The sequence below is a fragment of the Chromatiaceae bacterium genome, assembly GCA_024235395.1.
GTDB lineage: Bacteria > Pseudomonadota > Gammaproteobacteria > Chromatiales > Chromatiaceae > Thiosocius.
In genome coordinates this window covers 576,714-692,056 of sequence record JACKMK010000003.1, presented here as the reverse complement: position 1 = coordinate 692,056, position 115,343 = coordinate 576,714, and the positions used below count along the sequence as shown (strand labels likewise).

Genomic DNA, 115,343 nt, shown 5'->3' with positions numbered 1-115,343 from the left:
CGCGCGAGCAGATCCGTGACCTGGATGCCGCACGGCTCACCCGGGCCGTCGACGATCTGTTCGACGCCAACGAACCGATCGAACCCAGCGCCCTGCTGGCGCTTGGCGATACCGCCGACTGAATCACCGCTTCCGCAGGCTCACGCCGACACACCCCGCGGCATGCAACGCATGCTGCTAAACTCAGCGGATACCCCAACACCTTTACGAAACCCTGCCCGCCAGCATGAGCGCCGCCGCCGAAAATAGCGAAGACTCCCGCCTGCATCAGCTGCAGGATATCCTCGCCTCGGGCGCGGTGCGCGCGGCCTCGCGGCTTCTGCGCAGCCTTGCGCCGGCGGAAATCGCTCACCTGCTCGAGTCCCTGCCAGCCGGTGAGCGCGAGATCATCTGGAACCTGGTCGATGAAACGCAGGACGGCGAGATCCTGCTGCTGGTTACCGACGAGGTGCGCGCCGCACTGATCCGCCACATGGCGCCGGAGGAACTCCTCGCGGCCACCGAGAAGCTGGACCTCGACGACCTCGCCGACCTGGTCCAGCAGATGCCGTCCGCGATCACCGCAGAGGTGATGAACGCCCTCGACGACCAGCGCCGCAAGCGTCTCGAAACGGTGCTCTCCTATCCGGAGGACACCGCCGGCGGTCTGATGAACACCGACACGGTGACGGTCCGCCCGGAAGTCACGCTGGACGTGGTGTTGCGCTACCTGCGTCGCCTCGGCGACGGCGTGCCCGAGGATACCGACAAGTTGTTCGTGGTGAATCGCGACGACGGCTACCTGGGCATACTGATGCTCTCGCAGCTGGTGACGCGCAACCCCGAGGACACCGTGGCCGAGGCCATGAGCCTGGCCATGCAGCCGATCCGCGCAGAGATGTTGACCAGCGAGGTGGCCAGGCGGTTCGAGGCCCACGACATGCTGTCGGCCCCGGTGGTGGACCACGACGGCAGGCTGCTGGGCCGTATCACTGTCGACGACGTCATCGACGTCATCCGCGAAGAGGGCGAGCACCAGTTCATGGGGCGAGCGGGCCTCTCTGAAGACGAAGACATGTTTGCACCGGTACTGGCGAGTACGCGCCGCCGCGCACTGTGGCTGGGCATCAACCTCGCGACCGCATTTCTGGCGTCATGGGTGATCGGGCAATTCGAGGAGACCCTGACCAAGGTGGTCGCGCTGGCGGTGTTGATGCCGATCGTCGCCAGTATGGGCGGGATCGCCGGCAGCCAGACGCTCACGCTGGCAATTCGCGGTATCGCACTCGGTCAGTTGAGCTCGAAGAATGCCCGGGCGCTGATGTTCAAGGAACTGGCCGTCGGCACGCTGAACAGCCTGATCTGGGCAGTCGTCGTCGCAGTCATCGCGGGCGTCTGGTTCCACAGCGCGGCCATCGCGATCCTGATCGCCGCAGCGATCACCATCAACCTGGTGTTTGCCGCCATCACCGGGTCGGTCCTGCCGCTGCTGCTGGAGCGCATCGGCATCGATCCCGCGCTGGCCGGATCGGTGCTGCTGACCACCGTCACCGACGTGGTCGGATTCCTGTCGTTTCTCGGCCTTGCCACTTTGTTTCTTGTATGAAGCGGGCCCGCTGCATCTACCGCGAAGAGCACGACGATACGCACCTGGAGATCTGGGACGAGGGAGACTGCCGCAGCCTCTGGTTCGACGATGTCATCCTGCAGTCGGAGATCCACCTGCACGATGCGGCTGTCCTGCCGAACCCGGTAAACCGCGCCATGCTGGCGCACTTGATGTTCGACGCGCCGCTGCACAACGTGATGTTGGCCGGCTGCGGCGGCGGTGCGATTGCTCGCTGGCTGCATGCCCGCGCACCCGAGGTCACCGGCGATGCAGTGGAACTCTCACCGACCGTGGCCCGTCTGGCGCGCGAATACTTCGATTTTCCACCGCCGACCAGCAACTGGCGGCTGCTGGTCGAAGACGTACGCGAACACCTGGTGCACAGCGCGGCGCGCTACGACTACATCCTGGTCGACCTGGAGGAGAACCAGGCAACGCCCGACTGGCTGACCGGCCGCGAGTTCCTGACCGGGTGCCGCGAGCACCTGAACGAGCAAGGTACCCTGACGTTGAACCTGATCGTCGATGCGAGCGACGCGGCCAGCGAGGCACTGCTGAGGATCCGCCGCGTCTTCGACAACGAAACACTGCTGTTGGCTGACCCGGACCACGACAACCTGCTGGTTCTGGCATTCAATGGTGGGACGCCGGCAATCCCGGGGACAACCGGCTGCGCGATCTCGGGCGGCGGTGGGGCATCGATTTCACATCGATGGCAAAACGCATGACACGCCTGGCCGCGCCCCTGGCGACATCCTAGTCCCGGCGGCGCAGACGCCGATCAGGCGTCGCTACCCGTCTTGCGCTGGAAGGTCGTCGCATTGCACTTCGGGCAAGGCGGAATGCGACCGGTCTTTTCGAAGTGCAGGGTCTCACCGCATCCAGTGCACTCGAGCACACCCGGAGCGGTGATCTCACCCGTGTGGTACTGGCTCGCCTGACGGGCCTGCTCGGCAAACCCTCGCAGCGCCTGGCTGGTCTGGTCGGCCATCCCGGCGAACATATCCAGCATGCGGTTCTGCATCAGGCGCCAGTCGAACGTCAGCCAATCACGGAATTCCTGCCCGGTGTCGGCAATGAAGCTGGCCGCCTCGTGCAGGTCGCGTTCGACGTAGCGCGAAACCTTGTCGGCCTCCTCGCGTGTCAATTCTTCGAGCTGCACGGCCTTTTCGCGCGCATTGGCCAAGGCCTCGCGCAGCCACGGCACGGTCTTTTTTCCGCGACATCGGTGGCCTCGTGGACCCGCTGCAGCATGGACTCGTAAGCCGCCACCAGCCGATCGACAGGGTCTTTGCGCTGTTCACTCATACGGGTCTATCCATTGAGCAGATTGGATCCCGGGCATTGTAGCGCGACCTCGTACCGCGGAAGACCACCCCGCTGGCTTGCACGGTATCAGGCGACCTCGCGTACGTCGCCCGTGACCTTGCGAACCGCCGGGTACAGATGTTCCGTCTCGTTCTGGATGCGGTCCAGCACCATGTCGAACATCTCCTGGGTATCGCGCATGAACGCGTCGTACTCGCGGATCACCAGCTGTTTGGCGCGCAGTTTGCACCAGCGCTTCAAGTAGGCGGAAAAAATACGGTTGATCTCGCGCGACCCGCCCATGAAGCGGTTCGCCAGATTGTTCATCTTCTGATCACCGGCACCCAGAAGTTTCGAGTACATGGCGCTGTCGGTCACCGCAAGGTGATCTTTCACGGCGTTGACGTACTCGAAGAACAGGCTGCACGTGACTTCGGAGTCGCACAGCAGGCGATCCCCGAGCAAATGCTGCAGGATATTCGTGAGTTCGGTGATTTTGTGATTCTGCTGATGCAGTTCCTGATAGCTGACCATCAGCGCCCCTCCTTCTCCATCCGCGATTGCGGCGGTGATTGTAATTGCTTCCATACGGACGGAAGTTCCGTTCGCATACTATCCCCAACCCGTCCGGTCCACAGCAATCGTCAAACTGCGGAAAATTTAATCCAGCGCAACAAACATCGCATTAATCGCGCCGTTCCCCGGGCTGCGGTATCCTTGCCGGATTTCCTTGCCGTTTGATGAACACCTTAGCCCATGGACCCGCAGTACAATCCAGAACAGATCGAGAACGACGCACAGCGCTTCTGGGAAGAAAGTGCCTCTTTCAGGGCCATCGAAGACCCTGACAAAGAGAAATTCTACTGCCTGTCGATGTTTCCCTACCCCAGCGGCAAGCTGCACATGGGGCATGTGCGCAACTATACGATCGGTGACGTGATCTCGCGCTACCAGCGTCAGTTGGGAAAGAATGTCCTGCAGCCCATGGGCTGGGATGCCTTCGGCCTGCCCGCGGAAAACGCCGCGATCAAGCACGGCAAACCGCCGGCGGAATGGACCTACGCCAACATCGCGTACATGAAGGGACAGCTGCAACGGCTGGGATTCGGCTATGACTGGGACCGCGAACTCGCCACCTGCAGTCCGGACTACTACCGCTGGGAGCAGTGGCTGTTCACCCGTCTGATCGACAAGGGTCTGGCATACCGCAAGACGGCCACGGTCAACTGGGATCCGGTCGACCAGACAGTCCTGGCCAACGAACAGGTGATCGACGGCAAAGGCTGGCGCTCCGGAGCGGCTGTCGAAAAGCGCGACATCGAGCAGTGGTTCATCCGCATCACGGCCTATGCCCAGGAACTGCTCGACGATCTCGACCGTCTGCCCGGCTGGCCGGAACAAGTCGCAACCATGCAGCGCAACTGGATCGGCCGCTCACTGGGCGTGCAAATGAGGTTTGGCATCGAGGGTTCCGACGAGGCACTTGAGATCTACACCACGCGGCCGGATACGCTGATGGGCGTCACCTACGTCGCCGTCGCCGCCGAGCACCCGCTGGCACTGCGGGCGGCCGAAACCGATCAGCGTCTTGCCGGGTTCATCAACCAGTGCAGACAGGGTGGCATCAGCGAGGCGGAACTGGAGACCATGGAAAAACGCGGCATGGCGCTCGGCATCAATGCCGTGCACCCCGTCAGCGGAGACCGTGTGCCGATCTATGCCGCCAACTTCGTACTGATGGGCTACGGCACCGGCGCCGTCATGGCGGTGCCGGCCCATGACCAGCGCGACTGGGAATTCGCGGAAAAATACGGCATTGCGAAAAAGCAGGTCATTTTCGACCGCAGCGGCCATGCCTGCAGCATCGAACACGCCGCCTTTGTCGACAGGGGTGTGCTGGCTAATTCCGCGCCTTTCGACGGGCTCACCTCGGAAGCCGCGTTTGATGCGATAGCCGCCTGGCTCGAAAAACACCACAAGGGCAGGCAGCAGATCAATTTCCGCCTGCGTGACTGGGGGGTTTCGCGTCAGCGCTACTGGGGCTGCCCGATACCGGTGATCCGCAAGGCCGACGGCACAGTCGAGGCGGCCACTGAGTTTCCGGTGCGGCTTCCCGAAGATGTCGTGGTCGACGGCTCGGGTTCACCGTTGAAGAAAATGCCCTCGTTCTACGATCTGGGCCATGGCGACCAGCGCGAGACCGACACCTTCGACACGTTCTTCGAATCGAGCTGGTACTACGCACGCTACTGCTGCCCGGACGCCGACACGCAGATGCTCGACGAACGGGCCAGGTACTGGCTCCCGGTGGACCAGTATGTCGGCGGCATCGAGCACGCGATCCTGCACCTGCTGTATGCGCGCTTCTTCAACAAACTGATGCGTGACGAGGGCCTGGTCGACTGTGACGAGCCGTTCACCCGCCTGCTGACGCAGGGCATGGTGATCGCCGAGACCTATTACCGCAGCAACCCCGACGGTTCAAAAGAGTGGTTCAATCCGGCTGATATCGAGGTCGAGCGCGATGACAAGGGTCGCGTGGTGCGCGCCATCGCGAAGGCCGACGGCCGGCCGGTCGTCCCCGGTGGCGTGGAAAAGATGTCGAAGTCGAAGAACAACGGCGTCGACCCGCAGAGCCTGATCGATCGGTACGGCGCCGATACTGTGCGCCTGTACACCATGTTCACCGCCCCGCCCGAGCAGTCGCTGGAGTGGTCGGACGAAGGTGTCGAAGGTGCGCATCGCTTCCTCAAGCGTGTGTGGGCGCTGGGCACGCGCCTCGCCGGCCTCGCCGCGATTACACCGGGCAACGCGGCCGATTGCGCCGATACGCGGCGCGAGGTGCATGCGGCGCTGCAAAAGGCGCTGTTTGACTACGAGCGCCAGCAGTACAACACCGTGGTGTCGGCCTGTATGACCATGGTGAACGCGCTCAACAAGCTCGACGACTCGCCCGCGGCCGTCGCCGCCCTGCGCGAGGGCATGGGCATCGTGTTGCGGCTGCTGGCGCCGATCGCACCGCATGTCACCCATGCGATGTGGCGTGAACTCGGTTACGGTGACGACATCCAGCACGCTGGCTGGCCGCAGGTCGACGAATCGGCCCTGGTATGCGATACCGTGGAATACGTGGTTCAGGTCAACGGCAAGATGCGCGGCAGGATCCAGGTCGCGGCGGACGCCGGCAAAGCGACCGTCGAGCAGGCCGCCCGCGACAACGAAAACGCCAGACGCTTCACAGAGGGGCTGACGGTGCGCAAGGTCATCGTGGTGCCAAGAAAGCTGGTCAACGTCGTGGCCAACTGAGGCAAGACCGATGAAACGTTATCGTATTGCCAGGCAGATCTATGGACTGTTCGCGCTGGGCCTGTTACTCGCCACAAGCGGGTGCGGCTTCCAGTTGCGCGGCCAGGCGGGTACCAACGGGGTACCCGACCCGCTGTATATCAGCGGCATCAGCCCGATCACCGATCTGCACCGCGAATTGCGCCGGCAGATGGATGCGGCAGGCATCGCACTGGCCGACAGTGCCGCGGCCGCGCAGGCTTCGTTGGTCATCAACGCCTGGGAGCGCGACGCGCGTGTCTTGTCGGTCGACAGCCGCAACAAGGCGGTCGAGTACGAGCTCGAGGAAATCGTCGTGTTCACACTGCGCGGCCACGACGGCGACGAGTGGTTGCCTGCCACAACCGAACGCGTCGTGCGCATCCAGTATCGACCGCCCACCTCGGTGCTGGGCAGTGCGCGGGAATCGGAACTGCAGCGCCAGGACATGCTCAGTGAGCTGGTGACACGCATCCTGCGACGCGCCGCGGCGGCGCGCTGACCGCTGACCGTGCGACTGTCGGGGGACAAGCTCGCCGCTCATCTCGCCGGCACACTCGCGCCGATCTACCTGATCAGCGGCGACGAACCGCTGCAACACGGAGAGTGCTGCGACGCGGTACGCGCCGCGGCGACCCGCGCCGGCTTTACGACCCGCACCGTGATGGACGTCGGCAGCGGGTTCGACTGGCAACAGCTGAACGCCGAGGCGGCGGCATTCTCGCTGTTCGCCGAAAAGAAGGTCATCGACCTGCGCATCCCCGGCGGCAAACCGGGCAGCGAGGGAAGCAAGGCGTTGCTGGCCTACTGCGAGAACCCACCGACGGATACGCTGCTGCTGGTCTCGTTGCCGAAACTCGACCGCCAGCAACAGCAGGCCAAGTGGTTCCAGGCGCTCGAAACCGCGGGCGTCGTCGTCAGCGTCTGGCCGATCGAGGCGCGGCGCCTGCCGATGTGGATCGAACAGCGCCTGCGCGCGGCCGGAATCCTGCCGACCGGTGAAGCGGTCAGCCTGCTGGCCGAGCGCACCGAGGGCAACCTGCTCGCCGCGCGACAGGAGATCGAAAAGCTGCTGTTGCTGCACGGCCCCGGCCCCCTGGACGCTACGCAGCTCACCGCCGCAGTGACCGACAGTGCCCGTTTCGACGTGTTCGAACTGGTCGACAGTACGTTACGGGGCGAGGCGGAACGCTGCCTGCACATCCTCGACGGCCTGCGCAGCGAAGGTACGGCCGCGCCCGTCGTGCTCTGGGCACTGCACCGCGAGGTACACAGCCTCGCACAGATCACCGCGGATACTGCGCGCGGGGTCGCGATCGATACGGCATTGCAGCGCGCACGCGTGTTCAGCAGCCGGTCAAACCTGGTCCGCCAGGCGCTCGGCCGGTTGCGCACCGCACAATGGCTGGCGCTGCTCGACCGTTGTCACCTGATCGACGCGGCGATCAAGGGGCAACACCGGACGGATCCCTGGCTACTATTGGAACAGCTGGTGCTCGTCGTCTGCGGACAGCGCCCGCCGGAAGGACTGACTGCCGCGCGCTGATCGCGCCGAGGCCGCGCCGGCGCTCCGCAGATACAAGGGCGCTTCATCCACCGACCCGGGAGGTCACCATGTTCCGCAGACTCGCCCCCCTGGCACTCGCGATGTCCATGACGGCCCCGGCCATTGCCGGCGACTATGACGGCGTCTGGATATTCGACGATCAATCCACAAGCGACTACTACCTGGTAACCCAGAATGGCGGCACGCTGCTGTTGGTCGGCGTCTATGCCGCGATGGACGGATGGGATGCCTTCGTCGGCAGCATCGGCACCGGCACGCAGGCGCAGATGCGTACGCTGCTGTCGCCGGACGGCACCCAGGCGGTATTCACGCTGACGTTCACGTCGCCGACCCGTGCACAGATGGTGTTGCAATCGTGCAACGCCTGCGACCTCCCGTTGGCGACCGAGCTATCGCTGGTCAAGATCTTCTGAGGCCGCCTGCCGGAGCTGCCGCGGCGAACGGCCGGAGACGGGCATCCCTCAAGCGGTCTCGTCGAGCTGCAGTGGCGGCGGAAAATACGATTTGGCCAGCGTTTTGTGCAGCCGCATGATGCCGATCTGCAGCTCGTCGATGAATTCGTGCAGCGATGCCTGGGTCATTTCCGCGACATTCGTCAGCTTGAGCTGGCGCTTGACCGCGCGCACGTCGCGCAGCACCGCCTCGGCATTGTCCAGACGCTCGACGCTTTCGTCGACCGCATCGACGCAGTGCAGGAACGAACGCGGAAACAGCGGATTGTGAAACAGGAAATCGAGCACGTCCGCGCGGCTGACCCTGATCGCCACATGCCGTCGGTAGGTCTGATAACCCGACATCGATCGCAACACGCTGATCCACTGCAGGGTGTCAAGCGAACGAGACTCGAGCATGTCATCCGGAAACAGGTCAGTCGAGCGCACATCGATGATGCGCGTGGTCATATCGGCGCGCTCCAGGTTGCGACCGATGCGGGCGAAGTGCCAGGCCTCGTCGCGATACATCACCGACCCGAGCAGGCCGACGATCTGCTGCGAGCCGCTGATGATCCCGTCGAGAAAATCGTCCCGACCGCTCTTGGTCAGGCCGGACTGCACATTCTCCTTGGCGAACAGATACAGCTCGTTGAGCTTCTCCCAGGATGATCGTGGCAACACCTCGCGTACGGTGCGGCAGTTCTCGCGGGCCGCTGCCAGCGACGAGAGTATCGAGCCGTGGTTGTTCGCGTCACCAATCAGGAAGCGCACGATATTGCGCTCGTTCGGTTCGCGTTCCACTGTCTCGAACTGCTGGCGCAGCCCGGTGATATCCACCAACGGCTCCCAACCGGGCGCGATCCCGCTCGGCGTGTCCAGCACCAGGTGCGAATTGACCCGGACCAGGCGCGCCGTATTTTCTGCACGCTCGACGTAACGGGCGAGCCAGTAAATGTTCTCCGCGACGCGTGACAGCATGGCGACCTCCTCCGCTCAGTTGCCGGTATCCACGATCCAGGTGTCTTTCGATCCGCCGCCCTGCGAGGAATTGACCACCAGAGATCCTTTGCGCAGGGCGACGCGGGTCAGTCCGCCGGTCGTGACGAAAGTCTTGCGACCGCTGAGAATGAACGGGCGCAGGTCGACATGCCGCGGCTCGAGACATTGGCCGACCACGGTGGGAACGGTCGACAGGCCCAGCGTCGGCTGTGCAATGTAGTTGCGCGGATTCTTGCTGATCAGGTCGGCAAAGGTCTTGCGCTCGGCCCTGGTGGAACGCGGGCCAATCAGCATGCCGTAGCCACCGGATTCATTGGCCGGCTTGATCACCAGTTCTTCCAGATGATCAAGCACGTATTGCCTCTCGTCGGGGTACATGCAGCGATAGGTCGGGACATTGGGTATCCCAGGCTCTTCGTCGAGGTAATAACGGATGATCTCGGGAACAAAGGCATACACCACCTTGTCGTCGGCGACGCCCGCGCCCGGGGCGTTCGCCAGTCCGACCTTGCGTGCCTTCCACGCACGCAGCAGGCCGGGCACGCCCAGGACCGAATCCTCGCGAAACGCCTCCGGATCCATGAATTCGTCGTCGATGCGACGGTAGATCACATCGACACGCTGCGGGCCCGATACCGTTCGCATGTAGACGCAGTCGTCGTCATCGACGAACAGATCTCTGCCCTCTACCAGCTCGGCGCCCATCTCCATCGCCAGGTAGGCGTGCTCGAAATAGGCCGAGTTGTAGATCCCCGGCGTCAATACCGCCACGGTCGGGCGCTTGACGTTGCGCGGCGACAATGCGGCCAGCATTTCGTACAGCTGGGTCGGATAGTCGTCAACCGGCAGCGGCGCATAGGACTCGAAAAGCTCGGGGAACACGCGCTTGGTGACCAGACGGTTCTCCAACATGTAGGAGACCCCCGAGGGAACGCGCAGGTTGTCTTCCAGCACGTACATGGTGCCGTCGGCATCGCGCACCAGGTCCGAGCCACAGATGTGCGCCCACACCCCGAGCGGGGGGTTGACCCCCACGCACTGCGGCCGGAAGTTCTTCGATTCGGCCAGCACCTCGGCGGGAAAAACCCCGTCCCTGATGATCTTCTGCTCGTGATACAGGTCGTTGATGAACAGGTTCAGCGCCTTCACACGCTGCTTCAGACCGGCCTCAATGCGGTCCCACTCCTGCTTCTCGATGATGCGCGGCACGATATCGAACGGCCAGTTGCGATCGATCATGCCGTCGTTTTCGCTGTACACCGTGAAAGTGATGCCCATCGCACGGATGGCCAGGTCCGCGGCGTCCTGACGCGCCGCCAGTTCATCGCTGTTCATCTTGCGGAACAGGCTGATCAGCTCGCGTGCCAGCGGCCGCGCCCGGTTGCGGCGCACCATCATCTCGTCGAAAAACGGGCCAGGGTCGTAGTCTTTGAGGTCGATCGGCATAGGGTTTCACATCCGGAACAGGCCGGCACTGGTTGAATGTAGGCTGAAAAGACGTTCGGTGGCATGGATCGGCGAGCCGGCAAGCCCGCCTTTGCGGATGCGCCAGGCGCGTACAACGCCCGCACCCGCCTTCGGCGCCTGTCCCGTTCTGTCGCGCCTCGTTGCGCGCTTGGACATGAGTACCTCGACCCGATCCCGGCCATGCTGGGAAGAACACGCATGAGCTTAGCAGAGTTCGCAGCGAGGGCTTGTACGGGGCTTCCACAGCACGCCGTTTTCGCTTCATACTTTACGTATTCTTCCAACGCCTACCGGATCTCACGCCGATGACCTACTGCGTCGGACTCAATCTAGATGATGGCCTGGTGTTCGCATCGGACTCTCGCACCAACGCCGGGGTGGACTACGTCACCACCTACAGCAAGATGCACGTGTTCAATCCGTCGCCGGACCGCCTGTTCGTGATCCTCTCGGCTGGCAACCTGGCGACCACCCAGGAGGTCGTGAACCATATTCAACGCGATCTCGACTATCCCACCGGCGGCCCCAATCTGGCCACGGTGCGCTACCTGTTCGAGGCGGCCGAATACATCGGCAGCGTCAGCCTGGCAGTACAGAAGGAACACAGCCCGGCACTGATGCAGTCAGGCGTCAGCGGAGAGACCACCTTGCTCATCGGTGGCCAGATCGCCGGCCAGCGGCACGGCCTGATGCTGGTCTACCCGCAGGGCAACTACATCACCTCCTCGCCGGAGACGCCTTATCTGCAGATCGGCGAGAGCAAGTACGGCAAACCGGCTCTGGATCGCATCGTGCACCCCGGGCTCTCGCTCAACCAGGGTGCGCGCCTGGCGCTCGTTTCGCTGGATGCGACGACCCGCTCGAACATCACGGTCGGACCGCCGTTCGAACTCGCGACCTACGAAAAAGACAGCCTGGTGCTCGGCTGTCGCTGCCGGTTCGATGCCGACGACAAGTACCTGATCAGCGTCCGCGAGGCGTGGAACCAGGGCATCCAGGAGGCGTTCCTCAACCTGCCCAAGTTCTCCTGGGAAGTCTCCGCCAAGGAACACCCGGTCGCCGAACCGGTCCCGCTGCAGGGCAGCTGAGCCTCGCGTCGCCGGTGTCGGCTGGCGGCGCCAGCTGCGGTAGAATTGGCGTTCTGACCGCGAAACACAAAGGCACCCCATGAGCCAGGCCGCTGAAAACCTGCAGATCGCCGACGTCGACAGCTACATGCACGAACTCGGGCGACGCGCCCGCGTCGCCGCGCGAGCGCTGGCGGCCGCCGAGACAGGCGCCAAGAATGCCGCGCTGGAGGCCATCGCTGGCGACCTCGACATGCAGCGTGAAGCGCTGCTCGCCGCCAATCGCCGTGATCTCGAGGCCGGTGCCGCCAAGGGCCTGGATGCCGCATTGCTCGATCGCCTGGAGCTCAACCAGTCGCGCATCGACGGGATGATCGAGGGCCTGCGCCAGATCGCCGCGCTGCCCGATCCGATCGGCGAAATCTTCGACATGAAGTTCCGCCCGAGCGGTATCCAGGTCGGACGCATGAGAGTGCCGCTCGGCGTGGTCGGGATCATCTACGAGTCGCGACCGAACGTGACCGCGGACGCGGCCGCCCTGTGTCTGAAATCCGGTAATGCGACCGTGCTGCGCGGCGGGTCGGAGGCGTTCCACTCGAACCAGGCGATTGCCGCCTGCATAGGGCGCGGCCTGCAGCGTGCCGGGCTGCCGGCGGACGCGGTGCAGGTGGTCGCCACCACCGACCGTACCGCAGTCGATCTGATGGTGACGATGCCGCAGTCGATCGACGTGATCATCCCGCGCGGCGGCAAGGGCCTGATCGAACGCATCAGTGCGACCGCACGGGTGCCGGTGATCAAGCACCTGCACGGGATCTGCCACGTCTATGTCGACGACGAGGCCGATCCGAACAAGGCGTTCGACGTCGCACTGAACGCCAAGACCCAGCGCTACGGCACCTGCAACACGATGGAGACGCTGCTGGTCAATTCCACGGTCGCCGCCGATTTCCTGCCGGGGCTCGCAGCGGCGTACTGGGACAAGGGCGTGGAACTGCGCGGCTGTGAACAGACCTGCGGCATCCTCGGTGCGCAATGCGTGCCGGCGAACGCGACCGACTGGGACGAAGAGTATCTGGCACCGATCCTGTCGATCCGCGTGGTCGACGACATTGACGCAGCGATGGACCACATCGCGCTGCACGGCTCCCTGCACACCGAGAGCATCATCACCGAGAACATCAGCAAGGCGCGGCGTTTTCTGCGCGAGGTCGATGCCAGTTCGGTGATGGTCAACGCCTCGACGCGCTTCGCGGACGGCTTCGAATACGGCCTCGGTGCCGAAATCGGCATCTCCACCGACAAGTTTCATGCACGCGGGCCGGTCGGCCTCGAGGGGCTGACGTCGGTGAAGTTCATCGTGCTGGGCGACGGACACATCCGCCAATGAGGCCCTGCCGGCAGTGCAGCCGGCCGCGCCGATGATCGGGGTCCTGGGCGGCACCTTCGACCCGGTGCACGCCGGCCACCTGCGGCTCGCGATCGAGGCACGCGAGGCGCTCGGACTCGCCGAGGTGCGCCTGATCCCACTCGCGCACGCGGTCCACCGCGACCAACCCGAAACCCCGGCCGAGCTGCGGCTGGCGATGCTGCGCGCCGCGGTCGCAGGTCACGAGGACCTGGTCCCCGACGATCGCGAAATGCGCCGCAGCGGCCCGTCGTTCACGGTCGATACGCTGCGATCGCTGCGCGCCGAGTGGCCGGAGCGCGACCTGTGCCTGCTGCTCGGCGGCGATGCGTTCGCCGGTTTTGCCGACTGGCGTGACCCGCAGACGATCCTCGAACTGGCCAACCTCGCGGTCGTGCAAAGGCCCGGGCATGGCGTCCCGGGCGACCCGCGGCTGCGTGTGATCCTCGACCGGCATCGCAGCGAGCGGCTGCAGCCGGGACGCAACGGCCGGATCGTGTTGCTGGGCGGCACACTCCTGGAGATCGCCTCCAGCGACATCCGCCGGCGTGTGGCCGAGGGCCGCAGCATCGATTTCCTGACGCCGCCCGCGGTGGTCGACCTGATCGCGCAGCACGCCTTGTATCGCCGATGAACCGCCCAACGCATCGGCGCGGGCGAAGTGCGCTGCGCATGGTTTATCATTCGGGCATCAACCCTATCCGGACCCACGCATGCAGGTAGAAGAACTCCGCGACCTCGTCGTCAGGACACTGGAAGACATGAAGGCCTTCGACATCGTCACGCTCGACGTGCGCGGCAAGACCAGCATCACCGATTATTTCGTGATTGCTTCGGGCACGTCTGACCGACACGTCAAATCGACCGCCGAGGCGGTTGCCTTTCAGGCCAAGCAGGCCGACCAGCCACCGATCGGTACCGAGGGACTGCAGGAAGGCGAATGGGCGCTGATCGACCTCAATGGCGTAGTCGTCCACGTGATGCAACCCAAAGTACGCGACTTCTACCAGCTGGAGCGCCTGTGGAGCGTAGATCCGGCGGCCGCCGAGAAGGTCAGCCGGGAACGCGGTTCCGGTTCCAGTTGATGGGCGAATATCGGCCACGGTGCAGATCCACCTGATCGCGATCGGCGAACGCATGCCGGCCTGGGTGCAGGCGGGCTACCAGGAGTATGCGCGGCGCCTGCCCGGCGAGTGCGCGCTCAACCTCGTCGAGATCACCGCCGGTCGTCGCACCAAGAATACCGACACCGCACGCCTTGTGCGCGACGAGACCCAGCGCCTGCTCGCGGCCGTCCCCAAGGGGGCGGTCGTGGTGGCGCTCGAGGTCGAAGGACGCGCCTGGTCGACCGCGCAGCTCGCCGGCCAACTCGACCAGTGGCTGCACGGCGGCCGCGATGTGGCACTGCTGGTCGGGGGGCCGGACGGCCTCGACCCGCTGGCCAGGAACACCGCCGAGCAACTCTGGTCGCTGTCGCCCCTGACCCTGCCGCACCCGCTGGTACGCATCCTGGTCGCGGAGCAGATCTACCGGGCCTGGAGCGTGTTGCGCAACCATCCCTACCACCGCGCATGATCGTCCTGGCGTCGCAGTCGCCACGCCGTGCCGAGCTGCTGACCCAGGTCGGACTGGCATACCGCGTGCAGGCGGCGCATGTCGACGAGCGTGTGATGCCCGGCGAACCGGCCGCCGACTATGTGCGGCGGATCGCAGTGGCCAAGGCACGGGCGGTGCGCCGCGATCATCCCGAACAGCCGGTGATCGGAGCGGACACCGCGGTGATCCTGGATGACGCGATTCTCGGTAAGCCGGCCGACGAGGCCGACGGGATCGCCATGCTGTTGCGACTCGCCGGACGCACGCACTCGGTGCTGACCGGAGTCGCGCTGGTCACCGACCGCATTGCCTACCGGCTGAACACCAGCCGGGTGCGCTTCCGCGAGATCGATCCGACCGAGGCCGCCGCCTACTGGGCGAGCGGCGAACCGGCCGACAAGGCGGGCGGCTACGCGGTCCAGGGGCTTGGCGCAGCGTTCATCGAGCACATCGAAGGCAGCTATTCGGGCATCATGGGACTGCCATTGTTCGAGACCCTGCAGCTGCTCAAACAGATCGGCGTGCGTACCCGTTACGGCGTGTAAACTCGACGCATGAGTGAAGAGATCCTGATCAATGTCACCCCCCCGGAAACCCGAGTGGCCGTCATCGAAAACGGGGTGGTCCAGGAGATCATCGTCGAACGCACCGCCAAGCGCGGCCTGGTGGGCAACATCTACAAAGGCAAGGTCTGCCGGGTCCTGCCCGGCATGCAGGCGGCATTCGTCGACGCCGGCCTGGAACGCGCGGCGTTCCTGCATGCCTCCGACATCCAGGCCGACAACCCCGAGAAGACCGGGCAGATCACCGACCTCGTCAAGGAAGGCGGCGAGGTCATAGTACAGGTCGTGAAGGATCCGCTCGGAACCAAGGGCGCACGGCTTACCACCAACATCTCGATTCCGTCACGCTACATGGTGTTCATGCCCGGCATGAACAACGTCGGCGTCTCGCAGAAGATCGAGGACGAGACCGAACGCATGCGCCTGCGCGACGTCCTGACACGGTTCGCGGAGGCCAATCAGATCAGCGGCGGCTTCATTGCCCGAACCGCCGCCGAGGGCATCTCCGAAGAGGCGCTGCACGCCGACATGCGTTTCCTGGTGCGCCTGTGGAACTCGATCCGGGAACGCGCCACCGGCACACCGGGCAAACAGTTGATTCATGAAGACCTGCCGCTGGCACTGCGCGCGCTGCGCGACCTGATCAACCCGGAGGTCGAAAAGGTACGCATCGATTCGCGCTCGACCTGGGAGAAGGCCCTGCAGTTTGCGGCGAAGTACATCCCGGATCAGCGCTGCTCGATCGAGTATTACCCGGGCGAACGCCCGATCTTCGACCTCTACGGGGTCGAGGACGAGATCCAGAAGGCACTCGAGCGCAAGGTCGACCTGAAGTCCGGCGGCCATCTGGTCATCGACCAGACCGAGGCGATGACGACGATCGACGTCAACACCGGTGCCTTCGTCGGCCACCGCAACCTCGAGGAAACGATCTTCAAGACCAACCTCGAGGCCGCCCAGGCAATCTGCCGCCAGCTGCGCCTGCGCAATCTCGGCGGCATCATCATCATCGATTTCATCGATATGACCGACGACGACCACAAGCGCCAGGTGATGCGCGCCCTGGAGCGCTGTCTCGCACACGATCACGCAAAGACACACATCTCCGAGGTATCCAGCCTGGGACTGGTCGAAATGACCCGCAAGCGCACGCGTGAATCACTGGAACACGTGCTGTGTCAGAGTTGTCCCACCTGTAGTGGCCGCGGCACATTGAAGACCGCCGAGACCGTGTGTTTCGACATCTTTCGCGACATCCTGCGCGAATGGCGTCAGTTCGACGTCGAGCAGCTGCTGGTGTTGGCATCGCAGGAGGTCGTCGACCGCCTGCTGGACGAAGAGTCGCAGAATCTCGCCGAGCTGGAGCAGTTCATCGGGCGACCGATCAAGTTGCAGGCCGAGGCCTTGTACAACCAGGAACAGTACGACGTCGTGCTGATCTAACGGCGCATGGGCCCGCCGCGTACGGCCGACCTTGGCAGCGTCCGCGACGGGCTGCGGGCGTAGCGACCGATACGCCACGCCGCAACATTGGGATAGGGCATTGCGCATTCTCAAGCACCTGCTGCTCGGTCTGTTGATCCTGTGGGGACTGCTCGCGCTCACGGTGCGCATCGCAACGCCGCTGATCGCCGATTACCGCGAATCGGTTGCCGCATGGGCCGGCGACCGGCTTGGCACACCAGTCAGGATCGGCCGGATCGGGCTGCGCTGGTACGGCCTGCGCCCGCTTCTCGAGCTACACGATGTCGCCATAGGTGACAGTGACCGGCAGCTGCGGGTCGATGGGGTGTCGGTCGACGTCACGCCGACCCGCCTGGCGACCGGCGGGCTCGCCGATGCATTGCGCGTCACGGTCGACGGTCTGCAGGTGACAGCCGTTCGCGAGGCCGACGGCCGGCTGCATATCGAGGGTATAGGCCCGTTCGATCCAGGCGCCGCAACCGGCTCCCGGCAACCGCTGCTGCCACGACGGCTGCATCTGACCAACACCCGCGTGGTCTGGGTCGACCACCGCGTCGACATGCCGCCCCTGCCGATCGAAGACGTCACCGTGGTGATGGCGCACAACGGCGGTCGTCTGCGACTGTATGCGGGCCTGCAGACTCCGGCCGGCTCCGCCGAACTCAACGCGCGTTTGCGCGGATCGTTGAGCGGTACCGAATGGCAGGGCGATACCTATCTGAAGCTCGAGCGACTCGATGTCGCGCGCCTGTTCGCCGCGTATATGCCGGCGCGATACGGCCTGCATTCGATGGCCGTCGACCTCGAGGCGTGGACCCACTGGGACCAGGCGACACCGGTCAGCGCCCAGGGCCGGGTGGCACTGAACGACCTCGACCTGCGGCCGACCGCCGCGGACACCGGCGCGCTGCAGGTGCCGCACGCCGCGGCCGGTTTCGACTTCCGACGCGATGCCACCGGCGGTCGCGTCGGCATCGGGGATCTGCACCTGACAGTCGGTGCTCGCACCTGGCCGACAGGCAACCTGGCACTGGCCTGGACATCGGCACCCGATGGCGCCACGCAACTGCGTGGTGCGGCCGACTATCTGCGCATCGAAGACCTGGCCCATATCCTCCGGGTACGCATGCCGTGGCCGGAGCTCGCCGGACCCTTGGCCCGGTTCAAACCACGAGGAGAACTGCGCGACCTGCGTTTCGCGGCGGATTTCGACGACGCGACGCCACACTGGCGGGCGCAGGCAGGTTTCGCCGCGCTGGGCACGGCCGCCTGCGGCCGTGTGCCGGCCACCGCCAACCTCGCCGGGACGCTGCACGCACAACAGGACCACGCGATCGTGCAACTCGATGCCCGGGGTTCGACGGTACGGTTCACGAGGCTGTTCCGCGATGCACTGCAGCTCTCGCAGCTACAAGGGCGCATCGACCTGCTGCGCGAACGCGACGGCTGGCGATTGCACAGCGATGCACTGCTCGCCGTCACCCCGCACATCACGACACGCACCCGGGTCGATCTGCGGACCCGTCCGGACGCAGCACCGTTTCTCGACCTGCAGACCGATTTTCGCGACGGCGACGCCGGTTATGCCAGTCGTTACTATCCGGTCGATGTCATGGGTGAGCACCTGGTCGAGTGGCTCGACCGGTCGATCATCTCTGGCCATGTCATACAGGGCACAACACTGGTGTATGGCGAACTGGGGGACTTTCCATTCGAACACCACCACAGCGGGACTTTCACCGTGGTGTTCGATGCCGAAGACGTGAATCTGGACTACCGCGAGGGGTGGCCACCCCTGGAGGGAATCGGCGCCCGGGTGCGTTTCGAGGGGAACCACCTGGACATCGTGGCTGACCGCGGAACCGTCTTCGACAGCCGCCTGATCGAGGCGCAGGCGCATATCCGCAGCCTGCACCCCACCAGCCCGATCGAGATCGCCGGCCAGGTCGAGGGACCACTCAGCGACGATCTGCGGATTTTGCGTGAAGAGGCGCTGCGTCCGCGCTTCGGGCATTTCGCCGAGGCATTGCAGGGGCGCGGTCAGACGCGCCTGATGCTGGATTTCAGTCTCCCGCTCAAAGGCCCGGGCGAGCCGACACTGGCAGGCCGACTGGACTTCGAAGGTGCCGAACTCGCGCTCCCCGCCTGGAACCTCAACGTCACCGATCTGCGCGGTCAACTCGGCTTCACACTCGACGGTCTGAATGCGCGCGCAATCAAGGGACAGGCGTTGGGGGCGCCGGTGACGATCGATGTCGAACGCCGCCCTGGCGGCGTCACCCGGGTACACACCCAGGGCCGCTTCGACGTCAGCCGGGTCGCCGGTCAATGGCCGTCGCTGCCACTGCAACCGGCCGATGGGGCCGCGGGGTTCACGATCGATGTCGATATCCCGTCCGCGCAGGCGGCATCGAACGTAACCGGCATACTGGCGATCAACAGCGACCTCGAGGGGGTGCGGCTCGACCTGCCGGCGCCACTCGGCAAGACTGCCGCGCAAAAACGCGAACTGGCGTTGCGCATGCCGTTGGGGGATACCGCCGATCCGGGGGAACTCGAGTATGCCGAACGCCTGTCTGCGCGCTTCGACAATACGGGGAAACGCATCGGCGTGGCGTTCGGCAAGCGCGCTACGCTGCCGCCCGAGCCGGGCATCCGGATTACCGGGCGCATCGAACAGTTCGATCCCGGGGCGTGGTGGACCGCCATGCAGCGGTTTCCGCAGACGGCCGGCTCGCAACCGCCACCGACATCGCTCGACCTGCAGGTCGACCGTCTGTCGGTGGCACCGCTGGACATCGCCGACATGCACGTCGAGGCAGCCTATGCGGCCGGCTACTGGCACGGGCAGATCGAGAGCGAGCGGCTCGCCGGCAGCTTCGGCGGTGCCCTGCCGCTGACCGCAGCCCCATTGCGCGTGACCCTGAGCCGACTGGCGCTCGACCTGCCGCACGACGACGAGGCGCCACTCGATGCAGGACCGCCCGACCCGTCGACCGGCACGGACCCAGGCACCCTGCCGGAACTGGACGTGGAAATCGCCGGCCTGACGCTGAACGACGCCGACCTCGGCACGCTGCGGCTGCACGCACGGCGCAGCGGCAGCGGACTCGAAGTCGACGAGTTCGGCCTGCACGATGGGCAACTCGAACTGACCAGCAGCGCCATCTGGCAGCGGGGTGAACAGGGCATCCACAGCGAATGGCGCGGCGACGTCGATACCGCGGCGCTCGGGGACCTGCTGGTCGATCTGGGTTATTCGCGACAGATCGAAGATGCCGCCGCACAGATCGCGTTCCGACTGCGCTGGCCAGGGAGTCCGGCACAGTTGCACCGCGCGACGCTGGAGGGTGCGCTGGAGCTCGACATAGGCGCCGGGCGCCTGGTCGAACTCGACCCGGGCGTCACGCGGGTGGTCGGCTTGTTGAACCTGAATGCCCTGACCCGCCGCCTGCGGCTGGACTTCAGCGACTTCTACAAGAAGGGATACAGCTTCGACAGCATCAAAGGGGCCTTCCACTTCGCGAACGGCACGGCACAGACCGACGACCTGACGGTGCGCGGTCCCACTGGACGTATCGAGGTGAACGGATCGGCCGACCTGCTCGCCGAGACGCTCGATCAGAAGGTCACCGTAATCCCCAATCTGGACGCGACGCTGCCGATCGCCGGCACCATCGCGGGTGGGCCGGTCGCCGGGGTGGCGGTGCTGGTCGCCCAGCGCCTGATGACCAAGCAGGTCGATCAGATCTATCGCTTCGAATATGCGCTGAGCGGCCCCTGGGCGCAGCCCGAGGTGCGGCAGCTCGACAGCGGCGGCACCCTGTCCAAGCTCCTGCAGCCGTTCAAGCGCGAGTCACCCGATGCACCGCCCGTGGATCCGGCGGCTTCCGACCGGGACGCCGCCGGCGCCGCGAACCCGCCCCTGCCCCCGCCCGACGGGCCCGCTGCGGTACCGGCCGACGAGGCACCGGCCTCGGGCGCGCAGCAGCCCGCCGAACCGGGCACGTTGCGCAGCCTGCTCGACCGCTTGAAGCGCAACGAGGGTCCCGCAACGGATGCCGCAATCGGCGTACCCTGAACGCCACTCCCCGCGCGGGCGGCAAAAATCCACCACTCGCGACCCGCTTTTCCCCGACCATTAGCGCTTTGCCGCCCGCGTCGCAGGCATTAGAGTTGCAGGTGGTTTGATAGATGTATGAGCGATGAGTAAATCGAAAAAGAAAGTGGCCGCGATCCAGCTGGCATCCGGCAGCAACGTGAGCGCCAATCTGCTCGAAACCGGGCGCCTGGCGGAGGCCGCGGTCAGACAGGGGGCAGAACTGATCGTCCTGCCGGAAAACTTCGCCTTCATGGGACGCAGCTGCGGTGACGCGAATGCACTGCGCGAGGCCCCGGGCGACGGGCCGCTCCAGGCATTCCTGTCACAGCTCGCCCACCGGCTCGGCATCTGGATCGTCGGCGGGACCATTCCGTTGGAGGCCGAGCACGCGGCCAAATGGCGCGCCGCATGCACTGTGTACGACAGCCACGGTCGCCAGGTCGCCCGCTACGACAAACAACACCTGTTCGACGTGAACCTGATCGAGAGCGACGAACAATTCGTCGAGTCGGAGAACATCGAACCCGGTGACCAGGTCGTGGTGCTCGACAGCCCGGTCGGCCGACTCGGTATCTCGGTGTGTTACGACCTGCGCTTTCCGGAACTGTATCGCGCGATGGTCGACCGCAACGTCGAAGTCATCGCTCTGCCGGCGGCGTTTACCGCGATCACCGGTCGCGCCCATTGGGAAACGCTGGTGCGTGCGCGCGCCATCGAAAACCTGAGTTACGTGATCGCGGCCGCGCAGGGCGGCTTCCACGTCGCCAGTCGCGAGACCTATGGCCACAGCATGATCGTCGATCCCTGGGGCACCAAGCTGGCGCTGCGGGAGCGCGGCAACGGTTGTGTGGTCGCGGAGATCGATCCTGAATTTCAACACACGACGCGGCGCAATTTTCCCTGCCTCGACCACCGTCGTCTGCACTGCCGCTGACCGTCCCGGTCGACGGCGACACCTGTCAGGAGTTGTTTCCAATGTCGCAAAGCACCACGCTAGCGCGCCAGACCCTGCTCGATACACCCGGGCTCAGCGAGGGCCAGCTGGGTCGCTTGATGGACCGCCTGCTCAGCCGCCAGGTCGACGCAGCGGATATCTATTTCCAGTACGCGCGGCTCGAGTCGTGGGTGCTCGACGATGGCATCATCAAGGAAGGCAGTCACAGCATCGAACAGGGCGCCGGCCTGCGCGCGATCAGCGGCGACAAGACCGGATTCGCTTACACCGACAGCCTCGAACTCTCCCGCCTGCTGGACGCTGCCGGTGCGGCCCGGGCGATCGCCCAAGCCGGTCAGCACGGCGCCCTGGCGGTCGCCGGCCAGTCGTTGCCCACGCCGCTGTACGCACCGATCAATCCGCTGGAATCGCTGAGCGAAGAGCAGAAGATCGACCTGTTGCGACGCACCGACGCCGCGGCCCGCGCAATCGACCCGCGTGTGCAGCAGGTGATCGTCAGCCTGGTTGCCGCACATGATGTGGTGCTGGTGATGGATCACAGCGGGCGGATCAGCGGTGACGTACGCCCGCTGGTGCGCATGAACGTCCAGGTGATCGTCGAGCAAGATGGACGGCGCGAACAGGGCAGCGCCGGCGGCGGCGCGCGCGAGGCGCTGGATTTCTTCCTGCAGGACGAGCGGTCGCTCGGCTACGCGCACGAGGCCGTGCGCCAGGCACTCGTCAACCTGGACGCGATCGCCGCACCGGCCGGCATGCTGCCGGTCGTGCTCGGACCGGGCTGGCCCGGGGTACTGCTGCACGAGGCGGTCGGACACGGCCTCGAAGGCGACTTCAATCGCAAGGGCACCTCGGCGTTCAGCGGACGCATCGGCGAACAGGTCGCTTCGCCGTTGTGCACCGTGGTGGACGACGGCACCCTGCCCGGGCGGCGCGGTTCACTCACGATCGACGACGAAGGCACGCCGTCCGGCAACAACGTCCTCATCGAGAACGGCATCCTCAAGGGCTATATGCAGGACACCCTGAACGCCCGCCTGATGGGCGTCCCGCCGACCGGAAACGGACGCCGCGAGTCTTATGCGCACCTGCCGATGCCGCGCATGACCAATACCTACATGCTGCCCGGCCAACACAAGCCGGAAGAGATCATCGCATCGGTGCAGCACGGCCTGTACGCCGTCAACTTCGGTGGCGGACAGGTCGACATCACCTCGGGCAAGTTCGTATTCTCGGCGAACGAGGCCTACCTGATCGAAAACGGCAGGGTCACCCGCCCGGTCAAGGGTGCAACGCTGATCGGCAACGGGCCCGAGGTGATGACGCGGATCAGCATGGTGGGTGACGACCTGGCGCTGGACAGCGGCATCGGCACCTGCGGCAAAGAGGGCCAGAGCGTACCGGTCGGTGTCGGCCAGCCCACCCTCAAGATCGATCAACTCACTGTCGGCGGCACCGCCGCCTGACCTACGGTATCCCATGAATCAGGTTCAACAGATCGCGCAACTCGAACAGGTCGTCGAGGACCTGCTGCGTGAAGCCCGCAATCAGGGCGCAGACACCGCGGAGGCCGGTGTATCGGCGCAGACCGGCCTGTCGGTGACGGTGCGCCTCGGTGAGACCGAGACCATTGAGCACACCAGCGACAACGGGCTCGGTATCACCGTTTACTTCGGCAACCGCAAAGGTTCAGCCAACACGACCGACCTGCGCCCGGACGCAATCCGCGAAAGTGTTGCCGCGGCCTGTCGCATCGCCCGCTACACCTCGGAAGATCCGGCCGCCGGCCTGGCGGATGCCGAGCTGATGGCGCGCGACATACCAGACCTCGACCTGTATCACCCCTGGGAACTCGCGGCCGACGATGCGGCAACGATCGCACGCGACTGCGAGGATGCGGCACGTTCCCTGGATCCCCGCATCAGCAACTCCGAAGGTGCGACCCTCTATACCCAGCGCTCCAGCTTCATCTACGGCAACACGCATGGCTTCGTCGGCGGCTACCCGACCACGCGCCACAGCCTGAGCTGTGCGGTCATCGCGGAAGAGGGCGACGAGATGCAGCGCGACTACTGGTACAACAGCGACCGTGTACCCGGCGAACTCGGCGACCCGACGACAATCGGCCGCAAGGCCGCTCAACGCGCGCTCGCGCGCCTCGGCGCACGCCATCTGAACACCCGCGAGTGCCCGGTGCTGTTCCAGGCCGATGTCGCACCAAGCCTGTTGCGCAGCCTGTTCGCGGCGATCCGAGGACACGCCGTGTATCGCAAGTCGACCTTCCTGCTCGACCAGGTCGGCGAACAGATCTTTCCGGACTGGGTTCGGATCAGCGAAGACCCACTGCAACCGCGCGGGCCGGCCAGCGCACCCTTCGACAACGAGGGCGTGGCGACCCGTCATCGCGAATTGATCAGCGCGGGTATCCTGCAAGGCTACCTGCTCGACAGCTATGCTGCACGCAAGCTCGGACTGCAGAGCACCGCCAGCTCCGGCGGCGTACACAACGCGCGAATCGACAGCAGCGGCCAATCGTTCGAAGAACTGCTGCGCGAGATGGACCGCGGCGTCCTTGTGACCGAATTGATGGGCCAGGGCAGCAACCTGGTCACCGGCGACTATTCGCGCGGTGCCTCGGGCTTCTGGGTGGAGCACGGCGAGATCCAGTATCCGGTCGATGAAATCACCGTGGCCGGCAACCTGCGCGACATGTTTCGTCAGCTGGCCGCCGTTGGCACCGACAGCGACATCCCGGGCAGCGTGAAGACAGGTTCCTGGCTGATCGAGCGGATGACGGTCGGCGGCGACTGATCGCGACATCGGCGAGCCGCGTCAGACCAGCTGACCTATACTCGCCGGATACGCTAGGAAAGCGACACGCCAGACCCTGTCCACCGGTGCACGGACGGTGATCGCTTTCCCGACCACGGTTCACCGCGATCACCATGTGCACACGCCTGTTACTGCTCGCACTGCTGTTGTTGACGGCAGCGCCCCCATCCGGGGCTACCCAGCGCATCGGCTTGTTCGTACCGCACACTGGCGAATTCTGGGGAAAGTTCACCGAATTCGCCGAGGCCGCTGCACACGACCTGGACATCGATCTCCAGGTCTTCATTGCTGGGCGCTCACCCGAGCGCATGCTCGAACAGGTGCGGCAAGTCACCGCGGACGGTATTGAAGGCATCCTGTTCACCGACTACCAGGGCTTCGGCGAATCCATCCTGCAGGCCGCCGAAGCGAACAAAACGCCGGCCGTCCTTGTCAATGCGGCGCTGCTCGATCCGCGGGTCGTTCCGCGCAACCACTATCGCTACTGGATCGGCGGAGTCGCGCCGGATGACCGTGAGTCCGGCGTACGACTGGCGACCAGCCTGATCGCCTCGGCTGCCGCGAAGGGCGCAAAGGAATTCAACATACTCGCGTACTCCGGCAGCAAAGAACTGCCCATGCTGCGCCGCCTGGAAGGGTTCAAGGCGGTGGTCGATGCGCGATCCGACGTTCACCTGGTCGATATATTTCCGATCAACGATGGTGAAGACGCGGTCATTGAGGCATTCGATTCGGCAATCGCCGCACACCCGGCCGTCAACATCGTGTGGAGTTTCCATGACCAGCTGGCATTGACCGCGGCGCGCCACTACCACCAGATGCGCGCACAACCAGACATCTCGTTCGGCGGCATCAACTGGACCGGCGAGTCGATGGACGGCCTGGAGCGCGGCCTGCTGGATATCGACCTGGGTGGCCACGTCTTCGATGGGGCGCAGGGCGTCATCATGCTCCACGACTACTTGAACGGTCATGACTTCGCCGACGAGCGGGTGCTTTTCCAAAGCAATATGTACAGTGCGACGACCGAGACGGCTGCCCAGTTCAAACGCATCCTGGCCGACCCGCTGGCGATTGACTACAGGGCGTTGAGCAAGTCCCACAATCCATCACTCAAACAATATCGTTTCGATCTGAACGAGATCGCCCGGCGCACCGGCAGTGCCGCGGATCTCACCCAGGAGGAGCGTGATTGGGTAAGGACGCACCCGGTCGCGAAAGCCGGGGGCATGCTCGACTGGGCGCCTTTCGATTTCGCCGAGGATGGCGTGTACACCGGAGCCACGCGGGATTTCTTTGAGCTGATCTCGCAAAATACCGGGCTGCAATTCGATTTCACACTCGGCGAATGGACCGATCAGTTCGATGCACTGCGGGAAGGGCGGATCGACGTGCTCGGATCCACCTACTACACGGAAAGACGTGACAGCTTCCTGAGTTTTTCACAGCCGTACCTGGAAGTACTCGACTATCTCTTCGTGCGCGACGACCTCGGTGTGGACAGGCTCGAAGACCTGTCCGGCAAGCGGGTCGCCATCCCCGAGGGGTATGCGCTGAACGACACGCTTGCCGCGGATTTCCCAGGCCTTCGGATCGTGCGCACCCATTCGATGTCGGAGGCGATCGACGCGGTTGCCGACGGTCGCGCCGAGGTACTGTACGACGCCTATGCCGTCCTCAGTCATATGCTGCAGCGGCGCGGCATCACCAACATCGTCCCATTTCGATCCACTCGCCACCTTGGCGCGAACCAATTGCATTTCGTTACCCGCGACGATCAGCCGGCGCTCGCAGCGATCATCCGCAAGGGACTGGATGCGATCACGGCGCCGGAGAAACAGGCGGTATACGAGCGCTGGCTCAGTCCGGTACCCGTCGCGCGCGAACCCGAGCTGGACCTGACCCACGAGGAAAGGGCGTGGCTCAGAGACCACCCGCAAATCAGGCTGCGCGTCGATCCGGACTGGCCGCCGTACGAGTTTGTCGACAGCAACGGTGAACTGCGCGGCCTCAGCACCGACATCCTGCACATGATCGAGCAGCGCCTGGGGATTCACTTCCAGACGGTTTCAACGAACTGGGCCGGTGGCCTGGTCCAGCTGGAAGAGCGCAAGCTCGACATGCTGTCGAACATCGTCAGTACGCCCGACCGGGAGCGGTACCTGCTCTTCTCCGACAGCTACATCGCGCCCAAATACGCCATCTTCACGCGCAAAGATGGCCCACCCATCCACGAGATGTCCGATCTGCAGGGACGCAAGGTCGCCGTCGAAAACCGGTTCCGCATACACGATCTGCTGCTCGCCGAGTACCCGAATATCGACCTGTCCGTGGTGGATACCACTGCCGATGCGCTGAAGGCGCTGTCATTCGGCCAGGCGGACGCCTACATAGGGAATCAGGGTACCGTTAACTGGATCGCCGAACGGCATGTACTCACCAACCTCAAGATCGCAGCGATACCGGCAGAACTGGGCAGTTCCGAACTGCGGTTCGGCATTCGCAGAGACTGGCCGATGCTGAGGCAACTGTTGAACAAGGCGCTGGCATCGATCACCGAGATCGAGATGCAGCAGGCGCGTCGCCGCTGGCTGGGTGTCGCGGCCGAACCCGGAGACGTGATGCTCACGGCAGACGAGCGACGCTGGTTGCGCGAGCATCCGGTGCTGCGCTTTACGGGCGACCCGAACTGGCTTCCCTACGAAGCCAGGGACGATCGAGGCAACTACGTCGGTATCGTTGCCGACCTCCTGAAGACCGTCGAAAGCACGCTTGGCATCACGTTCGAATACATACCGACGCCGACATGGAGTGAGTCCGTGGCGCTGGCCCGGAACGGGGAAATCGACGTGCTGTCGGAGACCGACAACTCGGAGCTGTCATCGCTCCTGCGCTTCACCAGGCCCTATCTGATCAGCCCTGTCGTTATCGTGATGCAGGACAAACAGGACTATGTCGAGTCGATCGGGCAGATAGCGGCGCAGCGCATTGCAGTCATCAGGGACTATGGATATGTCCCGGGGATCCGCAACAAATATCCGGATCTGGACTACCACATCGTGGACTCCATCCAGGATGGCCTCACGGCCGTATCCACCGGTGCCGTCGACGTGTTGCTGGCGACGCTGGCTCAAGCCAGTTATCACATCGGCGAACTGGGCATCAACAACATTCGAATCGTCGGCAAGACCGAGTTCGACACCCGTCTGGCACTCGGCGTACGAGACGAACTCGCACCGCTGGTACCCTTGCTCAATAGGGCACTCGATACGATCAGCAAGGGTGACAAACAGAAGGTACTCGACACCTGGGGGCGATCGAAGTTCGCAGCACGTGTCGACGATCGACGGATCGCCTTCGTCGCGGCAATCGCCGGCGCAGCACTGCTGCTGGCACTGCTCTGGAACTACTCCATTCGCAGGCAGAAGCAACGCCTGCATGTCAGTGAAGAACGATTCCAACTGGCGCTCGATGCCGCCTCAGTCGGCCTTTGGGATTGGAACGCGACCACCGGCAGGGTTTACTACAGTCCGTTGTGGATGTCGATGCTCGGCTATGGTCCGGAAGAACTGCCACATACCTTCGACACATTTCGCGAGCTGCTTCATCCCGACGATCGCGACGAGGTGCTGATCAACAACGCCCGGATGCTCGACGACCCAAGCGTGGATTACGAGCAGGAGTTTCGGCTACGTTGCAAGGACGGTGACTACCGCTGGATATTGTCGCGCGGGCACGTGTTCTCGCGTGACAGCGAAGGCAAGGCCCTGCGCGCACTCGGAACCCACTCGGACATCACGCGTCGCAAAGAGGCGGAACTCGACGTGCACCGCCTCAACCAGGACCTGCGTGCGGCGAATCAGCGGTTCGCAATGGCCGTCAAGGCCATCTCGCTGGGCGTCTGGGAACGACTCACGGACGGCAGCAACCGTTTGTTGTTCGACGATCGGCTGCTCCAGATCTACGGTTTCGACCGGCGTGAAAGCGTCACCGTGCGCGAATGGCTCGAGCGCGTGCACCCCGAAGACCGCCATCTGGTGACGGCCGGCATCCGCAAGGTGCTGCGCGAAGGGGGCGATGCGCACGCCGACTTTCGCGCCTACCGGGTCGACGGATCGATGCGCTACGTATATGCCGCAGTAACCCTGGTACCCGGCGGCGAAGGCGAGCCCGACAAGCTTATCGGGGTGAATTGGGACATCACCGAACGCAAGATTGTCGAGGAACAGTTCGGGCGCGTGGTCAACGCACTGCCGGTGGCTATCGCGATCGCCGATGCGGACGGCACCATCCTGCTTGCCAACCCGCAGGCGGTACGCGAGTTCGGCGAAGGCGACTCACTGGTCGGCATGAACACCGACGACTTCTACGCCAAAGAAAATCAACGGACCGAGTTGCTGGCCGAACTCGTGCGCGACGGACAGATTGTGGCCAAGGAGATCCAGTACCGCACCGCGTCGAACGCGATCATCGAGGGCATGCTCTCGGCAATCCCGATCCTCTTCGACGGTAAGCAGGCGTTGCTCGGCGTAGTGGTCAACATCACAGAACGGCGCCGCATGGAACAGGACCTCGCGCGTGCCAAGGAGCAGGCCGAGGAGGCGAACCGCTTCAAGGGGCAGTTCCTGGCCAACATGAGCCACGAGATCCGCACGCCCATGAACGCGATCATCGGCCTGGGCCATCTTCTCAATCGCACCGCGCTCACGCTGCAGCAGCAGGACTATCTGGGAAAGATACAGGTTTCGGCGCGCACCTTGCTGACATTGATCGACGACATCCTCGACCTGTCGAAGATCGAGGCCGGTCAATTGTGCATCGAGAACATCGACTTCGACCTCGGCGAGGTCCTCGACAACATCGCGACACTTGCCAGCACCCGGCTTGCCGACAAACCCGTCGAGTTCCTCTATGACGTCGATCCAGCGGTACCCGCGAGGTTGCGCGGCGACCCTTACCGTCTCACACAGATCCTCACCAATCTGGTCGGCAACGCGACGAAGTTCACCGAGCAGGGCGGCATCGTGGTACGCATCAAGATCGTCCGTCCGGGCGACGGACTGCACCTGCAATTCGCGGTCGAGGACACGGGCATCGGCATCCCCCCGGACAAGGTCGAACAGCTGTTCGCACCTTTCACCCAGGCGGATGGTTCGACGACGCGCGAGTACGGCGGAACCGGGCTCGGGCTGTCGATATGTCGTCAGCTGGCCGAGTTGATGGGCGGCCACATCCTGGCGCACAGCGTGCCCGGCGAAGGCAGTCGATTCGAGTTCGAACTCCCGTTCGGTGCCGCGGAGCCCAGCAGGCCCGCACGCTTCGGGCCCGATGCACCCAACCTGCGTGTCCTGCTGGTGGACGACAATGCGATCGCCCGCCAGGTGCTGGGTGACCTGCTGTTGTCGCTGGCGTTTCGGGTCGACGTCGCCGCGTCGGGCAGTGCCGCGCTGAAAAGGCTGGTCGATGAGCGCCGTACCTACGACATCGTGCTGCTCGACTGGCGAATGCCGAACATGGACGGACTCGAAACGGCGCACCGCATCCGTACCGCGGGGCTGGAACATCCGCCGCGCATCATCCTGATGACCGCCTATGGGCACGATGCCCTGGAACAGGATCTCGACCTCGCCGATCTGGACGGATTTCTGATCAAGCCGATCACGCCGTCGCAGCTGCTGGATGCAGTCGCACAGAGCACAGGACCTCGACGCAACCCGCCGGTGCCCACCCGCCTGCAGCGCCACGAACCGGTCCAGTACCGGCTGCATGGCAAGGTGCTCCTGGTCGAGGACAATCCGATCAATCAGCAGGTCGCCCGAGAGATCATGCAGCAGATGGGGCTCGAGGTCGCGATTGCGCAGAACGGTGCCGAAAGCGTCACGCAGGTCAGCCGGCAGCGCCCGGACCTGGTCCTGATGGACATCCAGATGCCGGACATGGACGGCTACGAGACCACTGCGCAGATCCGACGACTCGACGGCATGGAATCGCTGCCGATCATCGCGATGACGGCCAACGCGATGTCCGGAGACGCGGAGCGATCGATCGAGGCCGGCATGAACGGACACATCGCAAAGCCGGTCGATCCGGTGCTCCTGCATCACACGCTGCACGCCTGGCTGAATGCCGATGGCAAGGACCTGACTGACAGCGGTGCCGAACGACACCCGTCGATGCCGGACATCGACAGCCGACCCACACCACCGACAGGGCCCCCTGCGCAGCTGCGCCGGGAAGGTGGCGCACCCGCGATCGATTTCGAGACCGGGGTGATGCGGGTCGGCGGCAATCGCGCCCTGTACACCCGGTTGCTGGCCGATTTCGCGGCGCGATATCGCGACGTCCGACAGTCGCTGGAGACCGGATGCGAGGCCGCCGACGCGGCCGGCGTCGAATTGCTGCTGCATTCGCTCAAGGGCGTCGCGGGAAATATCGGCGCAAGCCGTGTTCAGGCGGTCGCGACCGAGCTGGACGTACTCGCCCGTACCGGAAACATAGCAGCGGTACGCGACGGTATTCCGCAGCTCATGCGGTCGCTCGAGCCGGCGCTGACGGCAGCGACGGCGTTCGTCGCCGGCACGACGACCGCGAGCCACCCAGCTACCCGCGACACGACCGTTGCGACCGACATCGGCCAGGTGCTCGTCCGCCTGGCCGAGCTGCTGGCTGCGGGCGACGCCGAGTCGCTGAATCTGGCGGAGACACTTCCCGACGGTGACCTCGACACGTCGGCGCGACGAATCCTGGAGGCACTGCGGGGCCATGTCGCCGACTACGATTTCAGCAACGCCTCGGCGGCCCTCGACCGACTGAGGGCACACTTGGGCCTGGCTCAAGAGGATACTGACTCGGCGCCCGCACAGGGACCTGACGCATGACCGACAAACCAAAGATCCTGATTGTCGACGATGAAAGACCCTATCTGGATATCCTGGTCGACACCCTGCAAGACGACTACCGGTTGATCGTCGCCAAGTCCGGGGAACAGGGACTGTCGCGGCTGCACGACGGCGACCCGCCCGCGTTGATCCTCCTCGACGTATTGATGCCGGGTATCGACGGTTACGAGACCTGCCGGCGGATCAAACAGGACGCGGTAGGCAAACAGATCCCGGTGATCTTCCTGACCGCACGTGACGACGTCGAGGGTGAGACCCACGGACTGAGCCTGGGTACCGTGGACTACATCACCAAACCGATCAGCCCGCCGACGGTAAGGGCGCGCATCCGCACCCACCTGGCGTTGCGCAGTGTCCGTCGCGAGTTGGAGCTGCAGAACCAGACCCTCGAACAGCACGTGAAGGAGCGCACCGAACACCTGCGTATCGTCAGCGCAGAACTGGTGCTGGCCGAAGAGCGCGAACGACGAAGGATCGCACAGGAGTTGCACGATGGCCCCGCCCAACGACTGGTGCTGTCCAAGATGAACCTCGGGCGCCTGCGCGCCGCCGTCGACCCCAAGGCTCACGCCGAACTCGACGAACTCGTGGTGGGTATCGACACCACGCTGAAGGAGCTGCGCACGCTGATGGTCCAGCTCAGCCCGCCTGCGCTGTATGAGCTGGGGCTCGGACCAGCCGTCGAGTGGCTCGCGGAGACGATACTCGGCCGACATGCCATCGAATACCGGGTGGACACTGCGGAATCCTATGCCCACCTCGACGAAGAGACCCTGGTGTTCCTGTTCCGAGCAATACGTGAGGTGCTGATCAACATCGTGAAACATGCGCATGCCACCAAGGCGTCGATCGCACTGAACACGCATCACGGCGACATCGTCATCGAGGTGCGCGATGACGGTGTCGGCATAGGGGCGGCGAGGTCCCCGGGCCACCGCCCCGAGGACGGCAACTTCGGCCTGTTCGCGCTGCGCGACCGGATCGATTCCCTGGGGGGCCAGTTCTCGCTGGAGAGCGGGGCCGGTACGCGCATAACATTGCAGGTGCCGATGACCCGCAGCGAGGTCGCACCGTGAAGACCAGGATAATGATCGTCGACGATCACAAGATATTGCGCGAAGGGCTGCGCAAACTGATCGGCGACGCAGGCGGATTCGAAGTGGTGGGAGAGGCCAGCAACGGTCGCGAAGCGGTGCGCCTGGCGAAACAACTCAATCCCGAGATCGTGATCATGGATGTCGCGATGAGCGAGATGAACGGGATCGAGGCCACTCGCCAACTGGTCGCCGCGCGGCCCGAGGTCCGGGTACTGGCGCTGTCGATGCACTCCGACAGTCGATTTGTTCGTCAGATGCTCGAAGCGGGCGCGCTGGGTTATCTGCTGAAGGAAAACGCATTCGAAGAGATCGTCACCGCACTGCGCTCACTGCTGGGTGGTCGCATCTACGTGAGCCCGCAGGCCTCGGGAGGGATCCTTCAGGATGTGGCACTGGGCCAGCTGAACGAGGGCGACGCGCAATCGCCGTTGACCGCGCGCGAAAAGGAGACATTGCAGCTGATCGCCGAAGGCCATTCCACCGCGGAGATCGCCGAACGCCTGTTCGTCAGCGTCAAGACCGTCGAAACCCACCGCAAGAAGATCATGGACAAACTGGACCTGCACAGCGTGGCAGAACTCACCAAATATGCCGTCCGGGTCGGGATCACCTCGCTGGACGACTGAACCCCCGGCCACCGGGTCCGCTGCACATCAGGTTTTTGGAACCCGCATATCAGGCAATCGCTGATACGCCGAATCCCCCATCTCGCCGAATATCTGGGTGGAACGAGGCCCCCGGGGCGCCACTCGCGCGCTCGGTCGGGGTGGCACCTCGAGGGCCACCGCGTGGCCAAGGAGGATGGGGATATGACGGGCATCGACTACGAAAACCAGGTCTTGGACGAACTGCAGCGGGTGGTCACCAGCGCCGAGTTTCGCGATGCCCGGCTGTTCAAGTTGTTGCTGACCCAGGTGGTGTTCGAGCATCTCGCCAACTGGCGACACCCATCCAGACAGCACGCCGTGGTCGGCCATGATCAGGACGCGATCGATCGGTCGAGTTCGGCGTGGTCCGCCATCGAAGACAGCGCCGCCCAACGGCTGCGATGCAGGCTCGACAACTATTACCGAACCGATGGGCGATTCAATCTGCTTCGTCTGGAGATGCTGCCGGGCCGGCTGGCAGTCGTGGTAAAGGATCGTACGGGACGCGACGCGTCGCCCGGTCGCGGACGGGATACGGCCCACCCGGTACTGGGTATCGACGCGTTCGACTGCACAAGCGGCGTCCCGGAGCACCAGGAATTCAGCGCAGACCTGCTCGGCGAGATCTATCTCGCGCTGGCATCGACCGAATGCGTCATTCTGCCACCTCCCGGCAACCTGTTTGAAAGTGAGCAAGCACTTCCGAAACATTCTCGGCTCCCCGGCGCCAATGAGCTCCAGCTCGCGTGCACCCTGCGCTGGTCGGGCAACCGCCTGCGACTGTTTTGCCAGCTAATCGAGGCATCCTCCTGCCAGATACTGTGGATGGAGCTGCGGGAGTTCGACTGGATGGGTGGTGCGCGGGCCGTACGCGAGCTCGCCGTCGACTTTGTCGTCCAGGGCGTCTCCCGATCCTGCGCCGCACTCGAATCGGGCGACCTGTGCGGGGCGACCGACTGTGCCGGGACCCACTGAAACCGGCGCCACGGGTTTCCCAACTTCAGGTTTTGCGAAGCACGCAATCGGGTGTTCCCCGATCCTGCAGAGCCGGCCCGATGCCGACAATCGCACCATGGACCTTGCATCGTACTGCGGCGAACCGACGCCCCAGGGCGCTTCCCGCACGACGAGGAGAGTGGGCATGGAAACTGACGATACGGACCGGCTGCTAGACAGGCCACTGCGGGATACCGCGCAGGACTGGCTCACCAGCTGTTCGCCGAACCCAAGCCCGGCCCTGCAGCGCATCTGTGAACAATCCGCGGCAGAGCTGGGACGGCGCACCGGCTATCAACCGTTCACGGCACCCGCCGCAATGGCCTTTTTCATCGCGCTGAGTCCGCAGATGTCGGCGCACTGGCCGGCGGTATCCATGCTCTATCTGCTGATGGTGGGAGCCGCCGTCATGCGCGTGCATCTGGCACGGCGGTTCGTCACGGTGCGCAGTGCCAACTTCCTGCACCGGGTGCATGACTACCAGACTGCAGTGGACCTCGGCGGCTTTTCATGGGGGGCCCTGGTCGGCGCGGTATTGTTCGTGCACGGCATCGACAGGATGTCCGAACTGTTGCTGGTCGCCACGCTGGCGTTCACCACCAGCGCCTATTCGACGCTGACGCTGGAGCGCTCGCTGTGGCGGCGCTTCTCCCTGTCTCTCTGGCTGCCGATACTCACGATGACCGCTGCCGTCGCGATCAACGGCACCGCCGGTGGCTGGCTGTTGCTGGGGATCGAAGTGCTGTTCGCGGTCGTGCTGACGCTGCAGGGCGAGCGCCTGGTACGCGACTACATCGACGGTCTACTGACCCGCCACAGCCTGGAACACGCGACGACGACGATAGCGCGACAACGCAAATCGCTCGACGAGCACCGCGAACGTCTCGGCGAGCTCCAGGATCGGGCACACCAGCTGTCCTACTACGATCCGGTTACCGGCATCGGTTCGCGCACGCATTTTCACGAACGTCTGCAGAACAGCATTGCGTCCCACCAGTTGGGTGCGGGCAGCTTTGCGCTGTTGTATCTCGATCTGGATGGCTTCAAGGACATCAACGATACCTTTGGCCACCAATCGGGGGATCACCTGCTGAAGATCGTCGCGCAACGGGTAGGCAGTCTGTTGCGCAGCACCGATTTCGCGGCCCGCCTCGGCAGCGACGAGATCGCACTGTTGGTGCACGGAATCTCGGACGACCTCGACGCAACCCGGGTCGCCGAACGCTGTCGCGAAGAGATCCAGCTACCGGTCAGTCTGGGCGACCGGGCGGTGTGTCCGCGGGTGAGCGTCGGCATCGCCGTGTATCCCACCGATGGGGCGGATGCGCAGAGCCTGCTCAAGGCGGCAGAGAGCGCGCTGAATTCGGCCAAACACACGACCAAGATCCGCTGCCTGCGCTATGCACCGGAGATGTCGCGCGCTGCTGAACAGCGCCTGACGATCGAGCAGGAACTCCGCCAGGCGCTGATCATGGGGCAGTTCGAACTGCATTATCAGCCGCAGATCGATGCCCTGACCGGGGGCTGCTGCGGCGTCGAAGCACTGGTGCGCTGGAACCACCCCGAGCGCGGTCTGATTCCGCCGCTCGAGTTCATCCCGGTCGCGGAGCAGGCGGGTCTGATCGACGCCCTCGGCGAGTGGGTCCTGGCACAGGCCTGCGGGCAGGCAATGGCCTGGTTCGACGCCGGTGTTCCACCAATGACGGTCGCCGTCAACATGTCACCGCTGCAACTGCTCGACGCGGATTTCGTACCGAGCGTGCGTGCGGCGCTGGTCGCCTCCGGTCTAAGCCCAGAGCTGCTCGAACTCGAGATCACCGAGAGCGCGATCCAGACCCATATCGAGGCACGCAACGCGCTCGCCCAGTTACGCGAACTCGGCGTGCGCATCGCATTGGACGACTTCGGCACCGGCTACTCGTCGCTGGTGTCGCTCAAGGAGTTGCCGATCGACCGGGTGAAGATCGATCGATCGTTCGTGGCCGACACCTTATCCAGTGAACAGGACACCGCGCTGCTCGGTACGATTATCGAGATGGCCCACGTCCTGGGTTGCGGGGTGGTTGCAGAGGGCGTCGAGGAACGTGCGCAGGTGACGAAGCTGCGCGCGCTGAACTGCGATTGCATGCAGGGCTATTTCTTCAGTCGACCGGTAGCAGCGCAACAGATCCCGCGGTTCACCCGACACGACAACCGCGGCGAGGCACGCGAACGGGACTGGCTGCCCGCCCTGGCGTCATCCGAGTGAAGGGGGTTTGACCCTACGCTTTGCGCAGGTGCACCCCCATGGAGATTCGGCGAAAATGCGGAGTACGTGCCGCGATCATGCGACGTAGGCCCAGCTCACCGAAGGTTCAGGAAACGCGATGAACGACAGACTGATGATCCTGCCCGCCCAGGACAAGACCAAGATCCGACTGGTACGGATCCCCCCGGATTTTCAGGATCAAGAGGTGTTTCGTCACGTGACGGGGCTGATCGCCCAGGTCGAAGAAGAGAATGCGGACCACACCTGGGAAGACGTGCTCGCGATGCTCGAAGACCGCGGCTTCGAACCGGTGGAGTTCCAACTCGGACCGTCGCTCGACTGATCGAGGGCGGTCCCGCCGGGTCTCCCGGCGTAACGACCGCCGGGATCCTGCGACGATCCGACCGATCAACGGCGCGAGCGCTTCGCCGCGACCTTCTTTTTCGTCGCCGCCTTTTTGGCCGGGGACTTTTTGCTCGCGACCTTCTTGGTTGCCGCTTTTTTTGCGACCGGCTTTTTCGCCGACGTCTTCTTGGCGACCGGCGGCTTCGCCGAGGCCTTCTTTTTCGCAGCCTTCTTGGGCGCTGCTTTTTTTGCGACCGGCTTTTTCGCCGACACCTTCTTGACCGCCGCCTTCTTGGCCACCGACTTTTTGGTCACGGCCTTCTTGACCGCCGGCTTCTTGGCGACGGCCTTCTTGACCGCCGCTTTCTTAACCGCCGCTTTCTTGGTCGCCGCTTTCTTGGTCGCCACTTTCTTGGTCGCCGCTTTCTTGGTCGCGGTCTTCTTGGCGACCGCTTTCTTCGCCACCGGCTTTTTCGCCGCCACCTTTTTCTCGGTGGCTTTCTTGGCCGGTGCCTTCTTTGCTTCAGTCTTTGCCGGGCCGGCCTTCCCGGCCGCCTTGGATTCAGCCACCGCAGCCGGTTTCTGGCGCTTTGCCGGCGTCTTGGCTGCCGCCTTGGCTGGACCGGCGGCGGGCACAGTGCGCGGCTTGGCCGGCGCGGCCTTCTTCGGCGTCGCTGCCTTCTTGCGCGGTTGTTCGGCGGCGACCGTGGCTTGCTCCCGATCCTGCTGTCCACCCGGCGGGATGCTGGGAGGCATTGCGTCAATCAGCTTGCGCACCGCCTTCCAGACCTTGTCGGCACCCTCGTCCGCCTCGACGCGGTTCAGCTTGTCGCCCAGACGGTAATACTGCAGCAGCGGCCCCATCTGCCCCTCGTAGACGCGCAGCCTGTTGCTGATCGTCTCTTCGTAGTCATCCGGCCTGCGCACCACCCTTGCGCCGCATTCGTCGCAGACGCCATCGACCATCGGCGGGTTCACGTAAAGGTTATATTTCGCACCGCAGTTGTCGCAGGTGATCCGCCCGACCAGGCGCTCCATGAGTTCGTCCGGGTCGACCTCCAGGTTGAGCACCAACTCGATGCCGGCACCCAGATCGTTCAATACGCTGTCGAGTACGTCGGCCTGGCCTGCGTTCTTCGGCAGGTCGACGAGCACGAAACCCTTGCCCAGATCCATCTGCGGTAGCTGGATACGCAACAGTGCCAGCAGCAGCTCATCCGAGACCCGCGACATGTCCATGGCTTCCTTGGCGAGGCGGCCCAACTCGGACTGCTCGGCGGCAGCGCGCTGCATCACGCTGTTGACGGTGATGACGGGAATCCCATAATGATCGGAGATGCGCTGCGAAAGTTCAGCCTTACCAGAACCCGGTGGGCCCAATAAAACGATCCTCATTTTGGCTCCTTAGATGGCCATTATTGTTCTGCTCGACGCCCGGCCGGCCACCCACGCCTCATCCCCAACCTTTTACCATATAAGGAAATTAGGGTTTTCCTATGGGGGCATGCGTGTTTTGCATTGGCTAGCCCTAGCTGCATTGACTAAGCTAATCGCACTACAAATAGCGTGTCAACGAAGCGCCTGATTTGTTACGGATTTTAGGTGATCGGCAGAAATTAACGAGTAGATCGCCGCGATTTTCCCGAAAACCGATCAATCCACCGGGACCACACCCCGTACCAGAGGTGACTGGACCGGCGCCCAGCGAACATGAGTCAAATTCCTGACATTAGCGCAACCGAGGAATGGATCGTGAAAACGACCCTGAAGGAGCGCTATGGACGAGAGATCGACCTGCAGTACGCCGACGCCGAGATTCGCCTGAACCCAGCCGACCGCGAACTGACATCCTGTCCGGTATTCGTCTGGGAGGCCGACGGCTGCCACTTCGTCATCTTCAAGACCGGCGAACGGCGTTATCGTTGCCAGTTCTTTTATCGCGGCTACCAGCAATACGGCACCGGCGTGCACGAATACGACGACCTGACCGAGTGTGCCGTCTCCCTGCTGCAGACGCAGGCCGACCACACCGCCCGGGAACGTGGCGAGATCGACGACAAACGGCACTGAAACCGGCACCGGTCGGGCAGAACAACAGCGACTATTGACTAGAGGGAAACCATTTATGACGGCGAAGAACGCGTTCTATGCACAATCCGGCGGGGTGACCGCGGTCATCAACGCCTCGGCGTCCGGCGTGATCGAGGCGGCGCGCGCGCATCCCGACAAGATCGCCAACGTCTATGCCGGTCGCAACGGCATCATCGGCGCCCTGACCGAGGACCTGGTCGACACGAGCCAGGAGTCTTCCGAGGCCATCGCCGCCCTCAAGCACACCCCGTCCGGCGGTTTCGGCTCCTGCCGTTTCAAGCTCAAGAGCCTGGAGCAGAACAAGCGCGAATACGAGCGCCTGATCGAGGTGTTCAAGGCGCACAACATCGGTTACTTCTTCTACAACGGTGGCGGTGACTCCGCCGATACCTGTTACAAGGTGTCGCAGCTGTCCGAGAAGATGGGCTTTCCGGTTCAGGCGATCCATGTCCCGAAGACGGTCGACAACGACCTGCCGATCACCGACAACTGCCCGGGCTTTGGCTCGGTCGCGAAGTACATCGCGGTATCGACGCTGGAGGCCAGCTTCGACGTGCGCTCGATGGCCGCGACCTCGACCAAGATCTTCGTGATCGAGGTCATGGGTCGACATGCGGGCTGGATCGCCGCGGCCGGTGCGCTGGTCGAGGACGAGGGCATCCCGGTCGTCACGCTGTTCCCCGAGGTCGAGTTCGACCAGGCGAAGTTCCTGGCCAATGTCGACGCCAAGGTCAAGCAGCACGGTTACTGCACCATCGTGGTTTCGGAAGGCTGCCACTGGCCGGACGGCAAGTTCCTTGCCGAGCAGGGTACCCGTGACTCGTTCGGACACGCCCAGCTGGGCGGCGCCGCACCGGTGGTGGCGAACATGATCAAGGATGCCCTGGGCTACAAGTTCCACTGGGCTGTTGCCGACTACCTGCAACGCGCAGCGCGTCACCTCGCATCGAATTCGGACGTCGAACAGGCGTATGCGCTGGGCAGAGCCGCGGTCGAGAAGGCGCTCGAAGGCAAGAATTCGATCATGCCGACCGTGGTGCGTACCTCTAACAACCCCTACGCGTGGGAGATCGGCGAGGCACCACTGAGCGAGGTCGCCAACGTCGAGAAAATGATGCCGATGGACTTCATCTCCGAAGATGGCTTCGGGATTACACAGAAGTGTAAGGATTATCTTTATCCGCTGATCCAGGGCGAGGCCTACCCGCCGTACAAACCCAACGGCATGCCCGACTACGTGACCCTGAAACTCGCCGGTGTGCCGCGCAAACTGAGTGATTTCGAACTCTAAACGCCGTCACCTTGCGCATGTTCGAAGCGGGGTCCTGTCGGACCCCGTTTTGTTTGACGGATCCGCTGCTTGCGCCGCGATTTCCCAACCATCAAACGCATCTTTGTTTGATTTTCCGCAACTCGCCCGCGTGTTACGAAGAGGAGTTCCGATTAGACTCACACTGAGAAGTTGGATCGGTTCACAAAATCGCACAAAACCTCGGTCCGTCACGATGTCCCACGATGTAGCCGCAGCAGCTCCCAGGCCCCACGCCAATCGACGTGCAGCGCGACTGCCTGCCGCTGGCTGCGCGCGATGAACGTGGACCGCGCCGAAGCCCCGCCCAAATCAGTCCTCGTTGTAGACGACGATCCCACGGTCGCTCTGATGGCCAAGATGGGGCTGGCCGAACACGGCTTCCTGATCCGCTCAGTGACCTCCGGCGACGCCGCGATCGCCGCCGTCGAGACAGCACCGCCCGACGTGATCCTGCTGGATGTCCTCATGCCGGGGATGAACGGCTTCGAGGTGTGCCGCCGCGTGCGCACGCTGCCGACCGGTCGACAGATCCCAATCGTCATCGCCACCGGACTCGATGACAGCGAGTCGATCGAGCGCGCATACAGCGATGGCGCGACGGCCTTCGTCAACAAACCGATCAACTGGCCACTGTTGCGCCACCAGTTACGCTGCATCCTGCGCGCCAGCGGCGACCGGGCACGCCTGGCCGAGAGCGAGGAGCGCTACGCTTTGGCCGCGGCGGGTGCGAATGACGGACTGTGGGACTGGAACATCAGCGAACAGCGCGTGTACTTCTCGCCACGCTGGCGCGAACAACTGAAACTGCGCGAATCCGAGATCGGTGAGCAGATGGATGCCTGGCTCGCGCGCATCCACCCGGACGATCAGCTCGGGTTTCGCAACGAGCTCAATGCCCACCTGGCCGGCGACATTCCAAAACTGGAGGTCGAATATCGCATCCTTGACCGAGACGGCGACTACCGCTGGATGCTCTGTCGGGCGCTGGCGATTCGCGACGAAGATGGCCAGGCCTACCGTATCGCCGGATCGCAGACCGACATCACCGAGCGCAAACAGACCGAAGAGCGTCTCGCGCACGACGCCCTGCACGACGCGCTGACCGGGCTGGCCAACCGCAAACTGCTGCTGGAACGCATCACCCATTCGATCAAACTCGCGCAACGGCGCCATCACTACCGTTTTGCTGTCGCGGTACTGGATCTCGACCGATTCAAATGCATCAACGAAAGTCTCGGGCACCGCGCCGGCGACAGCCTGATACGGCGGGTCGCTGAGCGCATCGGCGGGCACCTGCGCGCATCCGACACCCTCGCCAGGATCGGCGGGGACGAGTTCGCGATCCTGTTCGACGACAGCGGCGAAGTCGCCGACCTCGATCGACTGGTGAGCCGGATTCAGCGCGAGATTGCGCAGCCCAGCGTGTTGGTGAACCAGGAGGTGGCGACCTCCGCGAGCGCCGGTATCGCGCTGCACGCGCCGCACTACGAGCGCGCCGAAGACATGCTGCGCGACGCAGAGATCGCGATGTATCACGCCAAGGGCAAAGGCCGAAACCAGCACGTCGTGTTCGACAACGGCATGCATGACGAGGTGTCTTCTCTGCTGGAGATGGAGGTTGCGCTGCGCGCAGCGGTCCCCCGCCAGGAACTGGTGCTCTATTACCAACCGATCAGTCGCCTGGACGACGACCGCATCGTCGGCCTCGAGGCGCTGCTGCGCTGGCAGCACCCGCAACGCGGGCTGTTGAACCCGGATGCGTTTCTACGCGTCGCGGAAGAATCCGGCCTGATCATCGCGATCGGGCAGTGGACGCTGCGCGAGGCAACCCGTCAGCTCGCTGGCTGGCTGGCCGCACTGCCGCAGCTCGGCGACCTGTTCGTATCAGTCAACGTGTCGAATGCCCAATTCGTGCACCCGGACCTGGTAGCACAGGTGAAGGGCGCGCTTCAGCGAACCGGACTCGAACCCGGCCGCCTGAAGCTCGAGGTCACTGAAACCGCGCTGATCGACGGAACCCAACAGGCAACGGCAGTTCTCGAACAGCTGCGTGCCTGCGGCGTGGCAACAGCGATCGATGACTTCGGCAGTGGTTATTGTTCGTTCAACTACCTGCACCGCTTTTCGTTCGACTCGCTGAAGATCGACAAGGCGTTCACCCAAACCATCGACCGCGACCCGAAGAGCCGCGAGATCGTACGCGCAATCGTCGGTCTCGCGCACAGCCTCGAGCTGGGCATCATCGCCGAGGGGGCGGAGACGACTGCCGCAGTACAATGCCTGCGTGAACTGGGCTGTGATTTTCAGCAGGGCTTCGCCTTTTCGCGCCCGCTGTCCGCGGATGCCGTCGAGGACCTGCTGCGCAGCCGATTGCCACAGCTACCTGACGCCAGGCATGTCCGGCATCCCTAGTGGGGCAGTCACGCACCGGGGGACTCCACCATGACGCTCGACAAGGCCCGTGAACTGATCGCCGTGCAACTGTCATTCGGCGGCGGATACAACCGCAACGCGGTACGCCTGATTCTGGCCGAGATCAGCAACGAGCACGGCCAGGCGGCGGTCGACCGACTGATCCGAGAACTCGATCTGGAACAACGGTTTGGGCTCTCGCCCGGGACCGATTTCTCGCACGTGGGACGCTGAACTCCGGCTTGCCCGGCAACCGTCGTCGCCGGCCGGTCGCTGCCGGCGGAGACCGCGAACCACTCGACATCCCGGCGGATGATTGGGCTACACTGCGCCGGCAATACCCCAACAGCAGCACCGTTAATCACCACATTCGAATATTTTGGTTGGTAAATGGACTGCTAGGGCCAAGAATTCCTCGCTGGACGCTACAACAACGAAACCATAGGCGCCCACGACAAAAGTACTTCGTAGAGGGGAAGAATCTGTCATGAACACTGCACTCTGGTTTGCCCTCGCCTGCTCGTTGCTGGCGATTGGCTACGGCGTCGTTTCGGTCAAATGGATACTGGGCCAGCCTGACGGCAACGAGCGTATGCGAGAGATCGCACAGGCTGTCCAGGAGGGCGCATCCGCGTACCTGAACCGCCAATACACCACGATCGGACTGGTTGGCGTGGTCCTGACCGTCGTGCTGTTCTTTTTCCTCGGCTGGGCGACCGCGGTCGGGTTCCTGATCGGCGCGGTATTCTCGGGTCTGGCCGGTTATATCGGTATGAACATCTCGGTGCGCTCCAACGTGCGCACCGCGCAGGCCGCCAACCACGGCCTGAACGCCGCGCTGCAGATCGCATTCCGTGGCGGCGCGATCACCGGCCTGCTGGTGGTAGGCCTCGGTCTGCTCGGGGTCGCCGGCTACTATGCGGTGCTGGTCAGGATGGGCGTCCACGACCCCCTCCACCCGCTGGTCGGACTGGCATTCGGCGGCTCGCTGATCTCGATCTTCGCCCGACTGGGCGGTGGCATCTTCACCAAGGGCGCGGACGTCGGCGCCGACATCGTCGGCAAGGTCGAGGCCGGTATCCCGGAAGACGATCCGCGCAACCCGGCGGTGATCGCCGACAACGTCGGCGACAACGTCGGCGACTGCGCCGGCATGGCGGCCGACCTGTTCGAGACCTATGCGGTCACCGTGGTTGCAACCATGCTGCTCGGTGGACTGCTGCTGGCCGACTCCGCGAACGCCGTGCTGTACCCGCTGGTGCTCGGCGGCGTATCGATCGTGGCCTCGGTGATCGGCACCTTCTTCGTCAAGGCGCGGGAAGGTGGCAAGATCATGAACGCGCTGTACCGCGGCCTGATCGTGTCCGGCGTGATCGCCGCGGTCGGTTTCTATTTCGTCACCGACAGCATGATGGGCGGCAATGCCGAGTTCACGTCGATGGACCTGTATTTCGCCTCGCTGGTCGGCCTGGTACTGACCGCGGCGATGGTCGTGATCACCGAGTACTACACCGCGACCGAGTACAGCCCGGTGCGGCACATCGCGCAGGCCTCGACGACCGGCGACGGCACCAACGTGATCGCCGGGCTCGGCATCTCGATGAAGGCCACCGCTGCGCCGGTGCTCGCCGTGTGCGCCTCGATCTGGGTCGCCTATGACCTGGCCGGTCTGTACGGCATCGCGATCGCTGCGACCTCGATGCTGTCGATGACCGGGATCATCGTCGCCCTCGACGCCTACGGTCCGATCACCGACAACGCCGGTGGCATCGCCGAGATGGCCGAACTGGATGAAAAGATCCGCAACATCACCGACCCGCTGGATGCCGTTGGCAACACCACCAAGGCCGTCACCAAGGGCTACGCCATCGGTTCGGCAGGCCTCGCGGCGCTGGTGCTGTTCTCCGACTACACGCACACGCTGGAAAAAAGCGGCCTCGACCTGCGTTTCGACCTCTCCGACCACATGGTGATCATCGGCCTGTTCATCGGTGGCCTGGTACCCTACCTGTTCGGCGCGATGGCGATGGAGGCCGTCGGACGGGCGGCGGGCGGCATCGTCAACGAGGTACGTCGCCAGTTCAAGGAAAAGCCGGGGATCATGGACCACACCGAGAAGCCCGACTATGGCCGTGCCGTCGACATGCTGACCAAGGCGGCGATCAAAGAGATGATCATCCCGTCGCTGCTGCCGATCGCGGTACCTGTCCTGGTCGGTGTGCTGCTCGGACCCAAGGCACTGGGCGGCCTGCTGATCGGCACCATCGTCACCGGCCTGTTCGTCGCGATCTCGATGACCACCGGTGGTGGCGCCTGGGACAATGCCAAGAAGTACATCGAGGACGGCAACTTCGGCGGCAAAGGATCCGATGCCCACAAGGCCGCGGTGACCGGCGACACGGTCGGCGATCCCTACAAGGACACCGCCGGCCCGGCCGTGAACCCGCTGATCAAGATCATCAACATCGTCGCACTGCTGATCGTGCCGTTGATCTGAGGCGGCGCTTTCGACGGACGCTGCATCGAGGGGGCCTGCGGGCCCCCTTTGTGTGTCGGCGCACTGTAGACGATCAGTCGACGGCCTCGGCCCTGGCCTGCGCCCCGGCCTGCCGCACCGCGGTGTGCCGCGCCACCTCGGCGTGCAGGCGCTGCAACGTAAACGGCTTCTCGATGAAGCCGTCGATCCCGGCCGCTGCGCAGCGTGCCTGGGTGTCGACCGCGACGTCTGCGGTCATCGCGACGATCGGCGCACGACCCCTTCCCCGCTGCCGCTCGGCATCGCGGATCGAACGCGTCGCCTGATAACCGTCCATTCCCGGCATGTGGCAGTCCATCAGGATCAGCCGGTAGTCGTGACGGCCCGCGCTGGCACAGGCCCCGGCACCGTCGTCCGCGGTGTCGACCCTACATCCGAGGGTCTCCAGCATTTCGACCGCGATCAGCCGGTTCACCGCGTTGTCGTCCACGACCAGGACCCTGGGGCCATCGGCGAAGGGCCGCGGCGCGGCCTCCGAGGAGGCCCCTTGGACCGCGGACGCGGCGGGCCCGCGGTGTTCCAGGCGGACCCGCACGCGAAACGTCGAACCGACGCCTTTGCGGCTTTCCACGGTGACCTCCCCGCCCATGCCACGGACCAGCCTTCGGGTGATCGCCAGGCCCAGACCGGAGCCGCCGAACCGGCGGGTGATCGAGCCGTCCTCCTGGGCAAAGGCGCCGAAGATCTGCTCGGTTGCCGCCGGGTCGATGCCGATCCCGCTGTCATGCACCGCCAGCTCAATCAGGGCGCTGGTTCCGTCGTCCTCGCTGCAACCGACGCTAACGGTCACCTCGCCGCGTTCGGTGAACTTCACCGCATTGTTCAACAGATTGAGCAGCACCTGTTTCAGGCGCAGCGGATCGGTGACAACGTGCGGCGGAAGATCGTCGTCCAGATGGGAGGCGATCGTCAGCCCCTTCTTCGCCGCCGCCGGCGCGACGATCTGCACCGTCTGCGCGACCAGTTCGCGCAGATCGACATCCTCGCTGACAAAATCGAGCTGCCCCGCCTCGATCCGCGAAAAATCCAGTACGTCGTCGATAAGTCCGAGCAGGGTCTTGCCGGACTCGTAGCTGACCGTCACGTAACGTCGCTGGCGCTCGTCCAGCGACGTCCGTAGCAACAGCTCGTTCATACCCAGCACGCCATTCAACGGGGTTCGGATCTCGTGGCTCATCGTCGCGAGAAACTCGCTCTTCGCCCGGTTGCCGGCCTCGGCCGCCTCTTTCGCCCTCGTCAGCTCCGCGGTCCGATCGCGGACCTGGGCCTCGAGGTTGCCGTGATGCACCTCGAGTGCCGTCTGGGCGGCGGTACGCTCGCGAACCTCCTCGGCGAGTTGCCGGTTGAGCAGCACAGCCGCGTCGTTCTGGCGTCTGAGGCCGGCCGCCAGGGCCTGATTCTCGAAGCGCAGACGCAGCGACGACAGCAGCAGCGCGTGGAAATTGTGCGTCGCCCGAACCAACAGCAGCCCGAACGACAGCATGCCCACGCCGAGTAGCACTGGGCCCCGCTCCAACTCCAGGAACAACGAAAGGACCACCGCGGCAACCGCCGGGAGCGTATAGAAATACAAGGCCCGCGGGCTGGCGACCAACACCGGTACCGCGAGCGACACCATGCCGATGACCACGACCACGACGACCATGTTCATCCACACGTCGTCGCTGTAAGCCATCACCACCATCAGTGCCCAGCCCAGACCGAGCAGGGCGGTCGCATGCGCATAGCCGCGCGCCCAGCCCGCCGGCGTGGCGGCATCCGGGTGCCGGTTGTGCACGACGATCAACGCGGTGCGCAGACCGACACCCACCGTCATCAGCGTCAGCCAGGCACCAAGCGGGAGGGGCGCTACCAGGCCTGCAAAGATCCCACTGATCACCAGGCTGGCGAACAACACCGCGGCATTCGAGGACCGCCCGTTGCGGAACAGCAGCGCAGTGCGCTCCGTCTCGATCAGGTGTTCGCTGGATGTCTCCATCGGATCGCCGTGGGGGAAACGGATTCGTGTCGCGTGCCACGTCGGCACCTCCACGTTTAGCGGCGCAACCCGGCCATTTTTTACCAGGCGGAACGATCCACCCCAGACTATTGACGGCACCTATCGACGCACCGCGACGGCCTGACGATATACTGTGCCGCTTGCACGACAGTGTCCGTAAACCACAGGAGCCATCATGAACCTGGACCGAGTGAGCAAGGGCGAAGTGCCCAATCAGATCAACGTGATCATCGAGATCCCGGCCCATTCCGATCCGGTCAAATACGAGCTCGACAAGGACACCGGCGCGATGTTCGTCGACCGCTTCATGTCGACCGCGATGTACTACCCGTGCAACTACGGATACGTCCCGCATACGCTGTCCAAGGACGGCGACCCCGTGGATGTGCTGGTATTGACCCCGCACCCGCTGATCTCGGGTTCGGTGATCACCTGCCGGCCGGTCGGCGTGCTGAAGATGAAGGACGAGTCCGGCGACGACGCCAAGGTCCTCGCGGTGCCGATCGACAAGCTGTGCAAGACCTACCGCGGTGTCGAGTCGTTTCGCGACCTGCCCGGCGAGGTCCTCAACCGCATCTCGCACTTCTTCGAGCACTACAAGGACCTCGACGAGGGCAAGTGGGTGCGCGTCGATGGCTGGTACGGCGTCGACGAGGCCAGACAGGAGATCCTGGACAGCGTGAAGATGTACCAGGACGCGCCGGAGAAACCGAACTTCTGACGATCTCAGCGCGCTGCGGGCCGGTGGGCCGGCCCGGCCTGGGCGTCGCGGCCGCCCGGCAAGGCCTGCAACGGCTCCAGTGCGCGGGTGGCCGGAAGAAATGCAAAGGCATCGTAGCGCTGCGGAAGACAACTCCGCATATAGTGCTTCACCCCGTCGTGCGCCGCGTCGTAGACGACGCCGACCGCGCGGTGCGGCAGGGCCCGCAAAAGTGACCGCGTCGCCGGCGAGTCCGGATCGAACAGCAGCAGCCGATCGCCGCTGCCCGCCGCGAGCAGTGCCGCCTCGACGCTGTCCGGCCGCGGAGCCGACAGCTGCATCACCTCGCCGGGACCGTCCCAGCGATGCGCCGCGAACACGCTGCCGTGGGCGCTCCCGAACCCCAGTACGAACACCGCGTCGCGGCCGTAGCGTTGACGCACCAGTTGCCCGAGGTTGACCTCGCCGGTACGCCGCATGTCGGTCGCGCGCGCGTCCCCGACATGGGTGTTGTGCGCCCAGACGATCGCCCGGCTGTGATCGCCATAGTGCGCGAGCAGGTGGTCGACCGAACGCGCCAGGTGCTCGGCACGCGCGTTCCATGAGTACGGGCCCGCCGACGGCAACAGGCGCAGGTAGCGCTCGCCGGACTGCACGACGCGCGCGTGTTGCAAGACCTCGAACAGTACGTCGCGGTCGGCTGCTCGCGCACGCCGGTAGAGGGCATCCAGCTCATTGGCCACCTCCGCCACCGCAGTCTCCGCCGACCGACCGGTGGTACGCACGAATTCCGCGTAGGCGCGATCCCGTTCCCGGAACTGCCGCAGCAGGCGATAGCGCTGCTCGGTCCTGGGTGCCGCCCCGACGAGGTGGCTCGCGTAGAACGCCTGGACCGCATCCAGCGATTCCCAGATCGCATACAGGTCGATGCCGTGCACGCCCACACGACGGGCGGGCGGACGGTCGGCGTTGAATCCACGCAACCATTCGGCCAGGGATTCGAATTCGCGGTTTGCCCAGACCCAGCGGGGCCAGCGGTCGATCGCCTGCAATGCGGCGCGCGCCGACGCCGGGGCGTCCGGCGCGTGGCGGACATAGCGATCCAGCGGCAGCAGGCTCACCCATTCACCCTCGATCGCGAGCATCGAAAAGCCCTGCTCGGCAACCAGGCGCCGGGTCATCCGGTCACGCCAGGCATAGAACTCGTGCGTCCCGTGCGAGGCCTCGCCGAGCAATACCAGGCGCGCGTCGGCGGCCGCTTCGAGCAGGGGGGCGAGATCCCGCGCATCGCGCAGCGGCCGGGCGATCTCCGCCAGCACCTGGACCAGTTCACCGGATTCGGGGGACGCGGCTGACGGCGATGCCAGCAGAAGCACCAGCGCGATCGTGGCACCCACGCGGATACCGCGGCGTGGCGTTCGAACCACGTTGGCGCCGCGACCGGCGCGCGGCGCCGAATCGGCCGCGGCGAGCGGATTGCGGTACGATAACCGGCCCTGCCACCGTCGAAGCCGTAACCGATGAAGGTCTGTATCCTGTCCGACAGCCATGATCACATCCCGCTGATCGATGCCGCAGTCGCCGACGCCAAGGCCGCCGGCGCCGAGGCGGTATTGCACTGCGGCGACCTGGTCGCACCCAGCACCCTGCATTGCCTGGAAAAATACCGCCTTCCGGTGCACGTGATCCATGGCAACAACACCGGCGACCTGTTCGCACTGACCCAGCTGGCCCATAAACCCGGCGGGATCGTGCGCTTTCACGGCATGGATGCCGGCATAGAGTTGGCCGGAAAGCGGATCTTCCTGGTCCATTATCCGCATTATGCGCGGGCGATGGCGGCGACCGGCGACTGGGACCTGGTGTGTTGCGGACACAGCCACAAGGCCGAGATCGTCGAACAGAAAAACTGCGCCGGCGGCACGACCCACCTGGTCAATCCAGGCACGATCGGCGGCGTCGGTCAGGCACCGGCGACCTGGGTGCTGGCGGATCTTGCGGCGATGACATTCGAGCTGCACGAGGTGCCCAAGTCACTCGAGTACACCGCTGGCGGAGCTGCGCATGTCTGAACGATTCACCCATTTCGACGCCGAAGGCCAGGCGCACATGGTCGATGTCGGCGACAAGGCGGTCAGCGAGCGGCTGGCGGTCGCGAGCGGCAGCATCCGCATGCAGGCCAGCACGCTGCAGAAGATCCTCGAAGGCGGACACAAGAAGGGTGACGTCCTCGGCGTCGCGCGCATCGCCGGCATCATGGGCGCGAAACGCACCGCCGACCTCGTCCCGCTGTGTCACCCGATGCCGCTGACCAAGGTCAGCATCGAGTTCACACCGGACACCCGGCTCGACTGCATCCACTGCCACGCGACCGCGAAGACGCGCAGCCAGACCGGTGTCGAAATGGAGGCGCTGTGCGCAGTGCAGGTCGCCCTGCTGACCGTCTACGACATGTGCAAGGCGGTCGACCGCGGCATGGTGATCGAAAACGTGCGGCTCGAAGAAAAATCCGGCGGCAAGTCAGGCCACTGGCGACGCAGCGACTTCCCGGACGCATGAACCCGCTGTACCGCCAGACCGCCTTCCAGACCAGCGCCGCGAAGCTCAGCCAGACCCCGGCCGACGAGGGTTACGAGGTCGCGTTCGCGGGGCGGTCCAACGCGGGGAAATCCAGCGCGATCAATACGCTGTGTGACCAGAAGACGCTCGCACGCACGAGCAAGACCCCTGGCCGAACACAACTGCTCAACTTCTTTGCGGTCGATTCACAGCGACGCATCGTGGATCTGCCGGGCTATGGCTATGCGAAGGTCGCCGAGGGCATCAAGCGCGAGTGGCAGGGCGCGCTGGCCTCGTATCTCGAGCAACGCGAGTGCCTGCGCGGCCTGATGCTGATGATGGACATCCGCCACCCGCTGAAGGACTACGACCGCCAGATGCTTGCGTGGGCGAGCCACATCGCGCTGCCGGTGCATGTGCTGTTGACCAAGGCCGACAAGCTGAAAAAGGGTCCGGCCCAGGGCACGCTGCTGAAGGTGCGCGCCGAGTTGCAGAAGATCGACCCGGTATTCAGCGCGCAGACCTTCTCATCGCTGAAGCGCGACGGCATCGACGAGGCACACGCCAAGCTCGACGAGTGGTTCGAGGTGACCGCCTAGGATCGTGGCACGCGGCGCCATGCCGACCGGACGCTGACGATACCGCGCCCTTCCGATCGCGAAAGACGGGAGCGCTACAGCGTCGCGGCAATCTTGTCGGCCACCCGGAATGCGTTCGCATAGATGGTCCAGGTGTAGGGCACACTGCCCCCGGTCGGCATGAAGCTGCCGTCGCTGACATAGACATTGTCGGCCTCGTGCAGCCGACAGTCGGCGTCGAGCACCGACGACGCCGGGTCGGTGCCGAAGCGACAGCCGCCAGCGACCAGATTCGGTGGCGGCGCGCCGCTGATGTTCGACGCGATGTTGCGCGCCCCCATCTGCCGGAGGACCTTCTCGGCATGCGTCGCCAGGTACTCGCCGACACTGAGGTTGCGCGCGTGATAACCGATGCGCACCCTGGCGACCGGGTCGCCCCAGCGGTCGCGCACCTGCTTGTCGAGCGCGACGAAACAGCTGTCGACCGGCAACCAGTCGTTGAACGCCTCGAAAGCCAGGCGGCGGTCCTCGCGAAACCAGCGTTCCAGGCGCCGTTTCAGCGGCCTGCCCCAGAGCAGGCCGTCCTCGCCCCATTTCGCGCCACTGGCACGCGCGATCGGGTTGGGATGGGTCAGCAGGAACTCGACCACCCCGCCCTTGGCGCGGCCGCCGTCGAACCCCGGGTCGTCGATCACGTACCAGTCGTCGAGCGCGCGGTTCACGAAGGGTCCCATCACGCGCAGCTGCTCGACCTTTTCCGCGGGGAGGTCAGCGAACACCAGGTCGCCGCCACCCGCCCCGCCAGCCGAAAACAGCAGGTTGCGCCCGACCTGGCCACTGTTGTTGCCCAGGCCGTTCGCGAATCGCGGACCGGTGGACGCCAGCAGCAGTCGCGCGCTCTCGATCGCCTGACAGGCGACGACGAACACCTTGGCGTGCACCCGGCGACGCCTGCCCGCCTGGTCCGAATACTCGGCCGCGACCACCCGACCCTTCGCATCGCTGATCAAGCGGTGGACCTTGGCCCGGGCGCGAATCTCACAGTGCCCGCTGGCGACCGCGTGGTCGAGCAACGCCGCGCGTGAACCGCCCTTCGCACCGCTCGAACAGCCGTAGCTGCCGCAGTAGCCAGAGTACTCGCAGGCGCGCCGCCCGTGGTCGGGCTGACTGAGGATCGCGCGCGGCACCCGCAGCGGGTGATAACCGAGTCGACCGCAGGCCTCGTCGATCCAGGCGGATACCGGGTGCTCGGCGGTCGGCGGATAGGGGAAGTCGGCACTAGAGCGGGGCTCTGCGCGCGCATGCTCCTCGGCCCTGCCGGACACCCCGACGACCTTCTCGACCTTGTCGTAATAGGGCTCCAGATCGTCGTAACTGATCGGCCAGTCGACGATATTCGCCCCGTCGACCGGGCCGAACTCGGAAAGCAGGCGGAAGTCGACCGGCTTCAGGCGATGGAAAAAGCCGCTCATGAAATTGCTCGATCCACCGACGCAGTTGCCGTTCCAGAAGTCCCAACCCGACTCGGACGTCGGGGTGCCGACCCAGTCGCCGGCGTCGTTGCGGTCCTCGATCACGTGCTGTTCGTCCTGCAGGCGCGGCGTGTACACGCTGCGCCGGCAGCACGCGAGCTCATCCTTGAAGAAATCGGCCTCGGTGAACCAGGGCCCCTTTTCCAGAACGACCACCGAGCGGCCCTGCTGCGCGAGCGTATAGGCGACCGGACCGCCGCCAGCGCCGCTGCCGATCACGCAGACATCGTATTCGCTCATCGTTTCAGCAACTCCGGGTACAGTTTGTCCGGGGGCGGGCTCGGGAAACCGGGGATGTGTGCCAGCCAGCGCCAACCGGCGCGTTGCGCATTGCCACCGTAGGCAGGGTCGGAAAGCAGCGCCTCGATCAGGTACAGCAGCATCTGCGACAGCCAATTGTGACCGGCCGACGAACCTTCGATCCGGCGCAGCACGCGTTCGCGCCCGTCTTCGTCGAGTGCGGTAAACGAGGTCCCGGTCATCTGCTGTGCCATGTCCTCCAGCCAGCCGGCCCCCTGCAGCAGGAACGCCCGGTCTTCGGCATCGATGCTCTCGTCGGCGACGATGAAGCGCAGATAATCGAGCGCGTGGATCTCGGCCGCGCCCGGCGCGTCTGTCTCGCTGGGCAGCATGTGGCGCTGCACGGCGTCAAGGATCTTCCAGCGTGCCGCGTCGTCGATGGACGTCGATGCCGATACCGCATCGGCGATCCCGAACGGCAGCATGGCCGCGAGAGAGCCACCTGCCATGCGCAGTAGAAAACGCCGCCGCGACAGCAGCTGCGCCTGCCATTCCTGCAGCCAGCCGTGCAGGCCCGCCTGTTCGGCCAGCCGCCTGGACAGATGTTTCATCGTTCGGCCTCCACGTCGTCGTCCGGTGTGCGCCAGCGCTCGATGAAGCCCAGCATACGCCGTTCATCGTAGTGTCCGTCGACCAGGAACTCGGCGGTGTCCTGGGAATGCAGAATCTGCCCATCGTCGGCCGCCACGTAGATATGCGGAAATCCGAGGTTGGGCGGTAGACCGGCGAGAAACGCGGCATTGTCGTTTTCCTCGCTGACGTTCACCTTGAGCAGCACGAAATGTCGGTCGAGTGCCGCGCGCACCCGGGCGTTCCGGTTCCAGAAGCGTTCCAGCACGTGACACCACTGGCACCATTCGCCGCCCAGTTCGATCAGCACGCGACGGTCGGTGTCGCGCGCCAGCGCCAGCGCGTCACGCCCGTCGGCATAGGGGTCACGTGCGGGATCGTAGGCGCGACTGTAGGCGGGGACGACAGCCGTCGTGCCGCGTTCGGTCGGCTCGGCCGCCTCATTCGCGAACAATGCCGACGAAAACAGGAGGCCGAACAACGGCATCCAGACCCTGTTATGCATAGGGGACTGATCCTCTTCCGGTCACCTCGGAATTATGACCGTCTTCGCGCGCGATCTGTTGCATACCACCGCGGCACGCCCCGGGCATGCCATCGCCCAGGGGTCGAGGTCCCCGCCTACTCGCCGTCGAAGATCTTGGCGCAGGTATCTTTCAGACTCGCGCCGCACTTCCCGGCGGCGCACTTCCCGGCACCGCAGAATCCATTGCGGATCTTGTCCGCACACAGTGCGCGCGTCTCGGCCGAGGCGCTGAACGGGTTGTCTGCCTTCTGCTCGCTGGTCTTGCAGCCGGACAACGCCGCAAGCGCGGCGACCGAAAGGACAATAGCGAGCCGATAGGATTTGTTTTTGGTCATCTTGTGGCCTCTCCTCTGAGAAATGCGATCGCGGGTTCGAATCGGGCCAGAGCCCTCGCGATTCGGGCGTGGCGGTCGATTCTATAAAATGAGAATCATAGGCGTTGTTATTGTGATTTAGTTTAGCTCTCGACAATCAATTGCAATAGCCTACAATTTGAAGCACTCCGTCCCGACAGCGGGGTAGTGCGCGCGGAGCAACCTTTTATCTGGTCCCCGAAAGAGGAAACACCCGAAATGAACAAACTATTCCATTCGCTGTTCGCACTGTTGTTCGGCGCCCTGGCGCTAGGCATCTCGGCGGCAGGCGCCGCCGAAAACCCGTTCTCGGTTGCGCAGTCGGCGGGGATTCAGCTGGCCGCCGATTCCCTCAAGTGCGCGGCTGGCAAATGTCAGACCGGTAAGTGCAAAGGTGCGCCCGACGCCAGCAAATGCGGCGGCATGTCGACCGAGCGGAAGGCGGAACTGAAGTCGATGTGCGCTGAAAAGGTGCGCAGCGGTTTCTGCGGTGCCGGCAAATGCGCCTCAGGCAAATGCGGCGCCGAACTGAAGGAGACCTGCGCCAAGATGCTCGAGGGCAAGTGCGGCGAGGCGAAGAAGTGCGGCGCGGCCAAGTAGCGCCCGGTCACGACTGACCGCCGGCACCCGGGGGGGACGGTCGGCACCGGAACGCCACGCGGCCGTGCGTGGCGTTCTTTCCTGCGCCGGACCGACCAGGCGGGACGCGCGGCACGCAGACGTCAGTGCGCCTGGTCCCAGTTGTCACCGATCCCGACATCGACCACCAAGGGCACCGCCAGTTTCGCCGCGCCCTCCATCAACGAGCGGATCTTCTGGCCGGCGGACTCCAACGCCTCCCGCTCGACCTCGAACACCAGCTCATCGTGTACCTGCATCAGCATGCGCACCGCAGGCCGGTCGTGCACGATCCAGTCGTCCACCGCCAGCATCGCCCGCTTGATGATGTCGGCCGCGGTGCCCTGCATCGGCGCATTGATCGCGGTGCGCTCGGCCGCCGCGCGGATCTGCTGGTTGCGCGCATTGATTTCCGGCAGGTACAGGCGGCGACCGAACAGCGTCTCGACGAACCCCTGCGCGCGGGCCTGTTCGCGGGTGCCTTCCATGAACGCCTTGACCCCCGGGTAACGCGCGAAATACAGATCGACGTATTCCTGTGCCGCGCTGCGCTCGATGCCGAGTTGGCGCGCCAGGCCGAACGCCGACATCCCGTAGATCAGACCGAAATTGATCGCCTTGGCCGAGCGACGCTGCTCGCTGGTGACCGCCTCCGGACTGTCGGCACCGAACACCTCGGCGGCCGTCGCGCGATGGATGTCCTCACCGGCGGCAAAGGCCTCGAGCAGTCCCTCGTCGCCCGACAGGTGGGCCATGATGCGCAGCTCGATCTGCGAGTAGTCCGCGGCGAGCATGCGCCAGCCCGGATCGGGCACGAATGCCTGGCGTATACGCCGCCCCTCTTCGCTACGCACCGGGATGTTCTGCAGATTCGGATCCGACGAGCTGAGCCGACCGGTCGCCGCGACCGCCTGATGGTAGCTGGTGTGCAGGCGGCCGGTATGCGGATTCACCAGTTCCGGCAGCTTGTCTGTGTAGGTCGACTTGAGCTTGGCCAGGCCACGGTGCTCCAGGATCACCCGCGGCAGCTCATGACCCTGCTCGGCGAGTTCCTGCAACACCGACTCGGCGGTCGAAGGCGCACCCTTGGGCGTCTTTGCGATCACCGGCAGTTCGAGTTCCTCGAAGAAGATCTGCCCGATCTGTTTTGGTGACCCCATGTTGAAACTGTGACCGGCGATCTCGTAGGCGCGCTGCTCGAGTTCATGCATCTGCTTTGCCAGCTGGGCGCTCTGCCGGGCCAGCATCTTGCCGTCCAGGCGCACCCCGGTGCGCTCCATGCGCGACAGCACGCTGACCAGAGGCACCTCGATCTCGGTCAGCACCTTGCGCAGCGAGGCGATCTGTTCGACCTGCGGCCACAAAACCTGGTGCAGCTGCAGCGTGATATCGGCGTCTTCGGCGGCATAGGGTCCCGCCTGCTCGATCTCGATCTGATCGAAGGTGAGCTGTTTTGCGCCCTTGCCGGCGATGTCCTCGAAGTGGATCGTCTTGTGGCCGAGGTGACGCTCGGCCAGGGTGTCCATGTCGTGCCTTCCGGTGCCCGCGTTGAGTACGTAAGACTCCAGCATCGTGTCGAAGGTGATACCGCGCAGCGCGATGCCATGGTTGGCCAGCACGCTCATGTCGTACTTCAGGTTCTGCCCGACCTTCCGGCGACCGGGGTCTTCGAGCAACGGCTTCAATGCATCCAGCGCCCGGTCGCGATCGAGTTGATCGGGTGCGCCCGGGTAGCTGTGTGCCAGGGGCAGGTAGGCGGCCTCGCCGGCTTCGACCGCGAACGAGACGCCGACGATGCGTGCCTGCATGTAGTCGAGGCTGGTGGTTTCGGTGTCGAAGCTGATCAACTCGGCCTCGCCGAGGCGTCGCAGCCATTCGTCCAAGACGGCCTGGTCGAGCACCGTCGTGTAGTCCGCGGTCGGCTCTGGGCTGGACGGCCCGGCGTCATCCTGTTCGGCGGCGGCGTCGAGGCTGGCCAACAGGCGACGCGATTCGAGCCGCTCGTACTGGCGGCGCAATACCGCCTGGTCGGCAGCCTGTGGTGCCAGGTCGGCAGGGCCGAGATCCAAGGCGACGTCCGTCTTGATGGTCGTCAGGGCCCGCGACAGCGGCAGGAAATCGAGGCTGGCACGCAGGCTCTCGCCGATCTTGCCCTTCACCTCGTCGGCGTGCGCCATCAGGTTGTCCAACGTGTCGAATTCGCCCAGCCATTTGGCGGCAGTCTTGGGCCCGCATTTGGGGACACCCGGGATGTTGTCGACGCTGTCGCCGGTCAATGCGAGGAAGTCGATGATCTGGTCAGGCCGCACGCCGAACTTGGCCATCACCCCGGATTCGTCGGTGACCGTGTCGGTCATCGTGTTGATCAGCGTGACATGCGCGTTCACCAGCTGCGCCATGTCCTTGTCGCCGGTCGAGACCAGCGTGTCGACGCCCTGTTCGGTCGCCTGCTGCGCCAGGGTCCCGATCACGTCATCGGCCTCGACGCCGTCGACGATCAACAGCGGCAGGCCCATGGCGCGGATGATGTCGAGCGTCGGTTCGATCTGCACACGCAGCTCTTCGGGCATCGGCGGGCGGTGGGCCTTGTATTCCGGATACAGCGCGTCGCGGAAGGTCTTGCCCGGGGCATCGAACACCACCGCGATGTGCGTGGGCTGATAGTCGGCGATCAACTTGCGCAGCATGTTGATCACACCGACGGTGGCGCCGGTCGGCTCGCCCTGCGAGTTGGTCAGTGGCGGCAACGCGTGGAAGGCCCGAAACAGGTAGGAAGAGCCGTCGACCAGGATGAACGGGGGAGCATTTGCCATCGGCGCAGGATACTACGTCCACGTGCCGCGGCGGTGCGCTCGCCGCGCGACCTCAGCGCGCGACGAGTACGCCAAACTCAGTGCGGGGCCTTGCGCCCTTCGCCGGCCTCGTCGCCGGACTCCATCCAGGCCCCGAAGCCGTCCGCATCCGCCTGCGGCTCCACCGCGTCGTCGGCCAGCGGCGCGTCGCCGACCTCGCCATCCACGTCATCCCCTGCGTCCGCCGCGCTCGCCGTCTGACTGCTGCCGGCGAGGCTGAGCACGGTCTCGCGGTCTCGTTGGTCCTTGATCTGATCGAAGAACGAATATTCGCCATCGGTGACCGTGCGCGAGGTCTCGTCCAGCTCGCTGGCGAGCTCCTGCACGCTACGCACCACCCGTATCAGTTTTTCGCCCGATTTCGACACCGAGAACATATTCTTCAGCTTGGCCTCCTTGACGACCTCTTTCAGATCGGCCAGCGCCCGGTCGCGCTCTCCGAGGGTCGCATTGAGCGCCTGGTGCTGCTGTTCCACGGCCGCGATCCGCGCGTCGCGGTCGGCGGTTTCGCTGACACGACGGCGGTCGAGTTCGTCGATCTGACGCGTATGCTCGTCGCGCAGTGTCTGCAATGCGGCCTGGTGCTCCGCCTTGAATTGCTGCAACGCCGCCTGGTGCTCTTCCTTCAGCGCCGAAAGTGCGGCCGTGCCTTCGGCCTTCAGTTGCTGGATCTCCTGCTCGCGCCGCCGTTCCAGTGCGGCGATGCTCGCGTTGTTCGCGGCATTCAGCCGATCCAGCAGTCCGCTGTGTTCCGTGGTCAGGCGCTCCACCTCGGTGGCGTGGGTGGCGCGGATGGACTCGACCAGTGTCTGGTGGGCCTGGTTCAGACGGTCGACCTGCTGGGCACCGGCCTGCTTGGCCTTCTCCATCTCGTGCGCATTGGCCTTGTTCAGCACCTCGAGCTTTTCCTGGGTTTCGTGCTGCAGCGCCTCCAGGGCGTTCTGCGACGCGGTCGCAGCATCGGCCAGCGCCGCCTGTTTGCGCTGGTTTTCATTCGAACGACCGAGTGCGTAGCCGATCCAGGCGGCGATCGCGGCCAGCAACAGGCAGAGGCCGGCCACGGGGGCGGTAATCAGGTTGGCGAGCTCCATGACAGTCATCCTCTCTCAGGTAAGTTATTGTGTTGTCGAGGGAAAACACCTCCACGCAGACGCGGGATCGGGTTCCGGCGCGGCGCGTCCGGCCAACACAACACTCCCTGTGCACGAGGGCTCGGCAAGTGGCGTTCTTCTTGTTCGTCTATGGAAAATAGCACACGCGGCGATGTTGCCTGGACGAGGCACCGCGAGAAGGGTCCGCGCGCGATGGGCGAACCGGGAGGAGAAACCGGCCGGTGCGGCCGACGCGGATCGTCGGCGAATGCCGACGATCCGCAACTGGATCAGAGGGTCAGGATCCAGGCGACGATCTTGCCCACGTCCTCGTCGCTGACGTCGGCGCGGCCACCTTTCGGCGGCATCGGTACCGGGCCCCACTTGTTGACGCTGCCCTTGAGCACCGCCTCGGTCAGCACCGCCTGGGCGTCGGCCTGGCCTTTGTACTTGGCCGCGATGTCATGGTAGGCAGGACCGACCAACTTGACATCGACCTTGTGACAGGCGAGGCAGCCGCTCTTCATCGCCAGGTTTTCGTCGGCCACTGCGGTGCCGGCGAGTACGGTAGCCGAGGCCAACAGGCCGATTTTAAAGAGTTTTTTCACTAATCTTCTCCAAAATGCGTTGATGGTCGATCCCGGGACGCACACAGTTCCGCCGAAATCTCGGCCCGAGACTTTAAATCACCGTTTCGGCGTGCGCCAGAAGGATTCGCAATTCGCCGCCCAGGTCAGACCCGGATTGCGGACCAGGGTTCCCCCTGGACCGGTCCGCGCCAAGACCGACGACGATCGGCCGGGAACGCGAATCCCAGTTGCGCTCTAACATGCTGTACGCAGGCGCGGCGTGACCCGGCCGGCACTCTCGGGATCTGCGTGGGAACCGGCCGACGGGATGGCGGTGAAGCTCGCCCCGGTCTCCGCTCAGCGGCGCCAGAACGCCGGGGTCAGCAACACCAGCAGCGTAAAGATCTCGAGACGACCGAGCAGCATCGCGAAACACAGGATCCACTTGCCAGGGTCATGCATCTCCGCGTAATGCGCACCCACGCCACCGAGCCCGGGGCCGAGGTTATTGATACTCGCCGCCACTGCACTGAACGCGGTCATCAGGTCCAGGCCGGTGGTCGCCAGGGCCAGGTACATCGCGGTGAAACTGGCGACATAGAGGGCAAAGAAACCCCATACCGCCTCCACCACGCGCGAATCCACATTCTTCGTCCCCACACGCACCGGAATGTGCGCGCTCGGATGCACCAGGCGGGTGATCTCACGCAGCCCCTGTTTGACCAGCAGCAGCAGGCGGATCACCTTGATGCCACCGCCGGTGGATCCGGCACAGCCGCCAACGAAACTGGAAAACAACAACAGGATTGCGATGAAACCGGGCCAGTTGTAGAACTCCGCGGTGGTGAAACCGGCAGTGGTGCCGATCGACACCGCCTGAAAAAGTCCGTTGATCAGGGCATCCTGCCAGCGGTCGTAGGTCTCGGTGAAATACAGACCCAGGACCGTCAGGGTACTGACCAGGGTGATCAGGAAGAGGTAAAAACGGAACTCCGAGTCGTGCCAGTAACCGGACACGCTGCGGTGCCGGAAGGCGATGAAATGCAGCGAGAAATTGATCCCGGCCAGAAACATGAACACCACCGCGATCATATCGATCAGGGGGCTGTTGAAATAGCCCATGCTGGCATCGTGGGTCGAAAAGCCCCCGATCGCCACTGTCGAAAATGCGTGGCCGACGGCGTCGAACACACTCATGCCGGCCAGCCAATAGGCGAACCCGCAGGCGATCGTCAGGCCGAGGTAGATATACCACAGTGCCTTCGCGGTCTCGGTGATGCGCGGCGTGAGCTTGTTGTCCTTCATCGGACCCGGGGTCTCGGCGCGATACAGCTGCATACCACCGATGCCGAGCATCGGCAGTACCGCCACCGCCAACACGATGATGCCCATGCCTCCCAGCCACTGCAGCTGCTGGCGGTAATACAGGATCGACAACGGCAGCTCTTCGAGATTGGTGATCACGGTCGCACCCGTGGTCGTCAACCCGGATACCGACTCGAACATCGCATCGGTCAGCGACAGGTGAGGGTGTTCGGCGAGGATGAACGGCAGTGCGCCGATCGCCGACAGCACGAACCAGAACATTACCACGACGATGAAACCGTCACGCAGACGCAGCTCGCGGCGCACCCGTCGCACCGGCAGCCAGCTGATGATGCCGACACCCAGGGTCAGGGCGAAGGCGCTGGCGAATGCGACAGCGGCACCATCCTGTGCCATCAGAGCGACGATGAACGGCGGCATCAGGGTAAAACTGAACACGGTCAGCAACAGCCCGAGAATGCGCTGAACGGCAGCGAGCGACATCATGATCAGAGAAACGTGATACCGACCTGGAACAGTCGCTCTACATCAGAGATTCGTCGCTTGTCGGTAAGGAACAGGATGACATGGTCCTCCGATTCGATCACCGTGTCATGGTGCGCAATGATGACCTCGTCACCGCGCACGATGGCACCGATGCTGGTGCCTTCCGGCAGCTTGATGTCCTCTACCGCACGGCCGACGACGCGCGACGAGGTGCGGTCACCATGCGCCACCGCCTCGATCGCCTCGGCCGCGCCACGGCGCAGCGAGTGCACCATGACCACGTCGCCACGCCGCACGTGGGTCAACAGCGTGCCGATGGTTGCCTGTTGCGGTGAGATCGCAATATCGACAGTACCCGAATGCACAAGATCGACATAGGCGGCACGGTTGATCAGTGCCATCACCTTGCGCGCGCCCAGGCGCTTGGCCAGCATCGCGGACAGGATATTCGCCTCGTCGTCGTTGGTGACCGCGCAGAATACATCGGTGTCCTCGATGTTCTCTTCCAGCAGCAGGTCCTCGTCCGCCGCATCGCCCTGCAGCACGATCGTGTGATGCAGATCCTCGGAGACCCGCCGCGCCTGCGCCTCGTTGTGTTCGATGATCTTGACCCGGTAGTCATTCTCCAGCGACGAGGCGAGACGCCGGCCGATGTTGCCGCCGCCGGCGAAGATCAGGCGGCGGAACGGTTTTTCCGCCTTGCGCAGTTCGGCCATAACCGCCGGGATGTTGTTTGACGCAGCAAGGAAGAACACCTCGTCGTCGGGCTCGATCACCGTACTGCCAACGGGCTGGATCGCCCGTCCCTTGCGGTAGATCGCCGCCACCCGTGCCTCGGCGCCGCGCAGGTGCTCGTTCAGCGTACGCAACTCGTGTCCCACCAGCGGCCCGCCATAGTAGGCACGCACCGCCACCAGGCGGACGCGGCCGCCTGCAAAGTCGAGCACCTGCAACGCGCCGGGGTGCTCGATCAGGCGCAGGATGTAGTCGGTGACCAGCTGTTCGGGGCTGATCAGCACATCGATCGGCAAGGCACCCTGGCTGAACAGCGCAGGGTGCGCCAGGTATTCGGGGGCGCGCACACGCGCGATCTTGGTCGGTGTGTGGAACAGCGTCCAGGCGGTCTGGCAGGCGACCATGTTGGTCTCGTCGCTGTTGGTCACCGCGATGATCATGTCGGCATCGTCGGCACCGGCACGCTGCAACACCCCGGGATGCGAGGCCTGGCCCTGTACCGTACGGATATCGAGGCGGTCCTGCAGATCGCGCAGCAGGCCCGGATCCTGGTCCACCACGGTGATGTCGTTGGCTTCGTTGGACAGGTTGTAGGCCACGGTGGTACCCACCTGCCCGGCACCCAGGATGATGATCTTCACGTTGTGCGATTTCTATTTATGCCGTGTGTCGGCAGCAATTCTAGTGCCATGGCTCGTGCAGGGCTATTGCGTTCGCAAATTCACACGCATTGTGCCGGCAAATGAAGGGGCCGCACCGGGAACCTAATCCCGAGCGTTATTGTCAGATATTTCGAATGTACTGAAATACCGGAGAAGATCATGAATGGATTGATCAGCAATTTCCCCCACAACGGTGTGGTGACGGTCAACCGTGTGATCCTGCGCGAGCAGTTCACTGTCGACGACCTGCAGGAACGCGTCGCCGAACTGTGCGAGAACGTGAAGACGTATCACTCCGATACCGGCTTCGTTGGCGGTTTCGTAGCCCTGAACAGCGGACAGATCTCCAACGAGGGCTCGACGATCGGCAAACCGGTCGACGACGAATTGAAAGACCGCGAGGCTCTGATCGTGACGTTCTGGCGTTCGTTCGCCGAACACGAGGCGTCGCATCGCAGCGATACCTTCCAGCCGTTGTTCCGCCGCGTGCTGGAACTGTGCGAGAACGGCAACGAAGAGATCGCATACGAAATGCTCTGGTCCGGCGAGGCCTATTCGCCGGATGACGCCCGGGCCGCGCGCGTGGCGAAGGCGCGCCACGCCGCCTGACGTCCACGACGAGGGTCGCTGCACCGGCCACCCCCGCCAACAAGGGAATGCCGTTCATATCGCACTCAAATGCGCGAATTACCGGCCGCTCTACAACAGACCGGGCGTCGCCAGCGGGCGGCGCCCATTCCTGTTGCGCCGCCCTGCGGCGATGAACGAGGGGATCGATATGTCGATTTTGCGCCGGTTCAAGATCAAACACCGACTGTCCTGGCTGATCCTGGTCGTCCTCGCGGGCAGCCTCGCGACGATCGGCGTCACGCTGCACCTGCTGAACACGCAGATGATGGCCGAGAAAGAGCAGCAGACCCGGAAACTGGTCGAGACCGCGTACAGCCTGGTGGCATCGTACGAGGCCCGCGTAGGCACCGGAGAGCTTTCGACGGCGCAGGCCCAACAGGCGGCACTCGACGCGTTGCGCGTGCTGCGTTACGACGGCGGCAACTATTTCTGGGTGAACGACATGCAGCCACGCATGGTGATGCATCCGATCAAACCCGATCTGGATGGCAGGCCGCTGGGCGAGATGCGCGATCCGGCCGGCACCCGCCTCTTCCAGGACATGGTCGACGTGGTCCGCGACAAAGGCGCCGGCATCGTGCCGTACCAATGGGCCAAGCCTGGACACAAGGAGCCGGTACCCAAGGTGTCGTTCGTCAAGGGCTTCCCGGCCTGGGACTGGGTCATCGGTTCCGGAATCTACGTCGACGACGTCGCTGCGAGCTTCTGGCAGGTGGCGACCCGGATCGGCGTGATCGCACTGCTGGTGCTCGCGCTGGTCGTCGCCGGCCTGTACCTGATCGGACGCAGTATCGTGACACCGATCTGCTTGACATCGGACGCGATGCGCGAGGTCGCCTTCGGCGACGGCGACCTGACCCACCAACTGCCAACGGAGGGCAACGACGAGGTGACGCAGCTGACCCGGTATTTCAACGAGTTCGTCGCCAAGACACGCCGCATCGTCGCAGCAGTCGGGGAGTCGACCGCACAGTTGGCGACCGCGGCGGAAGAACTGTCCGCGGTCACCCGCGCAAACAGCACGTCCGCGGCGTCTCAGCGCAGCGAGACCGACCAGGTGGCAACGGCGGTCACCGAGATGAATGTCGCGGCCCAGGAGGTCGCACGCAACGCGGCGGAGACCGCCGAGGCCGCACGCCAGACCGACGAGGCGGCTGCCGCCGGACGCGAGGTCATGGCTCGCGCGGTCGGATCGATGCAGCAGCTCACCGGTGAAATCGATACCGCCGCCGGGGTGATCGACAACCTGAAGAAGGAATCCGAGAACATCGGCGCAGTACTCGGGGTCATTCGCGGCGTCGCCGAGCAGACCAACCTGCTGGCGCTGAACGCGGCCATCGAGGCCGCCCGTGCCGGCGAGCAGGGGCGGGGCTTCGCGGTCGTCGCGGACGAGGTACGGACGCTCGCAAGCCGCACCCAGCAGTCGACCGAAGAGATCCAGGAGATGATCGAACGCCTGCAGAACGAGGCGGGCAAGGCGGTCCGCGTGATGGAGACGGGGCGCGGCCAGACCCACCAGACACTGGAACACGCGGCCGGGGCCGACCAGGCCCTCGCGAACATCGTACAGCTGATCGACGGCATCACCGGCATGACGACGCAGATCGCGAGTGCCGCCGAGGAGCAGACCGGCGTCTCCAACGAACTCGACCGCAACGTGGCGCACATCGCCAGTCTGGCGGACCAGACGGTGGGCGGGAGTGAGCAGATCGAGGCGGCGAGCGGCGAGCTGGCCCGACTGGGCGAGGGATTGCGCGAGCTGGTCAGTCAGTTCAAGACCTGACGCCCGCGCCGGACGCCGCGGCCCGCTAGTCCCACCGGTCCGGGTAGCTGCCGGGTTCGAGCGCGTTGTTGCTGATGATCGCGACCAGCAACAGCACCAGCGCGCCGACTATCACCGGAAACACGTACCCCCATCCCCAGCCGTGCACGGTGTCGTTGCCGATCACCGCGATCAGTGCGGTCGCGCCACCCGGCGGATGGATGGTCCGCGTGGCCATCATCAGGGAGATCGCGGTCGCCACCGCGACGCCTTCCCGCAGGCCGGTGATATCCGGCAGGTAGAGAAAACACGCGACCCCGACGACCGCCGAGATCAGGTGGCCGCCGAGCAGATTGCGCGGCTGCGAAAAAGGCGCGCGCGGCGCGCCGTACAGCAACACCGCCGATGCGCCGAACGATCCGATCACCAGCAGGTGCAGATTGGGGAACAACGCGACCAGTTCGGCCGTCGCGGCGATCCCGAGAAAGGCACCCAGCCAGGCGACCAGGATCTGCGCCAGACTCGGACGCGGCCCCTGCGGGTTGCGGGCCGGAGGCCGGGTACGCGCATGCGCCGGATGGTCTATATCCGGTATCGGCTCGGGACGCTGGTCAGTCATTCAGCCACTGTGCAGCGCGCTTTGCGAAATAGGTCAGGATACCGTCGGCACCGGCGCGCTTGATGCACAACAGCGATTCCATGACCACCGCCCGCTCGTCCAACCAGCCGTTCTGTGCCGCCGCCATGTGCATCGCGTACTCACCGCTGACCTGGTAGACGAAGGTGGGGACCGCGAACTGGTCTTTGACCCGACGCACGATGTCGAGATACGGCATGCCGGGCTTGACCATCACCATGTCGGCACCCTCGCCGAGATCCAGCGCGACCTCGCGTAACGCCTCGTCGCTGTTGGCGGGATCCTGCTGATAGGTGTACTTGTTGCCCTTGCCGAGATTGGCCGCCGACCCCACGGCATCGCGGAACGGCCCGTAGTAGCTGCTCGCGTACTTCGCCGAATACGCCAGGATCCGGGTGTGGATGTACCCATCGGCCTCGAGCGCGTCGCGGATGTCGCCAATCCGGCCATCCATCATGTCGGACGGTGCCACCACGTCGGCACCTGCCGCCGCATGCGACAGGGCCTGCTTGACCAGTACCTCGACGGTCTCATCGTTCATCACGTAGCCACTGGCGTCGATCAGCCCATCCTGGCCGTGCGTGGTGAACGGGTCGAGGGCGACGTCGGTGATCACCCCGAGCTCGGGTAGCGCATCCTTCAAGGCACGCACCGCGCGCTGCGCGAGGCCGTCGGGATTGAACGCCTCGACCGCGTCTTCGCTCTTGGCCGCCGGCGGTGTGACCGGAAACAGAGCGACCGCCGGCACGCCGAGCGCCTGCAGAGCGCGCGCCTCCTCCACCAGCAGGTCGATGCTCAGACGTTCGACACCCGGCATCGACGCAACCGGCTCGCGCTGGCCCTCGCCCTCGAGGACGAACACCGGACAGATGAGATCGTCGGGTGTCAACGTGGTCTCGCGCATCAACCGGCGCGAGAAATCGTCGCGGCGCATGCGCCGCATGCGGGTGAACGGGTAACCCGCGAAGGACTGGGTATCAATGGTCATCGGATCCCTGCGGCCTATCAGGCAAAGACGGCAGTCTACCACCGCACGGTCCGCGCCGGCCCTGGCGGGCCAAGCGGATGATCGTGTAACGCTCAGCCCACTAGTCGCCGCCGCGCAGCTGGCGGCGCACCTCGGCCGCATGCCTGCGGCTGACCTCGACGGGCTCTTCGGTTCCGTCCAGGTGCAGTGACAACTGGCCATCGGCCAGTTTGTGCAGCGCGCGCATCCGCTGCGCCGCCACCAGTGCGTTGCGGTGCACGCGCAGGAACAGGCCCGGCAGGCGATCCTCGATCGCGCGCAGCGATTCTTCGGTCAACGCCATCCCTCCGACGTGCCAGACCTCGACATACTTGCTGTCGGCGCGCAGGAACACGACGTCCTCCACGGGGACGCGCAGCACGCCGCCGCGGTAACTGGCATTCAGGTAGCCGCCCGCATTCGCCAGCGCCGTCTGCTGGTCCATGCTCAGTGCGCGTGCCTTGTCCAGGGCGCGCATCAGGCGTTCCGGGCGCACCGGTTTCAACAGGTAGTCGATGGCGTTGGCCTCGAACGCGGCCAAGGCATGCTCGTCGAAAGCGGTAACGAAGATCACAGCCGGCGGATTGGAGTGTTCGGCAAGCCGCAGCGCGGCCTCTATTCCATCCATGCCGGGCATACGGATATCCAGCAGCAGGATGTCGACCGGCAGCCTGGCGCACTGCTCGACCACCTCGTGGCCGTTGGCCGCCTCGCCGACCACCCGATGCCCCCCACCGGCCGCCTCCAGCAGTTTCGCAAGACGCGCACGCGCCGGCGCCTCGTCGTCGGCGATCAGGATGTTCACGCCTCGATCACCGGCAGGTGGACGCGGACCTGATAGCAGCCGTCGACCTCACCGACCACCATGCCGGCGCTATGGCCGAATGCGGCGTCCAGCCGTTCGCGCACATTCTGCTGCGCCATACGGTTGCCGGGACGCATCGTGCGAGGCGGACCTGCCGGCAGGGTATTGCGCACCGCCAGGCTGAGCACCCCGTCGCGGCTGCGCCCGCTGATCGTGATCTCGCCACCGCCGGTCGCCGGCTCGACGCCGTGATACACGGCGTTCTCGAGCAGTGGCTGCAGCAACAGTGCCGGCAGACGCACGCTCAATGGCACGCTGTCGACGTCCCAACGCACCTGCAGACGGTCACCCAGGCGTTGGCTCTCGATCCGCAGATAGCCCCGCGCCAATTCGAACTCGCGCTCCAGGGTCGACAGGTCGGCCGCATCGGACAGGGTCGCGCGAAACAGGTCGGACAGGTCCTCGACGACCTGTTCGGCCAGGTCGGGATCGACCCGGGTCAGGCTGGCAATCGTATTCATGCTGTTGAACAGGAAATGCGGACGGATGCGCGCCTGCAATGCCTGCAGGCGGGCCTGCGACTCCGCCAGCTCGCGCTGCCGCTCACGGTGCTGCTCGTACAGATAACGCAGTAACACCGCCCCGACGATGCCGCCGATGGCCAGGTGATGAAGCAACACGACCAGCGGATTGGGCCAGCGCCCGAGATTCAGCGCCTGTGCGGCGAAAAACACCGCGACCACGACCAGCAGGATCAGCAGCCAGGCAAGGACACCGGCGGCCGCATGGCCCAGCCGTCCCAGTGGTGCGCGCAGACCGCAGTACAGCGCAGCGACACTGAGGGCGACCCACTGGATGTACAGCGAGCGCAGGCTCAGTTCGCTCCAGAATTCCCCCGGTGCCGGAAAGGCCCCCAGGGTCAGCACGATCGCCAGTAATTCGGCGCTGACAACCACCGCGAACACCATGCGGATCGCGCAGAAATTCGGCAGAAACGCGCGGCGATCGGATTCCCTCATGCTGCGCAGTATAGGAAATCACCGGGCGGGGTCGGCGCGTTGACGGTGCTGGGAGGCGCACGGAGTGAATATAATCACGCCCTTACAGAAACCCGGTGCCTATCCGATGTCCGACAAGAAACTCTGGGCCGGCCGCTTTGCGGAGCCGACCGACGCCTTCGTAGAGGCGTTTACCGCCTCGGTGGAATTCGACCAGCGTCTCGCTCCGTTCGACATACAGGGGTCGATCGCGCACGCCACGATGCTGGCCCGGCAGGGAATACTCAGCGAACACGAGCGCGATGACATCATCGCCGGCCTGCAGCGCATCCTTGCATGGGTCGAGGCCGGTGAATTCGAATGGTCCGTCGCGCTCGAGGACGTGCACATGAACATCGAAGCGGCGCTGACCGAGGACATCGGCATTGCCGGGAAGAAACTGCATACGGGGCGCTCGCGCAATGACCAGGTGGCCACCGATGTGCGCCTGTGGCTACGCGCCGAACTCCACGAGATCCGGAGCGCGGTGCGTCGTCTGCAACGCGCCCTGCTGGGGCTGGCGGAGCGTGAGGCGGACACCATCATGCCCGGATTCACCCACCTGCAGACCGCGCAACCGGTCACCTTCGGGCACCATATGATGGCCTGGTTCGAGATGCTGGATCGCGACCATGACCGGCTGCGCGACTGCGCGGTCCGCGTCAACGTGATGCCACTGGGTGCAGCCGCGCTCGCCGGCACCAGCTACCCGATCGATCGACCGTTCACCGCGCAGCTGCTCGGATTCAGCGGCCCGGCGGAAAATTCGCTCGATGCCGTCTCCGATCGCGATTTCGCCATCGAATTCAGTGCCGCCGCCAGCATCCTGATGATGCACCTGTCGCGGATGAGCGAGGAGCTGATCATATGGTCGTCGGCGCAGTTCGGTTTCGTCACCCTGTCGGACAGCTTCTGTACCGGCTCATCGATCATGCCGCAAAAGAAAAACCCGGACGTGCCCGAGCTGATACGTGGCAAGTCCGGGCGGATATTCGGCCACCTGATGGCCTTGCTGACCCTGATGAAGTCCCAGCCGCTGGCCTACAACAAGGACAACCAGGAGGACAAGGAACCGCTGTTCGATACGGTCGACAACCTCAAGGGCTCCCTCAAGGTCTTTGCCGACATGGTGCCCGCGATCCGCTGCAATGCCGACGCGATGCGCAGCGCGGCGATGAAGGGGTTCGCGACCGCCACCGACCTGGCGGATTACCTGGTTCGCAAGGGCGTGGCGTTTCGGGATGCGCACGAAGTGGTCGGCAAAGCCGTTGCGCATTGTGTCGCCAGGGCCTGTGATCTGTCCGAATTGAGTCTGGCTGAACTGCAGGGCTTCTCGGCGGAGATCGGCGAAGACGTGTTTGACTGTCTCACGCTCGAGGGTTCGGTGGCGGCACGCGACCATATCGGCGGCACCGCACCGGCCCAGGTGCGCGCAGCGATCGCACGCGCACGTGAACGAATCGCCTGAACGACGCTCGCAGCACTAAACAGCGGTCGCAGCCGGTCGCTATTGCTTACCGAAAGCATGCGGAACCACAAGCCCACCCGGGCGTCGTTGGGGGGAACACCATGGAACGGACAATGAGGCGCATGATCGACCTCCTGCTGGCGTCCTGGCTGGCGCTCGGTGCGACCGCGTCGGCCCGCGATCTCGACGACATACGCCGCGAGGGTGTCCTCAAGCACCTCGGTGTCCCGTATGCACATTTCGTCACCGGTAGTGGCGACGGCCTTGACGTCGAACTGATCCAGGGCTTCGCACGCGATCTCGGCGTACGCTACGAGTTCGTGCAGACAGATTGGCCGCACATGTTCGGCGACCTCACGGGGCAGAATGCGCGGCTTGACGGCGACCAGGTCGAACGCTTCGGCGAGACACCGATCCGCGGCGACCTGATCGCCAACGGCCTGACCGTGCTCGGCTGGCGCAAGCAGGTGGTGCGCTACTCGGAACCGACCTTCCCGTCCGGGGTCTGGCTGATCACCCGGGCTGCGTCGCCGCTGCATCCGATCAAGCCCAGCGGCGAACTCGAGAACGACATTCGCGCGACCAAGGCGAGCCTCAACGGCGTCAGCGTGCTGGCCTCTGCCAACAGCTGCCTGGACCCGGACCTGTACCAGCTCGACCAGACCGGTGCGGACATCCGCCTGGCCCCCGAAGAGCGGACACCGGACGAATTGATCCCGGCGCTGTTCAACCAGGACGCCGAGACCTCGCTGATGGACGTCTCCACGACCCTGTTGTCGCTCGAGCGCTGGCCCGGCGAGATCAAGGTGTTGGGGCCGATCTCCGAGCAACAGACCATGGCTGTCGGATTTCGTCCCGATTCACCGCAGCTGCTGGCGGCATTCAACGACTATCTGGCGCGGGTCAAGGCCGACGGCAGTTACCCCCGGACGGTGAAGAAGTACTTCCCGGCGATGTTCGATTACTTCCCAAATTTCTTCGGCGAAGGCGGCGCTTCGAAGTAAGGCTCCACGCGCCTAAAAGGTACGCGACTTCAGCCGCTAGCCTGTTCAACGGCGGCACATTCGTCACGGTGTGCCCCGCAGGGATTGCCGACCCCAGCACTGACAAGAGGTGCGGCAGGAAGTATGCGCACGCTGTCGTCCAGTTCATGCCCAAACCGCACTGCTGAGATCATTGCCTATCGCGATGGCGGCAACCGGCTGCGACGCATTCCCAACCATCCGTGGAGAGCACGGTGAGGACTGCCGACTTCAGGGGCCTGGGCAGGTCAATCGGGGTGGCAGGCGTGCTGATCGCCGTCTATCTGAGCGTACTGATCGCGCTCGGCTACGTCGGCCAGGGGCGCCTGCGCCACGCCTTGATCGAACAGGAACAATTGGCGATCGAAAGACAAGGCGACGCCGTGGCCTACTTTCTCGACAGCCAGCGCGAAACCCTGCTGGAGATCAGTGAGAGCCGTGCTGTCGAAGCCTTTCTCGCCAATCGAGCGCTCGGCATGTCACCGGACTACGGACTGCGTGCCAGTCTTCTCGCGGTGTCGCGCGAGCTGACACGTCATCTCGATCGCAAACGGGCCCACGAGCGCCCGGTGTTTCACCACATTGCATTCGTCGATTCCTCGGGCAAGATCCTGGTCGAGGTCGGCGACGGATCCACAGATACCGGGACGCGTGCCGCCGGGGCGCCAGTACCGCCAACCGATGGTCGCCTGAAGATCCTTCGGCACGACGGGAACACCTACCTGACACTGTCCGAGCCGGTGGCATTCAAGGACCGCGTGGCCGGCTTCGTCACCGCACAGATCGACGTACAGGCCACCGTGGTCCCGTTCCTCACCGTGGGTACCGGTGCAGGTGAACGCCACCCGGTCGCACTGCTGGGCCCGGACGAAACGGTGATCGCCACCAACAGCGTCGACGCCCCGGGCAACTGGCGGGCCGACGCGCTGCGCAGGGGTAACTTGCTGCTGTCCCGTCCGATCCCGGGCAGCCCGCTGACGCTGGTCGCCGTACCCCGTCTGCGTGACGCCCAGGGGTTCCTCTCTTCACCCTGGTTCCTCGGGGCACTGGCGCTGTTTTCACTGCCACTGCTCGGCGGGATCGCCTATCTGTTGCGGCTCAACAACCACAACCTGCTTCTGCAGGCCCGCTCGCAGGCCGCGACCCAGCAACGGGCGATCCTGCGTCGACAGAATGAGCGCCTGCAGTCGGAGATCGACAAGCGGGTCCGCTCGGAAAGGCAGCTCGCCTACCAGGCGAACTACGACCAGCTCACGAACCTGCCGAATCGCTACCTCGCACTCGACCGGCTCGCCCAGGCGATCAAGCGCGCAAAACGCGATCGAGGCAGCGTGTTGGTGTTGTTTCTCGGCCTCGACCGGTTCAAGCAGGTCAACGACTCGCTGGGGCATTCGGCCGGAGATCAACTGCTGCGCGAAGCGGCCCAGCGGCTGCGCTCCAGGGTGCGGGAAAGCGACACCGTCTCGCGCCTGGGCGGTGACGAGTTTCTGTTGATCTGTAGCGACGCGCGTTCGGCACCGGATTGGGAGCAGCTGGCGCACGACCTGCTCGCGGTACTCGAGGCGCCGTTCCATATCGGAAATCACGAGTTTTTCGTCAGTGCGAGCATCGGAGTGGCCGGCTTTTCCGATGGCAGCGGCGAACCTCAGCGATTGCTCAAGAACGCTGGCATCGCGATGTACGCGGCCAAGCAGCAGGGGCGCAACCGCGTCTGCTACTACGAACCTTCGATGGACGCCGGCACCGCCAAGGCGATACGCCTCGAGAGCAGTCTGCGGCATGCGCTGGAACGTCGCGAACTGCAGCTTGCGTTCCAACCGATCGTCGACCTGGTGTCCGGCAACACCGTGGCGGTCGAGGCACTGCTGCGGTGGAACAGTGCCGAGCTCGGTGCGGTGCGACCGGACGAGTTCATCCCGATAGCCGAGGAAACGGGCCTGATCCACGAGATCGGCGAATGGGTCATGGCAGAGGCCTGTCGTACCGTCGGTGACCTGGACGTCGGCGCGGACTTTCGCGTCGCGGTGAACCTGTCGCCGAAGCAGCTCTCTCGCCCGGGCCGCCTGGTGGACTGTACCCTGCATGCGCTCCGGTCCTCCGGCCTGGCGCCGAACCAGCTGGAACTCGAGGTCACCGAGTCTGTATTGATCGACGACCGCGCCGACATCGCGAAACTGCTGCACCGGTTCGACCGCATCGGCGTACGCCTGTCGATCGACGACTTCGGCACCGGTTATTCGGCGCTGAACTATCTGCAACGCTTCCCGTTCGACGTGCTCAAGATAGACCGCTCGTTCACCCAACAGGTACCCGGCAATCCGGCCAGCGCCTCGCTCGTTCGGGCGATCATCGCGATGGCGCATGCGCTCGACCTCGAGGTGATCGCGGAGGGCATCGAAGACCGGACTCAGACCGAGTTTCTGCAGCTGCAGCGCTGCGAGCTGGGCCAGGGATTCCTGTACAGTCGGCCGCTCAGCGCGGCCCAGCTGCGCGCCTACCTGTCTGGCGAAGACGCACAGATGTCCGCGTGAACCGCGGGGTTTGGCCCCGGTATGCAAAACGTGCTGAGATGGCGGCCTGTATCGGCCCGGAGGGTTTCGCGATGCCACGCGACCGTCTCGACGACCTGAACGCCAAACTGCTCGCGTTCGCCCGCGAGCGCGACTGGGAACAGTTTCATTCGCCGAAGAACCTCAGCATGGCACTGGCGGGGGAAGCCGGCGAATTGCTCGAACACTTCCAATGGTTGAGCGAGAAACAGAGCGCAACGCTGCCACCCGACAAGCGTGAAGCGGTCGCATTGGAACTGGCCGACATCCTGATCTACCTGATCCGTCTGTCGGAGCGTCTCGATATCGATCTGATCGATGCCGCCTACCGGAAGATGGCAATCAATCAGGCCCGGTATCCGAAAGAGCGTGTCCGCGGTGACGCCCGCCGCGCCGAGGAATACGACTGATCGCTCATCGCGAACGCTTGGCCGCAGCCGCCCGCAACGCAGCGGCATAAGCCTTGTTGGCCCATGACCTCATCTGTTCGACATCCTCCAGCACCTCTTCGGGTGCCTGGTAGTACGACATCGTGGCGACCTTGCCATGTTTCGAATAGGTGAAAGGCTCAAGCCCCGCATCCCGGAACTCGCCGACGCTGGATGCATCGGCCTTGAAGTACAAGGTGTCGTCCGCGACAAGGCCGAACATCAGGCCGTCGAGGAAGATCCCGTAGCCTCCGAACATGCGTCGCGGCAGCACCGGCCCGATCGACTGCATGAGGTCGACCAGGTGGGTGACGAACGCTTCGGTCTCGCGCGAGGTCGTCACGCGTCTAGTGCCCGGCCGATCGCGGACGCTCGCGGCGCGGACGTCCATACAGCACGCGCAGTTCGTCTTTCGCCCGCTCCAGCCGCTCACGATCCCTCCTGGGCAGCTTGCGACCGGCCCGGTTGATGTAGAAGGTGAGCATCGACATCGCCGAGCGAAATGGTTCGACCTTGCGCCGACGGCTGCGTTCCGCGGACCGTTTCAGCGACTCGGCGATCTGCCTCGGGTCGTCGAACGTAAATACGCCCGGTTCGAGTTCCAGCGCATGGCTGTGCTCGGTGACCGCCTGGGACCACCGTGTGCCCGGAGCACGTGCACCTCTCACGGCAGCCGCATGCGGCGCAGCAACACGGTCGATCTGGCGGTCAGCGGATAGGTCTCGCCGCTGTGGAAATAACGCCCGTCACTGCGTTTGCCGCTGCCGAAGCCGGTATCGAGATCCGCCGCCCAGCGGGCAATACCGATCTGCTTCGGCAAGGTGAAATGGATCGTCTGGTGATGCGCGTTGAGCAACAGCAGAAAAGTCTCATCGACGATCGGGCGACCGCGCGCATCCTGCTCCTCGATTGCATCTCCATGCAACAACAAGCCCAGGCAGCGCGCGTAAGAATACGACCACTGCTCGTCCGTCATCTCTTCCCCGGTCGGACTCAGCCACAGGATATCCTTGACGTTGGCACCCTTGATACGCCGCCCTTGAAAGAAGTGTCGGCGCCGGAACACCGGATGCGTGCGACGCAGACGGATCACCTCGCGCACGAAATCGAGCAGTTCGGTGGCATGACTGTCGAGTTCCCAGTCGACCCAGCTGATTTCGTTGTCCTGGCAGTAGGCATTGTTGTTGCCCTGCTGGGTACGACCGATCTCGTCGCCGGCGGTCAGCATCGGCACGCCCTGCGACAACAGCAACGATGCCAGAAAATTGCGCTTCTGCTGGTTGCGTCGACGAATGATATGCAGGTTGTGGGTCGGCCCCTCTTCACCGCAGTTCCAGCTCAGGTTGTTGTCGTTACCATCGCGGTTGTCTTCGCCATTGGCCAGATTGTGCTTGTCGTTGTAGCTGACCAGGTCGTGCAATGTGAAACCGTCGTGACAGGTGATGAAGTTGATGCTGGCATAGGGCTTGCGCCCATTCGAGGCGTACAGATCGCTGGAACCGGTCAGGCGATACCCGAGTTCGCCGATCAGGCCGCCCTCGCCCTTCCAGTAGGCGCGGAAGGTGTCGCGGTAACGACTGTTCCACTCGGTCCAACCGACCGGAAAGTTCCCGACCTGGAATCCACCTTCGCCAAGGTCCCACGGTTCCGCGATCAATTTCACCTGGGACAGCACCGGGTCCTGATGGACCATGTTGAGAAACGCGGAAAAGTGATTCACCGTGTGGCTCTCGCGCGCCAGCGTCGCAGCGAGATCGAACCGGAAACCGTCGACATGCATCTCCTGGACCCAGTAGCGCAGGCTGTCCATGATCAGTTGCAGCACGCGCGGATGCATGGTGTTCAGGGTGTTGCCGCAACCCGTATAGTCCATGTAGTACCGGCGATCATCGGCACTGAGCCGGTAGTAGGCGACGTTGTCGATGCCGCGGAAGCACAGTGTCGGACCTTGATGGTTCCCCTCGGCGCTGTGGTTGTAGACCACGTCGAGGATCACTTCGATGCCGTTGGAGTGCAGCCGCTTGACCATGGTCTTGAATTCACTGACCGTGCCGGATGCGGAGTACTCCGGGTGCGGTGCGAAGTACCCGATCGTGTTGTATCCCCAGTAGTTGGTCAGGCCCTGCTCGACCAGGTGTCGGTCGCTGATGTAGGCATGGATCGGCATCAGTTCGACCGCCGTGACGCCAAGCGATTTCAGGTAATCGATGACCGGCTCGGTCGCGAGACCGGCATAGGTGCCGCGGTACTGCGGCGGGACCTCAGGGTGGCGCAGCGTGAATCCGCGCACGTGCAGCTCGTAGATCACGGTGTCGTGCCAGGGCGTGCGTAGCGGCCGATCGTCTCCCCACGGGAACGTCGTGTCCGTGACCTCGGCCTTCGGCACCCCGTGTGCACTGTTGCGCGCATCTGCCTGCAGGTCGGCGTCAGGGTGACCGATGGTGTAACCGAACAGCGCGTCATTCCAACGCACCCCGCCGACGATGTTCTTGGCGTAGGGATCGAGCAGCAGCTTGTCGGGATTGAAACGATGCCCCCGATGCGGGGCATAGGGACCATAGACGCGGTAGCCATAGAGCTGACCCGGCCCGACCTCCGGGAGATAGCAGTGCCAGACCTGGTCGGTCCGCCAGGCCATCGGGATGCGCTCGATCTCGCGTCGCCCACGGCTGTCGTACAGACAAAGTTCCACGCGCTCCGCATGCTCAGAGAACAACGCGAAGTTCACGCCCTCGCCATCCCAGGTGGCGCCGAGCGGATAGGGCTTTCCCGGCCATACGGTGGGCGCATCGCGACCCATTACTTCATTCCTCCAGGCGGACAGCCCTGCAACGTCGAACCCTTCAACCGGCGCGCGCCGACCCCGATGCCACGCCGATCCTCAATCTAGCGGTCGCCGGGCCCTTCGAGCAACAACCCGACACCCTGCCTGACACGATGCCAGCAGCGGCGCGCACGTGCACGCCAATCCGCGCCGCGCGCCACCGGCATCGGCGATGCACCAAGTTGGCCCCCGATCAGGCGCGCCTCGGGTACGCGTCCACGGATCGATTGTGCGACCCGACCCGCCAGACCGGGCTCGGCCGTGACGCTCACCCAAAGCACGTTGATCGCAAGATTGACGTCGGCGAACGCCACCTGGTCACCGTAGGCCTCGCACACCTCGCGGATCGATCCCGCGATATGCTCTCGAACCATCTGCGGCCGTTCACCCAGACCGGGTATCAGCATCATGAAATCGGCCAGCGGCCGACCGTCGGCGGCACGGGTCGGGGCAAGCCGCCAGAGCGGCGGTGCCGGTGCAAGTCGGCTCGCTGTGCACGCGCTATGACGGCTCATCGACGCCCCACACTTCGCGGCTTTGCGCAGCCACCTGCCTCAGGCGCGTCGGCCGGCGGCGTCGGACAACCGGGACCGACGCCCCGCATCCTGGCTCGCCACGGCTTCAGGGCACCACCCCGGTGCATTGCGATGCATACCCGCACGAAACAGGCGTTGGGCACAGTACCAGCTGGCGGGCTCTTCCGGGCAAAGGGCCGCGCCGGGATGAAATCCGTGCCGCCCGGACATGGATCGGGTCACGGGACGTCGCGCGCGACTCGCACTGCAGGGTCTTGTCTCGTCGCAGCATCGAGACAGATCCCGATGCACGAAACGCATCGCGACGCTCAGCTACAATCGGCGGCGGATTCAGTGACAGCTCGAGGGCCAGCCCATTGATCTCGCGGACAAGGCGACCCGGCGACGATCCGGGATACCCAGACAGACTGATCACCGAATAACGCCAGTTCTGCCGCATCACAGCATTCCTCCAGTCCGGAAGACGACGGGCGAACGTGCGACGGGCCACCCACCGGAAAGAATAGCCGGTCTGCGGTGGCTTGCGTTGACCCACCATCGGGCGATTCATGCGCCGGACGCGTGTGAAATTTCGCACACAATCCCGGCGTACTTTGTCGCTGGGGGCACCAGGGGCCTGGGATAGACTTTCCCCTAAATCAAGGCAGCGTCAGCTCTGCGGCTGCCGGGATCAACGCAAACACGACGATTATTCGGAGGATACGATGAAAAAGAAAGCTTTTTACTGGTGCCTGGGTCCGGCGTTGGTGCTCGCTGCGAGCACGGTCGAAGCCGGTGGTGTACGCATGTACGGACAGGGCGAGATACCGCAGGCCGGCGAGGTGGCGAGCATCCTCAGCGGAGGCACGTCCGCACCGAAAATGCGCGGCATCAGCCTCGACCCGGTGTATAACAAGGACGACAAGGTCGAAGCCGGTCTGGCCAAGGTCGCCGCGCCGAAAAACGATGCGATTGGCGTTCCGGTTGAATTCGCATTCAATTCGGCCGATATCTCGCCTGATTACAAGCCGCAGCTTGACGCAATCGCCGAAGGGATCAAGATGACCAACGGTGTTTCGGTGGTGGTCGAAGGACACACCGATGCCTACGGTGCCGAGGGCTACAACGAGCAGTTGTCGTTGCGCCGCGCTGCCGCAGTCAAGGAGTATCTGGTCAGCATGCACGGCATTGGCCCGTCACAGCTGATCGTGAAAGGTTATGGTGAGGCGTTGCCGATCGACAGCACCAACCCGTTCGCGGCGGCAAACCGCCGGGTGCAGTTCCGCGCGGCAAACTAAGTCGGCAGATGCCGGTTACTGGGACTGGAGAACTATGATGAAACACATTGCACGCAATATGTGTCGCTCGACGATCCGTTTCGGCCTCTATGGCCTGGTGTGCTCGCTGACACTCGGCGCTACGGCGCATGCCGACAGCGTCGGCAGGGTCTCGGTGATGGAAGTCGGCGACGTGCGCGATGCTGCAACCATCTCGCGGGCCAAGGCCCAAATGCGCGCGGAACAGGCTGGTGAGGGTTCGTCGGGCGGCGCCACCAGCGCGGGCGGATGCAGCGATTTGAGCATCGGAAACGTCAAGACGGGTGTCGGACAGCCGGTACCACGCAACGTCGTGGTGGTGATCGAAGGCCCGGTAATTCAGGAGAACAACTGTCGGTGAATGCGCAAGACGTGCCGGCGGCGGAGGATAGAAAATGAACAAACCAAAATTTAATGCACGCGCCTTTATGGCCGCGCTGGCCTGCTCTACCGTCGTCGGCTGCGCCCCCGTGAAGCAGGACGTAAAAGAAGAGCTGCCGAAGCTGCTCAAAGGCCCCGAGGAGGTGCCTCAGCGCACGATTACCAACTTCTCGCCTGCGCTGCGCTGTATGGACAACCTGATGATCAACTACGGGGTGTACGACATCTCGATGTTGGTCGAGGACATTCGCGACAGCACCGAGAAGGTCAAGGTCGGCGCCAAGGACATGCTGATCTCGGCCATCTCGGAGATGACCCGGCGCAGCCATGCAATCCGCCTGATCGCGTTCGGCAACGACTCCGGCAACCTGGTGTCCTTCCTGGCCAGCGCGAACCAGACCACGCCGTATGCGGTGGTACCGCAGTACGATATCCGCGGCTCCATCAGCCAGCTCGACAAGAGTGTCGCGGCGAAGGATGTCGCCGGCGGCCTGAACATCGAGAAATTCGGCATCGGTGGCGCGAAGACCGCCAATGCCTCGGTGATGGCACTGGATCTCGCGGTGATGAACACCAGCGACTATTCGGTGATCCCCGGGGTCGTGTCGAAGAACACCATCGTGATCTTCAAGGAAGGCAAAGGCGTCGACGCCGACGCCTCGATCGGCAAGTTCGGTGTCAACTTCAGCATGAACCTCACCCGTTCCGAGGGCGATGCGCAGGCGATGCGCAACCTCATCGAACTGGCGAGCATCGAACTGGTCGGCAAGCTGACCAAGACGCCGTACTGGACCTGTATGGGCATAGATCCGCAGAAGCCGGAGATCCAGAACGAGGTGTACGACTGGTACTACAACCTGGTCGCCGACCAGCAGATCGTCCAGTACTTCCAGATGCACCTGGCGAACCGCGGCTTCTACAGCGGCGGGGTCGACGGGCAGTACAACGCCCAGCTGACCCAGGCGGTCAAGGACTACCAGGCGGCGCTCGGCATGGAACCGACCGGCAACATCAATCGCGAGGTATTTGACGCCCTGCTGAACAAGCCGGTACCGGAGAAACCGACCGCGGTCGCCGCACAACCGGTTGCCACGTCGCAGGTGGCGTCGCTGGATATCCGCTATGCGAGCGGTGCCAAGGGATCGCTCAAGCGCGGCGAACGCTTCGAGGTCGTGATCCAGCCGAGCACGGATGCACACGTGTTCTGCTATTTCGCCGACGCCAAGGGCAGCATCCAGCGCTTCTTCCCGAACCGCTTCACGCCGGATTCGCTGGTCAAGGCCAAGGAGCCACTGACGTTGCCGGGCAAGTTGCCGTTCAAGCTGTACGCCAGTGAACGCAACGAGCAGATGGCGTGCTTCTCCTCGCCGCAGCCGGTGATGACGAAGCTGCCGCACGAGGTGAAAGGGACCGATTTCGAGAATCTCCCTGTGAAATCACTGAAACAGGTGCAGTCCACCTTCGAGACTGTGGTCGGGGATCAACTGGGAGGGAAGTACTTTGAAATCGTTGTCAAATAAAACACTTACGGCACTGGCACCGATACTGCTAGTGGGCCTCTGGGGCACTTACGCAATGGCTGGAGTGTCTAAAATGGAAGGTGCCGCCGCAGTCACCGCACAGGTCGAACCGGCCGGCGATGAACTGCAGCGCGCTTCCGGCAAACAGGAGCTGCCGACCTCGGTCGACAAAAGCCAGCGCAATGCATCCGACTCGGTGATCCGCTGCTGGCAGAACGGCAGGCTGATTGTCGACGAGCGGGACTGGAAGACACGCGGTAACGACCTGTCCGGACCGGAGCTGTACTCCAACAGCGGTAAGCACGGCAAGTTGCGCCTGATGCAGTTCGGCGAGACCTTCTGTGCGCTGAAGTACGACATCCGGGATTGACGATCGAATAGCTGCGGGGTGGCGGATATGAATAAGGCACACATCCTTCTCGCGACGGCGTCGCTCACCGCTGGATTGCTCGGCGCCTGCGTCGACCAATCCAGGGTGAGCAGCACCTCTGGCGAGGTGCGTGGGGCGAACGCCGACGACCTGCTGGTGGTCGACTGTCTGCTCCCGGGCCAGATACGACAGCTCGGGTCACGCCTGACCTATCAGACCGCCCGCCGTCCGATCCAGACCACGGTGCACGACTGTCAGATCCGCGGCGGCGAGTACGTGGCGTACGACCGTGCCAACTACCAGACCGCGCTGAATATCTGGATGCCGCTGGCCAACGAAGGCGATGCGGATGCGCAGAACAAGGTCGGCGAGATCTACGAGCGCGGCCTGGGCGGCCCGCCCGACTACACGTTGGCGGCGGCCTGGTACCGCAAGGCGGCCGATCAGGGTCACCCCCGTGCACAGATCAATCTCGGGTTTCTGTATGAGAAAGGCCTCGGTGTCGATCGCGATCCGGAGGCCGCTTTGTCCTGGTATCGCAAGGCCTCGGAATTGCCGGACGCGGTGATGATCGACCGCCAGGCGCTCGACGCACAGCGGGCCCAGATCGACTCACTGCGAGACGACCTGGACCGCTCGCGCAACCAACTGGAGAAGGCACGTCGCGACCTGCGCAACAGCGAGCAGCGGCTGCATCAGCAACGTAAGAAGTTGGACGCCCTGCCGTCGCCCACATCCGGCATGAGCGCGGATCAGCGTCGCCAGCTCGAGGCCAGCCGCCGCGAACTCGAGAAACAGCGTATCGAGTTGGCGCAGCGCCAGGAAAAGATCAAGGAGCTCGAATCGCAGTCACGCCGGCAACAGGAGAACCTGCTGTTGCTGCAGACCGAGGGCAGCACCCAGCGCGAGCAACTCAATCTCGTGCGTACCCAGCTGGAACGGGCGCAGAAAGACCTGCAGCAGTATCAGCAACAGGCGGCGACCAACCAGCAACTGCTGGCCCAGACCCGCACCGACCTCGCTGCGCTGAGCAAGGACCAGGTCAAGGACGACGAAGCGCACGCGCATATCAAGCGTCTGGCCGGTCGCCTGGCCGAACGCGAACAGGCGCTCGGTCAACAGGAAGCCGCTGTCGAGCGGCTGCAGAACAAGGTCGCCGAACTCAGCGGCCAGCTGGCGAAGACCAAGGCCGCGAAACAGGGTGACCTGGAGCGCGTCAAACAGGCCCTCGACAACGCGCAGGCCGACCTCGCACTGGCGCGTGAAACGGCGGAGAAACGTGCAGCGGCGCTGTACGAGGCACAGACCGAGCTCGAAACCCAGAAGCGCAAGGCCGGCGAATCCGGTGCACGCCTCGCGGAACTCGAACTGCAACTCCAGGAACGCGAACAGGTACTGTCCGGTCAGCAGACGATGGTCGAGAACCTGCGCAAGGAATCCGACCAGCTGAAGCAGAAACTGCAGCAGCTCGAGGAGCAGCAGTCCAAGTCCCGGACCGCAGTCGCAAAATCCGACGAACAGGTCGCACCGCCGAGCATCCAGCTGATCGACCCGCCGCTGCTTACGGTGCGTGGCACCGCGGACAACCGGATCCCGATCAAACGCGGCCTGAAACATCGCACCGTGGTCGGGCAGGTCACCGCGCCGGCCGGTCTGTATGCCCTGAACATCAATGGCATACGCACACAGCATGACGCCACCGGGTTGTTCGAAACGGACGTCCTGCTGGCGGCGGAAGAGACACCGGTGAATGTCGTCGCGGTCGACAAACAGGGACGACGCACGACGCTCGCGTTCAGCCTGATCGCCGGCGCGGACAAGGAGCAGATGATCGCGAAACCGATCAATCCGCTAAAGGACGTCGAGGTTGGAAAGTACTACGCACTGGTGATCGGCAACCAGGACTACGAGACACTGCCCGATCTCGACACCGCAGCGGCCGACGCGCGCGAGGTGGCCGCCGTCCTGAAAGAGAGGTTTGGCTACGACGTCACGCTGCTGCTGAACGCCAACCGCTACGAGATCCTGTCGGCGCTCAATCGCATGCGCAAGGAACTGACCGATAAGGATTCTTTGCTGGTGTACTACGCCGGACACGGCGAACTCGACCGGGTCAACCTGCGCGGCCACTGGCTGCCGGTCGATGCCGAAGCACAGAACACCGCGAACTGGATTTCGAATGTGTCGATTACCGACATCCTGAACGCCATGTCGGTACGCCATGTGCTGATGATCGCGGACTCGTGTTACTCGGGTGCGCTGACCCGCTCCGCACTCACCCAGATCGACGCGGGACAGTCGGAAGACGAGCGCAGCCATTGGCTGAAGACCTTGTGGAAGATGCGTTCGCGCACGGCGATGACCTCGGGCGGCCTGGCGCCGGTACTCGACGGCGGCGGTGGACAACACTCCGTGTTCGCCAAGGCACTGCTGAACGTATTGCGCGACGTCAACGATATTACAGAGGGACAACGCGTGTACCGCGAAGTCTCCGCGCGGGTCGCATTCGAGGCGACACGTTACCAAGTGGAACAGGTGCCGGAGTACGCACCGATCAAGTACGCGGGTCACGAGTCGGGAGATTTCCTGTTCGTCCCGAAGAACTACCTCAACTGACGGAACAGGAGATCGACCATGAACCAAATGAAGACAGCGCTGGGCCTGACGGCCCTGGCGCTGGCCGCTGGCGCATTCGCCGGGACCACGGTCTATAACGGCACCATCAGCCAGGATTCGCCACCGGGCTCGGTCGCCAACGACCAGGTATTGATCATCAACAACGACAGCAAAGGCAACCAGCAGGTGCTGAGTATCGGCAACTCGGGCAGCGGCACGGTGATTACCGGCCCGAAGCCGTGCAAGCCCGACAAGCCGACGCCGGCGATGGATTGCAAGGGCAAGGACCTGCGCGGTGTGAAGTGGAGTGGCGTCAGGCTTACAGCCGGCCGCTTCGACGGGGCCGATCTGCGCGATGCGCAACTGGATGGGACGCAACTCGACAACGCCACTTTCGACAAGGCCAAGCTGGACAACGCCAACCTTGCCAACGCGGATCTGGTCAACGCGACTTTCGACGGCACTTCGCTGCAGGGCGCACGCCTCGAGGGCGCGAATCTGGTCAACACGGACTTCATCAATGCCAATCTGACCGGCGCGAATCTGCGTTCGACGACGATGGTCAATGCGGTGTTCTCCGGTTCGGACCTGACCCGGGCGGATCTGACGGGTGCGCAGTTCGTGAACGCGGATTTTGATGCGGCACGGCTTGGCGAGGTCACCTGGGTTGACGGCCGGCGATGCGCCAGCGGCTCAGAATCCGAGTGCCAGCGCTGAGGTTCGCCCACGCTGCTCTCGTATTGATACTGCTCGGCGGCTGCGAAAGTACCGGGCTGCGCAACTACAACCACACCGCGGCGACGCTCGGCTTCAGCGCGCTGGAGCTGAGCGGCGACCGCTTCCGGCACCGCGTCTACGCGAATAGCGCGGCGGCACAGGCCAGATCCCCAGCCCGTCCGCTGCACGTCTACATCGATGGCGATGGCATCCCCTGGCGCGGGACCGGCCGGCCCGCCCTCGACCCGACCGCGCGTAATCCACTGCTGCTCCGCCTGATGGCGCGAGACCATGGGCCCGCGGTCTATATGGGCCGCCCCTGCTACCTGGGAGTCTACGACGCCCGACAGTGCCATCCGTGGATCTGGACGCACGGGCGCTACAGCGAGCCGGTGGTCAACAGCATGGTCGCGGCGGTCCGCGCTGCGGCAGCGCGTTATGGAGCGCGTGACCTGGTGTTGATTGGATTCAGCGGCGGCGGCAGCCTCGCGATGCTGATGGCGGCGCGACTGGAGGAGGTCACCGAGGTGGTCACGTTGGCGGCGAATCTCGACCTGCGGGCATGGACCGCGGAGCATGGTTACAGCCCGCTGCACGGCTCGCTCGACCCTGCACAGCTAGCGCCCCTGCCCACCCGTGTCCGACAGCGGCACTGGGTGGGCGCCGACGATCGGCAGGTACCGCCGGACGTGGTCCGCCAGGGGCTGATGGGACAACCCGGCGCCCAGCTCGAGATCATTCCAGGGTTCGACCACACCTGCTGTTGGGAGGCGGCATGGCCGGGACTCCTGGAGCGGGAGATGCCGCTCATCCCGCGGCAACCGCCCGCTGGGTGACTGGCAGTCGTTGCATCCCGACGCGGATCGCTGGGTCGACGGAGGGGCACAGGCACCAAGGCAAGGGTGAATATTTCACACGCGGCGTGCGCCTTGGTTCCGTCAGCGCCACCGGCCACCTCCCTATCATTCTTCCCAACAGGTCGGCGCATGCCGCCCTGAAACACCAGACAAACTGATAAAGGGAGAACGACCATGAAATATACCTTCGCTGCAGCCTTGGCGGCACTGTGCGTTGTCGCAGGCACCGCATACGCCGGCTCCAACGTGATCGGCAGTGTCGAGACCAATGCACACGTCAATCGCGCATCGCAGTCGCAGTCGGGCCTGCTCAACAAGCAGGAAGCGACCTTCGCCTCGGTCAGCGACTCGAATGTGATCGGCTCGGTATCGACCCGCGCACAAGTGGAGCGTGCCGACCAGCGCCAGTCTGGCCTCCTGAACAAGCAGGCCCTGCACGTCGGCTCGGTCAAGGGATCGAACGTCATCGGCGCAGTAGACACCAATGCACGCGTTACCTCGGTGACCCAGCGCCAGAGCGGCCTGCTCAACAAGCAGGAGGCCAACATCGGGGCGGTCGAGGGTTCCAACCTGATCGGTTACGGACGCACCCGCGTGTACGTGAACCGCGTCAACCAGAACCAGTCGGGTCTGCTGAACAAGCAGAAGATCAGCATTGGCTCGATCGATTGAGGACCTTGTGCCACGGCGACTGCCACCTGGAGGGCGGCGGTCTCACTCGACGATCAAGTGCCGCTGTCAGGGATGACGGCGGCCCACCTTTGCCAACCGCGTCGCAACCGACTGGGTCGAGCGTTCCATCGCCCGGATGACACGCCGCATACAGGCTTCCTGAGATCCAAGCGACCGCACTGCTATCCTTGACCCAAGCAGGCGACGCGGGGCAGGCGACCGGAGCGATGCCGGACATTCGATGGTTGAAGTGGATCAAGGTTCAGGCATACGCATGCCTGGAACGCCAAGACGGCTGCGGCGGTGGCGCCGCCGTCGTGCAGATGTCGCTGATCGTGTTGATTGCGCTCAACATCGCCGCTTTCGTCGTACAGACGGTCCCGACGTTCGCCGCCCGCCACGCGGGCGCCCTCGACATCCTGCTACAGGGGTCGATGGCGATCTTTGCATTCGAGTACGTGCTGCGTGTCTGGACCGCGCCACTCGACCCGGAAGGTCTGTACACCGATCCACTGCGTGGACGCCTGCGTTTCATGCTGTCCCCGGTGATGCTCGCCGACCTCGCAGCAATTCTGCCCTACTTCCTCGCTCCAGGAACGCCGGTCGACTTGCGATTCCTGCGCACCATCCGGCTGCTTCGCTTGCTGCGGATCACGCACCATCTGCCGGCGGTCGGCGCCCTGGGCAGGGTCCTGAAACGCGAACGGCGAACACTGTTCGCGGTCATGCTGATCATGTTGACGATGCTGTTCATGGCATCGTCGCTGGTCTACATCCTCGAGCAGGAGCATCAGCCGGATCGCTTTGCATCGATTCCGCACGCGATGTGGTGGGGCATGGCGACCCTGACCACCGTTGGCTACGGCGACGTGGTGCCGGTGTCACCGATGGGCAGGATGCTGGGGGTTGTCATCATGTTGCTCGGCGTCGGCACCTTCGCGTTGCCGGCAGGCATTCTCGCTTCGGCGTTCTATGAGGAACGCAAGCGGCGCGATTTCATGCTGACCTGGCACCTGGTGGCGAAGGTGCCCATCTTCGAGTCGCTGAACGCGCGGGAGATCGCGGACATCGCGACACTGCTGAACCCGGTCGAAGTCACGGCCAACGAAATCGTGTTTCACAAAGACGACGTCGCCGACAGCATGTATTTCATCGTCTCCGGCGAACTCGAGGTCGAGCTACCGCGCGCACCCTGCCGATTGAGCGCGAGCGATCACTTCGGAGAACTCGGTCTGCTATACCACCGTCCACGTTCAGCGACCGTGGTGGCGCTGACCCGAGCCGAACTTCTGGAACTCGACGCCAAACACCTACACCAGCTGTTCGAGCGCAAACCACAGTTGCGCAAGGTGATCATGGCTGAGGCGGAGCGGCGGGTTGCGAACGACCGGGCGGCAGAACGGGCCGCCGACTGACACCGGTCAGCGCGCGTACCCGACCATCTCACGCTCGTAGGAGGCCGCCGTCTGCAGCCCACCCTGGTCGAGGAGACCGGCGCGGCGCAGGCGCAACTGCGGATCACCATTCGCGGACTCGATCTGTTGCGACACGCCATCCAGCGCGTCGTACCAGAACCCCTTGTAGGCGGCAGCATAGGGACGCTGCCTGACATCCACCTGCGCCAAGGTACCGGCTGCCGAATCGTCTAGCACGATCCGACCGAGCGAGACGAGCGGCGGCATGCGCTGGTGAGGGAAGGGTTCGAGCAGCACCCCCCATTCGTACAACTTGCCGGGCTCGAGGCGAACCTTGTGTGCGGCCAGGTCGATGTGCTGAATCCCGCCATTCGGCTGCGGCTCCAGCAGGATCTCGAGCAGCGGGGGGGTCACGCCGGCCTCGCCGATGCGAAACCTCACCTTGTTGCGAAAGCCGGGGTTGATGTACCAGTAGAGACGTGGCGTGGCCTGGGTCGTGAGCGCAGTATGTCCGGGCGCCAGCACTTCGAGCTGGCTGATGCTGCGGGTGCCTCCCCCGACGCGTTCCGCGGGCGCCCCGCGGTTGGGCGGTTGATAGACGAATGCCGGGGTTGCCGGCGCGGCCTGCTGCGCAGGCTGTTGCGCGGCCTGCTCCTCGGTGGCCGATGCCGGCAGTGCGCAGACCAACACAAGGGTCGCGAGCATGCTGCCTGTTCTGGTCGTGGGCATGATCTACTCCTCTGATTTCGGTCCGACTATCTGGAACACGCGGACGGGTTCGGTGATTCCCCGCAGATCATACAACCCCATGTCCTGTAACTCGAATTCCGCCGCCACCAGGGCCGCTGTGTCGGCACTGACCAGAATCCGGCAGTTGCGTGCATCGTCGAGCGGATCCGGACAGGGCGATTCCTTCAGGCATTCGAGACGCGAGGCCAGGTTCACGTTGCGCCCGACCGTGGTGTACTTCATCCGGGAAGCGCTGCCGACGGTACCGACCACCACCGGCCCGGTGTGTATTCCGATTCGCATCGCGACGCCATCCCGCCCCTGATCCCGCCAGCGGCGATTCAAGCTCGTCAATTCGACACCCAGCGCCAGGGCACAGTGCACCGCGCGACGGGCCTGCTCGACCGTCTCACCGGGTTCGCAGAACGGAACCCCGAAGCTGGCCTTGATCCCATCCCCGGCGAAGTCATCGAGGACCCCGCCGGTGCGCATGATCACGTCCGTCAATGCGCCCAGATAGCTGTTCAACCATTCGAGAAACGCTTCCGGAGGCATGCGTTCGGAGATCGCGGTGAAACCCTGCAGGTCGGTGAACAGCGTTGTGACCGCGAAGGTTCGCGGGATCACCCGCCCGTCGGCCAGCACCTGGTCGCGGCGCTGCCAGATGGTGTCCGCCACCTGCGGCGACACGTGGCGCGAGAACAGGCTCATCAACGCCTGCTGGTCACGATGCCGGTGCGCCGCGAGCAGCGCGCTGCTGAGTGCCGCGGCGAACATCCAGGCGAGCAGATTGGGTACCAGCGGCACCCACCAACCGGCACGGAATGCCAACACCGCGACGGCGACCGCGGCCACCGCGCCGATCAGCACGAAGAGCACGAAGCGCCACGACGGCCCGGCGAACCAGCCGACCAGAAAGCCGGCCACCAGCCAGGCCCAGAGCCACGCGAACTCGACCGGCTCATCCCAACTGTGCAACACGTCGCGGCCGAGCAGCGCCGCATCGATGAACTGCTGCGTCGCGTGGGCGTGCACTACGGATCCGGCGAGCATGCCACGTGCATGCTCCAGGATCGCAAACGGTGTCGCGAAGTAATCCTTCACACCTTCGGCGGCCACCCCGAGGATCACCACGCGACCGGCAAAGGCCCCGGGCGGGACCCGCCCCTCGTCCAACGCACGCAGGGTGTGCACCGTGAACGGCGAAGGCTCGCTGCGATAGCGCAACATGGTCTGGTAACCACCGTCATCCAATGTGCGGTAACCGCCGTAGTGTTCACCCAGGGGGACGAATGTCACCGGGCCCAGACGCATGTACGCGGGATTATCCGCGTCCGGCATCGGATGGATGTCGCGTTCGGCGAGGTAGGCCAGCGCGAGGCGCAAAGAAAACGCAAAGCCGGTGCGCTCGGCGTTCGATTGAAACAGCAGATTGCGCCGAGCGATACCACCGCGGTCGGTGAGCAGGTCCGAGAACCCGACCCGCTGGGTATCGCGCAGAATCGGCGGTGCCGGGACGCCGGGCCGGTCCGCTTCCGGAAATTTTTCAATTGCGATGATCCGCGGGTCGTCGCGCAGCAACGCCTGGAGGCTCGCATGCCCCGGCGGGACCGCCAGATCACGGTAGATGTCCACGCCCACCACGACCGGGTCGTATGCCAGAACCTGCTGCAACACCTCGCGCAACTGCTCGTCGTTCAGCGGCCAGTTACCGAGCGACTGGATATCGGTCTCGTCGATCAGCACCAGCGCCACGGCGAGCGGCGCATCGACCCGCGGCTGGGCACGCGACACCAGCAGGTCATAGGCGGCGAGTTCGAGAAATTGCAGATAACCCTGCGAACGGACTGCCGAAAGCAGCGCACCCAGCGCCACAACAGCAAACACGATCATGAGCAGAAGCCGGCGCCGGCGCATGACGCGCTATCCGCAGCTACCAGCGTGCGGGGAGCTTCTTGTTGAGTACGATGCGCTTGTCTTCCAGGCTGATATAGTCGCCGGCCTTCAGCTCCTTGAAGATGCGACTGACCATCTCGCGCGATGCCCCGATCATCTGCGCCAGCTCCTGTTGTGTCAGCGCCTGCGTGATCATTCGACCGTCCTCTTCCCGTGCCAGATCGCGCAAGGTCGCGGCCAGGCGGCCGTAGACGTCGTTCAGCGCGAGCGCACTCACGCGATCGGTCAGGTTCGTCACCTGATCGACCAGGTCACTGATGATGTCGAGTGCGATCTGCGGGTTGTCGGTCACACACTTGAGAAAATCGGTCTTGGAGATGATCTGGAATTCGGAGTCCTCCATGGTCATCACCGACGCCGTGCGCGTCGTATTCCGCAACAGCGCGAGTTCGCCGAAGTGCGAACCCGGCTCGTCGCAGACGTTGAGCACCACCTCCTTGCCCTCGTCGTCGGCGACATATACCCGAACCTTGCCCGATACCAGCACATACAGCGCCGCCGATTCATCACCCTTCTCCATGATGACCGTATTCTTTCGATAGCGTTTGCTCTTCGCATGCGACTCGAGGGCCTGCAGCTCCTGAGGCGACAGGGAGGAAAACAGGGCAACATTGTTCAACATGGTACAGATCCCGGTATCGGCGATTCGCGCGCTTAACGTCGCATTCTAGACCCTAATCCGCGACCGCAGGGCGACGGACCACCGCTGTGAAAAAGTCACACCGGGGGTGCGTCCTGGTTCAATGGGGGTTTTGCGGGGGCCTCCTAAGATTCTCTCCAACAGGCCGGCACTGACACCGACCTGAACTAACCAACCATCTGTTACCAGGAGAGAGACCATGTTCAAGAAAACCACCTTCGCCGCCGCTTTCGCCACCCTGTTCATCGCCGCTGGCGCCGCTCACTCGGCTTCCAACGTGATCGGCAGCGTGCAGACCGACGCCCGCATCAACAGCGCCAGCCAGACTCAGTCCGGCCTGCTCAACAAGCAGGAGGCCAACTTCGCCTCGGTCAGCGATTCCAACGTCATCGGCTCGGTCGAGACCCACGCCCGCATCAACCGCGCTGACCAGCGTCAGTCCGGCCTGCTCAACAAGCAGGAGCTCAACGCCGGCTCGGTCAAGGATTCCAACGTCATCGGCTCGGTCGAGACCCACAGCACCATCAACCGTGTCTCGCAGCGTCAGAGCGGCCTGCTCAACAAGCAGGAGTTCAACGCCGGCTCGGTCAAGGGCTCGAACGTGATCGGCTCGGTCGAGACGCATGCACGCGTCAACTCGGCTACCCAGACCCAGAGCGGCCTGCTCAACAAGCAGAAGGCCAACATCGCTTCGGTCGAGGGTTCCAACGTGATCGGCTCGGTCAACGCACACGCCACCGTCAACCGCATGAGCCAGTCGCAGTCCGGCCTGCTCAACAGCCAGAAACTCAGCGCCGGTTCGGTCGACTGAGGACAGCAATGCCCGGAACGGGGCTGCGGTCAAATCCGGCCGCAGCCCTGCTACCATCCGGCAAACGAATAAGGAGCAGCCATCATGAAAAAAATTCTGCCTCTATTGATGCTCCTGCCAGGCTGGGCCGGCGCGGACTACCTGGCGGTCGAGGAATCCGGAGACAAGGAATTCATCGGACCCACCACCGAGGAGGTCGAACTGCTGTCGATCGCCGAGACGCCTTTGTACGGTTCGGATCGCTCGATCGCGGTAAAGGTGAGAAACAACTCCCAGGTCTATCTCGACCGGGTCGCGGTGAAATGTGACATCACCGACGCCAAGGGTTTCCGACTGTTCAAGGGTATGGTCTTCAAGTCCGACCCCCTGTTCAGCATCCGTCTGAAGTTCCCGCCGATCTCGACGGCCGAACGCGGAATACCGCCGGGCGCCGAGGCCGAAGTGGGCGTCTACACGGACGACAACCGCTGGACCCGTGGCAACGGTGCCTACAACTACCACTGCAAGATGTACGGCGTGGGAGGCAGCGAATAACACCGGCCTGGCTGCGTCCGCGGCCAGGCCCCGGCGATGCCGCCGTGGTTAAAGATCTGCCCCCCGCGGCCGAAGCAAGGTCCGGGGAGAGGCCGGCCATTCGGGCCGTGCCGCCGGGGGAGCAGATGGAACAGACCACGATGACGCAAATCGACCAATCCTTGTTGCAAAATGCGCCGTTCGGACTGCTGCTGATCGACCGTAACGACTTGATCGGATGGGCGAATCAGCGCGCGGCCGAGATGCTGCAGAGCAGTGTCGCCGAACTGACCGGACAGCGTGTAAACGCGCTCGGCGACGCGAGCCGAAAGCTGTTGCAAGCCGAACCGAAGGTGCAACACGCTGCCGACCAGCGCCACTGGGTACGACGGATCGTGGAATCCGGTGCCGATGACATGCGCCTGGTGATCCTTCAGGACGTCACCGAACAGGAGCGTCTCGCCGAGGAGAACGCCCGCCTGCGTCAACAGGTCGAGGACCTGCGTCTGACCGATGACCTGACCGGCCTGCCCAACAAACGGGCGATCAGCCAGGCGCTGGACCTTCATATCTCGCGCAGCCGCCGCTACCAGAATCCCCTGAGCATCGCGCTGGTCCAGGTCGACATGCAAGGATTCGCGAACCTGCAGCCGCTGTCGACCGACCCGGTGACGCTCGCGGTTTCGCGTTTCCTGCGCGACCGGCTGCGTTGGGTCGATCAGATTGCCCGCTGGGCCGACAATGTGTTCCTGCTGGTGCTGCCCGAGACGGTCTCGGAGGATGCCGAGGCGCTGCTCGAGAAGATTCGCGGCGAGCAGGACAGCATCGTGGTGCCGGAAGCCTTCGGCGACCTTCGCCCAAGACTCGCGTTCGGGTTGGCGTGCTGGGCCAAAGGCGACGACATGCGTACCCTGCTGCGCAAGGCGCTGAACGGACTTGCCGCAAATGCTGCCGCTTGACCGCTGATGTACGGCAATGAGCGAAGCGGCCATAGGAGACGAAGCGGGCCTCGGCCGTAAACAGCTGAACCGCATCGTCGGCCGATTCCTCACACTGCGTGATCGACGCCTGTCCCGCCTGCGCGCGACCCTGACGCACGAACAACGCAGCTTTTTCGACGTCCTGCCGTTGCTGTGGCACGTCAATCACCCGATGATGCCCGGGTTCATATCCTCAGACACCCCCGCCGGGGTGGTGGGCTACCGTCCGAACCGTGAACAGTTGTTGCTGGCTCGGCGCTATGTGCGCGGTTTCCGCGACGACCGCCAGTTGCACCGCGAACAGCCTATCGTAGGCCTGTATCTGATGGGCAGCATGGGAAGCCTCGGGCAGACGGTCGGTAGCGATCTCGATTTCTGGCTTTGTTACGCCAGCGACGTCGACCAGGAGGGACTCGAGGCGTTACGGCGCAAGGCAGCACTGCTCGAACAACATGCGACCGCGATCGGGCTGCATGCCCACTTCTTCTTGATGCAGGATGCGGCGTTTCGAGACGGCGCCATCGAAAAACTGTCGTCCGAGAGCAGCGGACACACCCAGCACACCCTGCTACTCGAAGAGTTCTATCGCACCGGACTGCTACTGGCCGGCAACCCCTTGCTGTGGTGGGCGGTGCCACCGGAACACGAAACCGACTACACCGCCTACACCCGCCAGCTGATCGAGAAACGTTTCATCCGAGCCGACCAGTGGCTCGACTTCGGGGGCCTGCAGACGTTGCCGGCGGAGGAATTCTTCGGCGTCGCGCACTGGCAGCTGTTCAAAGGTATCGATGCCCCTTACAAGTCGCTGCTCAAACTGATGCTGCTCGAGGCCTATGCCGCCGAGTACCCGAAGGTCGACTGGCTGTGTACCGAGACCAAGCGCGCGGTGTACCAGGGTGAAGAGCTCGACCCTGACGACCTCGATCCCTACCTGCTGATCCTGCAACGCATCACGCGCTATCTGCGCTCGCGCAACGAATCCGAGCGCCTGCAACTCGCACGCCGGGCGTTCTATTTCAAGGCCGGACAGACCGTGGTTCGTTCGCCGCAGTCGACCGACTGGCGTTTCCTGCAGATGATGCGCCAATGCGAAAAATGGGGCTGGACCGAACGTGACCTGGCGCAGCTCGACACGCGCTCGCACTGGAAGCTCGACCGGGTACTGGAAGAACGCAACCTGCTGGTATCGGAACTGTCGCGCAGCTACCGGCTGCTCACCGAGTTCGCCCGCGATCAGGATGAGGCCGCCGGGATCCATACGCGCGAACTGCGACTGCTCGGACGCAAGCTTTATGCGGCGCTGGACAAGCGGCCGGGCAAGGTCGATCGCGTCAACCCCGGCATCTCACGCGACCTTTCCGAACGCACCCTGTGGCTTCGCCGCGTGGACGACGAACCGGTGCGCTGGCAGCTGTTTCTGCAGCCGCCCGCGGAACTCAACACCCCGGTCAAGACCAGCATCAGCCTGATCGAGATCCTGACCTGGGTGCACCTGAACGGGATCTGCGAACGCAGCACCCAGGTTCACTACCTGCCAAAAGTCGCCGGCTACGGCGAGCCTGAGCAGGACAAGATCCTCAAGACCCTGCGCAAACGGCTCAACCGCAGTGCCGCACCCGAGTCGAGCCTCGAGGCCTACGCCGAACCGGCGCTCGGGCGGCTGTCGCTGTGGTTCGTCAACGTGGCGCACGACCCGCTCGCGAGCCACGCCGATGCCGGCTATCACCTGATCAGCGAACGCGTGGACGCGCTCAGCTTTGGCGCGGTGCACGAGTGCCTGGTCGACAACATCGAGCACCTGTACACGACCACCTGGGGCGAGGTGCGCATCGAACGCCATCCGGACGTAGAAGAGGGCCTGCTGAACTGCCTGTGCCGCTATCTGGACGTGTTCTCACCGCACATGCACAAGCCTGTTCCGGTCAGTGCCTACAGCTATTCGTCGACCCGCGGCGGGGCCATCGCCGCACGCGTCGCACGACTCGCGCAGGCTGTGGCCGACACGTTCCACCAGCATGGTCGCGCGGCGCGATATCTGCTGCGCATCGGCGACCTGTTCTACCAGATCCACTATCACAACGACTGCTACAGCTGGGCGCCGATCGGTGAGGACGCCGACCTTTCGATGCATCTTGCGGAATACAGCGCAAGCTTCAGACCGACCCGGATCGACCGTATCAGCATGCCCGATTCGCCGCTCCCGATGCTGATGGCGTCCAACCAGGCCGACGTGATTCAGGTGTTTTGCGAGGTACGCGAGCGCGGCGTGCAACTGTATGTTTTCGACGAATGCGGCGCCCTGCACCAACAGTGGGTCGCCGGCGCGGACGAGCACCATCTGCTGATCCAGCAACGTCGTTTTCTCGACGCGTACAGCAGCCGACGCGAGCTCACCGGCGAGGCTCCCGGTGGCGAACGGGGTCCGCAGTTCGCGCGCATTGCACGCCTGTCTTCCGGCGAGTGGCGCATCGACGAGGTCAGGGTGGCCCCGAGCCGCATGACCGAGCATACCGAGTTGGTGCTCGCCGTCAGCCCCGACGGCCGTCTGCAGGACGGTTTCCGTCTGCAGCTTGGAAGCCGTGAGTTCGATTCCTTGCTGTTCGGCGACGACCTGTATGACGAGGTCGCCGCCCACCTGCGGCGCCTGCGACGCGGCGGTGCCGGCTATCCGGTCTATCTGACCGGCGTGGTGGGCGCCGAGGGCGACAACGGACGTCCGTGCGGCCTGGTGGACCTGCTGCGTCTCAAACAACAGGTCGAACAACGCCTCGCCGAGGCCATGCGCTGAACGGCGGCAGCTGCCATCGCGCCACTGCGCGGTATACTGCAACCTCGTAGTCAGTTCCGGAGTCCGGCATGTTCCGACGCCTGTTCGCCCTGCTCAGCGCCGGCGCGCTGTTGTTCGTTTTCGGTTGTGGCAACAAAGGGCCCTTGACGCTGCCGGACCGTGACCCGGGCGCAGCGCGCGACAAGACCATCACCGAACCGGACTGACGCGATGGACCATTTCCAGTACCGCGACGGCGAACTGTACGCCGAAGACGTGCCGTTGCAGGCGGTCGCCGAGCGCTTCGGCACACCCTGTTACGTCTATTCACGCGCCACGCTGGAGCGCCACTGGCACGCGTTCGACGACGCCTTTGGCGACCATCCGCACCTGGTTTGCTATGCGGTCAAGGCCAATTCCAACCTGGGTGTGCTGAATCTGCTGGCGCGACTCGGCTCCGGCTTCGACATCGTCTCGGTCGGCGAGTTGGAGCGCGTGCTTGCAGCGGGGGGCGCCCCCGACAAGGTGCTGTTCTCAGGGGTCGGCAAGCAGGAACACGAGATGCGCCGCGCGCTCGAGGTCGGGATCCGCTGCTTCAACGTGGAGTCGGCATCCGAACTGGAGCGGCTCAACCGCGTCGCCGGCGAGATGGACCGGCGCGCGCCGATCTCGCTGCGCGTGAACCCGGACGTGGATGCGCAGACGCATCCGTATATATCGACCGGGCTGCGCGAGAACAAATTCGGCATCGCGATCGAGGATGCCGCGGCACTGTACCGTCACGCACAGACGCTGCCGCACCTCGCGGTGACCGGCGTCGACTGCCATATCGGCTCGCAACTCACCCAACTCGGCCCCTTCCTGGATGCGCTGGAGCGCGTTCTGGTACTGGTCGAGCGACTGCAGGGCGAGGGCATCGAGATCCGGCATCTCGACCTCGGCGGTGGCCTAGGCGTGCGCTATCGCGACGAGGTGCCGCCGCTGCCGTCCGACTATGCCGGCGCGCTGTTGCGTCGTCTGGCCCAGGCGCCGTTCGAGATCCTGATCGAGCCGGGGCGGGCGATCGCCGCGAACGCCGGCGTACTGCTGACCCGTGTCGAATACCTCAAGCACAGTCCCGCAAAGGACTTCGCCGTCATCGACGCCGCGATGAATGACCTGATCCGCCCGGCGTTGTACCAGGCATGGCAGCCGATCGTCAGTGTCGAGGAACGGCCGCATGGAGTACATGGGGTCTACGACCTGGTCGGACCGATCTGCGAAACCGGCGATTTCCTCGGCAAACAGCGGGCCCTGACCCTGGCCGAGGGCAGCCTGCTCGCGGTGCGCGGTTCAGGGGCCTATGGCTTTTCGATGGCATCGAACTACAACAGCCGACCGCGTGCCGCCGAGGTGATGGTCGACGGCGACCGGATGCACCTGGTGAGGCGCCGCGAAACGATCGCCGAGCTGTTCGCGGGCGAACAACGGCTGCCCGACTGAGGTCCCCGGCCAATGCAACGCATCCCGGAACCCGAAGAGTTGATGGACGACGCCGAGCAGGCGTACGCCTATGCGCGCGCAGATTTCAGCGAAGCCAACAGCCTGTTCGTCGCGCTGCTGGAAGAAGCCGCCGGCGGCACGCTTGATGGACGTCTGCTCGACCTGGGCTGCGGGCCGGCCGATATCCCCTTGGACCTGCTGCACCGGCACCCGCGACTGGCGGTCGACGCTCTGGACGGCGCACCGGCAATGCTCGCGCTCGCACGCGAGCATCTGGCCACGGCGGGTGAACGATTCCTGCATCGCATGCAGCTGTTGTGTGAGCACCTGCCGTGCGAAGCACTGCGCAGCGGACACTACCAGTTCGTCGCATCCAACAGCCTGCTGCACCACCTCGCCGACCCGGCGGTGATGTGGCAGACGGTGGCGCGTTGCGCGGCACCGGGCGCCCAGGTACTGGTTATGGACCTCGCCCGTCCCGCATCGGAGATCGCGGTGGATGCATTGGTCGAGACCTATGCGATGGATGCACCGGAGGTGCTGCGACGTGATTTCCGCAATTCACTGTTCGCGGCCTATACGCCCGACGAGGTCGAGGGCCAGTTGATGGCGGCCGGACTCGGCGGCCTGCAGGTCGACCGTGTCAGCGACCGTCACCTCGCAATCAGCGGCGTACTTGACTGAACCGGCTGCGCCGCGGTCGGCGCTGCTGCTATTCTGCACATATGGGATTCAGGTTCACCAAGATGCATGGGCTGGGCAATGATTTCGTCGTGTTCGACGCGATCAGCCAACGCATCGTGCTCGACGAAACCCAGCTGCGTGCGATCGCCGACCGGCGATTCGGCGTCGGCTGCGACCAGATCCTGCTGGTCGAGCCGCCGCGTCACCCGGACACCGAGTTCCACTACCGCATCTACAATGCCGATGGCAGCGAGGTCGAGCAGTGCGGCAATGGTGCACGCTGTTTCGCACGTTTCGTCCACGACAAGCAGCTGACCCGCAGCCGTGATATCGCGGTCGGAACCGCGGGGGGCAACATCGTGCTGCATCTCGAGGACCACGACCGGGTGCGGGTCGACATGGGACCCGCGCACCTCGCACCCGCGGAGATTCCGTTCGAGGCCAGCCGGCAGGCGATCAGTTACCCGCTCGAGGTGGATGGCGAAAGATTCGAGATCGGCGCGGTATCGATGGGCAATCCGCACGCGGTGCTGCTGGTCGACCGGGTCGAAGATGCTCCGGTTGAGCGGCTCGGCCCGCTGATCGAACACCATCCGCGCTTCCCACGCCGCGCGAATGTCGGCTTCATGGCGATACGTGACCGACAACATATCGACCTGCGCGTCTTCGAACGCGGGACCGGCGAGACCCTGGCGTGCGGCACCGGCGCCTGTGCCGCGGTGGTCTACGGGCGGCTGCGCGGTCTGCTGGACGAGCGGGTCGAAGTGCGGCTGCCGGGCGGGAGCCTTGTGGTAAGCTGGTACGGACCGGAAGAGCCGGTATGGATGACCGGTCCGGCCGTGACGGTGTTTGACGGCCAGATCGACCTCGAGAAACTCACACGATAGCGGGCGGGGACGACGACCGATGGGGCCGCAACACGACGATTTACACCAGACGGATGACAGCCGCGAGGAGCAGATCGCCGAGTACCTTGTCGCCCATCCCGATTTTTTCTCGCGCCACCCCACCGCGCTGGCCGCGATCGATATCCCGCATCCGACCGGCGATGCGGTGTCGCTGATCGAGCGCCAGGTCCGTACGCTGCGCGAGCAATCCGACAAGTACCGCCATCAGCTCGAGGAACTGGTTGCCGTGGCGCGCGAAAACGATGCCCTGGCAAAGCGCCTGCATCGCCTGACGCTCGCGCTGATCGAGACCCACTCGTTCGACGAGGTGCTGAACACCCTGCAGGACGAACTGCGCGAGCAGTTCAACGCGGATGCGGTCGAGATGAAGCTGTTTGCCGCCGACCAGATCGAGGCGCATGCGCACGAACCCGGTCCGGCGCTGTTTAGCGACTTCCTGAAACGCGCGCGGCCCAATTGCGGACAACTCGACAAGGCCAAACTGGAATACCTGTTTGGCCCACAGGCGGGCGAGACAGGCTCCGCGGCCTTGATTCCACTGACGGCGCCGCCTCTGGCCGGCGTATTGGCGATCGGCAGCCGCGACGCGCAACGCTTCCATGAAGGCAAGGGCGTGGATTTTCTGCAGCGGCTGGCCGAAGTGGTCAGCGCAAAACTGCAGTCGGCGGCAGGCCCGGGCGTCTGACACCGGCCGATGAGCCAGCGTGACGCCAGCGCGCCCGATCCCGAGCTGCAGGCATTTCTCGACTATCTGCATTACGAACGACGCCTTTCGCCGCGCACCCTGACCGGGTATCGCGACGACATCGGGGAATTCCTCGCCTGGCTGCGCCAGGCTGGCATCCACGACAGCACGCGCTGCGATACGCAACATGTGCGCAGCTATGCCGCAATGCGCCATCGCCAGGGACTGTCGCCGAAAAGCCTGCAGCGTCACCTGTCGTCGATACGCGCCTGGTTCCGCTATCTGTTGCGCGAACGACGGGTGGGCTTCAATCCGGCCGAAGGGGTGCGCGCCCCGAAGGTGCCGCGCCGTCTTCCACATACGCTCGATGCCGACCAGGTCGCGCGACTCGTCGAGCTGCCCGGTGATGCACCCCTCGATCTGCGCGATCGCGCGATCATGGAACTCTTCTATTCCTCGGGTCTGCGTCTCGCCGAACTCGCGGCATTGAATACCGTGGACCTGCATGGCGGGGATGGCCTGCTGCAGATCACCGGCAAGGGCAACAAGACCCGCCGGGTTCCGGTCGGACGCTATGCGCGCGAGGCGATCGAACAGTGGCTCAGTGCGCGCGCCCAACTGGCCGGCAGTGGGGAACCCGCGCTGTTCGTCAGCCTCCGGGGCACGCGTCTGAGTCGGCGTGCGATCGAGTCGCGCCTCAGCCGGCGGGCGATCGAGCGCGGCATGCCGAGCAATGTCCACCCGCACATGCTGCGCCACTCGTTTGCCAGTCACCTGCTCGAATCGTCGGGTGACCTGCGCGCGGTCCAGGAACTGCTCGGCCATGCCGACATCAGCACCACCCAGATCTACACCCATCTGGACTTTCAGCACCTGGCGCAGGTCTACGACCAGGCCCACCCACGTGCTCGCAAGAAGTGACGCGCCCCCTACAGCACCTGAAAGAGATGGCGTCGGTGATCGACCTGGGTGCAGACCGGGCACAGCATGACGTCTGCGCGATTGCCTTCAGGGCGATGGAAATCCACGCCACAGCTGCGACACCGCGCCCCTTGCAGGGCGACCCTTGGCTGGTCGAAGACAGCGTCCTGTTCGACCGAAACCGCGTCCCGATCGCAGACATCGACACACAGGCCGCAGCCGCTGCAGGCATCGGCATCCAACAGATAGGCATCGCGCTGTTCGCTGACCGCGATCGCTGCCTGCGGACATAGTCGAACACAGGCATCGCAACCGCTGCATCGCAGGGGGTCGATTCGCGGCACGAACAACGCGGGCTGGCCACGCCGCACCGGAGGCAGGAACCGACCGGGTGCCTCGCGCGTCGACCGATCATCGGTGTCCGGTACCGATAGCGCCAACACGCTGCGCAGGAAACCGCGTCGGCCATGAGACTGTGGGGCGCCCGAACAACCACCGCCGTTCGCCACACGACGCGTACCATCCGCCTGCGACTGCGTGACCGCGAGCGGCGGTCGCGCCCGGCCGGCCAATACCCGGTTCAACCGGGCAACCCGCTGCAACACACCGTCCGGGTCGTCTCGTGGGCAGGCGGCACAGTGACCCGTGTACAACACCAGGCGTCGCAGACCGGCACGATACAGCCATCCGATCTCCCGAAGGCCGAGCGCATTGACGCAGGGCAGCTCCCAAGCATGACCGCAGGTGACCCGATCGCAAGATACAAGCAACGTCTCCCGACCGGCGTATCGCTGCGGACGCACTGCGGGATGACGCAGGGCACCTTGCGGACAATGTGCCGTGCACAGTCCGCAACCATCGCAGCGCACGGTATCGAGCGCGAGCTGTTGCTCATCCAGCACCCAGGCCGCACGTGGACAAGCGGCCACACACTGCGCGCACCCCGCGGTCTCGGCACGCGTGTGCACGCACCGCTGTGCCTCGATCTCCGGCAGTTCGACACCGGTCTCCACGCCTCGCAATCGAGCCTCACCAGGACGGCGACTGACCGGGCACATAGGCGCTCGGCATCGGTAGCGCCACCTCGGCGATGGGCCGCATCCGTCGCTCGATCTCTTCGGCCGACGGCCGGGCCTCATCGAGCAGACGGGCCAACAGGTCACGCAGCTCGTCCAAGTACGCCGACGTCAGTGCGGCAAGACCGGCATAGAAGGGCGTCGCAGCCCGAGACACCACGCGTCCGGCGAAATCGGGCATCCAGCGCAGCGTGTGTTCGTCAAGAAAACGCGCGGCCTCGCGCAGGCTCTCGAATGACTCATCGTCGATCAGCGCGGCGACGAAGTGCAGCTGGTGGACCAGATGATCGTCCGGCCGCTTGCGCCAGTCCGGCGCCTGCAGTCCGTGACGCGCGTAGACGCCGCGCACCTCGAACATCGGCTGCTGCATCGCGAGCCCGTCGTCGTCGAGCCACACGGATTCACACGGCGAGGCGCCGAACCCATGGGTGAGATAGATCGCAGCAAAGTCGGCCGCCAGTTCATCGCCCTGCGGGGGCGCCAGGTCGAGCGAAGCGACCGCGTCACCCAAGCCGGCGAGCACCTGGCGAGCCTTGTCAGTCTGAAGGCGCAGTGCCAGGTTGCCGGGAAAGCGGTCCGCCGCCATGCCCTTCAGGGTCGCGGCATCGAGTTCCCGGTCGTGCAACCGCGCCAAGGTCAGCAGATCGAGCGCCACACCGGTCCGGAACACCCGCAGCAGCTCCGGGGCTTCCCGGTCGGAAGCGGCCGGCCGCGGATTCTCGCTCATTCGTCGACCCTCCCCTTGCTGTGCGCCACGAACACGATCGACGGGTTGGTGAGCTCCGGGTCGGCGAAATTCTTCACCGCGCGCACCGGCTGCTCGTGAGGTGCGATCGCCTTGGTCGCGTACTCGTTCAGGCGCAGCAGATCGATAGGGCCGACGTCGAGTACGCGCATCATGCAGGCCATCACACAATACGGCATCCGTCCGGCCTCCAGTTCGTCGACGCACAGATTGCATTTCTTGACGATCTGCTCCTCCGGGTCCCACTGCGGTGCACCGTACGGACAGGTCGCCTCGCAACGACGGCAACCGATGCACAGTGTCGAATCGATGTCGACGATACCGTTGTCCGGTCGCTTCCAGATTGCACCGGTCGGGCACGCCGGCAGGCAGGCGGGTTCCGCGCAATGGTTGCAGGAGATGTTCACCTTGTACGCGAACACGTCCGGGTAGGTGCCTCCCTCGACGTACTGCACCCGGCGGAAGCGTGGCCCCGCCGGCAAGCCGTTCTTGTCCTTGCACGCGATCTCGCAGGCGCGACAACCGATACAGTCCACATTGTTGTGCACGAAACCCAGTTGCTGCGCAGGCTTGACCGGTTCGTACACGGCCTTTTTCCGCCGCTTTATGGCCACCTTCAACAGGGCCCTGTCTTTGATCTTCTTCATGTCTGTTCTCTCCCCGCTCAGAGATCGCGACGGAAGACGTGGGAACGCGCGGTCGCCAGCCGGTCCCAACCCGGCCGGTGGTCGAGTTCGGTCTTGCGGATATCGCACAGCACGGTGTTGTAGGCGAAGGCACCGGCCGGACTCGGATCGTCCAGCGTCAACATGTCCGGGTTGCCGGAGCGGTCGATGCCGTTTTCGTCAAGGTCGATCCAGGCACCTTCGTGGATCACCGCGACACCGGGCATGCAGCGCTCGGTCACGTAGACCGGCACCACGACCCTGCCCCGGTCGTTCCATACCTCGACCACGTCACCGGTCTTGACCCCCAGACGCCGCGCGTCCGCTGCGTTGATCGTGACCTCCTGTTCGTAGGTCTCGCGTAGCCAGCTGCAGTTGTTGAAGATCGAATGCGTGCGCCACCTGGGGTGCGGCGAGATCAGATGGAATGGGAACTTGTCAGTCTTCGGACTGTTCAGCGACTCCCATGGTTCGATCCATTTCGGTATCGACGGAATGTGGTAGCCATAACGCGTGCGGGTCCAGTCTTCGACCTGGGCGAGCTCTGTACACAGGATTTCGATCCGGCCGGATGGCGTCTGGAACGGCTTGCCCTGCTCGACCTGCTCGCGGAACGCCACGTGGGGCTGGTCGAGCTTGAACTTGTACACGCCACGCTGCTTGAACTCGTCCCAGCCCATGTCGACGTGCTGGTGCGGCATCACTTTGTTCTCCCACCACTCGCGCAGATACGCCTCGTCGACCGGGTCCGGATTGTGGAAGTAACTGCGGTCGGCCTTTGGGTTGTAGGTCCTGCCAAAGTAGTCACCGATTCCGGTTTTCTCGCCGATCCGATAGGCCAACTCGGTGAATACCTGGAAGTCGGACTTCGACTCACCGAGCGGTTCAATCACCTTAGGCCGATGGATGTAGTAGTGACCCTTGTACCAGGGCAGGGCGACATCGTGGCGTTCGAAGTGGGTGGCAATCGGCAGCAATACATCGGCATACAGGCCGGATGGGGTGATCGTCGAGTCCATGCAGACGACCAACTCCATGTTGGCCATCGCGGCAATCTCTTTGTTGATATTGGTGAGCTGATTGAACCAGTCGGAACCCTGCCAGAAGATGCCCTTGATGTTCGGAATCACACCGTCCATCTGGTCCTGACGCGGCCAAAGGCCGATCTCTTCGCGACGCACGTTCGGATAGTTGAGCACGCAGTGCGCCCAGCGATCGGATTTTATCGACGCAAACCAGATGTTGGCGTATTGGTCATAGGGGTAGGCGACGGCCTCGGCGTGCCAGGCCTTACCGACACCCTCGGCACAACCACCGAGTTTGCCGATGTTGCCGGTCATCGCCTGCAGTGCCGCCGCCATGCGGTTGTACTGCTCACCATAGGCATTGCGCCCGGGTGACCACGAAGCCTTTAGCGCAGCCGGTTTGGTGCGCGCGTACATATCGGCGAGTTTCCTGATGTCGTCGGCGGATACACCGCAGATACCGGCAGCCCATTCCGGGGTCTTGGCGACTCCGTCGTAGGTCCCGAGAATGTAGTCCTTGAAATTTTCCCTGCCGTTGGGCGAGTTCGGCGCCCAGTCGGGCATGGTGCCTGCGTCCATGCCGAGGGTGAAACGGTTGATGAACTCCTGGTCCTGCAGTTCGTTGACGAAGATGTAGTGCGCCATTCCCGCCATCATCGCCGCGTCGGTGTTGGGCTTGATCGGTATCCACCAGGCGTCGTAAGCAGCGGCCGAATCGGTGTACTGCGGGTCGATCAGCACGAACTTGCATCCCCGCTGCTTCGCCATGCGCATGTAATAGAAGGTGTTGCCTCCGTGAAATGTGTAAGCGGGATTCCAGCCCCACATGATGATCAGCTTGGAGTGCGCATAGGTGTCGTCCTCGTTGCCGTCCTCGATCGTTCCGAAGGTCCAGCGCGAACTCGACGTCGTACCTTGGTAAGACGGCACCGACCACGAGCTTGTGCGGCAGCCGAACATCCCGAGGAAGCGACCGAGCAGACCTTCGATCTGATCTGACTTGTGCAGTACACCGTATGAGGCGCCGGCGTAACTCTGGTCGAGCAGTGCCGTCGAACCGTATTTGTTCTTTATCTCGATCATCTTGCGCGCGACGTACTCGAGGGCCTCGTCCCAGCTGAGTCGCTTGAACTTGCCTTCGCCGCGCTTCCCGACACGCCCCATCGGGTACAACAGGCGCTCGGCGGAATACAGCCGTTGTCGATAGGACCGTCCGCGTAGACAGCCCCGCAACTGCGGCTCGTCCTCAGTGTCCTTTCCGAAGTGTCCGTCGCGCTGGTAGCGCCCGTCATCGGTCGAGATGCGCACGATCACGTCGCCCTTCTTGTGCGCCACCAACATGTGACGTGATCCGCAGTTGTGAGCGCAGCTGGTCACCACCGTGGTCAACTCGTCGTCACGTGGATAGGGTTCGTAAGCGAATGCCTGCGCGTCACGTGTCTTGATCAAACCACCGGCGCCGAGCGCGGCAGCACCCGCTGCGGCATTGCCTATGAACGACCGCCGGGTCATGTTCAGGCGGTCTTTGAGAAAATCGAATCTGTTGTCGTTGCTCATTGTCTGCTCCGCGTCGCCGAGAGGTTATTGCGCCGCCGCCGGCGTTGCGTTCTCCGCGAAACGCGGGTCGGACCGGGTCGGCCGGTCCTTGGCCCAGTCCGGGATCACGTCGCCGGCACCCGGCCAGGGATGGCGCGGATACGGGTAATTGATGCGATACCACGCGCGGCCCCCATGACAGCCGTAACAGACATCGCTGGTCTGCTTGGCCGCCTCTTCGATCGCCGCGGGCTTGAGAAAGTTGACCTGGTGACGATGGGTGCGGATCGCCACATGACAAGTGAGACAGCTGTCGTTGAAGGTCTTGCCGTGCTCGATCCAGCCGCCCGGCAGGCCCATCACCTGGTAGTTGAACCTCCCGTGACACATCAGGCACACATCGGGGTCGACCTGCTTGCGCTGGGTCAGATCGGGTGACCCGGTGGCGGAAGAATGTGCGGTCTCTTCGCGCGGGTCGTTGCCCTGGTGACAGGTGTTGCAGCGCAGCTGCATCACCCGCTTGGCATAGTCCGTCTGCATATGACGCCGATGGAACGTCTCCTGCTCTCCGGTATAGGTATCCAGGGTCTGATACCAGGCAAGGACGTCGCTGGCCACGACGCCGGCAGGCGAGGCTTCACGTACACGATCCTCGAGCACCTCGCGATGACAGGCCAGGCACTGATCGTCGGTCGCTGAGTCGATCGCCGGTTTGAAATGGATAGGATCCCAACGCGCCTGCTCGTAGCTGACGCCTTCCGGGGTACCCGCTACGGGCGCGGAAAGCTGCGCCATCAGCAACATGGCCGCACACGCGGGGAGGCCTGTGAATCGGGTCATCGGGGGTTCCTCAACAGGTACATGGACGGCACCTCCCTGTGCCAATGCATCTGTCCTTACGCCAGGACGGTCCTATTGCGGCGGATTCCAGCCGCTCGCGGCGCTCATGCCCGACATGCCGCCCATACCCGACATCCCGGACATACCACCCATTCCCGACATCCCCGACATACCGCCCATGCCAGACATTCCCGACATACCTCCCATGCCGGACATGCCGCCCATACCCGACATGCCACTCATGCCCTGCTGCGCGGGATAGAAGTAGATCTGGCCATCCGGGGTGATCTGGAAGTAGCCGGACATGCCGCCCATACCGCTCATGCCGGACATCCCCGACATACCGCCCATCCCGGACATGCCACCCATTCCGCCCATACCGGACATCCCCGACATACCACCCATTCCGCCCATGCCGGACATCCCGGACATGCCGCCCATACCACCCATGCCGGACATCCCCGACATGCCGCCCATACCACCCATTCCCGACATCCCCGACATACCGCCCATGCCACCCATGCCGGACATCCCCGACATGCCGCTCATACCACCCATGCCGGACATCCCCGACATGCCGCTCATACCCTGCTGTGCGGGATAGAAGTAGATCTGGCCTTCAGGTGTGATCTGGAAGTAGCCGGACATGCCGCCCATACCGCCCATACCGCCCATACCGCCCATACCGCTCATGCCGCTCATGCCGCCCATGCCGGACATCCCCGACATGCCGCCCATGCCGGACATCCCCGACATGCCGCCCATTCCGCCCATGCCGGACATCCCCGACATACCGCCCATACCACCCATGCCGGACATCCCCGACATGCCGCTCATCCCACTGGGAACCCATACCCATTGGCCACCCATGCCGGACATCCCGGACATGCCACCCATACCGCCCATGCCCGACATCCCCGACATGCCGCCCATACCGCCCATGCCGGACATCCCCGACATGCCGCCCATACCGCCCATGCCGGACATTCCCGACATGCCACTCATGCCCTGTTGCGCCGGGTAGAAATAGATCTGGCCGTTCGGCGTGATCTTGAAGTAGCCGGACATGCCGCTCATGCCCGACATGCCACCCATACCGGACATACCGCTCATGCCACCCATGCCCGACATCCCCGACATGCCGCCCATACCAGACATGCCACCCATGCCCGACATCCCGGACATGCCGCCCATGCCGGACATGGTGGCAAACGCGCTGCCCGCGGCGAGTGCGAGACCGACGGCTGCCGAGGTCAGCAGCTTCTTGAACCCAATACGCATTCGTTTCATGTTGCGATCCTCCAAAGCGGATTTTTCGATGGGGCCGACGAGCGGCCTTTCGCGTTTACTTGTTGTGCCAACCGCGAATGTCGTAGCGACCGGTCAGGCCGGGGTGATTGAAGGGTGTGTGCCAGTTGCCCTGGTCTTCGAGAAATCGCAGGCTGTGCGGGTATGGCCGTGTAACGCCATGCAGAGCCTGCGTGTACCACGGACCCGGGTGGTCGACTTCAGTGATCCGCGGTGCGGTGGCCGGACGCTGCGATGGCGCGGCACCCGCGATCGGGTAATCGGCCGCAGCCGACACCGCTGCCCCCAACAGCGTGGCTGAAACAAGGACATCGACGCATCGCGTTTGCTTCATCTGACCCTTCCTCGGTCTTGCGGTCAGTTCGGCCGACAAGGGACCGAACCGACACCGGTTGGCGCGCCACTCAGCGCAACCTCCGTGCCAGTGAGGCCATGCGATTGATTTGGCGAGAAAATTTGACTTGGAACGCGAAGCCGACCGGCCCTTCGCGAGAAATCACCTGCCGATCTGGCAGACGTCGGCAGAACCGGGCGCGGGAACGCGTCGATCGACAGCTGCCAAGTGCCTGGTGCGCGCCTGGCGGGATTGAAAAAATCCGCCAAGAAACCGAGGCTTGTCGCATCCGCCCGGGACGGCGCAGCGGCGGTATCCGACAACGGATGCGATCCCTGACAATTCGTCAGCCCCCTTTTGGAACGACCGGCGCAGACCGACACCGAATCAGCGGTGCCGGTAGTAGGCCGGCGGTGGCATCCCCCAAGGTGGAGCACGCCAACCGGGCGGTACCGTGCCGTATCCCCGCGGCCAGGCATGCGGACCCGGGTAGCGACGCGGCATCGCGGTCGCTGGGAAGGCCTGCGATGGACCATCTTCTGCGACCGCCGCTGCGGGTGCCGGCGATGGTGGAACCTCTGCACGACCGGTGGCGGCGGGTGCATCCGTGTTGGCCGCGGCCGCAGTGGGTTGGGTGATCGCTTCTGACTGCGCCCGCGCCGAAGCGGCAGCGGGTGCCTCTTCCGGGGCCGCCTCGGAAACCGGTTCGCGGCTGCCGTCGTCACGCTCCGAACCCGGCCCCGGCGGGCTGGTCGGTTGTACGTCCTGCGCCGGCGGTGTTGGGGCCTGCCAATGTGGCGGCAGATAGTGGACGTCGCCATCCTCGGTCGGGACCGCGACCCAGCCGCGCTGCTCGAGTGTCTGCCGCAGCTGGTTCGCCAACGAGCCCTGCGGCGCGTGCGACTCCGTCACGCCGGGGGCCCGGTAAAGGGTGTTGCCTTGATCGTCGGTGCTGGACACCCAACCCTGGGCTTCGAGCTGCCTGCGCAGCCCTTCGGCCAGCGACGCCGGCACCTCGACCCTGGGCGGTGGGGGGAAATAGTAGACCCCACCGTCCTCGGCCGGTGCCGCATCCCAGCCCCGACCTTCGAGTTCCGCCCGCAGCCGGCCGGCGAGCGAATCGGAGCCGACGCCAGGGACCGGGACCGGCGCAGCCGGCGTCACCGGCCGACGATAGAGGGTGCTGCCATCCGCGGCCGTACTGCCGACCCAGCCCTGACGTTCCAGTTGTTCGCGCAGCTGTTCGCTGGGCGTCTCCACGGCACGGGGTGGAGACACCGGCGGCAGGTAAAACACACTCCCGTCGTCGCCCGGCCGGGTGTGCCAGCCTTGATCCAGCAGGGCACCGCGGAGCTGTTCCGCCGGTGTCGTCGACGGTGTCTCCTGTGGCGCCGCCGGAGCCGCTGCGCGGGCCTCACCCGCGTCTTCAGGACGCCGATAGATCTGGCTGCCATCGGCAACCGGCCGGACGTCCCAACCTTGGGCGACCAGCGCCTCGCCGAGTTGCCGGGCCGGCGTCGGCGCCACCCCGGTATCGCCGTCTCCGGCCAACACGCCGCCTGTCACCAGGCAGCACAACAACAAGCCGTGCAGCCGCCCCGTATTTCGGCCGATGTTCATCGTCGATCTCCCGTTCGTTCGGTTGTGTGCACCCGTGTAGCCGGGCGCTGTGAACGACGGAGGCAAATTGCAAGCCACCCGGTGGCGGCTGCCGCCGCGGGGCCCGCGGCGACGGCGTCGGAACGCTGGCGGTAAGGGCGAGGCACCGATTCAGGTGCGGCTGGCATCGGGTTGGGGGCCTGTCGGCCTGACAAAATGTCAGGGAAATATCCGTGCAGATCCCTACAATCCGGCGCAGGGATCTAACTCGGGAAAGGCTCCCAAGGCAGCTCGCATGCCACCTTTCCCGGCCGGGAGGGAGGTCGCCGGTGCACTGGTTGCGTTCGCGGCTGAACAGAAAATTTGCCCTCGGGACCGCGGCCGGCCTGCTGGCCAGTTCGCTGGTTTTCCTGTTGCTGTTTCTTGCGCTGTACCGTGCCGAGCTGGCCGCAGAACGCGCGGCTGCCGCCGGACAGGTCAACCAGCTGCTGCAGACCTCGCTCGAGAACGCGATGATCAAACGCGATCTCGAAGGCCTGCGTCAGATCATCGGGGGGCTCGGTCGACAACCCGGTATCGACGCGGTGTTCATCACGAACCCGGCCGGCGAGGTGCGCTTTGCCAGTGATCCGCGGCTGCTCGGCACGACACAGGCGACCGATCCACGGTGGCGCACTGCGTTCACCGATTTCGTCCGGCACGCCGACGGGCGCGAGCTGCTGCGCAGTATCAACCCGGTGGCCAACCAGACGCGATGCAAGGAGTGTCACGGACCCGCCGCGGCGAACCCGGTCAACGGCATCCTGTACGTCGACTATGATGCGGCGCCGATCCGTGGCAAGGCCCAGCGGACGACGCTGCTGCTGATGGGCTCAGGGGCGATTATCGTACTGCTCAACCTCGCCGGTGGCTGGTGGTTCATGCAGCGCCATGTGGTGCGCCCGGTCGGGCATCTGACCGCGACCAGCCAGGCACTCGCGCAGGGCGATCTCAGCCGACGCGCCGACCCGCACGGAGATGACGAGCTCGCCGAACTGGGAGAGGCGTTCAACCGCATGGCGGACCAGCTGCAGGAACGCATCGCCGAGTCAGAGCATCAGCGCGCCTTCCTGCAGGCGCTGATCGATGCGATCCCGGACGGGGTGCGCGTGATCACGCCCGATTACCGTATCGCGTTGACCAACCTCGCGTATCGCCGACAGCTCGGCCTGCAGGGTGAAGACGGTGTCGGCGACAGTTGCCATCGCGTCGCACACGGTTGCGAGCAACCCTGTCCGAGCACGTTGGTCACCTGCCCGGTGTACGAGATCGGTCGGCACGGCAGACCGGTCCAGGCGCTGCACCGCCACCTCGACACCGAGGGACGGGTCAGCGACGTCGAGATCTACGCGGCCCCGATGGCGGCCGTGGTCGACGGGCGATCGCAGACCATGGTGGTCGAATCGATTCGGGATCTGTCGAAACAGATCGAATATTCGCACGAACAGAAGCTGTCGGAACTCGGCAAGCTCGCGACCGGAGTCGCGCACGAGATCCACAACCCACTCGCGTCGGTACGCCTAGCGCTCGACAGCTTGCGTCGCGGGGTAAGCGGTACCGACCAGGAGGTGGCCGAATACCTCGAGCTGGTCGACCGCGAGATCGACAAATGCGTGTGCTTCACCGAGCGCCTGTTGCGCCTCGGCATGCCACCATCGGAGACGCCCGAGCTCGTCGATATCGCCGGCGTGGTCGAAGACACCTTGAGCCTGGTGCGCTGGGAGGCCGAGCAACTCGGTGTGCAACTGCACACTGCGCTGGCACCGGGGCTGCGCGTGCTCGCCAGCGACAACGAACTGCGCATGGTCGTCCTGAACCTGATCCAGAATGCGTTCCACGCGATGCCGCGGGGCGGTCGGCTGGACGTGACCAGCGAAGCGGTCGATCGCTGGGTCGAGTTACGCGTGCGCGACAGCGGGATCGGCATCGATCCGCAACGTCTGCAGCGGATATTCGATCCGTTCTACAGTCGGCGCGCGGACGGCACCAAGGGTACCGGGCTGGGCCTTTCGATCGTGCGCACGATCGTCGAGCACTACCGGGGCAGCATCGATGCAGTCAGCGATCTCGACCATGGCAGCACCTTCCGGGTGCGTCTGCCGAATGCAGCATTCGGAGGGGAGGAGCCGTGAGTCAACCGATACTGGTCGTCGAAGACGATGCGACCCTGAATCAACTGATCGTGCGTCAACTCGCCAGGGCGGGCTACGGAGCGACCGGCGTGACCCGTTGGGCAGAGGCACATGACCACCTCGCCCGGCACGAGCCGGCGCTGATCATCACCGATGTTCGCCTGCCCGATGGCGACAGCCTCGAGCGTCTGCCGGAACTGGTCGAGACGTATCCGGTGATCGTGCTGACCGCGTTTGGTTCGGTCAGAAACGCGGTCGACGCTATGAAACAGGGCGCTGCCGACTATCTATTGAAACCGGTCGGTCTCGACGAGTTGCTGCTGACCGTCGAACGCGCGTTGGAAAACACCCAGTTGCGCCGTGAAAACCAGTTCTGCAAGCGCCAGCTGAATGCGCGCGACGCGCGCAGGAAACTGATGGTTGGCGAGAGCAACGCGCTACACGAGGTGCTGCGATTGATCGAGGCCGTTGCTGCCGACGAGATAACGGTTTTGATCCACGGCGAAAGCGGCACCGGCAAGGAACTCGTCGCCAAGGCGATTCATAGCAACAGTCCCCGGGCCCAGCGCAGTTTCGTGGCTGTCGACTGCTGCACCCTGCAGGAAAAACTGTTCGAGTCCGAACTGTTCGGCCACGAAAAGGGGGCCTTCACCGGCGCTGAGCGGCAGAAGAAGGGTCTGATCGAAGTGGCCGAGGGCGGCACGCTGTTCCTTGACGAGATCGGCGAGATCGATGCGACCATCCAGGCGAAACTGCTGCGCGTGCTCGAGACCGGGCACTTTCGTCGCCTCGGCGGGACCAAGGACCTCACCGCCAACGTGCGGGTGGTCGCCGCGACCAATCGCAGCCTCGAGCACATGGTCGAAGCCGGCGACTTTCGCGCCGACCTGTTCTACCGCTTGAACGGTTTCGACCTGCTGGTACCGCCGCTGCGCCAAAGGCGCGAGGACATTCCCGCGCTCGCCGAGCATTTCGTCCGCAATCACAGCTTTTCGCGGCGCATCGAGAAACACCTCAGCAACGCCGCGATACGTCGGCTGGTCGCCTACGACTGGCCGGGCAATATCCGCGAACTGAAGAACATCATCGAGCGGGCCATCATCCTGTCACGCGAGCGCCCGGTGATCGGCCCCGAACACCTGACCTTCGGTACCAGCCAGCAGCGCAACAACGCCCTGGTGACGATGTCGTTCGACCACAACCCGACCCTCGACGAATTGGAATCTGAATACCTTGCCTTGCAGATGAAACGCCATTCCGGCCGGCGCGCCGAGGTCGCAAACACCCTTGGGATCAGCGAGCGCAGCATCTATCGCATGATCAAACGACACAGGTTGGACGGCGACTGACCGCCGTGCGGAAAAAACAGCGCGCACGCCGTGGTGCGGGCCGGCGCGCCGATCCGGTAGAATTCCTGCCTTAGTCCAAATCAGCAGGATCCACTGTGCAGGAACTCCACGGGACAACCATTCTCTCGGTACGCCGTGCCGGTAAGGTCGTCGTCGGCGGCGATGGCCAGGTATCGATGGGCAACACCGTCATGAAAGGCAACGCGCGCAAGGTGCGTCGTCTGTACAAGGGCCAGGTGCTGGCCGGCTTCGCCGGCGCGACCGCCGACGCATTCACGCTGTTCGAGCGCTTCGAGGGCAAGCTTGAGAAGCACTCCGGCAATCTGACCCGGGCTGCGGTCGAGCTGGCCAAGGACTGGCGAACCGACCGCATGCTGCGGCGCCTCGAGGCATTGCTGGTGGTCGCCGACAGGGAGGCCTCTTTGATACTCACCGGTACCGGAGACGTGGTCGAGCCCGAAGACAGCCTGATGGCAATCGGCTCGGGTGGCGCTTTTGCGCAGGCGGCAGCGCGTGCGATGCTCGACACGACCGAGCTGCCGGCACGCGATATCGTCGAACGGGGCCTGAACATCGCTGCGGACATCTGCGTGTTCACCAACCACAACCTCGTCATCGAAGAGCTGGATTGCGATGCCTGAACTGACCCCCGAAGAGATCGTTCGCGAACTCGACAAACATATCATCGGCCAGCAGGCCGCCAAACGTTCGGTGGCGATCGCGTTGCGCAACCGTTGGCGGCGAACCCAGGTCGGCGACGAGCTGCGCAACGAGATCACGCCCAAGAATATCCTGATGATCGGGCCGACCGGCGTCGGCAAGACCGAGATCGCGCGCCGTCTTGCCAAGCTCGCCAATGCCCCGTTCATCAAGGTGGAGGCGACCAAGTTCACCGAGGTCGGCTATGTGGGTCGCGAGGTGGATTCGATCATCCGAGATCTCGCCGACGCCGCCGTCAAGATGGTGCGTGTGCAGGAACTCGACAAGGTCCAGGACGTGGCCGCCGCGGCTGCCGAAGAACGCGTGCTCGATGCCCTGTTGCCGCCTGCACGTACCACCAGCTGGGAAGAGGAGGCCGTACCGGTACGCAGCGACGGCAGTGGAACGCGCGAAAAGTTTCGCAACAAGCTGCGCAGCGGTGAACTCGACGAGAAGGAGATCGAGATCGAGACCAGCGGCGTGAGTCTGGGTGTCGAGATCATGGCGCCACCCGGCATGGAGGAGATGACCAGCCAGCTGCAGGGGCTGTTCCAGAACCTCGGCGGCCAGCGCACGCGCAAGCGCAAACTGCGCATCAGGGACGCGCTGGTCCAGATCCGCGACGAAGAGGCCGCCAAACGGGTCAATGAGGAAGACCTCAAGCTGCGTGCACTGGAGATGGTCGAACAGCACGGCATCGTGTTCCTCGATGAACTCGACAAGGTGACCAGTCGCAGTGAACAGCACGGCGCGGACGTGTCGCGCGAGGGCGTGCAGCGCGATCTCCTGCCACTGGTCGAAGGCTGCACGGTGTCCACCAAGCACGGCATGGTCAAGACCGATCACATCCTGTTCATAGCCTCCGGCGCCTTCCACCTGAGCAAACCTTCTGATCTGATTCCTGAGCTGCAGGGGCGCCTGCCTATCCGGGTGGAACTGTCGGCATTGGCGAGCGACGACTTCGTGCGCATCCTCACCGAACCGGACGCTTCGCTGACCGAGCAATATCAGGCTTTGATACGCACAGAGGGTGTCGAGCTGGCGTTCACCGACGATGGCATCCGGCGCATTGCCGAGATCGCCTGGCAGGTCAACGAGAAGACTGAGAATATCGGTGCGCGTCGCTTGCACACCGTGATGGAGCGCCTGCTCGAGGAGGTCTCGTTCATGGCCCCCAGCTATGCGGGACGCACGATCACGGTCGACGCCGACTACGTAAACCGCAACCTCGGCGAACTCGCCGAGGACGAAGACCTGACCCGCTACATCCTGTGAGGCATATCCCGGCGCCGCCAGCGCCGGCATGTGGCACTGTTACTGCTCGGCCGCCAGCGCGGCACCTACGCCCAGGTGATCGATCAGGGTGCCCGTCGCCTCGAGCAGCCGAAACTGCGCAAGCTGATGGTCGGCACGCGCGTCGACCAACGATTGCCGCGCCTGTGAGACCTCGTTTTCCGAGTTCAGCAGATCGAGCAAGGTACGCTCGCCGATATTGAACTGCTTCGCATAGGCATCGCGCGTGCTACCTGCGGACGCGATCTGCTGCTCGAGCAGCGGCAGCTGCGCCGCAGTGGCCTGGTAGGCGGCCCAAGCGAGGCGGACACTCTCCTCCAGCTGGCGCAATGACCGATCACGCACATCCTGGGCCTCGTTCACGTTG

Annotated in this window: 99 protein-coding genes and 1 pseudogene (2 of these 100 cut by a window edge); 63 read left to right on the top strand and 37 right to left on the bottom strand. The window is 64.3% G+C overall.

Translation table 11 applies throughout. From position 1 onward, the window contains the following. From ptsP to H6955_16445, 3 genes are all read left to right on the top strand, one after another. Window positions 1–122: the end of a phosphoenolpyruvate--protein phosphotransferase gene (gene ptsP, locus H6955_16455; GenBank protein MCP5315152.1), read on the top strand. Its footprint begins 1,612 nt before the window's first position; the window shows 122 of its 1,734 coding nt (coding positions 1,613–1,734); its start codon lies beyond the left edge, outside the window; it ends in the stop codon at window positions 120–122. 104 nt (window positions 123–226) lie between these two features. After that, window positions 227–1,585: a magnesium transporter gene (gene mgtE / locus H6955_16450; GenBank protein MCP5315151.1), complete on the top strand. Its 1,359-nt coding sequence runs from the start codon at window positions 227–229 to the stop codon at window positions 1,583–1,585. Then, window positions 1,582–2,316: a fused MFS/spermidine synthase gene (locus H6955_16445; protein MCP5315150.1), complete on the top strand. Its 735-nt coding sequence runs from the start codon at window positions 1,582–1,584 to the stop codon at window positions 2,314–2,316. The genes mgtE and H6955_16445 overlap by 4 nt, the downstream gene beginning before the upstream one ends. Before the next feature lie 53 nt (window positions 2,317–2,369). On the opposite strand, the pseudogene H6955_16440 reads toward H6955_16445, so the two are convergent. Continuing rightward, window positions 2,370–2,896 (bottom strand): annotated as a pseudogene (locus H6955_16440) (zinc ribbon-containing protein). 87 nt (window positions 2,897–2,983) lie between these two features. Then, entirely contained in the window at window positions 2,984–3,430 is a 447-nt protein-coding gene (locus tag H6955_16435; protein MCP5315149.1) for a hypothetical protein, read from the bottom strand. 222 nt (window positions 3,431–3,652) lie between these two features. Here H6955_16435 and H6955_16430 point away from each other — a divergent pair, with 222 nt between their 5' ends. The 4 genes from H6955_16430 to H6955_16415 all read left to right on the top strand — a co-directional run bounded on the left by H6955_16430 (window position 3,653) and on the right by H6955_16415 (window position 8,200). Next, window positions 3,653–6,202, top strand: a complete 2,550-nt coding sequence (locus H6955_16430) for a leucine--tRNA ligase (protein ID MCP5315148.1) — start codon at window positions 3,653–3,655, stop codon at window positions 6,200–6,202. Window positions 6,203–6,212: 10 nt separating this feature from the next. Next, window positions 6,213–6,722, top strand: a complete 510-nt coding sequence (locus H6955_16425) for a hypothetical protein (GenBank protein ID MCP5315147.1) — start codon at window positions 6,213–6,215, stop codon at window positions 6,720–6,722. A gap of 9 nt (window positions 6,723–6,731) precedes the next feature. Then, complete coding sequence (locus H6955_16420) at window positions 6,732–7,766, top strand: DNA polymerase III subunit delta (GenBank protein MCP5315146.1); 1,035 nt, start codon at window positions 6,732–6,734, stop codon at window positions 7,764–7,766. Window positions 7,767–7,834: 68 nt separating this feature from the next. After that, window positions 7,835–8,200, top strand: coding sequence for a hypothetical protein (locus H6955_16415; protein ID MCP5315145.1), 366 nt, complete (start codon window positions 7,835–7,837; stop codon window positions 8,198–8,200). A gap of 48 nt (window positions 8,201–8,248) precedes the next feature. Here the strand turns inward: H6955_16415 and H6955_16410 are convergent, their stop codons facing one another. The 3 genes from H6955_16410 to H6955_16400 are packed head-to-tail and all read right to left on the bottom strand — an operon-like array spanning window position 8,249 to window position 10,843. Continuing rightward, on the bottom strand, window positions 8,249–9,199 hold the full coding sequence (locus H6955_16410) for an alpha-E domain-containing protein (protein ID MCP5315144.1): 951 nt from the start codon (window positions 9,197–9,199) through the stop codon (window positions 8,249–8,251). Window positions 9,200–9,214: 15 nt separating this feature from the next. Further along, window positions 9,215–10,666 carry a circularly permuted type 2 ATP-grasp protein gene (locus tag H6955_16405; GenBank protein ID MCP5315143.1) on the bottom strand — a complete coding sequence of 484 codons (1,452 nt, stop codon included), beginning with the start codon at window positions 10,664–10,666 and terminating at the stop codon, window positions 9,215–9,217. A gap of 6 nt (window positions 10,667–10,672) precedes the next feature. Next, window positions 10,673–10,843 carry a hypothetical protein gene (locus tag H6955_16400; protein MCP5315142.1) on the bottom strand — a complete coding sequence of 57 codons (171 nt, stop codon included), beginning with the start codon at window positions 10,841–10,843 and terminating at the stop codon, window positions 10,673–10,675. 149 nt (window positions 10,844–10,992) lie between these two features. Between H6955_16400 and H6955_16395 the strand changes: the two genes are divergently transcribed. From H6955_16395 to H6955_16315, 17 genes are all read left to right on the top strand, one after another. After that, window positions 10,993–11,775, top strand: a complete 783-nt coding sequence (locus H6955_16395) for a 20S proteasome subunit A/B (GenBank protein MCP5315141.1) — start codon at window positions 10,993–10,995, stop codon at window positions 11,773–11,775. A gap of 79 nt (window positions 11,776–11,854) precedes the next feature. Beyond that, window positions 11,855–13,144, top strand: a complete 1,290-nt coding sequence (locus tag H6955_16390) for a glutamate-5-semialdehyde dehydrogenase (GenBank protein ID MCP5315140.1) — start codon at window positions 11,855–11,857, stop codon at window positions 13,142–13,144. 31 nt (window positions 13,145–13,175) lie between these two features. After that, window positions 13,176–13,796 (top strand): nicotinate-nucleotide adenylyltransferase, encoded by a 621-nt coding sequence (nadD, locus tag H6955_16385; protein ID MCP5315139.1) that lies wholly within the window; start codon window positions 13,176–13,178, stop codon window positions 13,794–13,796. A 79-nt stretch (window positions 13,797–13,875) separates the two neighbouring features. After that, complete coding sequence (gene rsfS, locus H6955_16380; protein ID MCP5315138.1) at window positions 13,876–14,247, top strand: ribosome silencing factor; 372 nt, start codon at window positions 13,876–13,878, stop codon at window positions 14,245–14,247. Between the two features lie 19 nt (window positions 14,248–14,266). After that, on the top strand, window positions 14,267–14,737 hold the full coding sequence (gene rlmH / locus H6955_16375) for a 23S rRNA (pseudouridine(1915)-N(3))-methyltransferase RlmH (protein ID MCP5315137.1): 471 nt from the start codon (window positions 14,267–14,269) through the stop codon (window positions 14,735–14,737). Further along, complete coding sequence (maf, locus tag H6955_16370) at window positions 14,734–15,303, top strand: septum formation inhibitor Maf (GenBank protein ID MCP5315136.1); 570 nt, start codon at window positions 14,734–14,736, stop codon at window positions 15,301–15,303. The genes rlmH and maf overlap by 4 nt, the downstream gene beginning before the upstream one ends. 9 nt (window positions 15,304–15,312) lie before the next feature. Further along, on the top strand, window positions 15,313–16,764 hold the full coding sequence (gene rng, locus H6955_16365) for a ribonuclease G (protein ID MCP5315135.1): 1,452 nt from the start codon (window positions 15,313–15,315) through the stop codon (window positions 16,762–16,764). A 100-nt stretch (window positions 16,765–16,864) separates the two neighbouring features. Next, complete coding sequence (locus H6955_16360; protein MCP5315134.1) at window positions 16,865–20,866, top strand: TIGR02099 family protein; 4,002 nt, start codon at window positions 16,865–16,867, stop codon at window positions 20,864–20,866. Window positions 20,867–20,990: 124 nt separating this feature from the next. After that, the gene (locus tag H6955_16355) at window positions 20,991–21,821 is read left to right on the top strand and encodes a carbon-nitrogen hydrolase family protein (protein MCP5315133.1); all 831 of its coding nucleotides are present in this window, start codon (window positions 20,991–20,993) and stop codon (window positions 21,819–21,821) included. Between the two features lie 41 nt (window positions 21,822–21,862). Beyond that, the gene (gene tldD, locus H6955_16350; protein ID MCP5315132.1) at window positions 21,863–23,305 is read left to right on the top strand and encodes a metalloprotease TldD; all 1,443 of its coding nucleotides are present in this window, start codon (window positions 21,863–21,865) and stop codon (window positions 23,303–23,305) included. Window positions 23,306–23,318: 13 nt separating this feature from the next. Next, window positions 23,319–24,650: a metalloprotease PmbA gene (gene pmbA, locus H6955_16345; GenBank protein MCP5315131.1), complete on the top strand. Its 1,332-nt coding sequence runs from the start codon at window positions 23,319–23,321 to the stop codon at window positions 24,648–24,650. A 134-nt stretch (window positions 24,651–24,784) separates the two neighbouring features. Then, window positions 24,785–31,549, top strand: a complete 6,765-nt coding sequence (locus tag H6955_16340) for a transporter substrate-binding domain-containing protein (GenBank protein ID MCP5315130.1) — start codon at window positions 24,785–24,787, stop codon at window positions 31,547–31,549. Continuing rightward, complete coding sequence (locus H6955_16335; GenBank protein MCP5315129.1) at window positions 31,546–32,646, top strand: response regulator; 1,101 nt, start codon at window positions 31,546–31,548, stop codon at window positions 32,644–32,646. The genes H6955_16340 and H6955_16335 overlap by 4 nt, the downstream gene beginning before the upstream one ends. Continuing rightward, complete coding sequence (locus H6955_16330; GenBank protein ID MCP5315128.1) at window positions 32,643–33,293, top strand: response regulator transcription factor; 651 nt, start codon at window positions 32,643–32,645, stop codon at window positions 33,291–33,293. The genes H6955_16335 and H6955_16330 overlap by 4 nt, the downstream gene beginning before the upstream one ends. A 183-nt stretch (window positions 33,294–33,476) precedes the next feature. Continuing rightward, a complete protein-coding gene (locus H6955_16325; protein ID MCP5315127.1) occupies window positions 33,477–34,289 on the top strand; it encodes a hypothetical protein in 813 nt (270 codons plus the stop codon). A 166-nt stretch (window positions 34,290–34,455) separates the two neighbouring features. Then, entirely contained in the window at window positions 34,456–36,558 is a 2,103-nt protein-coding gene (locus H6955_16320) for an EAL domain-containing protein (GenBank protein MCP5315126.1), read from the top strand. Between the two features lie 118 nt (window positions 36,559–36,676). After that, a complete protein-coding gene (locus H6955_16315; protein MCP5315125.1) occupies window positions 36,677–36,901 on the top strand; it encodes a hypothetical protein in 225 nt (74 codons plus the stop codon). A 65-nt stretch (window positions 36,902–36,966) separates the two neighbouring features. Here the strand turns inward: H6955_16315 and H6955_16310 are convergent, their stop codons facing one another. Then, window positions 36,967–38,298, bottom strand: a complete 1,332-nt coding sequence (locus H6955_16310; GenBank protein MCP5315124.1) for a nucleoside monophosphate kinase — start codon at window positions 38,296–38,298, stop codon at window positions 36,967–36,969. Between the two features lie 315 nt (window positions 38,299–38,613). Between H6955_16310 and H6955_16305 the strand changes: the two genes are divergently transcribed. The 5 genes from H6955_16305 (at window position 38,614) to H6955_16285 (ending at window position 45,215) form a co-directional block, all read left to right on the top strand. After that, window positions 38,614–38,973, top strand: a complete 360-nt coding sequence (locus H6955_16305; protein MCP5315123.1) for a hypothetical protein — start codon at window positions 38,614–38,616, stop codon at window positions 38,971–38,973. A gap of 55 nt (window positions 38,974–39,028) precedes the next feature. Then, window positions 39,029–40,285, top strand: a complete 1,257-nt coding sequence (locus H6955_16300; GenBank protein ID MCP5315122.1) for a 6-phosphofructokinase — start codon at window positions 39,029–39,031, stop codon at window positions 40,283–40,285. Window positions 40,286–40,582: 297 nt separating this feature from the next. Further along, a complete protein-coding gene (locus tag H6955_16295; protein MCP5315121.1) occupies window positions 40,583–42,718 on the top strand; it encodes an EAL domain-containing protein in 2,136 nt (711 codons plus the stop codon). 30 nt (window positions 42,719–42,748) lie between these two features. Beyond that, window positions 42,749–42,952: a hypothetical protein gene (locus tag H6955_16290; protein MCP5315120.1), complete on the top strand. Its 204-nt coding sequence runs from the start codon at window positions 42,749–42,751 to the stop codon at window positions 42,950–42,952. A 253-nt stretch (window positions 42,953–43,205) separates the two neighbouring features. Beyond that, window positions 43,206–45,215 carry a sodium-translocating pyrophosphatase gene (locus tag H6955_16285; GenBank protein ID MCP5315119.1) on the top strand — a complete coding sequence of 670 codons (2,010 nt, stop codon included), beginning with the start codon at window positions 43,206–43,208 and terminating at the stop codon, window positions 45,213–45,215. 73 nt (window positions 45,216–45,288) lie between these two features. Here H6955_16285 and H6955_16280 read toward each other — a convergent pair whose 3' ends face one another. Further along, on the bottom strand, window positions 45,289–47,232 hold the full coding sequence (locus H6955_16280; protein MCP5315118.1) for a response regulator: 1,944 nt from the start codon (window positions 47,230–47,232) through the stop codon (window positions 45,289–45,291). A 196-nt stretch (window positions 47,233–47,428) separates the two neighbouring features. On the opposite strand from H6955_16280, the gene ppa reads away from it, so the two are divergent. Further along, window positions 47,429–47,974 carry an inorganic diphosphatase gene (gene ppa / locus H6955_16275; protein MCP5315117.1) on the top strand — a complete coding sequence of 182 codons (546 nt, stop codon included), beginning with the start codon at window positions 47,429–47,431 and terminating at the stop codon, window positions 47,972–47,974. A 5-nt stretch (window positions 47,975–47,979) separates the two neighbouring features. On the opposite strand, the gene H6955_16270 is transcribed toward ppa, so the two are convergent. Then, window positions 47,980–49,350, bottom strand: coding sequence for an erythromycin esterase family protein (locus H6955_16270; protein ID MCP5315116.1), 1,371 nt, complete (start codon window positions 49,348–49,350; stop codon window positions 47,980–47,982). A gap of 123 nt (window positions 49,351–49,473) precedes the next feature. Between H6955_16270 and H6955_16265 the strand changes: the two genes are divergently transcribed. The 3 genes from H6955_16265 to H6955_16255 are packed head-to-tail and all read left to right on the top strand — an operon-like array spanning window position 49,474 to window position 51,111. Further along, window positions 49,474–50,025: a metallophosphoesterase family protein gene (locus H6955_16265; GenBank protein MCP5315115.1), complete on the top strand. Its 552-nt coding sequence runs from the start codon at window positions 49,474–49,476 to the stop codon at window positions 50,023–50,025. Continuing rightward, window positions 50,018–50,512, top strand: a complete 495-nt coding sequence (gene moaC, locus H6955_16260; protein ID MCP5315114.1) for a cyclic pyranopterin monophosphate synthase MoaC — start codon at window positions 50,018–50,020, stop codon at window positions 50,510–50,512. Before H6955_16265 ends, moaC begins: the two co-directional genes overlap by 8 nt. After that, window positions 50,509–51,111 (top strand): YihA family ribosome biogenesis GTP-binding protein, encoded by a 603-nt coding sequence (locus H6955_16255; GenBank protein MCP5315113.1) that lies wholly within the window; start codon window positions 50,509–50,511, stop codon window positions 51,109–51,111. The genes moaC and H6955_16255 overlap by 4 nt, the downstream gene beginning before the upstream one ends. A gap of 74 nt (window positions 51,112–51,185) precedes the next feature. Here H6955_16255 and H6955_16250 read toward each other — a convergent pair whose 3' ends face one another. The 4 genes from H6955_16250 to H6955_16235 form a co-directional block, all read right to left on the bottom strand. Continuing rightward, window positions 51,186–52,862, bottom strand: coding sequence for a GMC family oxidoreductase (locus tag H6955_16250; protein ID MCP5315112.1), 1,677 nt, complete (start codon window positions 52,860–52,862; stop codon window positions 51,186–51,188). Beyond that, window positions 52,859–53,473 (bottom strand): gluconate 2-dehydrogenase subunit 3 family protein, encoded by a 615-nt coding sequence (locus H6955_16245; protein MCP5315111.1) that lies wholly within the window; start codon window positions 53,471–53,473, stop codon window positions 52,859–52,861. Before H6955_16245 ends, H6955_16250 begins: the two co-directional genes overlap by 4 nt. Beyond that, window positions 53,470–53,997 carry a thioredoxin family protein gene (locus tag H6955_16240; protein ID MCP5315110.1) on the bottom strand — a complete coding sequence of 176 codons (528 nt, stop codon included), beginning with the start codon at window positions 53,995–53,997 and terminating at the stop codon, window positions 53,470–53,472. The genes H6955_16245 and H6955_16240 overlap by 4 nt, the downstream gene beginning before the upstream one ends. 116 nt (window positions 53,998–54,113) lie before the next feature. Further along, on the bottom strand, window positions 54,114–54,353 hold the full coding sequence (locus H6955_16235; GenBank protein ID MCP5315109.1) for a hypothetical protein: 240 nt from the start codon (window positions 54,351–54,353) through the stop codon (window positions 54,114–54,116). A 237-nt stretch (window positions 54,354–54,590) separates the two neighbouring features. Here H6955_16235 and H6955_16230 point away from each other — a divergent pair, with 237 nt between their 5' ends. Continuing rightward, entirely contained in the window at window positions 54,591–54,971 is a 381-nt protein-coding gene (locus H6955_16230; GenBank protein MCP5315108.1) for a hypothetical protein, read from the top strand. 122 nt (window positions 54,972–55,093) lie between these two features. On the opposite strand, the gene polA is transcribed toward H6955_16230, so the two are convergent. From polA to trkA, 5 genes are all read right to left on the bottom strand, one after another. After that, entirely contained in the window at window positions 55,094–57,802 is a 2,709-nt protein-coding gene (polA, locus tag H6955_16225; GenBank protein MCP5315107.1) for a DNA polymerase I, read from the bottom strand. 77 nt (window positions 57,803–57,879) lie between these two features. Continuing rightward, entirely contained in the window at window positions 57,880–58,941 is a 1,062-nt protein-coding gene (locus H6955_16220) for a hypothetical protein (GenBank protein MCP5315106.1), read from the bottom strand. Between the two features lie 281 nt (window positions 58,942–59,222). After that, window positions 59,223–59,459: a c-type cytochrome gene (locus H6955_16215; GenBank protein ID MCP5315105.1), complete on the bottom strand. Its 237-nt coding sequence runs from the start codon at window positions 59,457–59,459 to the stop codon at window positions 59,223–59,225. A gap of 399 nt (window positions 59,460–59,858) precedes the next feature. Beyond that, window positions 59,859–61,310, bottom strand: coding sequence for a potassium transporter (locus tag H6955_16210; protein MCP5315104.1), 1,452 nt, complete (start codon window positions 61,308–61,310; stop codon window positions 59,859–59,861). A 5-nt stretch (window positions 61,311–61,315) separates the two neighbouring features. Next, entirely contained in the window at window positions 61,316–62,689 is a 1,374-nt protein-coding gene (gene trkA, locus H6955_16205; protein MCP5315103.1) for a Trk system potassium transporter TrkA, read from the bottom strand. A 180-nt stretch (window positions 62,690–62,869) separates the two neighbouring features. On the opposite strand from trkA, the gene H6955_16200 reads away from it, so the two are divergent. After that, entirely contained in the window at window positions 62,870–63,319 is a 450-nt protein-coding gene (locus tag H6955_16200; GenBank protein MCP5315102.1) for a ligand-binding protein SH3, read from the top strand. A 169-nt stretch (window positions 63,320–63,488) separates the two neighbouring features. Next, window positions 63,489–65,123: a methyl-accepting chemotaxis protein gene (locus H6955_16195; protein ID MCP5315101.1), complete on the top strand. Its 1,635-nt coding sequence runs from the start codon at window positions 63,489–63,491 to the stop codon at window positions 65,121–65,123. Between the two features lie 25 nt (window positions 65,124–65,148). Here the strand turns inward: H6955_16195 and H6955_16190 are convergent, their stop codons facing one another. From H6955_16190 to H6955_16175, 4 genes are all read right to left on the bottom strand, one after another. Continuing rightward, complete coding sequence (locus tag H6955_16190) at window positions 65,149–65,721, bottom strand: HPP family protein (GenBank protein MCP5315100.1); 573 nt, start codon at window positions 65,719–65,721, stop codon at window positions 65,149–65,151. After that, entirely contained in the window at window positions 65,714–66,727 is a 1,014-nt protein-coding gene (gene hemB, locus H6955_16185) for a porphobilinogen synthase (GenBank protein ID MCP5315099.1), read from the bottom strand. Before hemB ends, H6955_16190 begins: the two co-directional genes overlap by 8 nt. A gap of 100 nt (window positions 66,728–66,827) precedes the next feature. Continuing rightward, window positions 66,828–67,550 carry a response regulator transcription factor gene (locus H6955_16180; GenBank protein ID MCP5315098.1) on the bottom strand — a complete coding sequence of 241 codons (723 nt, stop codon included), beginning with the start codon at window positions 67,548–67,550 and terminating at the stop codon, window positions 66,828–66,830. Further along, on the bottom strand, window positions 67,547–68,569 hold the full coding sequence (locus H6955_16175; GenBank protein MCP5315097.1) for a histidine kinase: 1,023 nt from the start codon (window positions 68,567–68,569) through the stop codon (window positions 67,547–67,549). Before H6955_16175 ends, H6955_16180 begins: the two co-directional genes overlap by 4 nt. Window positions 68,570–68,675: 106 nt before the next feature. Here H6955_16175 and argH point away from each other — a divergent pair, with 106 nt between their 5' ends. From argH to H6955_16155, 4 genes are all read left to right on the top strand, one after another. Further along, the gene (gene argH / locus H6955_16170; GenBank protein MCP5315096.1) at window positions 68,676–70,055 is read left to right on the top strand and encodes an argininosuccinate lyase; all 1,380 of its coding nucleotides are present in this window, start codon (window positions 68,676–68,678) and stop codon (window positions 70,053–70,055) included. 101 nt (window positions 70,056–70,156) lie between these two features. Beyond that, a complete protein-coding gene (locus H6955_16165; GenBank protein MCP5315095.1) occupies window positions 70,157–71,059 on the top strand; it encodes a transporter substrate-binding domain-containing protein in 903 nt (300 codons plus the stop codon). A 233-nt stretch (window positions 71,060–71,292) separates the two neighbouring features. After that, the gene (locus tag H6955_16160) at window positions 71,293–73,608 is read left to right on the top strand and encodes an EAL domain-containing protein (GenBank protein ID MCP5315094.1); all 2,316 of its coding nucleotides are present in this window, start codon (window positions 71,293–71,295) and stop codon (window positions 73,606–73,608) included. A 71-nt stretch (window positions 73,609–73,679) separates the two neighbouring features. Next, window positions 73,680–74,036, top strand: a complete 357-nt coding sequence (locus H6955_16155) for a nucleotide pyrophosphohydrolase (GenBank protein MCP5315093.1) — start codon at window positions 73,680–73,682, stop codon at window positions 74,034–74,036. 4 nt (window positions 74,037–74,040) lie between these two features. Here the strand turns inward: H6955_16155 and H6955_16150 are convergent, their stop codons facing one another. The 4 genes from H6955_16150 to H6955_16135 form a co-directional block, all read right to left on the bottom strand. Continuing rightward, the gene (locus H6955_16150) at window positions 74,041–74,445 is read right to left on the bottom strand and encodes a TfoX/Sxy family protein (GenBank protein ID MCP5315092.1); all 405 of its coding nucleotides are present in this window, start codon (window positions 74,443–74,445) and stop codon (window positions 74,041–74,043) included. Then, window positions 74,402–74,755: a DUF3175 domain-containing protein gene (locus tag H6955_16145; protein ID MCP5315091.1), complete on the bottom strand. Its 354-nt coding sequence runs from the start codon at window positions 74,753–74,755 to the stop codon at window positions 74,402–74,404. The genes H6955_16150 and H6955_16145 overlap by 44 nt, the downstream gene beginning before the upstream one ends. Beyond that, the gene (gene glgX, locus H6955_16140) at window positions 74,719–76,854 is read right to left on the bottom strand and encodes a glycogen debranching protein GlgX (GenBank protein MCP5315090.1); all 2,136 of its coding nucleotides are present in this window, start codon (window positions 76,852–76,854) and stop codon (window positions 74,719–74,721) included. Before glgX ends, H6955_16145 begins: the two co-directional genes overlap by 37 nt. Window positions 76,855–76,940: 86 nt before the next feature. Next, a complete protein-coding gene (locus H6955_16135) occupies window positions 76,941–77,393 on the bottom strand; it encodes a hypothetical protein (protein MCP5315089.1) in 453 nt (150 codons plus the stop codon). A gap of 725 nt (window positions 77,394–78,118) precedes the next feature. On the opposite strand from H6955_16135, the gene H6955_16130 reads away from it, so the two are divergent. The 9 genes from H6955_16130 (at window position 78,119) to H6955_16090 (ending at window position 87,257) form a co-directional block, all read left to right on the top strand. Then, complete coding sequence (locus tag H6955_16130; protein ID MCP5315088.1) at window positions 78,119–78,691, top strand: OmpA family protein; 573 nt, start codon at window positions 78,119–78,121, stop codon at window positions 78,689–78,691. A 37-nt stretch (window positions 78,692–78,728) separates the two neighbouring features. After that, window positions 78,729–79,070: a hypothetical protein gene (locus H6955_16125; GenBank protein MCP5315087.1), complete on the top strand. Its 342-nt coding sequence runs from the start codon at window positions 78,729–78,731 to the stop codon at window positions 79,068–79,070. A gap of 34 nt (window positions 79,071–79,104) precedes the next feature. After that, window positions 79,105–80,610 carry a DUF4384 domain-containing protein gene (locus H6955_16120; GenBank protein ID MCP5315086.1) on the top strand — a complete coding sequence of 502 codons (1,506 nt, stop codon included), beginning with the start codon at window positions 79,105–79,107 and terminating at the stop codon, window positions 80,608–80,610. Between the two features lie 73 nt (window positions 80,611–80,683). Then, entirely contained in the window at window positions 80,684–80,980 is a 297-nt protein-coding gene (locus H6955_16115) for a hypothetical protein (protein MCP5315085.1), read from the top strand. 27 nt (window positions 80,981–81,007) lie between these two features. Continuing rightward, window positions 81,008–83,596, top strand: a complete 2,589-nt coding sequence (locus tag H6955_16110; protein MCP5315084.1) for a caspase family protein — start codon at window positions 81,008–81,010, stop codon at window positions 83,594–83,596. 18 nt (window positions 83,597–83,614) lie between these two features. Next, window positions 83,615–84,313 (top strand): pentapeptide repeat-containing protein, encoded by a 699-nt coding sequence (locus H6955_16105; protein ID MCP5315083.1) that lies wholly within the window; start codon window positions 83,615–83,617, stop codon window positions 84,311–84,313. Next, complete coding sequence (locus tag H6955_16100; protein MCP5315082.1) at window positions 84,301–85,149, top strand: alpha/beta hydrolase; 849 nt, start codon at window positions 84,301–84,303, stop codon at window positions 85,147–85,149. The genes H6955_16105 and H6955_16100 overlap by 13 nt, the downstream gene beginning before the upstream one ends. Window positions 85,150–85,344: 195 nt before the next feature. Then, on the top strand, window positions 85,345–85,842 hold the full coding sequence (locus H6955_16095; protein MCP5315081.1) for a hypothetical protein: 498 nt from the start codon (window positions 85,345–85,347) through the stop codon (window positions 85,840–85,842). A gap of 227 nt (window positions 85,843–86,069) precedes the next feature. Further along, window positions 86,070–87,257: an ion transporter gene (locus H6955_16090; protein MCP5315080.1), complete on the top strand. Its 1,188-nt coding sequence runs from the start codon at window positions 86,070–86,072 to the stop codon at window positions 87,255–87,257. A gap of 6 nt (window positions 87,258–87,263) precedes the next feature. Here H6955_16090 and H6955_16085 read toward each other — a convergent pair whose 3' ends face one another. Genes H6955_16085 through H6955_16075 form a run of 3 tightly spaced genes read right to left on the bottom strand, consistent with a single transcriptional unit; the run spans window position 87,264 to window position 90,564 of the window. Beyond that, complete coding sequence (locus H6955_16085) at window positions 87,264–87,986, bottom strand: DUF928 domain-containing protein (GenBank protein ID MCP5315079.1); 723 nt, start codon at window positions 87,984–87,986, stop codon at window positions 87,264–87,266. A gap of 3 nt (window positions 87,987–87,989) precedes the next feature. Then, the gene (locus tag H6955_16080) at window positions 87,990–89,879 is read right to left on the bottom strand and encodes an adenylate/guanylate cyclase domain-containing protein (protein ID MCP5315078.1); all 1,890 of its coding nucleotides are present in this window, start codon (window positions 89,877–89,879) and stop codon (window positions 87,990–87,992) included. A 40-nt stretch (window positions 89,880–89,919) separates the two neighbouring features. Then, window positions 89,920–90,564 carry a Crp/Fnr family transcriptional regulator gene (locus H6955_16075; protein MCP5315077.1) on the bottom strand — a complete coding sequence of 215 codons (645 nt, stop codon included), beginning with the start codon at window positions 90,562–90,564 and terminating at the stop codon, window positions 89,920–89,922. A gap of 217 nt (window positions 90,565–90,781) precedes the next feature. Here H6955_16075 and H6955_16070 point away from each other — a divergent pair, with 217 nt between their 5' ends. From H6955_16070 to xerC, 10 genes are all read left to right on the top strand, one after another. After that, complete coding sequence (locus tag H6955_16070) at window positions 90,782–91,393, top strand: hypothetical protein (GenBank protein MCP5315076.1); 612 nt, start codon at window positions 90,782–90,784, stop codon at window positions 91,391–91,393. Between the two features lie 84 nt (window positions 91,394–91,477). Next, window positions 91,478–91,927, top strand: a complete 450-nt coding sequence (locus tag H6955_16065) for a hypothetical protein (GenBank protein MCP5315075.1) — start codon at window positions 91,478–91,480, stop codon at window positions 91,925–91,927. A 140-nt stretch (window positions 91,928–92,067) separates the two neighbouring features. Continuing rightward, entirely contained in the window at window positions 92,068–92,865 is a 798-nt protein-coding gene (locus H6955_16060) for a diguanylate cyclase (protein ID MCP5315074.1), read from the top strand. A 16-nt stretch (window positions 92,866–92,881) separates the two neighbouring features. Continuing rightward, a complete protein-coding gene (locus H6955_16055; GenBank protein MCP5315073.1) occupies window positions 92,882–95,677 on the top strand; it encodes a class I adenylate cyclase in 2,796 nt (931 codons plus the stop codon). A gap of 68 nt (window positions 95,678–95,745) precedes the next feature. Continuing rightward, window positions 95,746–95,883, top strand: coding sequence for a hypothetical protein (locus H6955_16050; GenBank protein ID MCP5315072.1), 138 nt, complete (start codon window positions 95,746–95,748; stop codon window positions 95,881–95,883). A 4-nt stretch (window positions 95,884–95,887) separates the two neighbouring features. Continuing rightward, on the top strand, window positions 95,888–97,138 hold the full coding sequence (lysA, locus tag H6955_16045; GenBank protein MCP5315071.1) for a diaminopimelate decarboxylase: 1,251 nt from the start codon (window positions 95,888–95,890) through the stop codon (window positions 97,136–97,138). A gap of 12 nt (window positions 97,139–97,150) precedes the next feature. Then, window positions 97,151–97,822, top strand: coding sequence for a class I SAM-dependent methyltransferase (locus H6955_16040; GenBank protein MCP5315070.1), 672 nt, complete (start codon window positions 97,151–97,153; stop codon window positions 97,820–97,822). A 41-nt stretch (window positions 97,823–97,863) separates the two neighbouring features. Beyond that, entirely contained in the window at window positions 97,864–98,709 is an 846-nt protein-coding gene (dapF, locus tag H6955_16035) for a diaminopimelate epimerase (protein ID MCP5315069.1), read from the top strand. 19 nt (window positions 98,710–98,728) lie between these two features. Further along, window positions 98,729–99,415 (top strand): DUF484 family protein, encoded by a 687-nt coding sequence (locus tag H6955_16030; GenBank protein MCP5315068.1) that lies wholly within the window; start codon window positions 98,729–98,731, stop codon window positions 99,413–99,415. A gap of 9 nt (window positions 99,416–99,424) precedes the next feature. Further along, the gene (xerC, locus tag H6955_16025; protein MCP5315067.1) at window positions 99,425–100,336 is read left to right on the top strand and encodes a tyrosine recombinase XerC; all 912 of its coding nucleotides are present in this window, start codon (window positions 99,425–99,427) and stop codon (window positions 100,334–100,336) included. Between the two features lie 8 nt (window positions 100,337–100,344). On the opposite strand, the gene H6955_16020 is transcribed toward xerC, so the two are convergent. The 8 genes from H6955_16020 to H6955_15985 form a co-directional block, all read right to left on the bottom strand. Further along, complete coding sequence (locus tag H6955_16020) at window positions 100,345–101,349, bottom strand: 4Fe-4S binding protein (GenBank protein ID MCP5315066.1); 1,005 nt, start codon at window positions 101,347–101,349, stop codon at window positions 100,345–100,347. A gap of 16 nt (window positions 101,350–101,365) precedes the next feature. Continuing rightward, window positions 101,366–102,139, bottom strand: coding sequence for a molecular chaperone TorD family protein (locus tag H6955_16015; protein ID MCP5315065.1), 774 nt, complete (start codon window positions 102,137–102,139; stop codon window positions 101,366–101,368). Further along, entirely contained in the window at window positions 102,136–102,804 is a 669-nt protein-coding gene (locus H6955_16010; protein ID MCP5315064.1) for a 4Fe-4S dicluster domain-containing protein, read from the bottom strand. Before H6955_16010 ends, H6955_16015 begins: the two co-directional genes overlap by 4 nt. Window positions 102,805–102,821: 17 nt before the next feature. After that, window positions 102,822–105,404 (bottom strand): molybdopterin-dependent oxidoreductase, encoded by a 2,583-nt coding sequence (locus H6955_16005; GenBank protein MCP5315063.1) that lies wholly within the window; start codon window positions 105,402–105,404, stop codon window positions 102,822–102,824. A gap of 24 nt (window positions 105,405–105,428) precedes the next feature. Further along, window positions 105,429–106,223 carry a hypothetical protein gene (locus H6955_16000; protein ID MCP5315062.1) on the bottom strand — a complete coding sequence of 265 codons (795 nt, stop codon included), beginning with the start codon at window positions 106,221–106,223 and terminating at the stop codon, window positions 105,429–105,431. 72 nt (window positions 106,224–106,295) lie between these two features. After that, window positions 106,296–107,513 (bottom strand): hypothetical protein, encoded by a 1,218-nt coding sequence (locus tag H6955_15995; protein MCP5315061.1) that lies wholly within the window; start codon window positions 107,511–107,513, stop codon window positions 106,296–106,298. Window positions 107,514–107,568: 55 nt separating this feature from the next. Beyond that, the gene (locus tag H6955_15990) at window positions 107,569–107,865 is read right to left on the bottom strand and encodes a hypothetical protein (GenBank protein ID MCP5315060.1); all 297 of its coding nucleotides are present in this window, start codon (window positions 107,863–107,865) and stop codon (window positions 107,569–107,571) included. A 387-nt stretch (window positions 107,866–108,252) separates the two neighbouring features. Beyond that, complete coding sequence (locus tag H6955_15985; protein MCP5315059.1) at window positions 108,253–109,485, bottom strand: hypothetical protein; 1,233 nt, start codon at window positions 109,483–109,485, stop codon at window positions 108,253–108,255. Window positions 109,486–109,793: 308 nt separating this feature from the next. Here H6955_15985 and H6955_15980 point away from each other — a divergent pair, with 308 nt between their 5' ends. The 4 genes from H6955_15980 to hslU all read left to right on the top strand — a co-directional run bounded on the left by H6955_15980 (window position 109,794) and on the right by hslU (window position 114,958). Then, window positions 109,794–111,635, top strand: a complete 1,842-nt coding sequence (locus H6955_15980; protein MCP5315058.1) for a HAMP domain-containing protein — start codon at window positions 109,794–109,796, stop codon at window positions 111,633–111,635. Beyond that, window positions 111,632–112,984, top strand: a complete 1,353-nt coding sequence (locus tag H6955_15975) for a sigma-54-dependent Fis family transcriptional regulator (protein MCP5315057.1) — start codon at window positions 111,632–111,634, stop codon at window positions 112,982–112,984. The genes H6955_15980 and H6955_15975 overlap by 4 nt, the downstream gene beginning before the upstream one ends. Before the next feature lie 95 nt (window positions 112,985–113,079). Then, window positions 113,080–113,625 carry an ATP-dependent protease subunit HslV gene (hslV, locus tag H6955_15970; protein MCP5315056.1) on the top strand — a complete coding sequence of 182 codons (546 nt, stop codon included), beginning with the start codon at window positions 113,080–113,082 and terminating at the stop codon, window positions 113,623–113,625. After that, window positions 113,618–114,958: an ATP-dependent protease ATPase subunit HslU gene (gene hslU / locus H6955_15965; GenBank protein ID MCP5315055.1), complete on the top strand. Its 1,341-nt coding sequence runs from the start codon at window positions 113,618–113,620 to the stop codon at window positions 114,956–114,958. The genes hslV and hslU overlap by 8 nt, the downstream gene beginning before the upstream one ends. A gap of 39 nt (window positions 114,959–114,997) precedes the next feature. Here the strand turns inward: hslU and H6955_15960 are convergent, their stop codons facing one another. Continuing rightward, window positions 114,998–115,343: the end of a TolC family outer membrane protein gene (locus tag H6955_15960; protein ID MCP5315054.1), read on the bottom strand. 998 nt of this gene lie beyond the right edge of the window; only the last 346 of its 1,344 coding nucleotides appear in the window; its start codon lies beyond the right edge, outside the window — the gene reads right to left on this strand; its stop codon occupies window positions 114,998–115,000.

What these genes read in the sequence shown, in the direction of transcription:
- glgX (MCP5315090.1), bottom strand. Translation starts at nt 76,854, where the DNA reads ATGGGTCGCGATGCGCCCACCGTATGGCCGGGAAAGCCCTATCCGCTC.
- H6955_16400 (MCP5315142.1), bottom strand. Translation starts at nt 10,843, where the DNA reads ATGTCCAAGCGCGCAACGAGGCGCGACAGAACGGGACAGGCGCCGAAG.
- moaC (MCP5315114.1), top strand. Translation starts at nt 50,018, where the DNA reads ATGTCTGAACGATTCACCCATTTCGACGCCGAAGGCCAGGCGCACATG.
- H6955_16000 (MCP5315062.1), bottom strand. Translation starts at nt 106,223, where the DNA reads ATGACCCGATTCACAGGCCTCCCCGCGTGTGCGGCCATGTTGCTGATG.
- xerC (MCP5315067.1), top strand. Translation starts at nt 99,425, where the DNA reads ATGAGCCAGCGTGACGCCAGCGCGCCCGATCCCGAGCTGCAGGCATTT.
- hslU (MCP5315055.1), top strand. Translation starts at nt 113,618, where the DNA reads ATGCCTGAACTGACCCCCGAAGAGATCGTTCGCGAACTCGACAAACAT.
- H6955_16305 (MCP5315123.1), top strand. Translation starts at nt 38,614, where the DNA reads ATGAGTCAAATTCCTGACATTAGCGCAACCGAGGAATGGATCGTGAAA.
- maf (MCP5315136.1), top strand. Translation starts at nt 14,734, where the DNA reads ATGATCGTCCTGGCGTCGCAGTCGCCACGCCGTGCCGAGCTGCTGACC.
- H6955_16315 (MCP5315125.1), top strand. Translation starts at nt 36,677, where the DNA reads ATGAACGACAGACTGATGATCCTGCCCGCCCAGGACAAGACCAAGATC.
- H6955_16235 (MCP5315109.1), bottom strand. Translation starts at nt 54,353, where the DNA reads ATGACCAAAAACAAATCCTATCGGCTCGCTATTGTCCTTTCGGTCGCC.
- H6955_16290 (MCP5315120.1), top strand. Translation starts at nt 42,749, where the DNA reads ATGACGCTCGACAAGGCCCGTGAACTGATCGCCGTGCAACTGTCATTC.
- H6955_16195 (MCP5315101.1), top strand. Translation starts at nt 63,489, where the DNA reads ATGTCGATTTTGCGCCGGTTCAAGATCAAACACCGACTGTCCTGGCTG.
- H6955_16255 (MCP5315113.1), top strand. Translation starts at nt 50,509, where the DNA reads ATGAACCCGCTGTACCGCCAGACCGCCTTCCAGACCAGCGCCGCGAAG.
- polA (MCP5315107.1), bottom strand. Translation starts at nt 57,802, where the DNA reads ATGGCAAATGCTCCCCCGTTCATCCTGGTCGACGGCTCTTCCTACCTG.
- H6955_16435 (MCP5315149.1), bottom strand. Translation starts at nt 3,430, where the DNA reads ATGGTCAGCTATCAGGAACTGCATCAGCAGAATCACAAAATCACCGAA.
- H6955_16430 (MCP5315148.1), top strand. Translation starts at nt 3,653, where the DNA reads ATGGACCCGCAGTACAATCCAGAACAGATCGAGAACGACGCACAGCGC.
- H6955_16340 (MCP5315130.1), top strand. Translation starts at nt 24,785, where the DNA reads ATGTGCACACGCCTGTTACTGCTCGCACTGCTGTTGTTGACGGCAGCG.
- H6955_16050 (MCP5315072.1), top strand. Translation starts at nt 95,746, where the DNA reads ATGTTCCGACGCCTGTTCGCCCTGCTCAGCGCCGGCGCGCTGTTGTTC.
- H6955_16090 (MCP5315080.1), top strand. Translation starts at nt 86,070, where the DNA reads ATGCCGGACATTCGATGGTTGAAGTGGATCAAGGTTCAGGCATACGCA.
- H6955_16060 (MCP5315074.1), top strand. Translation starts at nt 92,068, where the DNA reads ATGACGCAAATCGACCAATCCTTGTTGCAAAATGCGCCGTTCGGACTG.
- H6955_16320 (MCP5315126.1), top strand. Translation starts at nt 34,456, where the DNA reads ATGGAAACTGACGATACGGACCGGCTGCTAGACAGGCCACTGCGGGAT.
- H6955_16190 (MCP5315100.1), bottom strand. Translation starts at nt 65,721, where the DNA reads ATGACTGACCAGCGTCCCGAGCCGATACCGGATATAGACCATCCGGCG.
- dapF (MCP5315069.1), top strand. Translation starts at nt 97,864, where the DNA reads ATGGGATTCAGGTTCACCAAGATGCATGGGCTGGGCAATGATTTCGTC.
- H6955_16015 (MCP5315065.1), bottom strand. Translation starts at nt 102,139, where the DNA reads ATGAGCGAGAATCCGCGGCCGGCCGCTTCCGACCGGGAAGCCCCGGAG.
- H6955_16215 (MCP5315105.1), bottom strand. Translation starts at nt 59,459, where the DNA reads ATGAAGAGCGGCTGCCTCGCCTGTCACAAGGTCGATGTCAAGTTGGTC.
- H6955_15995 (MCP5315061.1), bottom strand. Translation starts at nt 107,513, where the DNA reads ATGAAACGAATGCGTATTGGGTTCAAGAAGCTGCTGACCTCGGCAGCC.
- H6955_16065 (MCP5315075.1), top strand. Translation starts at nt 91,478, where the DNA reads ATGAAAAAAATTCTGCCTCTATTGATGCTCCTGCCAGGCTGGGCCGGC.
- H6955_16300 (MCP5315122.1), top strand. Translation starts at nt 39,029, where the DNA reads ATGACGGCGAAGAACGCGTTCTATGCACAATCCGGCGGGGTGACCGCG.
- H6955_16405 (MCP5315143.1), bottom strand. Translation starts at nt 10,666, where the DNA reads ATGCCGATCGACCTCAAAGACTACGACCCTGGCCCGTTTTTCGACGAG.
- H6955_16425 (MCP5315147.1), top strand. Translation starts at nt 6,213, where the DNA reads ATGAAACGTTATCGTATTGCCAGGCAGATCTATGGACTGTTCGCGCTG.
- lysA (MCP5315071.1), top strand. Translation starts at nt 95,888, where the DNA reads ATGGACCATTTCCAGTACCGCGACGGCGAACTGTACGCCGAAGACGTG.
- H6955_16245 (MCP5315111.1), bottom strand. Translation starts at nt 53,473, where the DNA reads ATGAAACATCTGTCCAGGCGGCTGGCCGAACAGGCGGGCCTGCACGGC.
- H6955_16280 (MCP5315118.1), bottom strand. Translation starts at nt 47,232, where the DNA reads ATGGAGACATCCAGCGAACACCTGATCGAGACGGAGCGCACTGCGCTG.
- H6955_16265 (MCP5315115.1), top strand. Translation starts at nt 49,474, where the DNA reads ATGAAGGTCTGTATCCTGTCCGACAGCCATGATCACATCCCGCTGATC.
- H6955_16115 (MCP5315085.1), top strand. Translation starts at nt 80,684, where the DNA reads ATGGAAGGTGCCGCCGCAGTCACCGCACAGGTCGAACCGGCCGGCGAT.
- H6955_16125 (MCP5315087.1), top strand. Translation starts at nt 78,729, where the DNA reads ATGAAACACATTGCACGCAATATGTGTCGCTCGACGATCCGTTTCGGC.
- H6955_16445 (MCP5315150.1), top strand. Translation starts at nt 1,582, where the DNA reads ATGAAGCGGGCCCGCTGCATCTACCGCGAAGAGCACGACGATACGCAC.
- H6955_16165 (MCP5315095.1), top strand. Translation starts at nt 70,157, where the DNA reads ATGGAACGGACAATGAGGCGCATGATCGACCTCCTGCTGGCGTCCTGG.
- H6955_16055 (MCP5315073.1), top strand. Translation starts at nt 92,882, where the DNA reads ATGAGCGAAGCGGCCATAGGAGACGAAGCGGGCCTCGGCCGTAAACAG.
- pmbA (MCP5315131.1), top strand. Translation starts at nt 23,319, where the DNA reads ATGAATCAGGTTCAACAGATCGCGCAACTCGAACAGGTCGTCGAGGAC.
- H6955_16310 (MCP5315124.1), bottom strand. Translation starts at nt 38,298, where the DNA reads ATGAGGATCGTTTTATTGGGCCCACCGGGTTCTGGTAAGGCTGAACTT.
- H6955_16250 (MCP5315112.1), bottom strand. Translation starts at nt 52,862, where the DNA reads ATGAGCGAATACGATGTCTGCGTGATCGGCAGCGGCGCTGGCGGCGGT.
- H6955_16335 (MCP5315129.1), top strand. Translation starts at nt 31,546, where the DNA reads ATGACCGACAAACCAAAGATCCTGATTGTCGACGATGAAAGACCCTAT.
- hemB (MCP5315099.1), bottom strand. Translation starts at nt 66,727, where the DNA reads ATGACCATTGATACCCAGTCCTTCGCGGGTTACCCGTTCACCCGCATG.
- H6955_16415 (MCP5315145.1), top strand. Translation starts at nt 7,835, where the DNA reads ATGTTCCGCAGACTCGCCCCCCTGGCACTCGCGATGTCCATGACGGCC.
- H6955_16095 (MCP5315081.1), top strand. Translation starts at nt 85,345, where the DNA reads ATGAAATATACCTTCGCTGCAGCCTTGGCGGCACTGTGCGTTGTCGCA.
- rsfS (MCP5315138.1), top strand. Translation starts at nt 13,876, where the DNA reads ATGCAGGTAGAAGAACTCCGCGACCTCGTCGTCAGGACACTGGAAGAC.
- H6955_16040 (MCP5315070.1), top strand. Translation starts at nt 97,151, where the DNA reads ATGCAACGCATCCCGGAACCCGAAGAGTTGATGGACGACGCCGAGCAG.
- H6955_16070 (MCP5315076.1), top strand. Translation starts at nt 90,782, where the DNA reads ATGTTCAAGAAAACCACCTTCGCCGCCGCTTTCGCCACCCTGTTCATC.
- H6955_16080 (MCP5315078.1), bottom strand. Translation starts at nt 89,879, where the DNA reads ATGATCGTGTTTGCTGTTGTGGCGCTGGGTGCGCTGCTTTCGGCAGTC.
- H6955_15985 (MCP5315059.1), bottom strand. Translation starts at nt 109,485, where the DNA reads ATGAACATCGGCCGAAATACGGGGCGGCTGCACGGCTTGTTGTTGTGC.
- H6955_16130 (MCP5315088.1), top strand. Translation starts at nt 78,119, where the DNA reads ATGAAAAAGAAAGCTTTTTACTGGTGCCTGGGTCCGGCGTTGGTGCTC.
- H6955_16075 (MCP5315077.1), bottom strand. Translation starts at nt 90,564, where the DNA reads ATGTTGAACAATGTTGCCCTGTTTTCCTCCCTGTCGCCTCAGGAGCTG.
- H6955_16210 (MCP5315104.1), bottom strand. Translation starts at nt 61,310, where the DNA reads ATGTCGCTCGCTGCCGTTCAGCGCATTCTCGGGCTGTTGCTGACCGTG.
- H6955_16155 (MCP5315093.1), top strand. Translation starts at nt 73,680, where the DNA reads ATGCCACGCGACCGTCTCGACGACCTGAACGCCAAACTGCTCGCGTTC.
- H6955_16150 (MCP5315092.1), bottom strand. Translation starts at nt 74,445, where the DNA reads ATGGACGTCCGCGCCGCGAGCGTCCGCGATCGGCCGGGCACTAGACGC.
- H6955_16355 (MCP5315133.1), top strand. Translation starts at nt 20,991, where the DNA reads ATGAGTAAATCGAAAAAGAAAGTGGCCGCGATCCAGCTGGCATCCGGC.
- H6955_16410 (MCP5315144.1), bottom strand. Translation starts at nt 9,199, where the DNA reads ATGCTGTCACGCGTCGCGGAGAACATTTACTGGCTCGCCCGTTACGTC.
- H6955_16200 (MCP5315102.1), top strand. Translation starts at nt 62,870, where the DNA reads ATGAATGGATTGATCAGCAATTTCCCCCACAACGGTGTGGTGACGGTC.
- H6955_16110 (MCP5315084.1), top strand. Translation starts at nt 81,008, where the DNA reads ATGAATAAGGCACACATCCTTCTCGCGACGGCGTCGCTCACCGCTGGA.
- ppa (MCP5315117.1), top strand. Translation starts at nt 47,429, where the DNA reads ATGAACCTGGACCGAGTGAGCAAGGGCGAAGTGCCCAATCAGATCAAC.
- H6955_16030 (MCP5315068.1), top strand. Translation starts at nt 98,729, where the DNA reads ATGGGGCCGCAACACGACGATTTACACCAGACGGATGACAGCCGCGAG.
- H6955_16085 (MCP5315079.1), bottom strand. Translation starts at nt 87,986, where the DNA reads ATGCCCACGACCAGAACAGGCAGCATGCTCGCGACCCTTGTGTTGGTC.
- H6955_15990 (MCP5315060.1), bottom strand. Translation starts at nt 107,865, where the DNA reads ATGAAGCAAACGCGATGCGTCGATGTCCTTGTTTCAGCCACGCTGTTG.
- H6955_16105 (MCP5315083.1), top strand. Translation starts at nt 83,615, where the DNA reads ATGAACCAAATGAAGACAGCGCTGGGCCTGACGGCCCTGGCGCTGGCC.
- H6955_16010 (MCP5315064.1), bottom strand. Translation starts at nt 102,804, where the DNA reads ATGAAGAAGATCAAAGACAGGGCCCTGTTGAAGGTGGCCATAAAGCGG.
- nadD (MCP5315139.1), top strand. Translation starts at nt 13,176, where the DNA reads ATGATCGGGGTCCTGGGCGGCACCTTCGACCCGGTGCACGCCGGCCAC.
- argH (MCP5315096.1), top strand. Translation starts at nt 68,676, where the DNA reads ATGTCCGACAAGAAACTCTGGGCCGGCCGCTTTGCGGAGCCGACCGAC.
- H6955_16395 (MCP5315141.1), top strand. Translation starts at nt 10,993, where the DNA reads ATGACCTACTGCGTCGGACTCAATCTAGATGATGGCCTGGTGTTCGCA.
- H6955_16240 (MCP5315110.1), bottom strand. Translation starts at nt 53,997, where the DNA reads ATGCATAACAGGGTCTGGATGCCGTTGTTCGGCCTCCTGTTTTCGTCG.
- tldD (MCP5315132.1), top strand. Translation starts at nt 21,863, where the DNA reads ATGTCGCAAAGCACCACGCTAGCGCGCCAGACCCTGCTCGATACACCC.
- H6955_16120 (MCP5315086.1), top strand. Translation starts at nt 79,105, where the DNA reads ATGAACAAACCAAAATTTAATGCACGCGCCTTTATGGCCGCGCTGGCC.
- H6955_16230 (MCP5315108.1), top strand. Translation starts at nt 54,591, where the DNA reads ATGAACAAACTATTCCATTCGCTGTTCGCACTGTTGTTCGGCGCCCTG.
- H6955_16220 (MCP5315106.1), bottom strand. Translation starts at nt 58,941, where the DNA reads ATGACTGTCATGGAGCTCGCCAACCTGATTACCGCCCCCGTGGCCGGC.
- H6955_16390 (MCP5315140.1), top strand. Translation starts at nt 11,855, where the DNA reads ATGAGCCAGGCCGCTGAAAACCTGCAGATCGCCGACGTCGACAGCTAC.
- H6955_16295 (MCP5315121.1), top strand. Translation starts at nt 40,583, where the DNA reads ATGAACGTGGACCGCGCCGAAGCCCCGCCCAAATCAGTCCTCGTTGTA.
- H6955_16285 (MCP5315119.1), top strand. Translation starts at nt 43,206, where the DNA reads ATGAACACTGCACTCTGGTTTGCCCTCGCCTGCTCGTTGCTGGCGATT.
- H6955_16005 (MCP5315063.1), bottom strand. Translation starts at nt 105,404, where the DNA reads ATGAGCAACGACAACAGATTCGATTTTCTCAAAGACCGCCTGAACATG.
- mgtE (MCP5315151.1), top strand. Translation starts at nt 227, where the DNA reads ATGAGCGCCGCCGCCGAAAATAGCGAAGACTCCCGCCTGCATCAGCTG.
- rng (MCP5315135.1), top strand. Translation starts at nt 15,313, where the DNA reads ATGAGTGAAGAGATCCTGATCAATGTCACCCCCCCGGAAACCCGAGTG.
- H6955_16325 (MCP5315127.1), top strand. Translation starts at nt 33,477, where the DNA reads ATGACGGGCATCGACTACGAAAACCAGGTCTTGGACGAACTGCAGCGG.
- H6955_16175 (MCP5315097.1), bottom strand. Translation starts at nt 68,569, where the DNA reads ATGAGGGAATCCGATCGCCGCGCGTTTCTGCCGAATTTCTGCGCGATC.
- H6955_16135 (MCP5315089.1), bottom strand. Translation starts at nt 77,393, where the DNA reads ATGAGCCGTCATAGCGCGTGCACAGCGAGCCGACTTGCACCGGCACCG.